At 70.0% G+C, this 113,850-nt stretch carries 103 protein-coding genes (1 of these 103 only partly in view); 58 read left to right on the top strand and 45 right to left on the bottom strand.

Features of this window, described 5'->3' with window-relative positions:
• The 7 genes from treZ to ACFWY5_RS20225 form a co-directional block, all read left to right on the top strand.
• Positions 1–1,600, top strand: partial view of a malto-oligosyltrehalose trehalohydrolase gene (gene treZ / locus ACFWY5_RS20255; protein ID WP_379633549.1) — the 3' portion only. It extends 113 nt beyond the left edge of the window; 1,600 of the gene's 1,713 nt are visible here — the last part of the coding sequence; its start codon lies off the left edge, out of view; it ends in the stop codon at positions 1,598–1,600.
• 168 nt (positions 1,601–1,768) lie between these two features.
• On the top strand, positions 1,769–2,746 hold the full coding sequence (locus ACFWY5_RS20250; RefSeq protein WP_379609048.1) for an ABC transporter permease: 978 nt from the start codon (positions 1,769–1,771) through the stop codon (positions 2,744–2,746).
• Positions 2,747–2,749: 3 nt separating this feature from the next.
• Entirely contained in the window at positions 2,750–3,595 is an 846-nt protein-coding gene (locus tag ACFWY5_RS20245) for an ABC transporter permease (RefSeq protein WP_379609050.1), read from the top strand.
• Positions 3,592–5,661 (top strand): dipeptide ABC transporter ATP-binding protein, encoded by a 2,070-nt coding sequence (locus ACFWY5_RS20240; protein WP_379609051.1) that lies wholly within the window; start codon positions 3,592–3,594, stop codon positions 5,659–5,661. Before ACFWY5_RS20245 ends, ACFWY5_RS20240 begins: the two co-directional genes overlap by 4 nt.
• Positions 5,658–7,367 carry an ABC transporter family substrate-binding protein gene (locus tag ACFWY5_RS20235; protein WP_379609052.1) on the top strand — a complete coding sequence of 570 codons (1,710 nt, stop codon included), beginning with the start codon at positions 5,658–5,660 and terminating at the stop codon, positions 7,365–7,367. Before ACFWY5_RS20240 ends, ACFWY5_RS20235 begins: the two co-directional genes overlap by 4 nt.
• Positions 7,368–7,539: 172 nt before the next feature.
• Complete coding sequence (locus ACFWY5_RS20230; RefSeq protein WP_379633547.1) at positions 7,540–8,463, top strand: hypothetical protein; 924 nt, start codon at positions 7,540–7,542, stop codon at positions 8,461–8,463.
• Between the two features lie 136 nt (positions 8,464–8,599).
• On the top strand, positions 8,600–9,373 hold the full coding sequence (locus tag ACFWY5_RS20225) for an SAM-dependent methyltransferase (protein WP_379633545.1): 774 nt from the start codon (positions 8,600–8,602) through the stop codon (positions 9,371–9,373).
• 194 nt (positions 9,374–9,567) lie between these two features.
• Here ACFWY5_RS20225 and ACFWY5_RS20220 read toward each other — a convergent pair whose 3' ends face one another.
• Positions 9,568–11,169, bottom strand: a complete 1,602-nt coding sequence (locus ACFWY5_RS20220) for an FAD-dependent monooxygenase (RefSeq protein ID WP_379633543.1) — start codon at positions 11,167–11,169, stop codon at positions 9,568–9,570.
• 708 nt (positions 11,170–11,877) lie between these two features.
• Between ACFWY5_RS20220 and ACFWY5_RS20215 the strand changes: the two genes are divergently transcribed.
• Positions 11,878–12,039, top strand: a complete 162-nt coding sequence (locus ACFWY5_RS20215; protein WP_379609056.1) for a hypothetical protein — start codon at positions 11,878–11,880, stop codon at positions 12,037–12,039.
• A gap of 305 nt (positions 12,040–12,344) precedes the next feature.
• Here ACFWY5_RS20215 and ACFWY5_RS20210 read toward each other — a convergent pair whose 3' ends face one another.
• The 4 genes from ACFWY5_RS20210 to ACFWY5_RS20195 form a co-directional block, all read right to left on the bottom strand.
• Positions 12,345–12,635: an MTH1187 family thiamine-binding protein gene (locus tag ACFWY5_RS20210; protein ID WP_379609351.1), complete on the bottom strand. Its 291-nt coding sequence runs from the start codon at positions 12,633–12,635 to the stop codon at positions 12,345–12,347.
• 363 nt (positions 12,636–12,998) lie between these two features.
• On the bottom strand, positions 12,999–13,319 hold the full coding sequence (locus ACFWY5_RS20205) for a hypothetical protein (protein ID WP_184966041.1): 321 nt from the start codon (positions 13,317–13,319) through the stop codon (positions 12,999–13,001).
• Positions 13,320–13,336: 17 nt separating this feature from the next.
• Positions 13,337–13,957 carry a response regulator gene (locus ACFWY5_RS20200; RefSeq protein WP_379609057.1) on the bottom strand — a complete coding sequence of 207 codons (621 nt, stop codon included), beginning with the start codon at positions 13,955–13,957 and terminating at the stop codon, positions 13,337–13,339.
• Positions 13,954–15,105, bottom strand: coding sequence for a sensor histidine kinase (locus ACFWY5_RS20195; RefSeq protein ID WP_379609058.1), 1,152 nt, complete (start codon positions 15,103–15,105; stop codon positions 13,954–13,956). Before ACFWY5_RS20195 ends, ACFWY5_RS20200 begins: the two co-directional genes overlap by 4 nt.
• Before the next feature lie 128 nt (positions 15,106–15,233).
• Here ACFWY5_RS20195 and ACFWY5_RS20190 point away from each other — a divergent pair, with 128 nt between their 5' ends.
• Complete coding sequence (locus ACFWY5_RS20190; RefSeq protein ID WP_379609059.1) at positions 15,234–15,659, top strand: DoxX family protein; 426 nt, start codon at positions 15,234–15,236, stop codon at positions 15,657–15,659.
• On the opposite strand, the gene ACFWY5_RS20185 is transcribed toward ACFWY5_RS20190, so the two are convergent.
• The 5 genes from ACFWY5_RS20185 to ACFWY5_RS20165 form a co-directional block, all read right to left on the bottom strand.
• Positions 15,656–16,333, bottom strand: a complete 678-nt coding sequence (locus ACFWY5_RS20185; protein WP_184966034.1) for a uracil-DNA glycosylase — start codon at positions 16,331–16,333, stop codon at positions 15,656–15,658. The two genes, ACFWY5_RS20190 and ACFWY5_RS20185, sit on opposite strands and share 4 nt — an antisense overlap.
• Positions 16,334–16,493: 160 nt before the next feature.
• Positions 16,494–17,393, bottom strand: a complete 900-nt coding sequence (locus ACFWY5_RS20180) for a carbohydrate ABC transporter permease (protein WP_379609060.1) — start codon at positions 17,391–17,393, stop codon at positions 16,494–16,496.
• A complete protein-coding gene (locus ACFWY5_RS20175) occupies positions 17,393–18,757 on the bottom strand; it encodes an ABC transporter permease subunit (RefSeq protein WP_379609061.1) in 1,365 nt (454 codons plus the stop codon). Before ACFWY5_RS20175 ends, ACFWY5_RS20180 begins: the two co-directional genes overlap by 1 nt.
• A 12-nt stretch (positions 18,758–18,769) precedes the next feature.
• The gene (locus tag ACFWY5_RS20170) at positions 18,770–20,089 is read right to left on the bottom strand and encodes an ABC transporter substrate-binding protein (RefSeq protein ID WP_379609062.1); all 1,320 of its coding nucleotides are present in this window, start codon (positions 20,087–20,089) and stop codon (positions 18,770–18,772) included.
• Positions 20,090–20,097: 8 nt separating this feature from the next.
• Positions 20,098–21,336, bottom strand: coding sequence for an ABC transporter substrate-binding protein (locus ACFWY5_RS20165; RefSeq protein WP_379609063.1), 1,239 nt, complete (start codon positions 21,334–21,336; stop codon positions 20,098–20,100).
• Between the two features lie 126 nt (positions 21,337–21,462).
• Here ACFWY5_RS20165 and ACFWY5_RS20160 point away from each other — a divergent pair, with 126 nt between their 5' ends.
• Genes ACFWY5_RS20160 through ACFWY5_RS20150 form a run of 3 tightly spaced genes read left to right on the top strand, consistent with a single transcriptional unit; the run spans position 21,463 to position 24,958 of the window.
• Positions 21,463–21,969: a PadR family transcriptional regulator gene (locus ACFWY5_RS20160; protein WP_184966027.1), complete on the top strand. Its 507-nt coding sequence runs from the start codon at positions 21,463–21,465 to the stop codon at positions 21,967–21,969.
• A complete protein-coding gene (locus ACFWY5_RS20155) occupies positions 21,966–22,691 on the top strand; it encodes an ABC transporter ATP-binding protein (RefSeq protein ID WP_379609064.1) in 726 nt (241 codons plus the stop codon). Before ACFWY5_RS20160 ends, ACFWY5_RS20155 begins: the two co-directional genes overlap by 4 nt.
• Positions 22,692–22,693: 2 nt before the next feature.
• On the top strand, positions 22,694–24,958 hold the full coding sequence (locus tag ACFWY5_RS20150) for an ABC transporter permease (protein WP_379609352.1): 2,265 nt from the start codon (positions 22,694–22,696) through the stop codon (positions 24,956–24,958).
• Here ACFWY5_RS20150 and ACFWY5_RS20145 read toward each other — a convergent pair.
• The 3 genes from ACFWY5_RS20145 to ACFWY5_RS20135 form a co-directional block, all read right to left on the bottom strand.
• On the bottom strand, positions 24,945–25,118 hold the full coding sequence (locus ACFWY5_RS20145; protein WP_379633540.1) for a hypothetical protein: 174 nt from the start codon (positions 25,116–25,118) through the stop codon (positions 24,945–24,947). The two genes, ACFWY5_RS20150 and ACFWY5_RS20145, sit on opposite strands and share 14 nt — an antisense overlap.
• 30 nt (positions 25,119–25,148) lie before the next feature.
• Positions 25,149–26,840, bottom strand: a complete 1,692-nt coding sequence (treS, locus tag ACFWY5_RS20140) for a maltose alpha-D-glucosyltransferase (RefSeq protein WP_379609065.1) — start codon at positions 26,838–26,840, stop codon at positions 25,149–25,151.
• A 260-nt stretch (positions 26,841–27,100) separates the two neighbouring features.
• The gene (locus tag ACFWY5_RS20135; protein ID WP_379633539.1) at positions 27,101–28,735 is read right to left on the bottom strand and encodes an asparagine synthetase B family protein; all 1,635 of its coding nucleotides are present in this window, start codon (positions 28,733–28,735) and stop codon (positions 27,101–27,103) included.
• A 107-nt stretch (positions 28,736–28,842) separates the two neighbouring features.
• Here ACFWY5_RS20135 and ACFWY5_RS20130 point away from each other — a divergent pair, with 107 nt between their 5' ends.
• From ACFWY5_RS20130 to ACFWY5_RS20115, 4 genes are all read left to right on the top strand, one after another.
• Positions 28,843–30,684 carry a hypothetical protein gene (locus ACFWY5_RS20130; RefSeq protein ID WP_379633537.1) on the top strand — a complete coding sequence of 614 codons (1,842 nt, stop codon included), beginning with the start codon at positions 28,843–28,845 and terminating at the stop codon, positions 30,682–30,684.
• Positions 30,684–31,388 carry an anticodon-binding protein gene (locus tag ACFWY5_RS20125; protein ID WP_379609068.1) on the top strand — a complete coding sequence of 235 codons (705 nt, stop codon included), beginning with the start codon at positions 30,684–30,686 and terminating at the stop codon, positions 31,386–31,388. The genes ACFWY5_RS20130 and ACFWY5_RS20125 overlap by 1 nt, the downstream gene beginning before the upstream one ends.
• Before the next feature lie 116 nt (positions 31,389–31,504).
• Positions 31,505–32,887: a diaminopimelate decarboxylase gene (gene lysA, locus ACFWY5_RS20120; RefSeq protein WP_379633535.1), complete on the top strand. Its 1,383-nt coding sequence runs from the start codon at positions 31,505–31,507 to the stop codon at positions 32,885–32,887.
• Complete coding sequence (locus tag ACFWY5_RS20115) at positions 32,884–34,164, top strand: homoserine dehydrogenase (RefSeq protein ID WP_379609070.1); 1,281 nt, start codon at positions 32,884–32,886, stop codon at positions 34,162–34,164. Before lysA ends, ACFWY5_RS20115 begins: the two co-directional genes overlap by 4 nt.
• Before the next feature lie 17 nt (positions 34,165–34,181).
• On the opposite strand, the gene ACFWY5_RS20110 is transcribed toward ACFWY5_RS20115, so the two are convergent.
• From ACFWY5_RS20110 to ACFWY5_RS20095, 4 genes are all read right to left on the bottom strand, one after another.
• The gene (locus ACFWY5_RS20110; protein ID WP_379609071.1) at positions 34,182–35,339 is read right to left on the bottom strand and encodes a cation:proton antiporter; all 1,158 of its coding nucleotides are present in this window, start codon (positions 35,337–35,339) and stop codon (positions 34,182–34,184) included.
• 8 nt (positions 35,340–35,347) lie between these two features.
• Positions 35,348–35,830, bottom strand: a complete 483-nt coding sequence (locus ACFWY5_RS20105) for a cation:proton antiporter regulatory subunit (RefSeq protein WP_379609072.1) — start codon at positions 35,828–35,830, stop codon at positions 35,348–35,350.
• A gap of 61 nt (positions 35,831–35,891) precedes the next feature.
• Positions 35,892–38,408, bottom strand: coding sequence for an FHA domain-containing protein (locus tag ACFWY5_RS20100; RefSeq protein WP_379633533.1), 2,517 nt, complete (start codon positions 38,406–38,408; stop codon positions 35,892–35,894).
• A 35-nt stretch (positions 38,409–38,443) separates the two neighbouring features.
• A complete protein-coding gene (locus ACFWY5_RS20095) occupies positions 38,444–39,415 on the bottom strand; it encodes a hypothetical protein (protein WP_379633531.1) in 972 nt (323 codons plus the stop codon).
• A gap of 87 nt (positions 39,416–39,502) precedes the next feature.
• Here ACFWY5_RS20095 and ACFWY5_RS20090 point away from each other — a divergent pair, with 87 nt between their 5' ends.
• Both ACFWY5_RS20090 and ACFWY5_RS20085 read left to right on the top strand, forming a co-directional pair.
• Entirely contained in the window at positions 39,503–40,645 is a 1,143-nt protein-coding gene (locus ACFWY5_RS20090; RefSeq protein WP_379633529.1) for a sensor histidine kinase, read from the top strand.
• On the top strand, positions 40,642–41,271 hold the full coding sequence (locus tag ACFWY5_RS20085; RefSeq protein ID WP_379633527.1) for a response regulator: 630 nt from the start codon (positions 40,642–40,644) through the stop codon (positions 41,269–41,271). Before ACFWY5_RS20090 ends, ACFWY5_RS20085 begins: the two co-directional genes overlap by 4 nt.
• 7 nt (positions 41,272–41,278) lie before the next feature.
• Here ACFWY5_RS20085 and ACFWY5_RS20080 read toward each other — a convergent pair whose 3' ends face one another.
• Genes ACFWY5_RS20080 through ACFWY5_RS20065 form a run of 4 tightly spaced genes read right to left on the bottom strand, consistent with a single transcriptional unit; the run spans position 41,279 to position 46,831 of the window.
• On the bottom strand, positions 41,279–42,970 hold the full coding sequence (locus tag ACFWY5_RS20080; protein ID WP_379633525.1) for a glycosyltransferase: 1,692 nt from the start codon (positions 42,968–42,970) through the stop codon (positions 41,279–41,281).
• On the bottom strand, positions 42,967–44,880 hold the full coding sequence (locus ACFWY5_RS20075) for a glycosyltransferase (protein WP_379609078.1): 1,914 nt from the start codon (positions 44,878–44,880) through the stop codon (positions 42,967–42,969). The genes ACFWY5_RS20080 and ACFWY5_RS20075 overlap by 4 nt, the downstream gene beginning before the upstream one ends.
• 32 nt (positions 44,881–44,912) lie before the next feature.
• Positions 44,913–46,412 carry a glycosyltransferase gene (locus ACFWY5_RS20070; RefSeq protein ID WP_379633523.1) on the bottom strand — a complete coding sequence of 500 codons (1,500 nt, stop codon included), beginning with the start codon at positions 46,410–46,412 and terminating at the stop codon, positions 44,913–44,915.
• Entirely contained in the window at positions 46,409–46,831 is a 423-nt protein-coding gene (locus tag ACFWY5_RS20065; RefSeq protein ID WP_379609080.1) for a hypothetical protein, read from the bottom strand. The genes ACFWY5_RS20070 and ACFWY5_RS20065 overlap by 4 nt, the downstream gene beginning before the upstream one ends.
• 228 nt (positions 46,832–47,059) lie before the next feature.
• Here ACFWY5_RS20065 and ACFWY5_RS20060 point away from each other — a divergent pair, with 228 nt between their 5' ends.
• Both ACFWY5_RS20060 and ACFWY5_RS20055 read left to right on the top strand, forming a co-directional pair.
• Entirely contained in the window at positions 47,060–48,205 is a 1,146-nt protein-coding gene (locus ACFWY5_RS20060) for a glycosyltransferase family 2 protein (protein WP_379633521.1), read from the top strand.
• Positions 48,202–49,830, top strand: a complete 1,629-nt coding sequence (locus ACFWY5_RS20055; RefSeq protein ID WP_379633519.1) for a glycosyltransferase — start codon at positions 48,202–48,204, stop codon at positions 49,828–49,830. The genes ACFWY5_RS20060 and ACFWY5_RS20055 overlap by 4 nt, the downstream gene beginning before the upstream one ends.
• Positions 49,831–50,068: 238 nt before the next feature.
• On the opposite strand, the gene ACFWY5_RS20050 is transcribed toward ACFWY5_RS20055, so the two are convergent.
• Positions 50,069–51,574, bottom strand: coding sequence for a glycosyltransferase (locus ACFWY5_RS20050; RefSeq protein ID WP_379633517.1), 1,506 nt, complete (start codon positions 51,572–51,574; stop codon positions 50,069–50,071).
• Between the two features lie 146 nt (positions 51,575–51,720).
• Here ACFWY5_RS20050 and thrC point away from each other — a divergent pair, with 146 nt between their 5' ends.
• The 5 genes from thrC (at position 51,721) to ACFWY5_RS20025 (ending at position 58,513) form a co-directional block, all read left to right on the top strand.
• Positions 51,721–52,779 carry a threonine synthase gene (gene thrC, locus ACFWY5_RS20045; protein ID WP_379633515.1) on the top strand — a complete coding sequence of 353 codons (1,059 nt, stop codon included), beginning with the start codon at positions 51,721–51,723 and terminating at the stop codon, positions 52,777–52,779.
• 27 nt (positions 52,780–52,806) lie between these two features.
• Positions 52,807–53,727, top strand: a complete 921-nt coding sequence (gene thrB, locus ACFWY5_RS20040) for a homoserine kinase (RefSeq protein WP_379633513.1) — start codon at positions 52,807–52,809, stop codon at positions 53,725–53,727.
• 457 nt (positions 53,728–54,184) lie between these two features.
• On the top strand, positions 54,185–56,266 hold the full coding sequence (gene rho, locus ACFWY5_RS20035) for a transcription termination factor Rho (RefSeq protein ID WP_379609088.1): 2,082 nt from the start codon (positions 54,185–54,187) through the stop codon (positions 56,264–56,266).
• A 350-nt stretch (positions 56,267–56,616) separates the two neighbouring features.
• Entirely contained in the window at positions 56,617–57,867 is a 1,251-nt protein-coding gene (locus ACFWY5_RS20030; RefSeq protein ID WP_379609090.1) for a sensor histidine kinase, read from the top strand.
• Positions 57,868–57,877: 10 nt separating this feature from the next.
• Positions 57,878–58,513 carry a response regulator gene (locus tag ACFWY5_RS20025; protein WP_379609091.1) on the top strand — a complete coding sequence of 212 codons (636 nt, stop codon included), beginning with the start codon at positions 57,878–57,880 and terminating at the stop codon, positions 58,511–58,513.
• A gap of 42 nt (positions 58,514–58,555) precedes the next feature.
• On the opposite strand, the gene ACFWY5_RS20020 is transcribed toward ACFWY5_RS20025, so the two are convergent.
• Entirely contained in the window at positions 58,556–59,638 is a 1,083-nt protein-coding gene (locus ACFWY5_RS20020; RefSeq protein ID WP_379609092.1) for a hypothetical protein, read from the bottom strand.
• Between the two features lie 241 nt (positions 59,639–59,879).
• Between ACFWY5_RS20020 and rpmE the strand changes: the two genes are divergently transcribed.
• The 19 genes from rpmE (at position 59,880) to ACFWY5_RS19925 (ending at position 75,951) form a co-directional block, all read left to right on the top strand.
• Entirely contained in the window at positions 59,880–60,098 is a 219-nt protein-coding gene (gene rpmE, locus ACFWY5_RS20015) for a 50S ribosomal protein L31 (RefSeq protein WP_184965973.1), read from the top strand.
• A 90-nt stretch (positions 60,099–60,188) separates the two neighbouring features.
• Positions 60,189–61,241 carry a peptide chain release factor 1 gene (gene prfA, locus ACFWY5_RS20010; RefSeq protein ID WP_379609093.1) on the top strand — a complete coding sequence of 351 codons (1,053 nt, stop codon included), beginning with the start codon at positions 60,189–60,191 and terminating at the stop codon, positions 61,239–61,241.
• A complete protein-coding gene (gene prmC / locus ACFWY5_RS20005; protein ID WP_379609094.1) occupies positions 61,238–62,092 on the top strand; it encodes a peptide chain release factor N(5)-glutamine methyltransferase in 855 nt (284 codons plus the stop codon). The genes prfA and prmC overlap by 4 nt, the downstream gene beginning before the upstream one ends.
• Positions 62,093–62,141: 49 nt before the next feature.
• Positions 62,142–62,789 (top strand): L-threonylcarbamoyladenylate synthase, encoded by a 648-nt coding sequence (locus tag ACFWY5_RS20000; RefSeq protein ID WP_379609095.1) that lies wholly within the window; start codon positions 62,142–62,144, stop codon positions 62,787–62,789.
• An 80-nt stretch (positions 62,790–62,869) separates the two neighbouring features.
• Positions 62,870–64,624: a hypothetical protein gene (locus ACFWY5_RS19995; protein WP_379633510.1), complete on the top strand. Its 1,755-nt coding sequence runs from the start codon at positions 62,870–62,872 to the stop codon at positions 64,622–64,624.
• Complete coding sequence (locus tag ACFWY5_RS19990) at positions 64,624–64,998, top strand: hypothetical protein (RefSeq protein ID WP_379609097.1); 375 nt, start codon at positions 64,624–64,626, stop codon at positions 64,996–64,998. The genes ACFWY5_RS19995 and ACFWY5_RS19990 overlap by 1 nt, the downstream gene beginning before the upstream one ends.
• Before the next feature lie 67 nt (positions 64,999–65,065).
• Positions 65,066–66,322, top strand: coding sequence for a serine hydroxymethyltransferase (gene glyA / locus ACFWY5_RS19985; RefSeq protein WP_379633508.1), 1,257 nt, complete (start codon positions 65,066–65,068; stop codon positions 66,320–66,322).
• A gap of 151 nt (positions 66,323–66,473) precedes the next feature.
• Positions 66,474–67,643 carry an MraY family glycosyltransferase gene (locus tag ACFWY5_RS19980; RefSeq protein ID WP_379609099.1) on the top strand — a complete coding sequence of 390 codons (1,170 nt, stop codon included), beginning with the start codon at positions 66,474–66,476 and terminating at the stop codon, positions 67,641–67,643.
• Between the two features lie 131 nt (positions 67,644–67,774).
• The gene (locus ACFWY5_RS19975) at positions 67,775–68,197 is read left to right on the top strand and encodes a hypothetical protein (protein ID WP_184965958.1); all 423 of its coding nucleotides are present in this window, start codon (positions 67,775–67,777) and stop codon (positions 68,195–68,197) included.
• Between the two features lie 64 nt (positions 68,198–68,261).
• Positions 68,262–68,480 (top strand): AtpZ/AtpI family protein, encoded by a 219-nt coding sequence (locus ACFWY5_RS19970; RefSeq protein ID WP_379609100.1) that lies wholly within the window; start codon positions 68,262–68,264, stop codon positions 68,478–68,480.
• A 67-nt stretch (positions 68,481–68,547) separates the two neighbouring features.
• Complete coding sequence (atpB, locus tag ACFWY5_RS19965; protein ID WP_379609101.1) at positions 68,548–69,348, top strand: F0F1 ATP synthase subunit A; 801 nt, start codon at positions 68,548–68,550, stop codon at positions 69,346–69,348.
• A 72-nt stretch (positions 69,349–69,420) separates the two neighbouring features.
• A complete protein-coding gene (atpE, locus tag ACFWY5_RS19960) occupies positions 69,421–69,651 on the top strand; it encodes an ATP synthase F0 subunit C (protein WP_101784104.1) in 231 nt (76 codons plus the stop codon).
• A 33-nt stretch (positions 69,652–69,684) separates the two neighbouring features.
• Positions 69,685–70,230 carry a F0F1 ATP synthase subunit B gene (locus tag ACFWY5_RS19955; protein ID WP_379609102.1) on the top strand — a complete coding sequence of 182 codons (546 nt, stop codon included), beginning with the start codon at positions 69,685–69,687 and terminating at the stop codon, positions 70,228–70,230.
• Between the two features lie 37 nt (positions 70,231–70,267).
• Entirely contained in the window at positions 70,268–71,077 is an 810-nt protein-coding gene (locus tag ACFWY5_RS19950) for a F0F1 ATP synthase subunit delta (RefSeq protein ID WP_379633506.1), read from the top strand.
• A gap of 24 nt (positions 71,078–71,101) precedes the next feature.
• Complete coding sequence (gene atpA, locus ACFWY5_RS19945; RefSeq protein ID WP_379609104.1) at positions 71,102–72,751, top strand: F0F1 ATP synthase subunit alpha; 1,650 nt, start codon at positions 71,102–71,104, stop codon at positions 72,749–72,751.
• Positions 72,752–72,754: 3 nt separating this feature from the next.
• Positions 72,755–73,657 (top strand): F0F1 ATP synthase subunit gamma, encoded by a 903-nt coding sequence (locus ACFWY5_RS19940; RefSeq protein ID WP_379633504.1) that lies wholly within the window; start codon positions 72,755–72,757, stop codon positions 73,655–73,657.
• A 1-nt stretch (position 73,658) separates the two neighbouring features.
• Complete coding sequence (atpD, locus tag ACFWY5_RS19935; RefSeq protein ID WP_379609106.1) at positions 73,659–75,092, top strand: F0F1 ATP synthase subunit beta; 1,434 nt, start codon at positions 73,659–73,661, stop codon at positions 75,090–75,092.
• A gap of 66 nt (positions 75,093–75,158) precedes the next feature.
• Positions 75,159–75,560 (top strand): F0F1 ATP synthase subunit epsilon, encoded by a 402-nt coding sequence (locus ACFWY5_RS19930; RefSeq protein ID WP_184965942.1) that lies wholly within the window; start codon positions 75,159–75,161, stop codon positions 75,558–75,560.
• Positions 75,561–75,576: 16 nt separating this feature from the next.
• Positions 75,577–75,951, top strand: coding sequence for a DUF2550 domain-containing protein (locus ACFWY5_RS19925; protein ID WP_184965940.1), 375 nt, complete (start codon positions 75,577–75,579; stop codon positions 75,949–75,951).
• Here ACFWY5_RS19925 and ACFWY5_RS19920 read toward each other — a convergent pair.
• Both ACFWY5_RS19920 and ACFWY5_RS19915 read right to left on the bottom strand, forming a co-directional pair.
• Positions 75,948–76,538, bottom strand: coding sequence for a cob(I)yrinic acid a,c-diamide adenosyltransferase (locus tag ACFWY5_RS19920; protein WP_379609108.1), 591 nt, complete (start codon positions 76,536–76,538; stop codon positions 75,948–75,950). The two genes, ACFWY5_RS19925 and ACFWY5_RS19920, sit on opposite strands and share 4 nt — an antisense overlap.
• A gap of 12 nt (positions 76,539–76,550) precedes the next feature.
• On the bottom strand, positions 76,551–78,398 hold the full coding sequence (locus ACFWY5_RS19915; RefSeq protein ID WP_379633502.1) for a hypothetical protein: 1,848 nt from the start codon (positions 78,396–78,398) through the stop codon (positions 76,551–76,553).
• Between the two features lie 206 nt (positions 78,399–78,604).
• Between ACFWY5_RS19915 and ACFWY5_RS19910 the strand changes: the two genes are divergently transcribed.
• From ACFWY5_RS19910 to ACFWY5_RS19895, 4 genes are all read left to right on the top strand, one after another.
• On the top strand, positions 78,605–79,480 hold the full coding sequence (locus ACFWY5_RS19910; RefSeq protein ID WP_379609110.1) for an ABC transporter ATP-binding protein: 876 nt from the start codon (positions 78,605–78,607) through the stop codon (positions 79,478–79,480).
• Positions 79,477–80,586 carry an ABC transporter permease gene (locus tag ACFWY5_RS19905; RefSeq protein ID WP_379633500.1) on the top strand — a complete coding sequence of 370 codons (1,110 nt, stop codon included), beginning with the start codon at positions 79,477–79,479 and terminating at the stop codon, positions 80,584–80,586. Before ACFWY5_RS19910 ends, ACFWY5_RS19905 begins: the two co-directional genes overlap by 4 nt.
• Positions 80,587–81,744 carry a sensor histidine kinase gene (locus ACFWY5_RS19900; RefSeq protein WP_379609112.1) on the top strand — a complete coding sequence of 386 codons (1,158 nt, stop codon included), beginning with the start codon at positions 80,587–80,589 and terminating at the stop codon, positions 81,742–81,744.
• Between the two features lie 89 nt (positions 81,745–81,833).
• Positions 81,834–82,151: an STAS domain-containing protein gene (locus ACFWY5_RS19895; protein ID WP_379609113.1), complete on the top strand. Its 318-nt coding sequence runs from the start codon at positions 81,834–81,836 to the stop codon at positions 82,149–82,151.
• A 34-nt stretch (positions 82,152–82,185) separates the two neighbouring features.
• Here the strand turns inward: ACFWY5_RS19895 and ACFWY5_RS19890 are convergent, their stop codons facing one another.
• From ACFWY5_RS19890 to nucS, 12 genes are all read right to left on the bottom strand, one after another.
• A complete protein-coding gene (locus tag ACFWY5_RS19890) occupies positions 82,186–83,109 on the bottom strand; it encodes a hypothetical protein (RefSeq protein ID WP_379633497.1) in 924 nt (307 codons plus the stop codon).
• A gap of 264 nt (positions 83,110–83,373) precedes the next feature.
• Positions 83,374–83,916 (bottom strand): TetR/AcrR family transcriptional regulator, encoded by a 543-nt coding sequence (locus ACFWY5_RS19885; RefSeq protein WP_379609115.1) that lies wholly within the window; start codon positions 83,914–83,916, stop codon positions 83,374–83,376.
• A 144-nt stretch (positions 83,917–84,060) separates the two neighbouring features.
• A complete protein-coding gene (locus ACFWY5_RS19880) occupies positions 84,061–85,533 on the bottom strand; it encodes an aldehyde dehydrogenase family protein (RefSeq protein WP_379633495.1) in 1,473 nt (490 codons plus the stop codon).
• A gap of 30 nt (positions 85,534–85,563) precedes the next feature.
• Entirely contained in the window at positions 85,564–86,181 is a 618-nt protein-coding gene (locus ACFWY5_RS19875) for a response regulator (RefSeq protein ID WP_379609117.1), read from the bottom strand.
• Positions 86,178–87,362, bottom strand: a complete 1,185-nt coding sequence (locus ACFWY5_RS19870) for a sensor histidine kinase (RefSeq protein ID WP_379609118.1) — start codon at positions 87,360–87,362, stop codon at positions 86,178–86,180. Before ACFWY5_RS19870 ends, ACFWY5_RS19875 begins: the two co-directional genes overlap by 4 nt.
• Positions 87,320–88,102: an ABC transporter permease gene (locus tag ACFWY5_RS19865; protein WP_379609119.1), complete on the bottom strand. Its 783-nt coding sequence runs from the start codon at positions 88,100–88,102 to the stop codon at positions 87,320–87,322. The genes ACFWY5_RS19870 and ACFWY5_RS19865 overlap by 43 nt, the downstream gene beginning before the upstream one ends.
• Positions 88,099–88,920: an ABC transporter ATP-binding protein gene (locus ACFWY5_RS19860; protein WP_379633493.1), complete on the bottom strand. Its 822-nt coding sequence runs from the start codon at positions 88,918–88,920 to the stop codon at positions 88,099–88,101. Before ACFWY5_RS19860 ends, ACFWY5_RS19865 begins: the two co-directional genes overlap by 4 nt.
• 67 nt (positions 88,921–88,987) lie before the next feature.
• On the bottom strand, positions 88,988–89,554 hold the full coding sequence (locus tag ACFWY5_RS19855; RefSeq protein ID WP_379609121.1) for a GNAT family N-acetyltransferase: 567 nt from the start codon (positions 89,552–89,554) through the stop codon (positions 88,988–88,990).
• Positions 89,555–89,559: 5 nt separating this feature from the next.
• Entirely contained in the window at positions 89,560–90,858 is a 1,299-nt protein-coding gene (locus tag ACFWY5_RS19850) for a carotenoid oxygenase family protein (protein WP_379633491.1), read from the bottom strand.
• A gap of 66 nt (positions 90,859–90,924) precedes the next feature.
• A complete protein-coding gene (locus tag ACFWY5_RS19845) occupies positions 90,925–94,389 on the bottom strand; it encodes a hypothetical protein (protein WP_379633490.1) in 3,465 nt (1,154 codons plus the stop codon).
• A gap of 7 nt (positions 94,390–94,396) precedes the next feature.
• Positions 94,397–96,052, bottom strand: coding sequence for a hypothetical protein (locus ACFWY5_RS19840; RefSeq protein WP_379633488.1), 1,656 nt, complete (start codon positions 96,050–96,052; stop codon positions 94,397–94,399).
• Between the two features lie 957 nt (positions 96,053–97,009).
• Positions 97,010–97,672: an endonuclease NucS gene (gene nucS, locus ACFWY5_RS19835; RefSeq protein ID WP_379609125.1), complete on the bottom strand. Its 663-nt coding sequence runs from the start codon at positions 97,670–97,672 to the stop codon at positions 97,010–97,012.
• A gap of 37 nt (positions 97,673–97,709) precedes the next feature.
• On the opposite strand from nucS, the gene ACFWY5_RS19830 reads away from it, so the two are divergent.
• From ACFWY5_RS19830 to ACFWY5_RS19810, 5 genes are read left to right on the top strand one after another with little or no spacing between them, the layout of a single operon-like run.
• Positions 97,710–99,158, top strand: coding sequence for a 3-hydroxyacyl-CoA dehydrogenase family protein (locus ACFWY5_RS19830; protein ID WP_379609126.1), 1,449 nt, complete (start codon positions 97,710–97,712; stop codon positions 99,156–99,158).
• Positions 99,155–99,445 carry an ATP/GTP-binding protein gene (locus ACFWY5_RS19825; protein ID WP_184965901.1) on the top strand — a complete coding sequence of 97 codons (291 nt, stop codon included), beginning with the start codon at positions 99,155–99,157 and terminating at the stop codon, positions 99,443–99,445. Before ACFWY5_RS19830 ends, ACFWY5_RS19825 begins: the two co-directional genes overlap by 4 nt.
• Before the next feature lie 26 nt (positions 99,446–99,471).
• Positions 99,472–100,185 (top strand): alpha/beta hydrolase, encoded by a 714-nt coding sequence (locus ACFWY5_RS19820; protein WP_379609129.1) that lies wholly within the window; start codon positions 99,472–99,474, stop codon positions 100,183–100,185.
• A 43-nt stretch (positions 100,186–100,228) separates the two neighbouring features.
• Positions 100,229–100,987 carry an SDR family NAD(P)-dependent oxidoreductase gene (locus ACFWY5_RS19815; protein ID WP_379633486.1) on the top strand — a complete coding sequence of 253 codons (759 nt, stop codon included), beginning with the start codon at positions 100,229–100,231 and terminating at the stop codon, positions 100,985–100,987.
• A 23-nt stretch (positions 100,988–101,010) separates the two neighbouring features.
• Positions 101,011–101,805: an alpha/beta fold hydrolase gene (locus tag ACFWY5_RS19810; protein WP_379609132.1), complete on the top strand. Its 795-nt coding sequence runs from the start codon at positions 101,011–101,013 to the stop codon at positions 101,803–101,805.
• Here the strand turns inward: ACFWY5_RS19810 and ACFWY5_RS19805 are convergent.
• The 3 genes from ACFWY5_RS19805 to mce form a co-directional block, all read right to left on the bottom strand.
• Positions 101,765–102,847 carry an AI-2E family transporter gene (locus ACFWY5_RS19805; RefSeq protein WP_379633484.1) on the bottom strand — a complete coding sequence of 361 codons (1,083 nt, stop codon included), beginning with the start codon at positions 102,845–102,847 and terminating at the stop codon, positions 101,765–101,767. The two genes, ACFWY5_RS19810 and ACFWY5_RS19805, sit on opposite strands and share 41 nt — an antisense overlap.
• A gap of 106 nt (positions 102,848–102,953) precedes the next feature.
• Positions 102,954–104,249, bottom strand: a complete 1,296-nt coding sequence (locus tag ACFWY5_RS19800; RefSeq protein WP_184965893.1) for a DivIVA domain-containing protein — start codon at positions 104,247–104,249, stop codon at positions 102,954–102,956.
• A gap of 192 nt (positions 104,250–104,441) precedes the next feature.
• Entirely contained in the window at positions 104,442–104,864 is a 423-nt protein-coding gene (gene mce / locus ACFWY5_RS19795; protein WP_379633482.1) for a methylmalonyl-CoA epimerase, read from the bottom strand.
• Positions 104,865–104,948: 84 nt separating this feature from the next.
• Between mce and ACFWY5_RS19790 the strand changes: the two genes are divergently transcribed.
• Positions 104,949–106,130 carry an acetyl-CoA C-acetyltransferase gene (locus ACFWY5_RS19790; RefSeq protein WP_379633480.1) on the top strand — a complete coding sequence of 394 codons (1,182 nt, stop codon included), beginning with the start codon at positions 104,949–104,951 and terminating at the stop codon, positions 106,128–106,130.
• 161 nt (positions 106,131–106,291) lie between these two features.
• Here the strand turns inward: ACFWY5_RS19790 and ACFWY5_RS19785 are convergent, their stop codons facing one another.
• The 4 genes from ACFWY5_RS19785 to ACFWY5_RS19770 form a co-directional block, all read right to left on the bottom strand.
• Positions 106,292–106,429 carry a hypothetical protein gene (locus tag ACFWY5_RS19785; protein WP_184965887.1) on the bottom strand — a complete coding sequence of 46 codons (138 nt, stop codon included), beginning with the start codon at positions 106,427–106,429 and terminating at the stop codon, positions 106,292–106,294.
• 32 nt (positions 106,430–106,461) lie between these two features.
• Positions 106,462–106,605, bottom strand: coding sequence for a hypothetical protein (locus ACFWY5_RS19780; protein WP_379609136.1), 144 nt, complete (start codon positions 106,603–106,605; stop codon positions 106,462–106,464).
• A 145-nt stretch (positions 106,606–106,750) separates the two neighbouring features.
• Positions 106,751–107,401 (bottom strand): DUF4230 domain-containing protein, encoded by a 651-nt coding sequence (locus ACFWY5_RS19775; RefSeq protein ID WP_379633478.1) that lies wholly within the window; start codon positions 107,399–107,401, stop codon positions 106,751–106,753.
• 28 nt (positions 107,402–107,429) lie between these two features.
• Positions 107,430–108,740 carry a hypothetical protein gene (locus tag ACFWY5_RS19770; protein WP_379633476.1) on the bottom strand — a complete coding sequence of 437 codons (1,311 nt, stop codon included), beginning with the start codon at positions 108,738–108,740 and terminating at the stop codon, positions 107,430–107,432.
• Between the two features lie 222 nt (positions 108,741–108,962).
• On the opposite strand from ACFWY5_RS19770, the gene ACFWY5_RS19765 reads away from it, so the two are divergent.
• From ACFWY5_RS19765 to ACFWY5_RS19755, 3 genes are read left to right on the top strand one after another with little or no spacing between them, the layout of a single operon-like run.
• A complete protein-coding gene (locus ACFWY5_RS19765; protein WP_379609139.1) occupies positions 108,963–109,514 on the top strand; it encodes a MarR family winged helix-turn-helix transcriptional regulator in 552 nt (183 codons plus the stop codon).
• On the top strand, positions 109,498–110,442 hold the full coding sequence (locus tag ACFWY5_RS19760) for a co-chaperone YbbN (protein WP_379609140.1): 945 nt from the start codon (positions 109,498–109,500) through the stop codon (positions 110,440–110,442). The genes ACFWY5_RS19765 and ACFWY5_RS19760 overlap by 17 nt, the downstream gene beginning before the upstream one ends.
• Before the next feature lie 16 nt (positions 110,443–110,458).
• The gene (locus tag ACFWY5_RS19755; protein WP_379609141.1) at positions 110,459–111,088 is read left to right on the top strand and encodes an AAA family ATPase; all 630 of its coding nucleotides are present in this window, start codon (positions 110,459–110,461) and stop codon (positions 111,086–111,088) included.
• Here ACFWY5_RS19755 and ACFWY5_RS19750 read toward each other — a convergent pair.
• Positions 111,063–112,205: a phosphatidylinositol-specific phospholipase C1-like protein gene (locus tag ACFWY5_RS19750; RefSeq protein WP_379633474.1), complete on the bottom strand. Its 1,143-nt coding sequence runs from the start codon at positions 112,203–112,205 to the stop codon at positions 111,063–111,065. The genes ACFWY5_RS19755 and ACFWY5_RS19750 overlap by 26 nt on opposite strands.
• Before the next feature lie 174 nt (positions 112,206–112,379).
• On the opposite strand from ACFWY5_RS19750, the gene ACFWY5_RS19745 reads away from it, so the two are divergent.
• The gene (locus ACFWY5_RS19745) at positions 112,380–113,789 is read left to right on the top strand and encodes an NAD-dependent malic enzyme (RefSeq protein ID WP_379609143.1); all 1,410 of its coding nucleotides are present in this window, start codon (positions 112,380–112,382) and stop codon (positions 113,787–113,789) included.
• Positions 113,790–113,850: the final 61 nt, after the last annotated feature.

Below are 113,850 nucleotides of genomic sequence, written 5' to 3'. Positions count from 1 at the left end.
GGCGGGGCACGGCACGCCGTACTCCTTCGTGCTGGACGGCGACGGCCCCTACCCCGACCCGCGCTCGCGGCGCCAGCCCGAGGGGATCTTCGGCCCCAGCATGGTCTACGACCACGCCCACTACACCTGGAGCGACCACGACTGGACCGGCCGCGACCTGCGCGGATCGGTGATCTACGAGCTGCACATCGGCGCGTTCACCCCCGAGGGCACGTTCGCCTCGGCGATCGAGCGGCTGGACCACCTGGTCGAGCTGGGCGTCGACTTCGTGGAGGTCATGCCGATCGTCCCGGTGCCCGGCGGGCGCAACTGGGGCTACGACGGCGTCGACCTCTACGCGGTCAACGAGACCTACGGCGGGCCCGACGGGTTCAAGTCGTTCGTGGACGCCTGCCACGGCAAGGGCCTGGGCGTCGTCCTGGACGTGGTCTACAACCACCTCGGCCCGTCGGGCAACTTCCTGCACCCGTTCGGCCCGTACCTGACCGGCACCCAGGGCAGCTACTGGGGCGAGGCGGTCAACCTGGACGGCCCGCAGTCGGACGAGGTACGCCGCTACTTCATCGAGAACGCGCTGCAGTGGCTGCGCGACTACCACGTGGACGGGCTGCGGCTCGACGCGGTGCACGCGCTGCACGACCGCCGCGCCACGCACCTGCTGGCGGAGCTGTCGGCGGAGGTGGACGCGCTGTCGTGCGCGCTCGGCCGCCCGCTGTCGCTGATCGCCGAGTCCGACCTCAACGACCCGCGCATGGTCACGCCGCTGGAGGCCGGCGGCCTCGGCATGACGGCGCAGTGGAACGACGACGTCCACCACGCCCTGCACTGCGCGGTCAGCGGCGAGAACCACGGCTACTACGGCGACTTCGCCGGCCTGGAGTCGCTGGCCAAGGCGCTGACCTCGGGATTCGTGCACGACGGAGGCTACTCCACCTTCCGCGGCCGCTCCCACGGCGCCTCGGCGCGCGGGGTGCCGGGACACCGCTTCGTCTGCTGCCTGCAGAACCACGACCAGATCGGCAACCGCCCCGCCGGCGACCGGCTGCCGATGACCGCGCTGAAGCTGGGGGCCGGGTTGCTGCTGGCCTCGCCGTACACGCCGATGCTGTTCATGGGGGAGGAGTGGGGGGCGCGCTCGCCGTTCCTGTTCTTCTCCGACCACGTGGAGCCCTCGCTGCGCGAGGGCGAGTCGGCGCGCCGGGCGCGGGAGTTCGAGGGTTTCGGGTACGACTGGGACGCGCCGGACCCGTCGTCGGAGGAGGCGTTCCTGCGTTCCAAGCTCGACTGGAACGAGTTGAAGGACGAGGAGCACTGGACGCTGCTGAGCTGGTACCGGGATCTCATCGCGCTGCGGAAGGCGTTTCCCGAGCTCGCCGATCCCCGTCTGGACCGGGTCCGGGTGGAGGTGGGACCTCTTGACCGCTGGTTGATTCTGTGGCGGGGGTCACTTTGCGTAATCGTAAATTTTTGTCCGGATTCTGTGACACTGCCACTCCGTGGAGGCACTGTGATCCTGGCTGCGGATGACCCTGTTTCCGCAGGTCCGAAGGGTTTACTGGTCCCTGGACAGTCAGTGGTGATCTACCGTTCAGTAATCTGACCGTTACTTTGCCCCGTTGCGGACTGTTACGTTTCGCCAGATATTCTGCGCTTCGGCCGTGACTGATGCGTCAAGTGATTTCTCACCACGCGGAACGGCCTTTTCGTTGCGGGGGCGAACTCTCCACCCCAGGACCTTCTGGCCCCCGTTCAGCGCGAACGGAGGGTAATGGGCAAGTACCTGCTGCGCAGGTTGGCGACGAACGTGCTCTTGGTCGCTATCGCGGCCAGCCTGGCTTACCTCCTCGCCGCGTCGAGTCTCAACCCCCAGGTCAACTTCAAGGGACGTAACCCTCCCGTCCCCGAGGCGACCATCGACAAGACGCTCGACCAGTACAACCTCAACCCCAAGAAGCCGCTGCTCGAGCGGTACGGCACGTGGGCGTCCGGGGTGGTCAGGGGCGACTTCGGCCAGACGTGGGAAGGCGACTCGGTCAACGAGGAGATGGGCCGCAGGATGGGCGTCAGCCTGCGCCTCCTGCTGATCGGAACGATCCTCGGCTCCGGGCTCGGCGTCCTCATCGGCGCCTTCGCCGCGGTACGCCAGTACAAACTCAGCGACCGGGTGATCGGCGTCTCGTCATTCGTGATCATGGCGGTGCCGGTCTTCGTCATGGCCACGATGCTGATCCTCGCCGCGACCGGGCTCAACAACGCCGCGGGATCGAAGCTGATCGAGTTCGTGGGCGAATACTCGCCCGGCCTGACCGGCTGGGACCAGTTCGCCAACCGGCTCGTCCACCTGATCCTGCCGACGATCTCCCTGTGCCTCGGCCAGATCGCCTTCTACAGCCGGATCCAGCGGAACATGATGCTCGACGTACTCGGCCAGGACTTCGTCCGCACGGCCATGGCCAAGGGGCTGCGGCGCCGTACCGCGTTGTTCAGGCACGCGCTGCGCACCGCGCTGATCCCCGCCGCGACCTACTTCGCCTTCGCCTTCGGCACGCTGCTCACCGGCGCCACGTTCACCGAGAAGATCTTCGGCTGGCACGGCATGGGCGCCTGGCTGGTCGACTCGATCAACCAGCACGACGTGAACTCCGTGGCGGCGGTCAGCACCTTCGCGGCCGCCTGCGTCCTCGTGGCCGGTTTCCTGTCCGACCTGGCGGTCGCCGCCCTCGACCCCCGAGTCCGGGTGAGCTGACAGATGCGTAGCAAGGTCGTTCTCCGACGCCTGGTCAAGAACAAGCAGACGCGCTATGGCCTCATCGGCGTGCTCCTCCTGCTGATCCTGGCCTACGTGGGCCCGTTCGTGGCCCCCTACGACTGGTCCGACAAGGACTTCATGGCCTTCATGCAGCCCCCGGGGCCCGACCACTGGTGGGGCACCACGCAGACCGGCGGCGACGTCTTCGCCAACACGCTGCGCGGCCTGCAGAAGTCGCTCGTCATCGGCTTCCTCGTGGCGCTGATCTCCACCGGCCTCGCCGCCCTCGTCGGCGCCGCCGCCGGCTACTTCGGCGGCTGGGTCGACCGCCTCCTCATGTGGGGCGTCGACCTGCTGCTGGTCCTGCCCAGCTTCCTGATCATCGCCATCCTCTCGCCGCGGCTCAAGGGCGGCACCTGGCTGCTGTTCGTCCTGCTGCTCGCGCTGTTCGGATGGATGATCACCTCCCGGGTGGTCCGCAGCATGACGCTGTCGCTGCGCGAGCGTGAATACGTGCTGGCCGCCCGGTACATGGGCATCCCCGGCTGGCGGATCATCCTGCGGCACGTGCTGCCGAACCTGTCGTCGCTCCTGATCATCGACGCCACGCTGAACGTCAGCGGCGCCATCATCGGTGAGACCTCGCTGTCGTTCTTCGGCTTCGGCGTCCAGGCGCCCGACGTCTCCCTCGGCACCCTGATCGCCGACGGCTCCGGCACCAGCACGGTCATCTCGTATCCGTGGCTCTTCCTCTTCCCCGCGGGCCTCCTGGTGGCGCTGGTGCTCAGCGTCAACCTGATCGGCGACGGCCTGCGCGACGCGCTCGACCCCGGGAGCACCTCATGAGCATCCTCGAGGTGAAGGACCTCACCGTCACGTTCCCCGGCGGCATCGAGGCCGTGCGCGGCGTCAACTACTCGGTCTCGCGCGGAGAAGTACTCGGCATCGTCGGCGAGTCCGGCTCGGGCAAGTCCGTGACCTCCCTGGCCGTCATGGGCCTGCTGCCGCGCAACGCCGTGGTCAGCGGCTCGGTGAAGCTGCACGGCCGCGAGCTGCTGGGCATGTCGGAAGACGAGCAGATCAAGGTACGCGGCAAGACGATCAGCATGATCTTCCAGGATCCGCTGTCGGCCTTCACTCCCGTCTACACGATCGGCGACCAGATCGCGGAAGCCGTCCGCATCCACCAGAAGGTGGGCAAGGACAAGGCCGCCCGCAAGGCCGTCGAACTGCTCGACCTGGTCGGCATCCCGCACCCCGGCGTGCGGGCCAAGTCGTTCCCGCACGAGTTCTCCGGCGGCATGCGCCAGCGCGCGATGATCGCCATGGCCATCGCCAACGACCCCGACCTGCTCATCTGCGACGAGCCCACCACCGCCCTGGATGTCACGATCCAGGCCCAGGTGCTGGAGGTGCTCAAGACCGCGCAGCGGGAGACCGGCGCCGGCATCGTGATGATCACCCACGACCTGGGCGTCATCGCCGGCATGGCCGACCGGGTGCTCGTGATGTACGCGGGCAAGCCGGTCGAGCAGGGGCCGGTGGACGAGCTTTACTACCGGCCGCGCATGCCGTACACGATGGGGCTTCTCGCTTCGATCCCGCGCATCGACGGCGAGGAGGGGCCGCTGGTCCCCATCGAGGGCAACCCGCCCTCCCCGGCGGCGCTGCCGCCCGGCTGCCCGTTCGCGCCGCGCTGCCCGATGAAGATCGACGCCTGCGACGACGAGGAGCCGCCGCTCACCGAGATCGGCGGCGGGCGGCACGTGGCCTGCATCCGCTCGCGCGAGATCGAGCACAAGGGCCTGACCGGCGCCGACGTCTTCCCCGTCCCGGTGATCCCGCCGAGCGACGTGGTGCGGATCCCGCGCGAGCAGCGTCCCACGGTGCTGGAGCTCGACGACCTCATCCGGCACTACCCGCTGATGAAGGGCGCGGTCTTCAAGCGCCGCGTCGGCACCGTGCACGCCGTGGACGGCATCAGCTTCGACATCGCCGAGGGCGAGACGCTGGCGCTGGTCGGCGAGTCGGGCTGCGGCAAGACGACCACGCTCCAGCAGATCATGCAGCTGGAGCCGCCGCAGAGCGGCCGCATCGTCGTGCTCGGCAAGGACAGCGCCAAGCTCGGCAAGGAGGACCGCAAGGCGCTCCGCGGCGACCTGCAGATCGTCTTCCAGGACCCGATGGCCGCGCTCGACCCGCGCATGCCGGTCGGCGACATCGTCGCCGAGCCGCTGCGCGCCCACGGCCGCAAGAACGTCGGCCAACGTGTGGCGGAACTGCTCACGCTGGTCGGCCTCGACCCGAGCTACGCCGAGCGCTACCCGCAGCACTTCTCCGGCGGCCAGCGCCAGCGCATCGGCATCGCCCGCGCGCTCGCCCTGGAGCCCAGGATGCTCGTCCTCGACGAGCCGGTCTCCGCCCTCGACGTCTCCATCCAGGCCGGTGTCATCAACCTGCTGGAGGAGCTGAAGAACACGCTCGGGCTGTCCTACCTGTTCGTGGCGCACGACCTGGCCGTGGTACGGCACCTCGCCGACCGCGTCGCCGTCATGTACCTCGGCCGGATCGCCGAGATCGGCACCGTCGAGAACGTCTACGACCGCCCGGCCCACCCCTACACGCAGGCGCTGCTGTCAGCGATCCCGCTGCCCGACCCCGAGATGGAGCGCACACGCAAGCGCATCCTGCTCGAAGGCGACCTGCCCAGCCCGGCCGACCCGCCATCGGGTTGCCGGTTCCGCACCCGCTGCCCCAAGTTCGCCCGCCTCAGCGAGGCCGAGCGGCGGCGGTGTGTGGAGGAAGAGCCCTCAGTTGCTCGGCTCGCGAACGCCGTCGACCACGGTGCCGCCTGCCACTACGCGGAGGAGATCGAGGTCATCACGGCCTCGGACGATCAGGAGGAAAAGTGAAGGTTCGTTACCGGGCAGCGGCCGGAATCGCGGTCCTCGCCATGGCCGTCGCGGCCTGTGGCGGTGGTGGCGGCAGCGACGCCAAGAAGCCCAGTGCCGAGCAGTCGCAGCAGGCCCAGCAGCAGGCCGCCGCGCTGCCGGAGGTGTCCATCAACGAGACGCCGTACGAGCAGGTCCCGGACGGCGGCACGGTGAAGCTGGCGCTGCAGTCCTGGCAGACGCAGTGGAACTACAGCCAGACCCAGGGCACCAAGGGTGACGTCCGTGACGCCATGTCGCCCATGATGCCGTTCATCCGCGTCGCCGATGAAAAGGGGCAGGTCACCAACAACCCGGACTACATCTCCGAGTGGAAGTCCGAGGTCGCCGACGGCAAGCAGACCGTCACCTACAAGATCAACGAGAAGGCCACCTGGTCCGACGGCGAGCCGATCAGCTACAAGGACTTCCAGGCTCAGTGGAAGGCCCTGAACGGCAAGAACAAGGACTTCCTGATCTCCTCGCCCGACGGTTACGACCGCATCGAGTCGGTGGAGAAGGGCGCCACCGACAAGGACGTCGTCGTCAAGTTCTCCAAGGTCTGGCCGGCCTGGCAGGACCTGTTCAGCCCGCTCTACCCGGCGTCGGTCAACGGGACCCCCGAGGGCTTCAACAAGGCGTACCTGAACAAGATCCCGGTCACCGCCGGGCCGTTCAAGCTCGGCAAGATCGACCAGACCGCGAAGACCGTCACCGCGGTCCGTGACGACAAGTGGTGGGGCCGCAAGTCCAAGCTCGACTCGGTCGTCTTCCGCGCCATCGACCTGTCCGGCCACGTCCCCGCCTTCGCCAACGGCGAGATCGACGCCGTGGTCATCGGCGCCGACGGCGCCAAGTACCAGCAGGCCAAGGACGTCGCCGGCGCCGACATGCGCAAGGCCGCCGGCCCGATCTGGCGTCACTTCACCTTCAACGGCGCCTCCGAGGCCCTGAAGGACAAGAACGTCCGCCACGCCATCTTCATGGGCATCAACCGCACGCCCATCCTCCAGTCGGACCTCCAGGGCCTCGACTGGCCGATGCAGCCCCAGGACAACCACGTCTACGTGAACACGCAGAAGGGCTACCAGGACAACTCGGGCGGGCTGAACACCTACAATCCCGACAAGGCCAAGCAGCTGCTCGACGCGGCCGGCTGGAAGCTCGAGGGCGACGTCCGCAAGAAGGACGGCAAGGAGCTGAACATCCGCTTCATGTACTCGGCCGACCTGGCCGTGGCGAAGCAGGAGGGTGAACTCACCCAGGCCATGCTCAAGGAGATCGGGGTCAAGGTGACCCTGGACGCGGCCGTTCCGGACAAGTTCTTCGACCGGATCAACGAGGGCGACTTCGACGTCACGCCGTTCGTGTGGGAGGGCACGCCGTTCCCGCTGGGCAACCTGTTCCAGCTGTACGGCAACCCGCCGGACTCGAAGCTGTTCAACAACAACTTCACCCGCGTGGGGTCCGCCGAGCTGGACGCCGCCATGGACGCCGCCGCCTCCGAGATCGACCCGGCCAAGGCCGTCGAGCTTGGTAACAAGGCGGACCAGCTGATCTGGGACCAGGCCGGTGTGCTTCCGCTGTTCCAGCGGCCGAACATCGTGGCCGCCAAGTCCGGGCTGGCCAACTACGGTGCGTTCGGGTTCTCCGACCGTGACTGGACCGCTGTCGGGCTGAAGAAGTAGCTCCTGACCGGTTCGCTTCGGGCCCTGGCCGGGTTGTCCGGCCGGGGCCCTTTGCTTTTCCACAGCCCTGCTGCCATGGCGGCGGCTCTTTCCACAGAACCCCGTTCGCGTCCCCTTCCCGCACCTGCGCCTCGGCACTCTGAGGGCCTCACCGTTCTTCCGGAGGCCTCCTGTGCAGATCACCTTCCCCATGCCCGTGTCCCAGACGGCCCTGTTCGTGGTGGCCATCGAACGTCTGCGCTTCGACATCGAGGGCATGCTGCCGTGGCGCATGGGCAGACCCCACAGAAGAGCCGCGATGGCGGCGCTGGGCACGCCGCTGCTGACGTTGACCCACAGCACCGTCCAGTGGCGGCCCGGCGGAGTCGACCTCACCGAGGACGAACGCCGGCTGCTGCGCCGTACCCGCCAGCACGTGCTGGTCTCCAGCACCGCGCCGCCACAGGCACTGCCGGCGAGCCTCCAGGTCGCCAGGGCCGCCGCGCGAGCCATAGCCGAGGAGTGCGCGGGCATGGTGGTGGACCCGCTGGCCGGCTACGCCCTGCCGTCCTGCGCCCGCTGCGCCGGCGAACCGTCCTCGTTCCGTCTCACCGACGACTGGCTGGGCTGGAGCGTGGACGTCCACGACACGGCTACCTGCCCGCCGTGGAATCCCGCCGACACCCGGGCCTGCGACTGCCTGCGCGTGACGTCACGGGGCCTGCGCCGCTTCGCCCTCCCCGAGATCACCCTCGACGGCGCCGCCTGCGCCCACAACCTGTGCGCCGTCAACCTGCTGCGCGCCGTGGCCCAGCGCCTCCTGGCCGATCACCTGGCCTTCCTGTCGGCCAACCCCGAGGCCCGCGAACGCACCATCGACGACCACCTGCGCATCCACGACCAGGCCCTGTTCTCCGACCGCCAGTCGTTCGGCGTCCGCCTGACGCCCTGCGAGAGCCCCGGCTCGATCCGCCGCCTGAAGGTCGGCCCCGCTCCCGGCTCCGGCCAGATCACCTGCCTGAAGGTGGGCCCGCCGTCCGACTTCACCGGCACCCTGAACGACTGGCTCTGCTCCACCCAGGGCGCCTCTCCGGTCACCTACCTGACCGCCGCCTGAAAGGCCGCCCATCAGGTACGCGCCCATGCCCCGGGGCCGGGCCGTACCTGGGTGGGACGGTGCGGACGGGGTGGCGTGCGATAGTCTCTGCGCCAATGTGGTTGCCGGTGCTGCTGGCCGGCACGGGAGGAGAACGATGAGCGAGCGGGCTCCCGCGGGCATAGACGTCCACACGCCGAACGTCGCCCGGATCTACGACTACATGCTCGGTGGCAAGGACAACTTCGCCGCCGACCGTGAGGCCGCTGAGCAGATACTCAAATCGTTCCCCGAGTCCCGGGAAGGCGTCCAGCTCAACCGCGAGTTCCTCGGCAACGCCGTCCGGTATCTGGCCGATGAGGCGGGGATCCGGCAGTTCGTCGACATCGGGGCGGGCCTGCCCACTCAGCGGAACGTCCACGAGGTGGCCCACTCCGTCGACAAGACGGCCCGCACGGTCTACGTCGACAACGACCCGATCGTCTGCGTCCACGGCCGCGCCCTGCTCGCCAACACCCCCACCGTGGCCATGGTCGAGGCCGACCTGCGCGAACCCGAGACGCTCCGGGCCAGGGTGGCCGCCACCACGCTGATCGACTTCGAGGAGCCGGTGGCGTTGCTGATGGTGGCCGTCCTGCACTTCCTCGAAGACCCCTACGACGACGTCGCCCAGCTCCGCGACATGCTCCCGCCCGGCAGCCACATGGTGATCACACACATGTCCATGCAGGAGAGGCGCAGCACGGACACGGACTCGGTCCGCGAGGTGTACTCGCGCGCCAGCTCAGGCGTCTACCCCCGCACGGTGCCGGACATCCGCCGCTTCTTCGGCCCTTACGAGGTACTGACCCCCGACCACTTCATCTCGCCCCACATCCTGAGCCGCTTCGCTCCCCTCGGCTGGGCCGCCGTGGCCAAACGCCCTTCCTGACCACCCTCCGCGCCCTAGTCTCAGCCTCGGGGTCCTCCGCGTGGCCTCTGCAGTTCCCACCCCACTCGGTCTGTGGCTCGCGAATGCGTTACGCAGTCCCTCCGGGGAGCCGTCTTGGTTCGAGTGTCCTGCTACCCGGCTCTGGTTCCGAGGTGTGCGGACGCACTGCCCAGCCGCTGATGGCTGCCCACGGGTCAGAGGCTGAGGATTTTGGTGAGGGCTTCGTGGAGGGCGGTCTCGGGGGACGGGGGCAGGGAGGGGGCGCGCCAGGCGACGTAGCCGTCCGGGCGGACCAGGACGGCGCCGGTGTCGTCGACTCCGTAGCGCTCCTGCCAGCGTCCCTCCATGTCCTTGAGCTCGACGCCGATGGGCAACGGGGTGAGGTGGAGCGACAGGCGTTCGCTCAGCTTGCGCGCCGCCGTCTCCCACGCCCGGCCGCTCGGCCCGACCAGCAGGACGAAGCCCGTTCCGAACAGGTCGATCGTGGAGATCGGGTGGCCGTCCCAGTCGAGGAGCATGTGGGGGGCGCGGCTGCCGGGGCGGGCGGTGGCGGTGCGGGGGTCCTCCAGGATGGAGCCGTCGTCGCCGGGCTCCGTCAAGATCGCCGTCGAGTGGTAGCGGTAGCCGATCATGACCGAGAAGGGGTCCGTGATCGGCGGGGGGAAGCCCCGCGTCTGCTCGGACGGCATGCGGAATGCCATGTTGGCCAGCTGGCCGTCGGCCGTCAGGGCGCCGATGGGACGGCGTTCGGCGTCGTAGGTGTCCAGGAAGTCCGGTCCGGCCTGGCCGGTGTGGACGAGCCACAGACGCCAGGCGAGGTCGATGCCGTCCTGGAGCGCGGTGCTGCCGCCCTGGCCGCCGGTGGGCGGCATGGTGTGGGCGGCGTCCCCGGCGAAGAAGACGCGGCCCGCCCGGTAGGTATCGGCAAGGATGTGGGCGAAGGCGAAGCTGGTGGTGTCTTTGATGGTGACGTCCAGATCGGGGATGCCTACCGCCTGCCGTACCAGATGGCGGCAACGCTCTTCGGTGAAGCCGGGGTTGGTCTCCGGGTCGTAGTAGACGCCGAACACGTGGCTGCCGACGCCGGTGCCGGTGATGATGGCGCCGGTGAGGTCGGCTGACTGGAGGTACCAGAGGGTGACCTCGCGGTCGCGCACGACGCCGGTGAGGTCGGCGTCGAACATGATCGAGTACATCTCGTTCAGCTGGCCCTTGCCGCTGGTCGGCACGCCCAGGGAGGTGCGCAACGGGCTGCGGTAGCCGTCGGCGGCCACGACGTAGTCGGCGCGGATGGTGCTCACCGCGTCGCCGGACATGATCACGGCGGTGACGCCGTCAGCGTCCTGCTCCAGGGAGATGAGTTCGGTGGAGAAGCGCAGGTCGGCGCCGAACTCCTCGGCCTTGGCCCGCAGCACCCGCTCCACCTCCGACTGCGGCGCCCCCACCTGCGGCACTGGCGTGATGTCGATCAGGGAGTCGAGGTCGCCCTCGGTGGTGTCCACGATGATCTTCGGGTTGGGGTCGACGAGGCTCCCGGCGATCGCGATGCGCATGTCGTCGCCGATGCCCTCCCAGATGCTGGTGAGCTGCGCCTCGATCCCCGGCACCGACCGCACGAGCTCCATCACCCTCGGCCCCACGCCGAACGCTTTGGGCTGGATCGACGTGCTCGCATGCCGTTCGACCAGAATGACCGGCACCTCGTGCCACGCCAGCATCATCGCCGCACTGAGCCCCGCATACCCGGCACCGACCACCAGAACGGGCACCCGCTCTTCCATCTCCACCCTTTCCACCTCCGAGATGCTCGGCTTCGCGTAATATCGCGTTAGCGCGTCCGAAGGACACGATATGTCGCGTGTTCCGATGGGTCAAGACATATCGCGTTTGTGGGTGGTTTGTTAAGATCACCATCTTTTACGGCCCAGCCGCCCCCACCGCCACCCACCGCACGGGGCCGGGCTCCGTCCAGGGAGACGCTGACGAGGCGCGCGCGGGGCAGGCCGCCGTCACGAGATCCGCCTACCGGCTGGATGGTTCAGAAACCAGGCACCCCATCAGGCCCAGCCTCCGGAAACCCGCCCCGCGGCATCCCGTCCTGCGGAACCCCGCCCGGAGGCGCACCATCCTGCGGCGCTGCACCCAGAGGCGTGCCGTTCTGCGGCGCTCCGCCCGGAGGCGTGCCGTTCTGCGGCGCTCCGCCCGGAGGCGCGCCGTTCTGCGGCATGCCTGCCTGAGGCGCCCCAGCTTGTGGTGCGCCTGCCTGGGGCGCGCCGGTCTGTGGCAGGCCTGCCTGGGGGACGCCGTTCTGTGGAACCCCGGTCTCCGGGATCGCCTGCTGTGGGCCGCCCGTTTGGGGTGCTCCGGTCTGGGGTGCGCCTGGTTGGGTGGTGCCGGGCTGCGGGACTCCGGTGGTGCCGGGCTGCGGGACTCCGGCGGTGCCGGGCGTTGGCACGTTGGTGAAGGTGTCGCCGGAGGGCGGGGCCGACGTGGGGAAGAGATCGATGGGCGCCGTGGAGAGCGTGTCCGCCGGGGTGGTCGTGTTGATGCTGGTGGTCGCCGTGAACACCTGGAAGAGCGCCAGCACCGCGCTTGCCGTGAGCGCCAGCGCGAAGGCTCCGATGACGATCGGAACCGCCAGGGGAGTCCGCATTCGCGATTTCTAGCATGCTCAGCGCACCGAGAAAACCCCGAATACACCGGAAGGCCGGATATATCTGACCAGATCCACCACCCCCGTCAACCCAACCAGCCAAGAAGCTCAACCCAGCCAAGTGCCTCAACCAAGCCACCGTCCCCAACAGGCCAACGGGCTCAACCAGGCCAACGGGCTCAACCCGGTCGACGGCCTCAAGCCAGCCGACGGCGCCCTTGGCCCATGGTCGCCCAGCATGGCGACGCCTCAACCCGGTCGATGGCCCCAAGCCTGGCGACGGCGGCAACGGGTAGGGGGAGGTGTTTGGGGAAGGGTTCAGTCCAGGTGGCGTTCGAGGGAGTCCAGTTTGCTGGTCATTCCGTCGGTGACGCCTTCGCGGATGTCGGCCTTCAGCACGATGCTGACCCGGGGTGCGACTTCTTTCACCGCGTCGACGGCCTGTTTGATGACCGCCATCACTTCGTCCCACTCGCCCTCGATCGTGGTGAACATCGCGTCTGTCCGGTTGGGTAGTCCGCTCTCCCGGACCACCTTGACCGCACGGGCCACCGGCTCAGCGACGCCTTCGCCCACTCCCAGCGGCGTGATGGAGAATGCGACGATCACGAACCAACCTCCCACGAACTCGGCCATGCCGGAAGGCTCCCGATCCTACAAACGCCACACGCCACTCAACTGCACCGGGTAGTACCCAGCCGCGTGGTGCCCGGGGAAGAGATCGGCGTGGGAGAGACGCGGCCGGGGTGCGGTGAAGGCGGGGCGGCCGAGGCCCGGGTCAGGGGGAGATCCGGAGGTGTAGTGAGGCCGAGGCTCGGGTGGGGAAGAGACGGAGGGGCGGCGGAGTTGGGTCGGGCGGTCGAGGCGTCGGTGGGGAGAGCCAGGCGCGGAGGCGCGGGGGTGGGGAGGGCTGTGGGTGGGGGTGGTGGGGAGCCGCTGGTTGTTGGTGGGTGGCGGCTCCCCGGGTCGTGCTCAGTGCTCGTGGTCGTGCTCTTCCTCGTCCTCACTCAGCCCGTCCGACGGCTCCACGCCCAGCACGGCCTCCCGCGGCTCAACCTCGTCGATGTGGTTGACCAGCGACAGCACGTGGTCGGGCTCGATCAGCCATTGCAGCGCCGTGGCCCCGGTCTCGTCGGCGTTGACCAGTTCGGCCTGCTCCTTGCGCTCCTCGTCGGTGAGGTCGGCGTCCTCATGGCGGATCTCGCCCAGCGCCGCGGCCTGCAGCGCGTCAACGTCGAGCACCTCCACGGTCAGCTCGACCGTGAGACGCAGGAACTTACCTTCATCACTCATGGAGCTGACTCTACGGGTTACAGCCGGATCAGGCGCCGCTCCACGGCGCACCGGACGGCCGCGGTTCTGCTGTCGACGCCCAGCTTGTCGTAGACGTGGGCGAGATGTGTCTTGACGGTGGCCTCGCTGATGAACATGGCCTTGCTGATCTCCCGGTTGGAACGGCCGGCCGCCAGAAGTTCGAGGATCTCGATCTCCCGCTGGCTGAGCGCGAGCTGGGGGCTGCGGAAGCGCTGGGCCAGCCGGGAGGCCACGGGCGGCGACAGAGCGGTCTCGCCGCTCGCGGCGGTGCGCAGGGCAGCGAACAGTTCTTCGGGGGGCGACTCCTTCAGCAGATAGCCGACGGCCCCGGCTTCGAGGGCGCGCAGGATGTCGGCGTCGGAGTCGTACGTGGTGAGCACGACCACCTTGGGCGCTCCCGGCAGGGCGGCGATCTGCCGGGTGGCCTCCAGGCCGTCGATGCCCTCACCCATCTGGAGGTCCATGAGGACGAGGTCGGGGGCCAGGTAGGCGCTCTGCCGTACCGCTTCCTCTCCGTCGGCGGCTTCACCGGCGACGGTGAAGTCGTCCTGTGCGGCGAGCATCGCGGCCAGGCCCGCCCGGACCACGGGGTGGTCGTCGACCAGCAGGATCCTCATGCGTACACCTTCACCGCGACCACGGTGCCCTCTCCGGGCACGCTGTCCACGGTGGCCGTGCCGCCGAGCGATTCGGCGCGCTGGCGGATGGCCTTCAGGCCGTAGCCCCGGCCCCGGCTGGAACTGGGGCTGGCGGGGTCGAAGCCGACGCCGTCGTCCATGACGTCGAGGGTGACGGTGTCGGGCAGATAGGTGAGCGTGACCACGACGGTGCCGGCGCGGGCGTGCTGGGCGGCGTTGGCGAGGGCGCCCTGGGCGATGCGCAGGAGTTCGCCCTCCACGCCCGGGTCGAGCTTGCGTGGTGTGCCTTCCACCCTTACCTGGACGGAGTCGGCGACCTTGCGGAGCGCCTCGGGGAGGGAACGTTCGTCGAGGGCGGGCGGGGCGAGGTCGTGGACGAAGCGCCTGGCTTCGGCGAGGTTCTCGCGGGCGGCCACCGCGGCCTGGCGCACGTGGGCGCGGGCCTTGCCGTTGTCGGCGTCCCATTCCTGGTCGGCGGCGTTGAGCAGCATGTGCATGCTGGACAGGCCCTGGGCGAGCGTGTCGTGGATCTCGCGCGAGAGCCGTACCCGCTCCTGGAGGACGCCGGCGGCGCGCTCGGACTCCGCGAGCGCGTCCCTCGCCCGCATGAGGTCGTCGATGAGCTCCTGGCGGCGGACGTTCTCGTGGTGGAGGCGGCGGTAGTTGAACATGCTCATCGTGGCGATCGCGATCGGCGCGACGAGCGGGGCGGGGTCCCAGTTGGTGCGCGCGTGGAACTCGCCGACGACCGCGGCGACCGCCGCGAGATATCCCACCAGGGGTACGGCCAGCCGCATCGGCAGCACGATCAGCACAAGGAAGAACAGCGGGATCGCCGACCAGCTGAAGCACGGCGTGGTCAGCGTGAGCGGCGTCCAGGCGGCGATCATCGCGCCCAGCCAGGCGACCTGCTGCCGTCCCGGCTTGGCCCACGCGACTCCGCCGGCATAAAGGGAACAGAAAGCGGCCACCGCGACGAGCCTGATCACGTCGAGCTGCGACACGCCGCCGCCGTAGGAGAGCATCCGTACGGTACAAGCCGCCATCGTCAGATAAAAGCCCAGGTGGACGACTCGCGGGAAACCGTCCTCGAAGGTCATCGGCTGCCGCAGGGAAAGCACGCTCATCCCTTCTTGGTACCAGGAGCGTGCGATGGCCGGATCATCCTTTTGGATGATCGGAGACCAACCATGCGCCCGTCCCGCCGTCAGGCGCGGGCCGGAAGGCTTGACCGTGACCGGAAAGGAGACTTCACATGATCGACAAAATTCGGCCGTTCTCCCTGCTGATCGGACGCGTGGTGCTCGGGGCCGTGTTCCTCGTGCACGGCCTGCAGAAGTTCACCGGCGAAGGGATCCCGGGCGTGACCGGGTTCTTCGCATCGCTGGGCGTCCCGCTTCCCGGTGTGGCCGCGCCGGTGGTCGCCATCCTGGAGGTGGGCGGCGGCGTCGCCCTCATCCTGGGCGCGGCGCTGCCCATCGTCGGCACGCTGCTCGCCGTCGACATGCTCGGCGCCATCGTCCTCGTCCACTTCAAGAACGGCTTCTCCGTCGGCGAGGGCGGCTACGAGTTCGTCCTCACGCTGGCCGCGGCCAGCCTGGTGATCGCGTTCAGCGAGGGCGGCGCACTGGCCGTCGACAACATCTGGCGGCGCAAGCGCGCCCTCGCCGTGGTGCGTTAGGGGAGCTTCCACTCCACGGGCGCCGCGCCCTGCTGGACCAGCAGCTCGTTGGCGCGGCTGAACGGCCGCGAGCCGAAGAAGCCGCTGCGCGCCGACAGCGGAGACGGGTGCGCGGACTCGATCCGCGGCACGTCACCCAGCATCGGGGCGAGGTTGCGGGCGTCGCGGCCCCACAGAATGGCCACCATCGGCTTACTACGCGCGACCAGAGCGCGAATGGCCTGCTCGGTGACCTCCTCCCAGCCCTTGCCGCGGTGGGAGGCGGGCTTGCCCGGCATCACGGTCAGGACCCTGTTGAGCAGGAGCACACCCTGCTCGGCCCACGGTGTCAGATCGCCGTTGGCGGGCCTGGGCAGGCCGAGGTCGCTCTCCATCTCCTTGTAGATGTTGAGCAGACTGCCCGGCAGCGGGCGTACGTCGGCCGCGACCGAGAACGACAGCCCGATGGGGTGGCCTGGGGTGGGATAGGGATCCTGGCCCACGATCAGCACCTTGACCTCGTCGAAGGGCTGACTGAAGGCGCGCAGGACATGCGCGCCCGCGGGGAGGTATTGCCGGCCTTCGGCGATCTCCTTGCGGAGGAACTCACCCATGGTGGAGATTCGCTCGGAAACGGGCTCGAGCGCCGCGGCCCAACCGGCCTCGACGACTTCATTGAGGGGACGACCTGCCATGGCCACTGAGCCTATCTAGCTCTGCTAGCGCTTCGCTGCGGATCCATCCAACTAAGACCAAAACCCCCAACGACCCGGATCTCACGGGCCGTGGGGAGCCGGATCGAGAGGCGTTGGGTTCCGGGGATCCAGGGTTGGCGGGCCCGGATCCCCGGAGGGTTTACTTCACCGAGCCGGCCATCATGCCCTGCACGAAGTAGCGCTGGAAGGCGAAGAAGAGGATCAGTGGGATGATCAGCGACAGGAAGGCGCCTGACGACAGGATGTCGATGTTGTTGCCGAACTGTCGCATCTGGGACTGCAGTGCCTTGGTCATCGGCTGGGAGTCGGGGTTGGCGAAGACCAGGGCGATGAGCATGTCATTCCAGACCCAGAGGAACTGGAAGATGCCCAGCGACGCGATCGCCGGCTTGCCCAGGGGGAAGACGATGCTGACGAAGATCTTCCATTCCGGCGCCCCGTCCATCCGCGCCGCCTCCAGCAACGACGCCGGGATGCCGACGAAGAAGTTGCGCAGCAGGAAGATCGCGAACGGCAGGCCGAAGGCCACGTGGAACAACACCACGCTGGGGATCGAGCCGAACATCCCGGTGCTGCCGTAGAACGAGGCTATCGGGATGAGCGCGACCTGGATGGGGACGATGAGCAGGCCGACGACGACGAGGAACAGCAGGTCGCGGCCGGGGAACTCCATCCACGCGAACGCGTAGGCGGCCATGGCCGCGATGCCGATGACCAGAACCGTGGTCGGCACCGTGATGGCGATGGTGTTCCAGAACGACGCGGTGAACCCGGTGGCCAGCAGGTTGGAGTAGTTGGCCAGGGTGAGTTCCGCGGGCTTGGTGAAGACCGTCCACCAGCCCTCGGCGTTGTTGACCGCGACCGAGCGCATCGACACGACCAGCAGGCCGAGCGTCGGGACCAGCCAGAACAGGCCGATCAGGATCATCACGACCTGGACGGCGCCGCCGCCCACCTTGTCCACGCCCCGGCTGAGCAGCCCGCGCTTGGGGGCGCCCGCCTCGACACCCCGCTCAACGGTGGCGGTCGCCGTGGCCATCAGCGCTCCTCCCTTCTGAACCTGCGGACATTCATGATCATGAAGGGCAGGACCAGGATCAGCAGGAAGACCGCCAGCGCGCTGCCCAGGCCCTGGTTGTTGCCGCCGCCGAACGACACGCGCCACATCTCCAGCGCGATCACGTTCGACTGTGGCTGCACCGAGGCCGGCGCGATGATGAAGACCAGGTCGAACACCTTCAAGGTATTGATGATCATCGTCACGAAGACGACCAGCAGCACCGGGGACAGGAGCGGGATGGTGATCCTGCGGAACACCTGCCACTCCGTGGCTCCGTCGATGCGTGCGGCCTCCAGGGCGTCGCGCGGGATGGCCGCGAGCCCGGCCGAGATGAGGACCATCGCGAATCCGGCCCAGACCCAGACGAACGCGCCGATGATCGCGGGGGTGATGAGGGCCTCGCCGAGCCAGTTCAGGCCCCGGTAGGGGGCGGTGAAGTTGGTCTGCGGGAGCCGTACCTCATAGGAGCCGGCGGCCAGCCCGTCGAAACGGAAAGATCCGTTGTCGGCGGTGGTGGTGGTCGCGGCGACCTGGCCGTCCTTGACCGCCTCGACGGTCATGCCGGGCAGGCCCTTCTCCTGGGGGTCGACCGCGCCGCTGGTGCCCTGGCCGCCCGGGGTGAAGTCGAACCAGACGGTTCCGGACAGCGCGCCCGGTGGCGGGTTGGCGAGCGCGGGGGCGGCGTTGGTGGGCATCGTGTTGGCCTTGATGCCGACCAGCGGGATGAGCACCGGCTGGCCCGCCTGCGCGGGCTGCTTGGTGGCGACCCCGCCGTCCTTGGCCGCGACCGGGGAGGCGTCGCCCTCGCGTGGGCGGGCGTCCGGGTAGCCCTGGCTGGAGGAGAACGTGTCGCTCACGGTGGTGAGCACCGCGTTGGCCAGGCCCTTGTCGGGGTCCTGCTCGTAGACCAGGCGGAAGATGACGCCGGCGGCCATCAGCGAGACCGCCATCGGCATGAAGACGATCAGCTTGAACGCCGTGGACCACTTGATGCGCTCGGTCAGCACCGCGAAGAGCAGGCCGAGCACGGTGACCAGGATCGGCGCGACGATCACCCAGATCAGGTTGTTCCTGATGGTGACCAGCGTGCCGCGGTCGGTGAAGATCGTGGTGAAGTTCTCCACGCCCACGAACACGCTGCCCGAGGCGTCGAAGAGGCTGCGGAAGATCGAGTAGACGATCGGGTAGACCACCCAGATTCCCAGCAGGATCGCGGCCGGCAGCAAGAAGACGACGGCGATCGCGGGGGAAGGGCCGAGGCGGAATTTCTTGGGGGTGTCAGCCCGTGAGGAGGCGGCCCCGTCCTGCGACGGGGCCTGCGGGCCGTCCAACCGTTCGGTCACGGCCTAACCTCTCTACTTCCAGGCCTTCTTGGCTTCTTCTTCGAGCTTCGCCTGAGCGCCCTTGACGTCGGCGGGGTTGCGCAGGAAGTCCTGGAGGACCTTCCACTCGCCCTTGCCGTCGGTGGCGCCGAAGGCGCTGGGGGCGAGGTCGGACATGTCGTAGCGGACGGCGTCACCGGCCGAGACGATGGTCTGGCCGAGCTGCTTGGTCAGCTCGTCCGGGTAGTTGTCGGGGGAGACGTTCTTGTTGGGTGACAGGTAACCGGGCAGCTTGGCCCAGATCTCGCCGCCTTCCTTGGAGGCCAGGAACTCCAGCAGCGCCATCGCGCCGGGGGTGTCCTTCAGCGCGACCGCGATGTCGCCGCCGAGCACGACCGGGCTGGTCTCGCCGACCTTGGGGAAGGGGAAGGTCTTGGCGCCCTCGCCGACCTTCTCGCCGGACTGGGCGACCGGAGTGGCCACGAAGTCCGCCTCAATGATCATGGCGGCCTTCTTCTGGTCGTAGACCTTGGTGACGCAGTCGGGGAACTGCGTCTGCAGCGCGCCGGAGTTGCCGTCGAGGACGAACTCCTTCTTGGTCATGATCTGCGCCATCTTCTCCAGCGCCGTGGTGACGGAGGGGTCGGTCCACGGGATCTCGTGCTTGGAGAGCTTGTCGTAGTTCTCCGGGCCGGCGCTGCTGAGGTAGACGTTCTCGAACAGGTCGGTCAGGGTCCAGCCGGAGGCGCCGCAGAAGGAGAAGGGGGCGGTGCCGGAGTCGGCGATGGTCTGCGCGACCTTGAGCAGCTCGTCCCAGTTGGTGGGCGGCTGAACGCCGGCCTCCTCGAAGTTGGCCGTGCGGTACCACACCAGCGACTTGTGCGCGGCCTTCACCATCACGCCGTACACCTGGCCGTCCGCGGAGCCGAGCTCCTTCCAGTACGGGGTGTAGTTCGTGTCGATCTGGCTGATGACCTCGGGGGTGAGGGGCTTGAGCGCCTTGTCGGCGGAGTACTGCTGGACCAGGCCGGGCTGGGGCAGGATCGCGATGTCGGGCGGGCTGCCGCCCTTGATGCGCGGGCCGAGGTACGCGCCGGTGTCCTCACCGGTGGAGGCGTAGGTCACCTCGGCGCCGGTCTTGTCGGAGAAGGCCTTCAGCACCTGGCGGAAGGACTTCTCCTCGTCGCTGGTCCACTTGGCGGCGACCTCGATCTTCTGGCCCTGGAGGGGCTTCGCGCCGCCGGAGGTGGCGGCGCCGGTGCCGGCGGGCTGGGTGGGGGTGGTCGTCGGCGCGTTGCCACAGGCCGAGACCGCTACCGCGAGCCCTGCCAGGACGATGGCTGTCTTTCTCATGTCTTGCCTCACTGAGTCGACAATGACTCCGTCAGATCCGCCTTCAACGAGTCCACGACGGCGTCGCTCGGCTCGGGGAACGGCGGGCTGAGCGCCTTGGCGACCGAACTGGCGATCACCAGGCTCAGCTGGTTGTAGTTGGCGCTGACCGGCCGCGGCTTGGCGGCCAGGATGCTCTCTTTGAGCACCGGGAGATAGGGGAACTGCTCGATCAGCTCGGGGTCGTCGTAAAGCTCGGTCCACACCGGCGGGAAGGAGCCTTCCGACAGGACCCGGCGCTGGGTCTCCATGCTGGTGAAGTAGTGGATGAAGTCGCGGGCGGTCTTCGGATGCCTGGAGTAGGCGCTGACGGCCAGGTTCTGGCCGCCGAGGGCGCTGGTGCCCGGCCCGTTCTGGCCCGGCAGCCTGGTGACCGCGAACCGGTCGCCGAGCTCGGCCTTGGCGGAGCCGTAGGCGTGCGGCCAGTTGCGGGCGAAGGCCAGGTCGCCGTTCTGGAAGGCGAGCCGCGACTCCTCTTCCTTGTACGACAGCGCGTCGTCCGGGATCCAGCCCTCGCGAAGTCCCTGGGCGAGGAAGCCGAGAGCGGCCTTGGCCTTGGCGCTGTCGAGCGTCACCTCCTGGCCGTCGGTGCTGAGGATCTGCCCGCCCACGGCCTCGGAGAAGTTCACGGTCAGCCCCTCGTACGCAAGGAACTGCCCGGCATAGCCACCAATATTGTGTTTTTTCGTTACGTCAAGCGCTCGCCGCCGGAGGTCCGCCCAGGTCTTGGGCGGCTTTTTCACCAGGTCAGAGCGGTAAAACAACAAACCCGCATTGCTCGTGTACGGCACTGCCCAGAGCTTGCCGTTGTACACCGCTGTGTCCACGACCGGCGGCAGGAACTTGTCGAGCGGGAAGGCCCCGCGCTCCAAGGGGATGATCCAGCCGTTGTCCGCGAACTCCGCTGTCCACACGACGTCCAGGACGAGCACGTCATACCTGTCGCTGCGTGCCTGAAGGTTGGAGACCATCTGGGCACGCTGTTCGTCCGCCGCTTCTGGCAGCTCGATCAGCGTCACCTTCTCGGCCGGGTGGGCCTGGTTCCAGCGATCCAGCAGTGGCTGCAAGTACGTCGTGCCCTCGCGCCCGACGGCGAAGGTGATCGGGCCGATCCCGCCCGTCTCCGGCTCGCCGCCGCCGTCGTCGCCGGACGCGGCGCAGCCTGCCGTCAGCAGAGCGGCGAGCAGCACCGGCATCAAACGACGCACGTTGTTACCTCCACGTTTCTAGGATTACATACGTGTTAGGTAGATGCATTCATGTTATGCACACCTGTAATCTGATGGTCAACGGTTATCTCCGTAACGCATGCGTAACGTACGGGAGGTGGAGCGGTGCGGCTGCACCTGCTGGCGCTCCTGGCCAAGGAGCCTGCCCATGGGTATGAGCTCAAACAGGCCCTGGAGCTGACCTTCGGCAGCGCTTACCCCTCTCCCAACATCGGCCAGATCTATGTGACACTCGGCCGGCTGGAGAAGGACGGGCTGGTCAGGGCGGTTGACGTCGAGCAGTCCAACCGGCCGAACAAGAAGGTCTACTATCTGACCGCGGAAGGCCGTGAGGCCCTGACGCAGTGGGTGGACGAGCCGACCGAGGGCCCGCGCGTGCGCGACGAGTTCTTCATGAAGCTCGTGCTCGCGCCGCTCACCGGGATCTCCGACCAGATGGCGCTGATCAGCCGCCAGCGCCGGCACTATCTCGCGCTGATGCGCGACCTCAACGACCTCCTGGAGCGTACGGACCCGGCCAACCGGGTCGCTACGCTGCTGATCGAGGGAGCCATGCTGCACCTGCAGGCCGACCTCGACTGGCTGCAGCGCTGCCAGGAGGACCTGATATGACCCTTTTGAAAACCGTCAACCTGGTCAAGATCTACTCGAACGGCGGGGTGCCCGTGCCCGCCGTCCGCGGTGTGGACCTGCAGGTGGACGAGGGCGAGTTCGTCGTCATCATGGGCCCGTCCGGGTCGGGGAAGTCGACGCTCGTGCACATGCTGGGCGGGCTCGACACCCGCACCAGCGGCGAGATCTGGCTCGGCGGCAAGCGCGTGGACACGCTGTCGGAGTCGGCGTGGGCGGTGCTGCGGCGGCGCCAGATCGGCTTCGTCTTCCAGTTCTTCAACCTGGTCGCCAGCATGACCGTCGCCGACAACGTCGAGCTGCCGGCTCTGCTGGCGGGGGCCACGCCCGGCGAGGCCCGCGAGCGCAGGGAGGTGCTGCTCGGCGCGCTCAACCTCACCGAGCGCGCCGACGCCGCGCCCGGCCAGCTCTCCGGCGGCGAGCAGCAGCGGGTCGCGCTGGCCAGGGCCCTGGCCAACCAGCCCACGGTCCTGCTGGCCGACGAGCCCACGGGCAACCTCGACAGCCGCAACACGCGCGACGTGCTGCGCCTGCTCGGGCAGGTGCACAAGGACGGCCAGACCATCGTCATGGTCACCCACGACGCCCGCGTCGCCAGCCTCGCCGACCGCGTGGTGTCCCTGCTCGACGGCGAGATCGTCGACGACGGCCGGATCGCCAGGCGGCGCAAGGGCAACGCCGGAGAGGTCATCGAGCTCAGGTGACGATGAGACACGCCGGCAGCCGATGGGTCAGGGCGGACCTGCGGGCCAGGCGCGGGCAGGCCGTGCTGACCGTCCTGGCCGTCGCCGGGATCGTCGCCGCGCTGATCACCGCCGCGACGCTGCTGGAGGAGGGCACCAACCCCTGGCGCAGCCTGTTCTCCCAGACCGACGGCGCCCACGTGTGGATCCACACCCAGGAGGTCCCCCAGGCGGTCAGGCTGCGCGAGATCGACGGGGTCACGCAGGTGGCCGGGCCGTACCGCTCGGCGCCCGTGAGCGTCGTGCAGGACGGCAAGAAGGAGCCCGCGGCGCTGCGCGCGCTGCCCGCCGCCGCGCCCGAGGTGGCGCACCCGGTCGTGGCCGAGGGCCGCTGGCTCGACCAGGGACAGCTCGACGGCGTCGTCGTCGAGCGCTCGTTCGCGCGCGAGCTGGGGCTGCGGCTCGGCGCGCCGGTCACCGTCACCGCGCTCAGCGGCGCCCGCCACACGCTCTACGTCCGCGGCATCGCCGACACCGCCGAGCAGGGCTTCTACCCCGAGTGGACACCCGGCCTGGCCTGGGTGCTGCCCGACCTGCTCGACCGCATCGAGCCCGCGCTCGGCCGCAGCGAGTACGTGACCGGCCTGCGTCTGACCGACCCCGAGGCCACCCAAGTCGTCTCCCAGCGGGTCGTGGTCATGCTGGAGGACAAGCTCCAGCGCGTCTACACCTGGCGGCAGGTCAGGGCCGCCATGGAGCTCGACAACCGGCTCCTGGGCACGCTGCTGGCGTTGTTCGGCGTGGTGGGGCTGGTCGCCGCCGCGCTGGCGCTGGCCAACGCCGCCGGTGGCCGGGTGCTCGGCCAGTTGCGCGACCTGGCCACGCTGAAGTCCATGGGGTTCACCCGGGCGCAGGTCGCCGGCCTTCTCGTGGTCGAGCACGGGGCGCTCGGCCTGGTCGGCGTCGCGCTCGGCTCCGTCGCGGGCGTGGCGGTGATCGCCTTCGTGCTCGGCCCCTCGGCGATCGCCCCGGCGCCCGTGCTGCTCATCGTCGCGGGCACCGCCCTGGTCGTGCTGGCCGCCGTCGGCCTGCCCGCCTGGCGCGGGGGCCGCACCCCGCCGATCCCCGCCGCCCCCTCCGCGCCGCCCCGGGGCCACCTGTCCCGTCTGGCGCGCCTGGCCCTCCTGGTACGGCTCCCGCCCGCCCTCGTCCTGGGCGCCCGCGACGCGTTCACCCGCCGCGTGCCCGCGTTCATGACCGTGTTCGGCCTGGCCGTACCCATGATGATGATCACCATCGGCCTGGGCGTGTGGTCCACCCTCGACAACTTCCAGCGCAACCCCGCCCAGGTGGGCCAGCACGCCGCCCTCCACGTCCGTCCCGGCAAGCTGGAGTCGGCCTCGGCCGAGCGCATGGCCAAGGCCGACCGGGGCGTGGCCACCGTCTACCAGGGCGCCGACGTCAACGCGCTGGCCCCGGGGCAGGCCAGGTCGGTGCGGGTGCGGGCGATCGGGAACTCGGCGGAGCCGTACCCCTTCCCGGTGGTGGAGGGCCGCATGTACGCCCAGCCCGGCGAGGCCGTGGCCGGGCAGGGCCTGCTCGACCTGCTGCGGGCCAAGATCGGCGACCGGGTGCGGTTGACGGTCGGCGACTCGCCGCTCATCGTGCGCATCGTCGGCAGGACCGTGGAGCCCGATCTGGACGGCGAGGTGCTCTCGGTCGGCCTGGACAGCCTCGCGGCCAAGGACACGGTGCCGCCGGAGTTCTACGCGCTGGTGCTGAAGGACGGCGCGGACGCGGGGGAGGTGCGCACGCGGCTGCTCGCCGTCTCCGGCGAGGGGCTCGACGTGCAGCGCGTGGTGAACCCGGCCGAGCGGCTGACCGTCATCCGGGTGCTGATCGTGGCGCTCATCTTCGTGCTGTCGCTGATCGGGCTGGCGAACCTGCTGACCGCCAGCGCGCTCGGACTGCGCGACCACGCGCTCGACCTGGCGGTGCTGAAGGCGATGGGCCTGACGCCGCGCCAGCTCATGGCCACGCTGGTGACCGGGACCGGGTTGCTGGTGATTCTGGGCGTGCTCGCGGGCACCGCCGTGGGCGCCTCGGTGGTGACGGGCCTGATCGACCTGCAGGGTCACACCAGCGGCGTGGGCGCCGGCATCGGCCGCCCGCCCTCGGCCACCACGCTCGTGCTCGCGGTGCTGGTGGCGGTGGGCGCGGCGCTGGCGGTGGCGCTGATCCCCGCCAGGCGGGCGGCACGGGCCCAGGTGCCCGTCACCGCCCGCTAGGCGTCACATCTCGTCGAGCCAGCTCCTCGTCCACTTCGGCCTCCGTCACGCTTGGGATGCCGAAGTGGTCGAGGAGGCGGCGCACTGCGAGGTTGGTCTTGACGCTTGTCCGCCGTAGATCGTCAAACACGTTCACCCGCGATGCTGTGTCCTTCGCCATGTCGCAGAGAGTATTCGTATGGCGACAGGCTCACATGTGTTTCAGGGCGAACCAGTAGAAGCCGTGGCCCGGCAGCGTCAGCAGGTACGGCAGCTCGCCGATCTGCGGGAACGGCACGCCGCCGCGCGCCTCCACCGGGGTCATGCCCTTGAAGCGGCGCAGGTCGAGCTCGACCGGCTGCGGGAACTTGGACAGGTTGTTCACACACAGCATGAGGTCGTCGCCCTCTTCGCGGACGAACGTCAGCACGCTGGAGTTCGACGACCACATCTCGGTGTACGCGCCGGTGCCGAAGACCGGGTGGTTGCGCCGGATCTGCAGCATGCGGCGGGTGAAGTGCAGCAGTGAGCCCTCGTGCTTCTGCTGCGCCTCGACGTTGACCGCCTGGTAGCCGTAGATCGGGTCCATCACCGCGGGCAGGTAGAGCCGCCCGGGGTCGGCGTTGGAGAAGCCGGCGTTGCGGTCGGGGCTCCACTGCATCGGGGTGCGGACCGAGTCGCGGTCCTCCAGCCAGATGTTGTCGCCCATGCCGATCTCGTCGCCGTAGTACATGACGGGGGAGCCGGGCAGCGACAGCAGCAGGGCGTGGAAGAGCTCGATCATGTCGCGGTCGTTGTCGAGCAGCGGTGCCAGGCGCCGCCGGATGCCGAGGTAGGCGCGCATGCGCGGGTCCTTGGCGTACTCGTTGTGCATGTAGTCGCGCTCTTCCTCGGTCACCGTCTCGAGCGTGAGCTCGTCGTGGTTGCGGAGGAAGATGCCCCACTGGGCGCTGTCGGGCAGCTTGGGGGTCCGCGACATGATCTCGGAGATCGGCTCGCGGGCCTCCTTCTTGACCGCCATGTAGATGCGCGGCATCAGCGGGAAGTGGAAGGCCATATGGCATTCGTCACCCCCGGTGGTGGGGTCGCCGAAGTACTCCACCACGTCCTCCGGCCAGCCGTTGGCCTCGGCCAGCAGGACGCGGTCGGGGTAGAGGCGGTCCACCTCGGCGCGCACCTTCTTGAGGTAGGCGTGCGTCTCCGGCAGGCCGGAGCACCCCGTGCCCTCGCGCTCGAACAGGTACGGCACCGCGTCCAGGCGGAAGCCGTCGATGCCCAGGTCCAGCCAGAAGCGCAGGACCTCCAGCATCGCCTCCTGCACGGCCGGGTTGTCGTAGTTCAGGTCCGGCTGGTGGTGGAAGAAGCGGTGCCAGTAGTACTGCTTGCGCACCGGGTCGTAGGTCCAGTTGGACTCCTCGGCGCCGATGAAGATGATCGGCGCGTCGGGGTAGCCGGTGGGTTCGTCGGACCAGACGTAGAAGTCGCCGAACGGCCCCTCGGGATCGTGCCGGGAGGCCTGGAACCACGGATGGCGGTCGCTGGTGTGGTTCATCACCAGGTCGGTGATGATGCGTAGCCCACGGGCGTGCGCCGACTCGATGAGCTGGACGAAGTCCCCGAGGTCCCCGAAGTCCGGAAGGATCTTCATGTAGTCGGAGATGTCGTATCCGCCATCGCGCAGCGGCGACTCGTACAAGGGCAGCAGCCAAAGGCAGTCGACACCGAGCCACTGCACGTAGTCGAGCTTCTCGACCAGGCCGCGCAGGTCTCCGGTGCCGTCGCCGTTGGAGTCCTTGAAACCCCGGACGAGGACCTCATAGAAAACAGCCCGCTTGTACCAGTGCGGGTCCTCCGAGACGAACGTCTCGGGCACCTGCTCAGGTGTTGGGGATGCGTTGATCATGTGTCGCTCACAGAAGGAGATGTGGGCAGGACGAAGTCACCGGATACCCCGGCGTTTTGTGGTGACCGCGCCGCCTGGAGTCGTCATCCCTGCGAACCCCATGCCCTGAGCGAGCCCGGATTTGTGACCCGGTGCCCGCTTGTTCGCGGCGCTTACGGGCCGAACACTACCAGCCCGTCGGCCTTCCGGAACCCGCTTGTGCTGTGCCGCATGTAATACCCACGAGATCGCGGTGTAATCGCGACGTTACTTAGCGTTCGCTAGAACGGCGCTTCCAGTTCACCCAGGTCATGCCCGTAATCGCGCAGCCAGGCGCCGAACAGCACCAGACCGCGCACCCAGAACCGGTCGTTCCAGCCGTTGAAACGCGTCAGCGCGTCGGGCCCGCCGCCGATCACCTCGTGCAGGTCATCCGAGAGCAGGCCGGGCACCCGCTCGGCCACCGTGGCCAGCATCCGGTGCGAGTACTCGCGGGCCGGAGCTGCGGTCGAGCGCAGCGGCACCCGCCGAAGCGGCTGCTTGACCACGTTCGTGGACGGCAGCGCGGCCACGCGCGGACTGGCCGCGTGCAGCAGTTCGCGGTAGAAGCGCCCCTTGTCCTTGCGGGCCACGCCCACCGACAGCGCCGCGTCGAAGAACTCCGGATGGATGAACGGCGCCGCGAACGAGGCCTCAGGCCCCACCAGGTTCACCGCCGAACGGGCGATGCCCCGCACCGTACGCGTGTGCAGCACCGACAACGGCAGCTCCGCCCGATGTCCGTGGAGCATCGAGGTGGACTCGGTGAACTGCTCGCCCACGGTCTGCGCCATCCAGGCCGCCGCCGCCTCCGACAGGAACGGCCGCGACGGCGCGCCCAGCGACAGCGAGCTCAGCACCGCCGCCGAACGCTCGGCCTGCGAGGTGGCCTCCAGCGCCGCCCCGCTGACCATGAAGTTCTTCAGCAGCGGCCCGCCCGCCAGGCCGTCCACCAGGATGCGGCCGGCGCCGTGGACCTCCTTGGCGAACGGCGCGTACCAGGCGTGGTGCGGCGTCAGATACTCGAGCCTGCGCGCCACCTCCAGCGCGTCGGCCGGATAGGCGCCGGGATCCTGGGTGACCACGCGGTGCGGGATGCCCAGCTCGCGGGTGATCGCCTGGGCGAAGGAGATGTCGGTGTCGGTGCCGTCGTCCGGGCTGGTCGTCCAGGACTCCACGTCGAAGCCGCGCGCCACGGCCACACTGGCCAGCAGCCGCGAGTCGTAGCCGCCGCTGACCGGGACCAGCAGCCGCCGGCCCTCGTAGTCCTTGTAGACCTCGTGCAGGATCTCCAGGATCGCGTCCGCGCTGGTCCAGGCCTCGTACGGCTCACGCCGCAGCCAGCGCGGCAGCCGCCGCTCGGTGGCCAGCCGCTCGCCCGTGAACACCAGCGCGCTGGAGCCGGGCAGCCGCCTGATCTGCCGGTATGGTGTCGCCTCCCCGAGCGGGAAGGTCACCTGAAGGATCGAGGCCCACGCGTCCCAGTCGATCTCGACCGGGACCAGCGAGAGCAGGGGGGCGATCAGGGAGGAGAAGTAGACGGCGTCGCCGAGCCGTACGTAATAGACGTCGACCAGCCCGAGCGCGCCCGCGTGCAGCGTGACCCGCTCGCCCGCGCCGATGAGACCGGGTGTCTCGTAGGTCTCGGCGACCGACATCCACGCGTCCCCGGCCGGCGGCTTGCGCTCGCCCCAGGAGAAGGCGAATTCGCCCTCGGAGCGGTGGTACGGCGGCAGGGGAGCGGTGCTGAACAGCGCCGCGTGGGCGGTCTGGAGCGCGGGGCGGCAGCGTGGGCCGGCGGCGGCCAGCTTCGCCGCGACGGCGGGGTCGATCCGGCCGAGGGCTCCGCAGACGTAGGGCCGCACATTGAACTGCACCGGATCCATCCCTTCCTGCCGCTTACCGGTTGAAGGGTATCCTTTGGCCTCGTGAGCGAGCGCAGCGAGCGAGCCAACTTTGTCGTTGGCCTGCTGGAGGAAGGCCGATGACGGAGCTGGAAAGCACGCGCAAAGCGCTGAGGGACGCGGTCGCCCAGGCCGAGCACGCGGCGGAGCTGGCGCGGCTGCTGGACACCGCCCAGGCGAAGCTCGCCGCCGCCGAGCAGAGCGCGCAGGAGGCCAAGGCGCTGGCCGCGCAGGTGTCGGAGCTGGAGGACCGGCTCGACGACGAGCGTTCCGACGCGGAGCGGCTGCGCAAGGAGCTGGCCGAGCAGCGCTACCAGGCCGAGGTGGCGCAGTGGAAGCTGTCCTCCATCAAGGTCGCCCGCTGGAACCGGCTCGGTGACGCGCTGAAGTCCGGCAAGTCCAACCCGGTGCGTCTCGCCAAGGGCATCAAGGGCGCCGCCAAGGCCGCCCCGCGCCCGGTCGCGCCCAAGCGCAAGCCGGTCGCCGCCGCCGATCAGAAGGCCGAGCGGCCCGGCGCCGCCTTCCAGGCCACCGCCGCGACCAGGACGATAGAGGGCGCCTCGTTCCGGCTGAAGCCGTTCAGGATCCCGACCGGCCCCAACACGCGCCCCCACCTGACCGCCGCCGTCATCGCCGACCCGCACGCCGAGGCGCTGCTGCGCTACGAGTGGCGGCAGACGACGGGCTTCACCCCGCGCGACTTCGCCCGGGTGCTGCCGCTGGAGGTGCCCCACCTGCTCGTGGTCGAGTCGGTCACCGAGGGCCCCTGGGCCGAGGAGATCGCCGGCGAGCCGGGTGAGGGCCTGCGCGCGCTGCTGGCCTGGTGCGCCGAGCGGGGCATCCGCACGGTCTTCTGGCACACCCAGGGCGACCCCGCCGGCTTCGCCGCGGCCGCCGCCCTGTTCGAGCACCGCTTCAGCGTGGACACGGCGAGCGGCTGGCCGCGGCTGCAGTTCGGCGTGCAGCCGCGGGTGCACAACCCGCTGCCGCTGTCGGGCGGCCGGGTCGACCGGGTGCTCACGCTGGAGCAGTTGCTGCCGCCGCACCTGTCGTACCCGGACGTGCTGACGTCCTACCGCTGGCCGGCCGCCGTTGACGTGCCGCCGGGAACGCCGACGTGGCGGCTGTCGGAGATCGCCGCCTGCGGCACCTCGATCGGACCGGAGCCCGACTCCCGCCGCGCCCACGCCGCGCTGCGCCGCGCCTACGCGGGCGGCACGATGACCGAGCGGGTCGACGAGCTGCTGGAGCGCATCGGCCTGCCCAGCGCCCGCGCGACGCTGAACGTCTCGGTGATCCTGCCGGTCACCGACGCCGCGCTGCTGGAGCACGCGCTCGCCCAGGTCGCCAGGCAGAGCGGGGTCACGCAGCTGATCCTGTTCGGCCCGCCCGGCGCGGGGGAGCGCGCCCGTGACGTGATCAAGGACGCCGAGGTCGTCTTCCGCGACCTCGACCCCGCGCTGTCCACGGGCGGCATGCTCAACCACGGGCTCGACCTGTGCGAGGCCGACCTGGTCGCGGTCATGGACCCGCGCGACGTCTACGGCATGCACTACCTGTCCGACCTCAGCCGCGCCTTCCTGTTCGGCACCGCGGACATCGTGGGCAAGGCCGCCTTCTACGCCCACCTGCGCAACGCCCAGGCCACGCTGCTGAAGCAGCCGGACGCCGAGTACACCTACACGCCGGAGATCGCCGGGGCGACGCTGCTCGCCCGCCGCAACGCGCTGCGCGAGCTGGGCTTCCCCGACCTGACCGAGGGCTGGGACGAGGTGCTCATGCGGCAGTGCCGTACGGACGGGGTGAAGGTCTTCTCCGCCGACCGTTTCGGCTACGTGCGCGTGCGCGACGAGGACCGCTGGCTGCTGGGGGCGGCCCAGCTCATCGAGTACGGCTCCGCCGAGCCCCACGCGCTCATCTGATGACACCCGGGCAGCTCGCGGAGCTTCTCGGCGAGCCGCCCGCGCCCGAGGGCGACTGGACGCGGGAGGCGGTCTACCTGTCGGCCGCCGCGCTGCGCCGCCGCGTGGACCCGGGCGAGCTGGCCGCGTCCGTGCCCGGGGCGGTGGCGCTGCCGAACGGGCTGCTGCGCATCGTCCTGCCCGAGCCCGCCGACGTGCTGGCCGACGTGTTCGCGGTGGCCGACCAGGGGTGGCCGGCGGAACCGCTGACATGGGACAACCCCGGATTTGTCGTGAAATATGCGCGCGCCAGAGCGGTGGCCGTGGCGCGGGAAGCCGCCGCTCTCGGAGTGCCCGTCGCCCTTGGGGCGTCTGGCGGGCATGGGGTGCTCGGCGCCCTTGAGGTGTCCGGCGGGGTTGGGGCGTCTGACGGGCTCGGGGTGCCTGGCGGGCTTGGGGTTTCTGGCGGGTTTGAGCCCGCGTGTTTGTCGGGGGCGCGCGATCGGGCGGTGTTGCGGGTGCTGGCCGAGCTGCCCGGCCGCCGGGTCAGCGCGGAGCCGGGGTGGGCGGCCTTTCTGGTACGGCTCGCGCTGGCCTATCACGACGCCTATGAGCACGCGGCGCCGCTGCCCGTCGGGGACGAACCGGCCGCCCCGGTGCACACCGCTCGGGTGCGGCTGGCGCTGGCCGTACAGGAAGTCCTTCCCGGACCCGACAGAATCTGAAATTTCACGCCATAAGGCGTGAAAACGTGTAAAAACTCTACAATTTCCTGCACATCGTGTCTCGATAGGTGGGCACGGTGTCCGGCGCGATCCCGCGTTCCGATAGCCTCTTTTGGGTGAGTCGATTCGCCCATCCCGCAGGGGACCGGCACGCCGAGATGCTGCCCCACGAGCGCCCGCCGCTGGCGCCCGCCGACCTCAACCGGATCAATCCCGCGATCTGGCCGCGAACGTCGAGCAGGACCGAGGGCGCGCTCACGGTCGGCGGCATCGACGTGCGGGACCTCGCCGCCGAGCACGGCACTCCGCTCTACGTCGTCGACGAGGCCGACGTGCGCTCGCGCATGCGCGACTACGCCACCGCCTTCGCCGGTTCCGACGTGCACTACGCCGGGAAGGCGTTCCTGTGCAGGGAGATCGTCCGGTGGCTGCAGGACGAGGGGCTCGGCCTCGACGTGGCCAGCGGCGGCGAGCTGGCCGTCGCGCTCAGCGTCGGCTTCCCGCCCGAGCGCATCACGCTCCACGGCAACAACAAGTCCGTCGCCGAGCTGACCCGGGCCCTTGAGGTCGGCGTCGGGCACATCGTGGTCGACTCCTACGAGGAGATCGCCAGGGTCGGCTACCTCGCCGACGAGCTCGGCAAGCGGCCCAAGGTCATGATCCGGGTGACCACCGGCGTCGAGGCGCACACCCACGAGTTCATCGCGACCGCCCACGACGACCAGAAGTTCGGCCTGTCGCTCAACACCGGCGCCGCCGCGGAGGCGGTCCGCCGCATCCTCGCGCTGCCCCAGCTCGAACTCGTCGGCCTGCACTCCCACATCGGCTCGCAGATCGTCGACACCGCCGGCTTCGAGGTGGCCGCCCGCCGCCTGGCCGACCTGCTCGTGCAGATCAAGGACGAGCACGGCGTCGTCCTGCCCGAGCTCGACCTCGGCGGCGGCTACGGCATCGCCTACGTCGAAGGCGACGAGGCCCCCGACATCAAGGAACTGGCCGACGGCCTGCGCGAGATCGTCGCCAAGGTCTGCACCGGCGCCGGGCTGCCCGTGCCCAACCTCACCGTCGAGCCGGGCCGCACCATCGTCGGCCCCGGCGGCATCACCCTCTACGAGGTCGGCACCGTCAAGGACGTCGAGGGCATCCGCACCTACGTCAGCATCGACGGCGGCATGAGCGACAACGTGCGCACCGCGCTCTACGGCGCCGAGTACACCGCGGTGCTGGCCAACCGCGCGAGCACCGCCGCGCCCATGCTCAGCCGCCTGGTCGGCAAGCACTGCGAGAGCGGCGACATCGTCATCAGGGACTTCTACCTCCCGGCCGACCTCGCGCCGGGCGACCTCATCGCGGTGGCCGCCACCGGCGCCTACTGCCGCTCGCTGGCCAGCAACTACAACTATCTGCCCAGGCCCGCCGTGGTCGCCGTCGCCGACGGCTCCTCCCGGGTGATCGTGCGGGGCGAGACCGAGGACGATCTGCTGAGGGGGCAACTGTGAAGGTCGCGCTGCTGGGATGCGGCGTCGTCGGCTCGCAGGTCATCAGGCTCATGCGCGAGCAGGCCGACGACCTGGCCGCCCGGATCGGGGCGCCGCTGGAGCTGGCGGGCGTCGCCGTACGCAGGCTGGGGCGTAAACGTGAGGTGGACGTCGACCCCGCGCTGCTCACCACCGACGCCGAGGCCCTCGTCACCCGTGAAGACGTCGACATCGTCGTCGAGGTCATCGGCGGCATCGAGCCCGCGCGCTCGCTGATCGTCGCGGCCCTGTCCAAGGGCAAGTCGGTCGTGACCGCGAACAAGGCGCTGCTGGCAGAGGACGGTTCCGCCCTCCACGAGGCGGCCCGCGCCGGCGGCGGGGACCTCTACTTCGAGGCCAGCGTGGCCGGGGCCATCCCGCTGCTGCGCCCGCTGCGCGAGTCGCTGGCCGGCGACCACGTCAACCGCGTGCTCGGCATCGTCAACGGCACCACCAACTACATCCTCGACAAGATGGACTCCACGGGCGCCTCGTTCAACGACGCGCTGGAGGAGGCGCAGGCGCTCGGCTACGCCGAGGCCGACCCCACCGCCGACGTCGAGGGCTTCGACGCCGCCGCCAAGGCCGCGATCCTCGCCGGGCTGGCCTTCCACAGCCGGGTGACCGCCGAGCAGGTGCACCGCGAGGGCATCACCGAGATCACCGCCACCGACGTCGCCTCGGCCAAGGCCATGGGGTACGTCATCAAGCTCCTGGCCATCTGCGCACGTTCCGACGACGGCCGGAGCGTCGGCGTACGCGTCCACCCGGCGATGATCCCGCGCACCCATCCGCTGGCCGGTGTGCGCGAGGCGTACAACGCGGTGTTCGTGGAGGCGGAGTCGGCCGGGCAGCTCATGTTCTACGGCGCCGGCGCCGGCGGCGCGCCCACCGCCTCCGCGGTCCTGGGCGACCTGGTGGCCGTGGCCAGAAACCGGCTGGCCGGGGCGCGCGGTCCGGAGGAGTCCACGTACGCCTCGCTGACCGTGCACCCGATGGGCGAGACCGTGACCCGCTGCCACGTGGCGCTCGACGTCGCCGACAAGCCGGGCGTGCTGGCCCGGGTGGCCGAGGAGTTCGCCCGCCACGACGTCTCCATCCAGACGGTACGCCAGGAGGGCCACGGCGACGACGCCCAGCTCGTGATCGTCAGCCACCGCGCCACCGACGCCGCGCTCACCGCCACGATGGAGGGGCTGCGCAAGCTCGACATCGTCCGCGCGGTGGCCAGCGTGATGCGCGTGGAGGGCGACGAGTAGCCGCCCCCCACAAGTGATCAGGTACGGCGGGCGATCGCGGTGATCAGCGGCTGCACCGCCTTGGCCGCCAGCGGACCGAAGGCCGCCAGGATGAGCACGTACGCGGCGGCCAGCGGCCCGAGGTCCGGATGGACCCCGGCGGCCACCGCGAGCCCCGCGATGACGATGTTGAACTCGCCCCGCGGGATCAGCGCGATGCCCGCCCGCGCCTGACCGGCCTTGGCGATGCCCGCACGGCGGGCGGCGTAGGCGCCGGTCAGGAGCTTGGTGACCATGCTGACCAGGGCGAGCGCCGCGGCCAGCCCGGCCACGGGCAGGATCGCCGCCGGGTCGGTCTGCAGGCCGAAGAAGACGAAGAACACCGCGGCGAACAGGTCGCGCAGCGGCTCCAGCAACGCCCGCGCGCCTTCGGCCAGCTCTCCCGACAGCGCGATGCCCACCAGGAACGCGCCGACGGCCGCCGACACCTGGAGCTGCTGGGCGATCCCGGCGACCAGGAGTGCCAGGCCGACGACCTTCAGGAGGAGAACCTCGGAGTTGGGGCTGGCCACGAAGCGTTCGATGAGCTTGCCGTACCGGAGGGCGAAGACGAGCACCACGCTCACGGTCGCCAGCGCGATCGCCACCGTCACCGCCCCGCTCAGCAGGCTCGCGCCGGCCAGCAGCGCGGTGAGGATGGGCAGGTAGAGGGCCATCGTCAGGTCTTCGAAGACCAGGAGCGACAGGACGACGGGGGTTTCCCTGTTGCCGATCCAGCCCAGGTCGGACAGGACTTTGGCGGTGATGCCGGAGGAGGTGGCGTAGGTGACGCCGGCCATGGCGACGGCGGCGACGGGGCCCCAGCCGAGCAGCAGGGCGGCGATCGCGCCCGGCGCGGCGTTGAGCACCAGGTCCACGAGGCCGCCGCGGAGGTTGCCGCGCAGGCTGGTGACCAGTTCGTCGGCGTTGTACTCCAGGCCCAGCGTGAGCAGCAGCATGATGACGCCGAGCTCGGCGCCGACCTGGATGAACTCCTCACTGGTGGCCAGCGGCAGGATGCCGCCGGTGCCGAAGGCCAGGCCCGCGATCAGGTAGAGGGGGATGGGGGAGATGCCGCCGCGCAGGGCCAGCGCGCCGAGCACGCCGAGACCGAGGATGACAGCACCGAGTTCGAGAAGAAGGATCCCTGCGTGCACCCGCGGGCCTACCCCGCGGCCAGGATGTCGGCGGCGGCCGAGGTGCCCTCGGGCGTGCCCACGACCACGACCACGTCACCGGCGGCGAACACGAAGTCCGGGCCGGGGCTGGCCACCACCCGGCCGTCGCGCGCGACGGCCACGATGGACGATCCCGTGCGGGTGCGCATCTGGGTGTCGCCCATGGGCCGGCCCGCGTACGGCCCGCCGTCGCTGATCGGCAACTGCACGCTGACCAGGCCTTCGACCTGCCGGTGCAGCTCGTTGAGCCGCTGGACGATGCGCGGGGCGCCGAGCAGTTCACACAGGGCGTCGGCCTCTTCGTCGTTGAGCTTGACCGCCTCGCACGCCTGGTCCGGGTCGCTCTTGTCGTAGATCACCAGATCCCGCCGGCCGCTGCGATGCGAGACGATGCCGATCCGCCTTCCGGACTGGGTGGTGAACTCGTGCCGCAGTCCGATCCCCGGCAGGGCCGTCTGCTCGACGTCCATTGCGTGCCCTTTCATTGCTTTTGTTGAACTTCATACTATTGGCCGGGGATGACCTTGTGGCTCAGCGGGACTTGGCCTCGTAGCGGCGCAGGGCGAGGCGGGTGGCCAGGGCCAGGACCGCCGACATGAGGATCAGGACGGCCATCGAGCGGAGCCAGCCCACCGGGTCGTGGTCCCAGAGGGCGTCCTCGGGCTTGGCGATGTCGATCTTCCGCAGGTCGGTGGTGGCCGCGGCGGCGGCGTAGCCCCAGCGAGTGGGGACGAGCCAGGTGAGCTGCTCCAGGCCGGTACGGCCGACCACCTCGATCAGCTTGCCGATGAAGACGAACTGGGCCATCACGAGCACCACCATGATCAGCATGGCCTGCTCGTTGGTGCTGACCAGGGCGCTGACCAGAAGGGCCAGCAGGCTACAGGTGAAGGCCACCGCGGAGACCACGACGATGATCTCCACGCTGCCGGAGCCGAAGATCAGCGGATCGGCCGGAGGCTTGCGGCCGATCATGGCCAGCGTGACGAACAACGTCGCCTGCACCACGTTGATCGCTCCCAGCACGGCGGCCTTCGACAGCAGGTACGCCACCGGTGACAGGCCGACCGAACGTTCGCGGCGGTAGATGGGGCCTTCCTTGACGATCTCCCGGATCGCGCCGATCAGGCCCATCAGCGCGGCCCCGAACACCAGGATGATCAGGAGGGTTCCGGCCTCCTCGCTGCGCCCGATCTTGCCGCCGGGCGGCGCCAGGCCCGCCGAGCCCTCCACGACACGGGTCATCAGCGCCAGGACGATCGGCAGGCCGACCATCGACAGCGCGGCCAGCTTGTCGGCGCGGATCACCGAGAACATCCGCCGCGACAGGATCGCGAACTGCCGTCCCATGCTCTGCTTGGGCGGCGCCGGGGGAGGGGCCACGGTGTGGCCGTCGAGGCCCTCGCCGGAGGCGGCGCCGCAGTAGCGCGTGTAGTAGGCGGAGCGGCGGAAGCGGTCGGCCCACAGATCGGCCTCGTCGCTGACCTTCTTGAAGACCTCCGAGTACTCCGTCGCCCCGAAAAATCCCAGCAATTCATCCGGTGGGCCGAAATATCCGACCTTGCCGCCTCGGCACAACACGAGCACGCGGTCGCAGACGTTCAGGTGCAGCACGCTGTGCGTGACCACCACCACGGTCCTGCCGTCGTCGGCCAGCTCCCGCAACGTGTTCATGACCTCCTTGTCCAGGCTCGGATCCAGCCCGGAGGTCGGCTCGTCCAGGAACAACAGCGACGGCTTCGTCAGCAGCTCCAGCGCCACGCTGGTGCGCTTGCGCTGGCCACCGGACAGCCGGTCGATGCGCAGCCTGCGGCGTTCGGCCAGGTCGAGCTGGTCGATCACCTCGTCGATGCGGGCCCGGCGCTCGGCCCGCGTCACGTCCTGGGGGAAGCGCAGCGCCGCCGCGTACCCCAGCGCCCGCTCGACCGTGAGCTCCTTGTGCAGGATGTCGTCCTGCGGGACCAGGCCGATGCGATGGCGCAGGTCGTCGTAGTGGGCGTACAGGTCGCGGCCCTCGTACGACATCCGGCCGTGCGTGGCGGGCCTGGCGCCGGTGAGCGCGCCGAGCAGCGTCGACTTGCCCGCGCCCGACGGGCCCACCACCGCGAGCAGACTGCAGGCGTCAAGCTGCAGACTCACCCCGTCCAGCAGTACGGCGGAGCCCGCCTTGACCGTCAGGCCCTCGGCCCGCAGGGATACGGCGCCGGTGTCGGCGTGGACCGCCACGTGGTCGCGGTGCACGACCAGCTGGTAGTGGCCCACCGAGACCAGATCGCCCGGCTGGACGTAGGCGTCGGTGACACGGTGGCCGTTGACGTGGGTGCCGTTGCGGCTGCGCAGGTCCCTGACGTACGGGCCGTTGGGGGAGCGGTGGATCTCGGCGTGGTGGCGGGAGATCAGGAGGTCGTCGGGCAGGGCCAGGTCGTTGTCGGCGGCCCGGCCGATCCGCAGGACGTCGGTCAGGGGGAGGACCCGCTCGGGGATCTCGCTCGGCCGCCCCTGTCCGGTCGGCCGCCCGAGCTGCGTCACCCCTTCCGACACCCCACCCCAACCCTGCCCACCCCCGGAATACCCCGCCCCCGGATGTCCCCCGCTCGGGTGGCCTGCGCCCGGATGTCCCGTGCTCGGGTACCCCGTGCCTGGGTGGCCTGGGGTGGAAGGGCCCGTGCCGAGGTGTCCCGGGGTTGGGTGGCCGGTTGTCTGGTGTCCGGTGTGTCGCGGGTCCGGGGGGCGTTGTGGCTGGGGGGCGGTCGGGCGGGGTGGTTCGGGTTCGAGGTCGAGGCGGGGGCCGTGCTCCGCGCCGCCGAGCCGTACGGTGCAGGGGACGGCCACGTGGACGGTCGAGATGCGGTTCTGCCCGATGAACGTGCCGTTGCGGCTGCCGAGGTCGCGCAGGATCCAGCGGCCCGACTCGTGGACGACCTCGGCGTGGTGGCGGGAGACGCGGGCGTCGGCGATGGCGATGTCACCCTCGCGCCCCACGAGCAGCCGCTGCCCCGGCACCAGCCGGATGAAGCCCGCCGGACCCCGCACGAGTAACGCCGTCATCTCTCCGCACCCCGCAAACCCCGGCCGTCCCGTAATTATGGCCGCATATCAGGCTGGGGACGGGCCAGGGTGAACGGCGTTGCAGGGACGTGACCTCGCGTGTAGTGGTAGGCCACGGTGGCCACGCCCAGCGACAGTCCCCACGGCAGGAAGAACAGGCCCACGCCCCCGACCGACCAGTCCATGTCGCCGGCCAGCAGGCCGCTCCACGAGGTCACCCCGGTCACGGTGAGGGCCACGGACACCAGCGACGCCGGCACGACCGCCATCGCCTCGGGCACCGCCCGCCCGCCGAGCACCGGCACCCAGCGCGGGAAGACCCGCCCCCACCGCTGCGCCAGCCCGAGCGTGAGCAGTGCCCCGCCCAGGCAGAGCAGCGGAAGCGAGTACGCCCCCAGCCCGCTCACGCCCTTGGCCACGGCGTCGGCCGCGAGGTCGTCGACGAAGCTCTGGTCCACCCACATCGGGATGCCCGCCGACCAGGCCGCCCGCTGCATGCCGTACGGCAGCGGCGACAGCACCGCGACGACCGTCGCCCAGAGCCCGATCCGCCGCCACGGCCACGAGGCGGCGCCGCCCCGCACGAAGCCCAGCGCGACGCCGATCCACAGCGCCCCGCCCGCGACGCACACGAGCTGGTTGAGCACGGGCCAGTCGACCAGGCCGAAGTAGCCGCGCAGGGAGTAGGCCATGTTCTGCAGCAGCCGGACGTCGGGGAGCACGAACAGGAGGCTCGCCCCGGCCACCCAGCCGTACGCCGCGACCACCGGCGCGGGAACCTTGGGCCACCAGAGGGCCGCCGCCGCGAGCAGGACGCCGGCCGTACAGGCGAGGGCGATGGCCGGTGCCATCGCGTCCGCCGTCACGCCCGCGAAGATGCTCATCCCGACGGCGGCGTTGGGGTCGCCGAAGGGGAAGCCGCCGCCGCCCGACCACCAGAAGTAGCCGAGCGCTCCGTAGATCGCGCTCCAGATCAGCGCCCCGTGGAGGATCAGTCGTCGTTTCATGGTTCCCCAGCCTGGGCCGGGACCGGCGCCCGGACATCTGCCGATCGGCAGATTCGCCCACGCGCCCTCCTGGCTAAAGTGGCGGTCATGAAACGGGTGCTGGCCTGCGCGGTCGTGCTCTGGTGCGCCGTCTGGCCGATCTCGCTCAGGCCGCCGTTCCCGGAGCCGTTGATCTTGACCCCCGCCTTGCTCGCGGTGGCCGCGGCCAGCGCGGCCGTCGCGTGGTCGCCCAGGACGCGGCCGCTGCTGGCGCCGCTCACCGCGCTCGTGGGCGCCGTCGGCGCGGCGTGCACGCTGGTGTGGCTGAGCGACCCGGTCGGCGCGGCCGGTCCCGCCACCTACTTCCACACGTTGGCCGTGCTCACGCTCATCACGATGACCGTCCGCTGGTCGCCCCTGCCGCGCGGGCTTCCCGCCGTGGTGGTGGCGGCGGTGGCAGAGGCGCTGCTGGCGCTGCAGGTCGTGCCGGTGAAGTCGGTGGTGGAGTCGGTCGCGTTCGGGCTGTTCTGGTCCTTCGGTACGGCCGGCGCCGTAGGCCTGGGCGCGTACCTGCGCGTGCTGGACGCCCGCCGCGAGCGGGCGGTGCGCGAGGCCAGGCGCTCCCAGCGGATGCAGCTCGCCCGGGACCTGCACGACTTCGTGGCCCACGACGTCAGCGCCATGGTCCTGCAGGCGCAGGCGGCGCAGATCCTGCTGGAGAGCTCGCCGAGGGAGGCGGCCACGACGCTGCGCGCGATCGAGGAGGACGGCACGCGGGCGCTGGCCTCCATGGACCGTACCGTCCGGATGCTGCGTGAGCTGGAGGGCGAGCCGGTCTCCGCCGAGCCGCTGCCCGGCCTGGACGACCTGCCCGGCCTGGTACGCCGCTTCGCCGAGGCCGGATACCCGGAGACGGAGCTGGAGCTGGCGCCACCGGGGTCGGTCTCGCGCGAGGTGGCCACCACGGTCTACCGCATCGTCGCCGAGGCCCTCACCAACGTCCGCAAGCACGCGCCGGCGGGGTCGAGCGTGGCGATCCGGGTGACGGACGAGGCGGGCGCGACCGTGCTCACGGTCGCCGACCAGGCCGCCGCGCCCGCCCAGCCGCGCCTGCCCGGTTCCGCGCGGCCGGGGGTGGGGCTGGCCGGGCTGGCCGAGCGGGTCGAGGCGCTGGGCGGGACGTTCGGCGCGGGCCGGGCGGGAGACGGCGGGTGGCTGGTGAAGGTCGCCTTCCCGGGAGGACGGACATGACGATCCGGGTGCTGGTCGCCGACGACCAGCCGGCGGTGCGGCGGAGCTTCCGCACCATCATCGACGCCCAGCCCGACCTGGAGGTGGTGGGCGAGGCGCCGGACGGCGTCGCCGCGCTGGAACTGGCCGCTGAGCTGGCCCCCGACGTGGTGGTGGCCGACATCCGCATGCCGCGCATGGACGGCCTTGAGCTGACCCGGCGGCTGTCCGACACGGTCCGCGTGATCGTCGTGACCACCTACGACCTCGACGAGTACGTGCACACGGCGCTGCGCTCCGGCGCCTGCGGCTTCCTGCTCAAGCACGCGGGCGCGGGGCTGCTGGCCGAGGGGATCCGGGCGGCCGCGGCGGGCGACGCGCTGATCAGCCCGTCGGTGACCATACGGCTGCTGCGCCACCTGACGCCCGCGCAGGGCCGTACCGGGGTGGCGGGTGAGACGCTGAGCGACCGCGAACTGGAGATCGTCCGGCTGGTGGCGCAGGGCCGGTCGAACCCGGAGATCGGGTCCGAGCTCTTCATCTCCGCGGGCACGGCCAAGACGCACGTGGCCAACGTCCAGCGCAAGCTCGGTGTCCGCAACCGGGTCGGGATCGCCGCGTGGGCCTGGGAGAACGGCCACACCTAAGCGGCCGCTACTGGTCGGGAAAGGTCAGGTCGCGCACCCGGCGCACCGCGCGCTTCAGCACGGTGCGCTCCCTGGCCCTGGCCAGGCGGACGGCCTCCTGCCGCCACGCCTCGGCCTTCTCACGCCACCGGACGGCGTCGCGCTCCGCCTTGCCCGCCTCCCTGCGCAGTTGCGACATCTCCGCCTGCAGCGCGGCGGCCCTGCGGCGCAGCCGGGTGACCTCCTTCTCGTGCTGGAGCGCCTGCTGCTCCAGCTCGGTCAGGGGACGGCGGCGCGGCGGGTAGACCTTGGGGCGGCGGACGAACCCCCACGACTCGCCGTCCACCCACTCCACGCCGAACACCTCGTGGATCACGTCGTCCGGGTGCTCGTCCGGCCCGGTGAGCAGGGCGGCTCTGGCCAGGGCGGCGGTGCGTTCGAGGCGGGCGACGACGACGCCGTCGCTCTGCTCGGCCAGCGCGACGCAGAGCGCGCCCAGGTCGTGCTCGTCGAGGTGCTCGGTCAGGCGCTGCAGGGTGTCGTGGCCGGGCATCCAGCCGGGCGGGACCGTCAGGCGGTAGGGGGCGGCGGCGCCGGGGGGCGGGCTCTCCGGGGGCGTGAGCCGTACCCGGGGATCATGCTCGAACGTGGCGTGGATCAGGCGCAGGTCCAGGTCGGGGTCGTGCAGCGGGTGGCGGCGGCCGCTGCCCAGGTCCGGCCACGGCCCGGTGACGGTGACGCGCACGTCGGGCAGGGAGGCGGCGAGCAGGCCGTCCACGGTGGCGCGGACGTCCTCGTAGGGGTGCTCGCCGTCCACCACGCAGTCGATGTAGGGGACGAGCCACTGGCGGCCCTGGTTCACGCGCAGATAGCGGCGGTGCGGCACCCGGTCGGCCACGAACGGGTCGTTGTAGCGCTTGAGCGCCGCCCAGTCCCGCATGGCGGTGGGCAGCCCGAGATGCCAGGCCCGCGCGTCGGGGTCGGGCACGAACACGGCGCCCGCCTGCGCCAGCCGGTAGCCCAGTTCGGTGTCCTCGGCGAGCACCAGCGAGGTGTCGAGCCCGCCGATCCGGCGCAGGAGCGCGGCCGGGTAGGAGGCGGTGGCGCCGACGTGGACGCGGGCGGCGAGCGCGCTGGGCGCGGTGCGCAGGCCGTCGTGCTCCTCGATGATCTTCTCGGCCCAGTCGTGGCGGAGCGGCGACAGGTGGAACAGCTTGTCCTCGTTGCCCGCGTCGAGCGCCTCGCGTACCTCGGCGGGGGCGGGCAGGACGGCGTCGGCGGTGAAGTCGATCCAGCCGAGCACGACGAGGTAGGGCGCGAGATGGTGCCAGCGCGACTGCGCCTCGACATGCCCGCGGTGCGGCACCATGTCGGCGTCCAGGACGAGCACGATCTCACCGGATGCGGCGTCGATGCCGGTCTGCAGGGCCCAGGCGCGCCCCCACCCGCCCGGGGCGCTGGGCACGAGCCGGGTGGCGGCGGGGCGCAGGTCCGGCAGGCGCAGCGGCGGCGCGCTGCCGTCGTCCACGACGATCACGTCGAGCAGGTCCGCGGGGTAGCTCTGGGCGGCCAGCGCGGCGAGCGTGAGGTCGAGCGTCTCCTGCCGGTCGTGGGCGGGGATGACGACGGTGACGGTCAGCTCGGGCGTCCAGGCGCCCAGGGCGGGCGGGGTCAGGATCCCGTAGTCGTTGCGCCGGATACGCGCCGCGTCCCTGCTCATACCCGGGCGCTCCCTTCCAGTTCCATCAGCGCGCACGGCCGGAAGCCGCGCCACTGGTGGCGATTGCGTTGCAGGAAGGTGCCGATCGGCTCCTGCCAGGTGTGGTTGGCGGCCAGACCGCGGTGGAGGATGTAGCCGAGGCCGTGGGTGCGGTAGATCTGCCCGCCGGCCGCCTGCAGCGCCTCCTGGAACTGCGTGTCCACGGAACGGCGCAGCGGACGGAACCCACCGACGGCCTGGAAGGCGGAGCGCTCGACCAGGATCGTGCCGCCCGCCACGAAGCTGGTGATCTGCTCGGTGATCTGCTTGCGGTGCACGGTGACGTCGATCGAGGACAGGTAGACGAACTCGGGCACGGTGCCGACCACCTGCGCCCCCGAGTACGAGTGGGCCAGCAGCAGATCCGACAGGAAGTCCGGGCCGTACCAGTCGTCGTCGTCCATCTTCAGCAGGAACGAGCCGGAGGCCCTGGACGCCGCCTCGTTCAGCACCTCGCCGAAGATCTGGTCGGCGGCCGCCTCGTACACGGTGACCTGCCCGTCGAAGGCGGCGATGGCGGCGGCCACGTCCGGGTGGCCGGCGGGCACGCCGTGCAGGGCCAGGATCACCTCAAGCTGCGCGTCCCGCTGCCTGGCGATCTGGTCGAGCGCGAACCCGACCATGTCCGCCCGGCGCGTGGCCAGCAGCACGGAGGTCAGCGGCGGCACCGGCGCGGGCGCGCCGAGCTGTTCCCAGCGGGCGGCCACGCCGTGGGTACGCAGCGCCGTACGCCGGAGCCGGATGCTGTGCTCCTCCCGCCGGAGCTGGTCGGCGAGGTCGGGACCCGACTCGATCAGCCGCACCAGCGGCTCGCCCAGCGCCCCCGCCCAGCGCGGCACGGACGGCGACACCAGCGGCACCCCGGCCGCGGCCAGCCCGGCCAGCACGCGCACCGCGGTCAGCGGCCCGCTGTGGGCGTGCTGCCAGTCGACCTCGACGCCCCTGATCTGCCGGAGCCTGGCCACGTCGGAGTCGGTGACGCCGCCGGACTCGGCGAAGGCGATGATCGGCTTGCCGTCGAGGACGATGGACCAGCGGCCCTCGCGCTCGGTCAGCGCCGCCATGCCGCGCGAGGGAGTGGTCACGAAGCCCTGCGGGTTCACCATCCGCTCGTCGACCGGCGGGATCATCGACGGCTCCGCCAGCACCTCGGGATCGGCCAGCGGCAGCTCGGCGCCGCCCGGCCGGCCGAGGTGCTCCCAGCTCGCCGCGCGCAGCGTGGGCCGCTCGACCGGCGTCTCGTCGCCCTCCCAGGGGGCCTCCCACGGCGAGTCGGCCGAGCCCGGGTTCACGTCGGGGTCGTCGAGCGTGCGCAGGACCAGGTCGCTGCCGGGCGCGCCGACCCGTCCGGGCACCGGGCCGCCGACTTCCGCCGGGGTGGCGTTCGGGTCGCCCGGCCGCCAGGCAGCCGCGCCGACCCCGGCGATCGCCGCCGCGGGGGCCGCGATCACGTCGAGGCGGTGCCCGGCGAAGGCCCGCGCGGTCGCGGCCACGGTACGGCCGGCCGGCGTGGGCGCCGAGAACTTCGCGTCCACCACCCAGACCCGATCCTTGGGCTGGTACACCCGCAGATCACTGAGCGAGCGCCACCGGTTCGCCGGGGTGGGCGTCGGGACCGGCGCCGGATGCGAGGGCGGCGCGTCCAGCACGGCCACGACCACGCGCTGCGTGTCGGGAAGGAGCTTGTGCAGGGTGGCGACCCGGCGCAGGTCGGCGGGGGTACGGGCGAGCACCAGCACCTCGGGCGCCCGCTCCTTGCCGCTGGGCGGCTCCAGGATGTCGCGGTCGAGGTCGACGCCCTTGACGTCCTCGTCGATGCCGACGGCGAAGACCCACGCCTGCGGCATGTCCGCGATGAGAGAAGAGATCATGGCAACCTCCATGAGGCGACCCGCTGGCGTGGTCATCCGGTCTTCCTCAGGTGCTTGAGCAGGGCGGCGAGCGGGCCGGTCGCGGGTTCCGGCCGCTCGGGCGGCGGCTGCGAGAGGTCGTCCACCTCGGCCCGCAGCCGGGCCACCTCCGCCTCCAGTTCCTTGATCTCGGCGGCGCGCTTGGTCGCCAGCGCCCGCCACTTGGCCGGGTCACCGGCGGGCGGCTCGATGTCGTCGCCGGTGGCGAAGCCGAACTCGGCGCCGCTCACCCACAGCGCGCCGAACATCTCGTCGACCAGGTCGTCGGCCGGGCCCTCGTGGCGGGCGGCGCGGGCGAAGGCGGCGGTGCGCTCCAGCCGGGCGGCGACCACGCCGGCGCCGGACTCGGTGAGGGCGGCGCAGACCAGGCCCAGGGTTTCCTGTTCCGCCTGCCGTACGAGCTGGGCGATCGTGTCGGCGCCCGGCGCCCATCCGGCGGGGACGCGCAGCAGGAACGGGGCGGGCGCCACGGAGGCGGGCGCGTCGGCGGCGAACGCGACGCGCGGCTCGGAGGCGTAGAGGTTGCGCAGGAGGCGCAGGTCGAGGTGCGGGTCGTCGAGGGCGGCGTGCCGGTCCCCGGTCAGCACGTCCCAGGGGCCGGTGATGGTGACGGCGGTGTCGGCGAGCGTGCCGGCCAGCGCCGCGTCCACAGTGGCGCGGGTGCGCTCGTAGCCGTCGGCCTCGGTGACGACGCGCACGTACGGCACCCGCCACCGCCTGCGGGGATGGCCGCGCAGCCAGCGCAGATCGGGGATGAGGTCGCCCAGGAAGGACCAGTTGTGCCGGTGCACCTCCTTCGCCCGCAACATCACGGTGGAGGGCCCGACGTGCCAGCCCTTCGCCTCGGGGTCGGGAATGAAGACGGCGCCGGCCTGCGCCAGCCGGTAGCCGAGCTCGGTGTCCTCAGCCATGTTGAGCGTCACGTCCACGCCACCGGCCGCGCGCAGCAGCGCGGCGGAGACGGAGCTGGAGGCGCCGGTGTGCAGCAGGTAGGCGCTGGTGCCCGCGTCGCGGAGCATGCGCGTGGATTCGAGCGTCTTGGTGGTGTACTCGGTGCGGGTGCCCTCCTCGCCGAGCTCGTCCACGAACCGGGTGTCGCCGATCACGACCGCGTGGTCGAGCAGGTGGTGCCAGCGCATGTGCGCTTCCAGGTGCTCCTCGTCCAGGATCATGTCGGCGTCGAGCCAGTGGACCACGTCACCGCTCGCGGCGTCCGCGCCCGCCTGGCGGGCGGCGCCGCGGCCCCAGCCCCCGCTCACCCGCACCACCCGTACGCCCGGCGCCGACAGGGGCGGCGTGCTGCCGTCGTCGGCGACGACCACCTCGGTCAGCTCGGCCGGGTAGGTCTGCTTGGCCAGCGCGGTCAGCGTGCGGTCGAGCCCGTCCTGGTCGTTGTAGGCGGGGATGACGACGGAGACGCGTTTGGCCGGCCGCCAGCTCCCGATGGCCGGCGGCTCCAGGGCCCCGTAGTCGTTGTGCCTGATCCGCCTCATGCCGAGCCCAGCGCCCGCACCTCTTCGCGTAGCCGCTCCACCTCGCGGGCGTGGGTCATGGCGTTGACGCGGTCCTCGCCGAGGGAGACGAGGATGGCGCCGAGGTCCTCGGTACGGCGGGCCGCGCCGTCCTCCATCGCCGCCGACAGCTCCTCCAGCCGCTTCTCGATGCGCTTGAGCGCGGCGGCGGTGGCGGCGTGCGAACTCTCGTTCTTCTTCACGCGCTGGTCGATGCGCTGGGCCTTGCCGTCGAGGCGGCGCACGGTCAGCACCAGGAAGGCGAGGGCGGCCAGCGAGACCAGAAGCGCCGCGGCCACGGCGGCGGCGGCGAGCGTGAAGACGCCTGTGACCAGGAGCGCGGCAAGGGCGAGAACGCCAAGAATCGCGGCCGTCGCCGCTGTCCGGCGAGTCGAGAGCATCCGCATATCTATCCTTGTCACGACTTGAGAGGCACCAGGGGATATTGACACCCTAATAAACAGGTACGAGTTAACGTGCCATAAGTTCCTGAACGGAATCTGGGAGCCGCCACCGCGTGACCTGCGGCAGGTGCCGTAACGAATGGGGGACCTCCCTCCTACCGGGCGGTAAAAGCGGCGTAAGGTAGGCGCCGTCTTCGAACCCCGCCGTCGAGGAGCGCCACGTTCATGACCGTCACCCCCTGCGGCTTCCGGCGTACGCCGGAGAAGGGACTGGCCCGCCTGCGCTGGGCCGGACGCGGCTGGACGGCCGAAGGAGAAGGGCTGCCCGCGGCCCCGCCCGGCCGCCTCGACCTGCCCGCCCTGCGGCCGTTACGCGGGCTGGAGGTCGACTGGCCCGGTGGGCCCGTGCCGCTCGGGGAGATCGTGCGTCTTGCCGCCGCCGGCGTACCGCTGACCGCCGCCGAGGCGCCCGCCTGGGTGCCCGCGCGCCTGGCCGAGCTGCTCGCCGACCGTGAGTGGCTGGCCGGCGAGCCCGCCGGCGGCCTGCGCTGCGTGGCCGACCTGCGCCGCGAGGAGCACAGCGTACGGCTGCGCCGCGTGGCCGCCCAGCTGGCCGCGACGCCGGGGGAGTTCCCGGCGAGTTTCGCCGGTGAGGTCGCCTTCGCGGCGCGGCCCAAGGTCAGCGTGGTCATGTCCACCAAGCGGCCGCACCTGGTGGCCGAGGCCCTCGCGCAGATGGCGCGGCAGCGGCACGTCGAGGTCGAGGCGGTGATCGGGCTGCACGGCGTGCCGTACGAGGCGGTGCGCGCGGCCGTCGAGTCCGCCCCGCTGCCGGTGTCGTGCGTGGTGTCGCGGGCCGTGTTCGGCGAGGTGCTGAACCTGGCGGCGGCCCGCGCGAGCGGCGACTACCTGGTCAAGTGGGACGACGACGATTGGTACGGTCCCGAGCACCTGTCGGACCTGCTGCTGGCCATGCGGGCCACGGGCGCCGACATCGTGGGCGCCACCGGTGAGTTCTTCTACCTCGAACCGCTCAACACCACGATCCGGCGTACCACCTTCGCCAGCGGGGCGGCGTACCCGAGCGAGGTGTGGGCGGACCACGTCGCGGGGGGCACGATTCTCCTCGCTGCGGCGAAATTTCGGTCTTTAGGGGGATTTCCTGCCTTGCCTCGGGCGGTGGACAAGGCCTTCCTCAAGGCCGCCCAGGCCCAGGGCGCGCGCATCTACCGGACCCACGGGCTCGGGTACGTGCTGCGCCGTACCCTCAGCGACGAGCACACCTGGCAACTGCCCCTGTCGCACTTCCTCAAGGTGGCCGCCAACCAGTGGCGCGGCTTCCGGCCGAGCAGGCTCATGGAAGCGGCATGAGGGTACGGGGCAACGACTACCGGGTGCTCGCGCCGCCCGAGCGATGGACGCCCTCGCTCAAGGTCAGCGTGGTCATCCCCGCGTACGGCGGGCAGCACGAACTCGACCTCGTCCTGCGGGCGCTGGCCAGGCAGACCTACCCGGCCGGGCTCACCGAGGTCATCGTCGTCGACAACGGCAGCGACCCGCCGCTGCGCCTGCCGCCGGAACGCCCCGGGAACACCACGCTCGCGCTCTGCCCGCGACCGGGCCGCGCCGCCGCCCGCAACACCGGGCTGGCCCTGGCCACCGGCGACGTCATCCACTGGCTCGACTCCGACGTGCTGCTCACCCCCGGCGCGATCGAGGCGCACATGCGCTGGCACCACCGTGCCCCCTACCTGGCGGTCACCGGCTACATCAGGTTCACCGAGGCCAAGGTCCCCGCCGAACTGCCCGACGACCTCGAGAAGGCCTTCGAACCCGCCCGCCCGCACGCCTGGATCGTCGACCTCGTCGAGCGCACCCGCGGGCTCACCGACAACCCGCAGCGCCCCTTCAGCCTGCACGTCGGCGGCGCCACCTCGGTCAACGCCCGCCTCGTCGCCGCCGCCGGACCCATGGACGAGGACCTGGTACTCGGCCAGGACACCGAGATGGGCTACCGGCTCGCGCAGGCCGGTGCCGTGTTCGTGCCCGAACCGCTGGCCCGCGCGTACCACCTGGGCCCCACCATGCGCATGCGCGACAAAGCGCCCATCGACCGGGTCAGCCACGCCTTCGTCGCCGACCGCATCCCCACCTACCGCTGGCTGCGCGCCCACCCGGGCCGCGCGTGGAAGGTCCCCTACGTCGCCGTCGTCGTGGACGGCACCGCCGGGTACGAGACCGTCCGCACCACCGTGGACGCGGTGCTCGCCGGGACCGTCCCCGACGTCCGCGTGGTGCTCGTCGGCCCCTGGGACACCCTCGACCGCGACCGCCGCGCCCCCCTGCGCGACCCCGCCCTCGACCTGGTGCTGGTCCACGGCCACTACCTGCACGAGCCGCGGGTACGGCTGGCCGTCACCGACGCCCCGGACCCCGCGGTGCCCTGGATCCTGCGCCTGCCCGCCGGATGGGCGCCCGCCGAGGACGGCCTGGCCCGCATGCTCGACCTGGCCGCGGGCGAGGGCCTGGGCCTGGTCAACATCCTGCTCAGCGAGTCGCCCTCCGGCCTGGTCGGCGCCCGCCTGGAGCGGGCCTCCGCCTTCGCCAGGGCCGCCATCGTGGCCGGGCCGGGCGAGGACCTCGACGACGCCGTGGACGACGTGTCCGGGGTGACCTGGGTGGAAGGCGAGAGCTACGGCTTCACCGAGGCCCCCGCCGAACCCCTCGGCCGCCGCAGCGCGCTCCGCACCCGGGTGGAGGCCCAGTCGGAGGCCGCCCGGCTGGGCAAGGAGGTCGAACGCCTGCGCGCCCAGACCGCCAAGTGGCGGGAGGAGGCGGGCACGTGGCGTAAGAGCGCGGTGGAGCTCCGGCGCGAGGTGGGCGGACTACGCCGCCAGCTCGCGGCCGCCAACCGCAACCAGCGCAGCCTCCGCGCCCTCCTCGCCGCCGCCCTGAAACGCGCCTGGACCAGAAAACCGGACGACCCCTCACCCTGACCACCCCACCCACCACGGTCGCGCCCCCGCACCGCGCACGGGGCGCGGCCGACAAGCGCATCCGCCCTTCCCGGGCTGTGCCCTTTGGGCAGTCGCCGCACACGCCCTCACCTGGCAAGGCCCGGCGTCGCGCCCACCCGGGTGACACCACCTGCCAGGTCGCGTCCCTGGACATCCCACCGCGCACCCACCCAGGGCAAAAGGCGCTTTGCGCTCAAGGGGGAAGCCTGGGGGTCGGTCAGTTGGGGCGGAGGGCGGACTTGAGGCGGTTCAGGAGGGTCTTCTCCTCCGCCGGTACTGCCGGTACCGCCGGTGGTGCGGGGATCTGGACGGGTTCGGGTGCCTTCGCGCCGGTAGTGGGCGGGGCTTCTGGCAAGGGTGGTGGGGGCCAGTAGCGGGCCGGGGCGGCGTGCCGTACACCATGGGTCTGGTCGATCACGGCGTCCAGGTCGTCCGAGACGCCCGCCAGCAACACGGCCCGCGCCAGCGCCGACGTGCGCTCAAGCCGCGCGCTGCGCCCGGCGCCCACGTCGACCACGAGCACCCCGTCGAGGTCCTTCTGCACCGTCTCCACCATCCGCTCCAACGTCGCCCGGTGCAGCGGCACGTCCACCGGCCCCCGGTAGCGGAACGGGATGGGCGCGGGCGTCGGCGCGGCCTCGTCGATGAGGCGGATGCGGTCGTCGTAGGCGAACAGGTCGCGCATCATGCGCAGTTCGAAGCTCGGGTCGCCCAGGACCGATCGCCGCTCGTCGCGCAGCGTCGACCACGGCGCCACCAGCGTCACGACGACGTCCTGCAGCTTGCCGTCGAGGGCGGCCGCCACGGCCTGCCGTACGACGGCCGCGGGGGTGTCTCCCACCTCGAACACGATCTCCACGTACGGCACCAGCCACCGCCGCCCCCGATCCTTGCGCAGGTCGCGGCGGAGCGGGATCCGGTGCGAGAAGGCCGGTTCGACGGCCTGCACGACCCGGTCCTTGTCCACCCGCTGCGCCGGAAGCCCGAGATGTACGGCCTTGGCCGCCTCGTCCGGGATGAACACCACGCCGTGCATCGCCAGCCGGTAGGCGAACTCGGTGTCGCCGCCGCGGTGCACGTTCGGGTCGAGACCGCCCACGGCGTGGAAGATCTCCCTGGGAAGGGCGAGCGTCGGCCCTGTGCACACGTGGTAGGGATTGCGGCTCTTGCGCAGCCCGTCGGTCTTGGCGATCGTCGCCTCGGTGGAACTGGCCACGGCGGCGTCCAGGTCGAACAGCTCTTCCAGGTGTCCCGCCCGGTAGATCTGCTCGGCCTTGAGCGGCGGCGGCTCGACGAAGCGCTTCATGCCGATCGTGACCAGGTAGTCGGTCACGTGGTGCCAGCGGGCCAGCGCCTCGATGTGCTCGCGGCAGGGCACCATGTCGGCGTCGAGCCGCTGGATGATCTCGCCGTCGGCGGCCAGCGCGCCGGTGTTGACCGCGTTGGAGATGCCCCATCCATCCGTGACCCGCACGATCCGGGTGTTGAACGGCCGGATCTCCGGCAGTTCGATCGCCGGACGGCTGCCGTCGTCGACGACCAGGACCTCCATGAGGTGGTCCGGGTAGGTCTGCGCGGCCAGCGCCGCCAGCGCGAACTCCAGGTACGGCCCGCCATGGGCCGGAATCACGACGCTCACCGACAGCGACGGCGACCAGGCGCCCAGCTCCGGCGGTGTGAGCGGTGAAAAGTCGTTCTGCCGCACAGCAGGACGCGCGTTCATAGTCGATGACCCCCTGGCGGGAAACCTTAGCCGGGGTTGCTGAATATTTCCTGAAAAGGCGTGGTGTCCACGCTGTGGACTCGGCTCCTCGTCCCGAGCCGGAAGCCCGTACACTCGGTGCCCAACACCGCAGGTAGGGAGTCATCATGGCTAGGTCGTGGCGTGGCCTCATCGAGGAGTACCGAGAGCGTCTTCCGGTCACCACGACGACGCCCGTCGTCACGCTGCTGGAGGGCGGCACGCCGCTGGTGCCCGCCCACCGGGTCTCCGCGCTGACCGGCTGCGACGTCTACCTCAAGGTCGAGGGCGCCAACCCGACGGGCAGCTTCAAGGACCGCGGCATGACGATGGCCATCAGCAAGGCCGTCGAAGAGGGCGCGAAGGCCGTCATCTGCGCCTCCACCGGCAACACCTCCGCCTCCGCCGCCGCCTACGCCGTGCGCGCCGGGCTCACCTGCGCGGTGCTCGTGCCGCGCGGCAAGATCGCGATGGGCAAGCTGGCCCAGGCGCTCGTTCACGGGGCGACGCTGCTGCAGGTCGAGGGCTCCTTCGACGACTGCCTGGAGATGACGCGCAAGCTGTCGTCGGAGTACCCCATCGCGCTGGTCAACTCCGTCAACCCCTTCCGGCTCCAGGGCCAGAAGACCGCCGCCTTCGAGATCGTCGACACGCTGGGCGACGCGCCCGACATCCACTGCATCCCGGTGGGCAACGCGGGCAACATCTCGGCGTACTGGATGGGCTACCAGGAGTACGCGCAGGACGGCGTCTCCACGCGGCGTCCGCGCATGTTCGGTTTCCAGGCCAGCGGCGCGGCCCCGATCGTCAACGGCGCGCCGGTGGCCCGTCCCCACACGATCGCCACGGCCATCCGCATCGGCAATCCGGCCTCCTGGCAGCTCGCCGAGGCGGCCAGGGACGAGTCCGGCGGCGTCATCCAGTCGGTGACCGACCGGCAGATCGCGGCCGCGTACAAGCTGCTGGCGCAGGAAGAGGGCGTCTTCGTCGAGCTGGCCTCGGCGGCGAGCGTGGCGGGACTCCTGCAGGCCCACGCCAACGGCCTGGTCGACTCTGGCCAGCGCATCGTCTGCACGGTCACCGGCAACGGACTGAAGGACCCCGACTGGGCCATCTCCGGCGCTCCGGCCCCGGTGACGATCCCGATCGACGTCCACGCCGCGGCGGGCGCGCTCAACCTCGCCTGACCCCTGCGATCTGAGGGAAACAACACATTGATCACTGTTCGCGTGCCCGCGACCTCCGCGAACCTCGGTCCCGGCTTCGACACGCTCGGCCTCGCGCTCGGCATGTACGACGAGGTCGAGGCCGAACTCACGGGAGACCGCGTCCAGGTCACCGTGGAAGGCCAGGGGGAGGGCGAGCTCGACCTCGGCGAGGGCCATCTGGTCGTCAAGGCGATGCGCAAGGCGTTCGACCGGATGGGCATGGCGCAGCCCGCCGGCATCCGGCTGCTCTGCCGTAACCGCATCCCGCACGCGCGCGGGCTGGGATCGTCGTCCGCGGCCATCTGCGCGGGCATTCTCGCCGCGCGCGCTCTCGGCTCTCAGCGAACATCGCCGGACGGCGCGCGCACGTTGTCGGACGACGAGGTGTTCGCCCTGGCCACGGAGATGGAAGGCCACCCGGACAACGTCGCCCCATGTTTGGCCGGAAATCTCACGATTTCATGGACCGACCATGGGGGATCACCGCATATGGTGAAAGTCACCCCCGATGCGAGAATCCGTCCGGTCGTGCTCGTCCCATTGGCACGGGTGTCCACGGAGACCGCTCGAGGGCTGCTCCCGAAGGACGTGCCCCACAAGGACGCTTCCTTCAACGCCGGCCGGGCCGCGCTGCTGATCGCCGCGCTCACCCTGCGTCCGGAGAGCGACCTGCTGCTCGCCGCCACCGAAGATCGTCTCCACCAGAAATACCGCGCGCCTGCGATGAGCGACAGCGCGGATCTGGTAGAACGTCTGCGTGCGGTGGGCGTGCCCGCGGTCGTTTCGGGAGCGGGCCCCACGGTTCTTGCGTTTTCCACACCGGATACGCAGGATTTGATCGCGCCAGAAGTGGGTAATGACTGGCACATCCAGCTAATGGACGTCGACCCGGATGGTGCGAACGTTCAGTTCCCCGAGACACGCTGATGCCTCTTTAGACCTTCAGGGAATAGCCGTGTGCGCTGGTGATGTTAGGCTGATAGCCGCACCAGATGCCCCCTTGGTGGGTGCGTGCTTGTCAGCCACACATCGCTGCTTCATGCTGCACGTCGCGAGGCGTGGGCAGCGCGGCTGTCTCCCCGGAACCCGGCGTCTCCCATGGACCTACACCCGGTTGGTTCACCACGAGACGACGACTATGGGGATCTGCGCGTTCGAATCACCTCGACATCTGGCTGGCGACAGCAATCTGGGGGGTGTCCTCCATGCGCCACCGTCCTGTGGCGGCCTGGACGAACCCCTCCCCAATCGTGGCGGCCGACCTGCGCGGCGGCCGAAGATCGCAGCGTGCATCCCGACCCGGTCTGTCCCGCCGGATCGACAGCACCTCCGGGACGCCCGGTACAGCAAAGCCGGCGCCCGACCCCTGGGAAGGACCTTTTAGTTGAGCGACACCACCGAACTCCTCTCCGACGCATCGGGCGCGTCTGCGCAGCCCGCGTCCGGCGACACCCCCACTCGTGCCGCGGCCAAGCCGCGTGCGCGTCGCTCCGGCACCGGCCTGTCCGCCAAGGTGCTGCCCGAGCTGCAGAAGATCGCTGCCGAGCTCGGCATCAGCGGGACCGGACGCATGCGGAAGAGCCAGCTGATCGCGGCCATCCAGGAGAAGCAGGGTGGCGGTTCCGGTGACAGCGCCCCGGCGGCTCCGCCCGTCGCGGAGGCTCCGGCGGCCGTGGCCGAGGCGCCCGCCGCCGAGCGGCCCACCCGCGCGAGGAGGGAACGTTCCCGGGCCAAGAGCACCGAGGAGACCAGCGCACCCGTAGCGGAACCGGTGGTCACGGCCCCTGAGCCGGTGGCCGCCGCCGCCCCAGCCGAGCCGGTCGTGGCCGCGGCTCCCGCCGTGGTGGAGCAGCAGCAGCAGGCGGCCGAGGCCGTACAGAGCGACCCCCAGGGCGAGTCCCGTGGCGACCGCGGTGAGCGCGGCGACAGGGAGAGCCGCCGTGAGCGCCGCACCCGCGGCGAGCGCCGTGACCGCGGCGACCGTGTGGGCGACCGCGGTGAGCGCGGCGACCGCGGTGACCGCGGCGGTGACCGTGGCGAGCGCGGGAGCGACCGTGGCGAGCGCGCGGGGAACGACCGGGGCGAAGGCGGCCGTGCCGACCAGCGCGCGGTGGACGCGGGCAGCCGCGGTGACCAGCGCGGCAACGACCAGCGCGGCGGTGACACCCGCGGTGGCGACCAGCGTGGCGGCGACCCCCGCGGTGGCGACCCGCGCGGCGGGGCGGACGACGACGAGCGCGGGCGCGGACGGCGTGGCCGTTTCCGTGAGCGCAACCGTGGCCGTGGCCGCGACCGCTTCGACAGCAACGAGCCGGTCATCGGCGACGACGACGTGCTCATCCCGATCGCCGGCATCCTGGACATCCTCGACAACTACGCCTTCGTGCGGACGAGCGGCTACCTTCCGGGCTCCAACGACGTCTACGTGTCGCTGGCCCAGATCCGCCGCAACGGCCTGCGCAAGGGCGACGTCGTCACCGGCGCCGTCCGGCAGCCGCGCGACGGGGAGCGCCGCGAGAAGTTCAACGCCCTGGTCCGCCTCGACACCGTCAACGGCATGGACCCGGAGCAGGCGCGCAGCCGTCCGGACTTCAACAAGCTGACGCCGCTCTACCCGCAGGACCGCCTGCGCCTGGAGACCGAGCCGAACATCATGACGACCAGGATCATCGACCTGGTCTCGCCGATCGGCAAGGGCCAGCGCGGCCTGATCGTCTCGCCGCCGAAGGCCGGTAAGACGATGGTGCTTCAGGCGATCGCCAACTCGATCACGCGCAACAACCCCGAGTGCCACCTGATGGTCGTGCTCGTGGACGAGCGCCCCGAAGAAGTCACCGACATGCAGCGTTCGGTCAAGGGTGAGGTCATCCACTCCACCTTCGACCGCCCCGCCGAGGACCACACCACCGTCGCCGAGCTCGCCATCGAGCGCGCCAAGCGCCTGGTGGAGCTGGGCCACGACGTGGTCGTGCTGCTGGACTCGATCACCCGCCTGGGCCGCGCCTACAACCTGGCCGCCCCCGCGTCGGGCCGGATCCTGTCCGGTGGTGTCGACTCCACCGCTCTCTACCCGCCCAAGCGCTTCTTCGGCGCCGCGCGCAACATCGAGAACGGCGGCTCGCTGACGATCCTCGCCACGGCCCTGGTCGAGACCGGGTCCAAGATGGACGAGGTCATCTTCGAGGAGTTCAAGGGCACCGGCAACATGGAGCTCAAGCTCAGCCGCTCCCTGGCCGACAAGCGCATCTTCCCCGCGGTGGACGTCGACGCGTCCAGCACCCGTAAGGAAGAGATCCTCATGGCCAAGGACGAGCTGCAGATCGTCTGGAAGCTGCGCCGGGTGCTCCACGCGCTCGACATGCAGCAGGCGCTGGAGCTGCTTCTGGAGAAGATGAAGGAGACGAAGTCCAACGCGGAGTTCCTCCTCCAGGTCCAGAAGACCACCGTGAGCAACGACCGCGACTAGACGGCAGTGCTTGAGGGCGGCGGGTCTTCCCGCCGCCCTTTGGCGTTCCGTCCGTCGTTGCGTGCTTTTGTGGTTACGGCAAGCCGCCAGGACCACCGCCCGCCGCCGTCGGCGCGCCACCGCAACCGTGCGCCCGCCACCGCACCCCCACCCCGCCGCCACAAGGCACGTAACCCAGCGGCACGGTCAAGCCGCCCCCGAACTTCCAGAACCCCTGAACCCCCCGAACCCCCCGGCTCTCCGGAAACCTCCGGCCGTCGGTGGGTTCGGCTCTGTACGGGGGTTAACCCCACCATGAAGCGGGCGCCACCGGCATTCACGGATCTCGTTGTCCCAGGCACGCTGTAACCGTGGATGTGCCGTTGCGTGAGCGGGTGCCGTTGGGGCCCAACGGGCCGGTCGGAGTCGTGGTCGATCCGCGTACCTGGCGGGCGGTGCCGTACCTGCTGGTGAGCTTGTGCTTTGGGTTGACCTGGTTTCTGGTCGTGGCGTTCGGGAGCACGATCTCGCTGGTCATGATGGTGGTCTGGGTCGGGTTCCCGTTGCTGCTGGTGACCGTGCTCGTCTGGCGTGGGGCGGCGATGCTGGAGCGGCGGCTGCTGTGGCTGGCGTTCGGGGTGCGGATCCGGGATCCCTATCGGCGGCGGCCCGAGCGGGGCGTCATGAACCATCTCAAGTGGCTCTTCCGGGATCCGGCCACCTGGCGGGATCTGGGGTATCTCATACTGCTCGCGCCGTTGAGCCTGTTGGAGTTCGTCGTCGTGATGGTGCTCGGGAGCATGTCCGTCGCGTTGATTCTCGCGCCGTTCAGGGAAGCGCTGATGATCGGCGAGGCCTTCGTGGTGAACACTCCTCTGGAGCGGGCGCTGGCTGTTCTGGTGGGGTTCGTGCTGGTGGCGGTGCTGGCGTACGCGGTGCGTGGGCTGAGTCTTTTGCACGGGACGCTCGCGGCGGCGCTGCTGGGCGGCGGCGAGGAGGAGCGGCTGCGGGCCAGCCGGGCCAGGGGCATCGACGCGGCCGAGGCCGAGCGGCGCAGGATCGAGCGGGACCTGCACGACGGGGCGCAACTGCTGCTGCTGTCGGTCGCCATGGACCTGGGACGGGCGCGCACCAAGCTGGACGACGACCCGGAGCAGGCCAAGGAGCTCATCGCGCAGGCCCACACGGGCACCAGGGCCGCGATCGCCGAGCTGCGCGACCTGGCGCGCGGCATCCATCCGGCGATCCTCACCGACCGGGGCCTGGACGCCGCCCTGTCGGCTCTGGCCGCGCGGGCGCCGATCGGGGTCGACGCGGTCGTGGACGTCGGCGAGCGGCCTCCTGCGGCCGTGGAGAGCATCGCCTACTACATCGTGGCCGAGTCGCTGGCCAACATGTCCAAGCACGCGGCGGCCACGGAGGCGTCGGTGCGGGTCGTACGCGCGGGCCAGATGGTCACCGTCGAGGTCTGGGACAACGGCATCGGCGGCGCGACCCTGCGCCACGGCGGCGGCCTGGCGGGGCTGGCCGACCGGGCGGCGACCATCGACGGGGTGCTCGTGGTGAACAGTCCGGTGGGCGGGCCCACGCTGGTTCGCGCGGAACTGCCTTGTGAGTGGTAGTCATGGGCGCATGCGAGTGGTGATCGCCGAGGACTCGGTGCTGCTGCGTGAGGGCCTGGCCCGCCTGCTGGCCGACGGCGGCATCGAGACGGCGGCGGCGGTGGGCGACGGCCCCTCGCTGATCAGCGCGGTCGAACGCCACCGGCCCGACCTGGCGATCGTCGACGTGCGCATGCCGCCGAGCAACACCGACGAGGGCCTGCGCGCCGCCCTCGACGTGCGGGCGCGGCGGCCGGACTTCCCGATCCTCGTGCTGTCGCAGTACGTGGAGGAGCGCTACGCGGCCGAGCTCATCGGCCCCGGCGTGGGCTACCTGCTGAAGGAGCGGATCTCCGACGTGGCCGAGTTCCTGGCGGTGGTGCGGCAGGTGGCGGAGGGCGGCACGGTCATCGACCCCGAGGTGGTGCTGCAGCTCCTGGGCAGGCAGCGCAGGGGTACGGCGATGGACATGCTGTCCCCGCGCGAGCGCGAGGTCCTGGCGCTCATGGCCGAGGGACGCTCCAACACCGCCATAGCGGGCCGTCTGTCGGTCAAGGAAGGGGCCGTGGAGAAGCACATTTCCGGCATCTTCGCCAAGCTCTCGCTCGGCCAGGCGCCCGACGACCACCGCCGGGTGCTGGCGGTGCTGGCCTACCTCGGGCGCTGAAACGGCCCGCGCCGACGAGGGCGCGGGCCGGTCGGACGCGGGCTACTTGATGTTCACGAACTTCTGCGGGGACCAGGCGCTCCTGGTCTTGCTGGTGCCCGAGACCTTCACCTTGACGTAGCCGTCCTTCTTGATCTTGACCTTGGTGCTGTACTTGCCGGCCGAGTCCGTCTTCACGAACGCGATGCGCTTGTACGTCTTGGCGCCCTTGGCCTTGTAGTAGACGGCCAGCATCTTGACCTTGTAGGCCTTGCCGGCGCGGGTGGCCTTGCCGTACACCTTGACCTTCGTGCCCTTTTTCTGCACGGAGAGGGTGACCTTGGACTTGGCCTTCTTGGAGACGCCGCCCTCGGGCTCGTTGACGGTGAAGGCCACCTGGCCCTTGAACGTCTCGCTGCCCCGGGTCGCGCTCACCTCCAGGGTCCACGCGCCGGGCTCGGTGTCGTCGCTGAAGTACGTGCTGCCGGTGTAGACGCCGTAGCCGTCCTGGCTCAGGGTGCCGAGGTCGTAGTACTCGCTGGTGTCGTCGCTGACCAGGCGGGCGCTGACCGAGCCGGCGTCCTTGACCCTGGCGCGGACGTCGACCTGGACCTCGCGGCCCTTCTTGAGGTTGACGGGGTCGGGCGTCACCGAGGCGCTGATGCTCGCCTTCTTGCCCGTCACGTTGACGGTGAAGGAGTCGCTGCTGATCGATCCGCCGCGGCTGACCTTGAACGTCAGCGACCAGTCGCCGGCCGGGTCGTCGCTGGAGATGCTGAACGAACCCGTACCGGACGCCGAGGTGGGCAGCTTGCCGTCGCTCCCCTTGGACGGCTGGCTGTAGGAGACGTTCACCGAACGGGCGGCCTTGCCGGGCGGCGTGATCTCGGCGGTCACGCCGGCCGGGACCGTGGTGTTCGGGTCGGTGCCCAGCGGGTCCTTGACCGTGAAGTTGATGCCGGCCTGGACGGTTCCGTCGCTCGGCACGTAGGTGTTGCCGGCGGAGACGCCCGTGATGTCCCCTGCCGCGGTGCGGGCGGTCAGGGAGGTGGAGGCTCCGGCTGCCGTGGCTGTGATTCCAGCGCCTCCGAGGAGAACGGCGGCCCCCGTGGCGGTCGCGAGCAGCAACCGCACCTTTCTCATCATCTCTTTTGATGTCCTTTATGGGAGGAAAACTAATGATTGATGCGCGGGAGCCTAGTGCGACAGGAGTGAGTTGGGCATCAAGATCCGGGGAATGCCTGGTGGCCTGGGATGGTTGCAACGTCTGGCACACTGGTAGCTGAACCGAAGCGGTACCGGTTCCCGCCGCGCGCACCACATCCAGTGTGCGACCGCGCGCAGAGCAGCTGAGGCGACCCGGCGACCGCACCCCGAAAGGACTCACATGAAGAGCGACATCCACCCGGAGTACCACGTCACGCAGGTGACCTGCACGTGCGGTAACTCCTTCACGACCCGCAGCACCGCGAAGAACGGCGTCATCCACGCCGACGTGTGCTCGGCCTGCCACCCGTTCTACACGGGCAAGCAGAAGATCCTGGACACCGGTGGCCGGGTGGCGCGCTTCGAGCAGCGCTTCGGCAAGAAGGCCCAGAGCAAGTAGCTCCCCTGACGCCGGCCCGACGCACTCACTGGTGCGCCGGGTCGGCGTTCTTGGTGATACGGCCGGCACGGACGACATAAGGGACCCACGGTGAACCTGGACGAGTTGCTCAAGGAGTACGCGGAGCTGGAGACGCAGCTCGCCGATCCCGCCGTGCACGCTGACCAGTCCAAGGCCCGCACGCTCGGCAAGCGTTACCGCCACCTGACCCCGATCGTCGGCACCTACCGCGAGCTGGAGAGCGTGCGCGACGACCTCAGCGCCGCCAAGGAGCTCGCGAGCGAGGACGAGGCGTTCGCCACCGAGGCCGAGGAGCTCGCGGCCCGCATCCCGCAGTTGGAGGAGAAGCTCCGCCACCTGCTCATCCCGCGCGATCCCAATGATGACAAGGACATCATCATGGAGATCAAGGCCGGCGAGGGCGGGGAGGAGTCGGCGCTGTTCGCCGGTGACCTGCTGCGGATGTACCTGCGCTACGCCGAGCGACTGGGCTGGAAGACCGAGGTCATCGAGGCCCAGCACTCCGACCTCGGCGGCTACAAGGACGTCACCGTCGGCATCCGGGCCAAGGGCGACGAGGGCGTGTGGTCCAGGCTGAAGTACGAGGGCGGCGTCCACCGGGTCCAGCGGGTGCCCGCCACCGAGTCGCAGGGCCGGATCCACACCAGCGCCGCGGGCGTGCTCATCTATCCGGAGGCGGAGGAGGTCGACGTCCAGATCGACCCCAACGACCTGCGCATCGACGTCTACCGCTCCAGCGGACCAGGCGGCCAGAGCGTCAACACCACCGACTCCGCGGTACGCATCACCCACGTGCCCACCGGCGTGGTCGTCTCCTGCCAGAACGAGAAGAGCCAGCTGCAGAACAAGGAGTCGGCGCTGCGCATCCTGCGCGCCCGCCTGCTGGCCATCGCCCAGGAGGAGGCCGACGCCGCCGCGCAGGCCGAGCGCAAGTCGCAGGTCCGCACCGTCGACCGATCCGAGCGCATCCGCACCTACAACTACCCGGAGAACCGCATCTCCGACCACCGCGTCGGCTTCAAGGCGTATAACCTCGACCAGGTCCTCGACGGCGAGCTCACCGCCGTCACCCAGGCCCTGATCGACGCCGAAACGGCGGAGAAGCTCGCACAACACTCATGACATTTCTGCTGGACGAGATCGCACACGCAACGGCCCGGCTGGCCGAGGCCGGTGTGCCGTCGCCGCGCACCGACGCGGAGGAGATCGCGGCGTTCGTCCACGGCGTGCGCAGAAGCGAGCTGCACACGGTCAAGGACGGCGACTTCGACGCCCTGTTCTGGGAGGGCATCGCCAGGCGCGAGGCGCGCGAGCCCCTTCAGCACATCACCGGCCACGCCTACTTCCGCTACCTGGAGCTTGAGGTCGGTCCCGGCGTCTTCGTCCCGCGGCCGGAGACCGAGGTCATGGCCGGATGGGCCATCGAGACCCTGCGCGCCATGGACGTCACCCAGCCGCTCGTCGTCGACCTCGGCACCGGCTCCGGCGCGATCGCCCTGTCCATCGCCCAGGAGGTCTCGCTGGCCGAGGTCCACGCGGTCGAGGTCGACCCCGGCGCGTACACGTGGGCCAAGCGCAACATCGCCGAGCACGGCCAGGGGCGCGTCCACCTGCACCCCGACGACCTCGCGGAGGCGCTGCCGGAGCTCAACGGCACCGTCGACATGGTGATCTCCAACCCGCCCTACATCCCGCCCGGCGCGATCCCGCGCGACCCCGAGGTGCGCGACTACGACCCCTCGCGGGCGCTGTACGGCACCGGCGACGACGGGCTCGACGAGGTCAGGGCGGTGGAGCGTACGGCGTTCCGCCTGCTGCGGCCGGGCGGCTGGGTCGCCGTGGAGCACGCCGACCAGCAGGGCCGGTCGGTCTACCTGACCTTCCCCGAGGACAATGGCTGGCGGGACGTACGGCTGCGCCAGGATCTCACCCGGCGAGACAGGTTCGTCACCGCCAGGCTGGCCCAGGACTAGGATGCGGGCGAGCACCGCCCATTCAGAACGCAGAGAGGCCGACAGCGCCGTGGGACGACGATTTGACTGCTCGGACGCCGACCAGAAGGCCGAAGGCCTGACCGAGGCCGCCAACGCCGTGCGCAGGGGCGAACTCGTGGTGCTGCCGACCGACACCGTCTACGGCATCGGCGCCGACGCCTTCACCCAGAGCGCCGTCACCGCGCTGCTGGAGGCCAAGGGCCGCGGCCGCGAGATGCCGCCGCCCGTGCTGGTCGGCACCGTACGCGCGGCCAACGCCCTGGTCGAGGACCTCGGCCCCTACGGCCAGGACCTCATCGACGCCTTCTGGCCCGGTCCGCTGACGATCGTGTGCAAGGCCAACCGGGCGCTGTCGTGGGACCTCGGCGACACGAAGGGCACGGTGGCGCTGCGCATGCCGTTGCACCCGATCGCCCTCGACCTGCTGAAGGAGACCGGCCCGATGGCCGTCTCCAGCGCCAACCGCTCGGGCTCGCCCGCCGCCACCACCGCGGACGAGGCGGAGGACCAGCTCGGCGAGTCCGTGGCCGTCTACCTGGACGCCGGACCGACGAGTGACAACACGCCCTCGACCATCCTCGACCTGACCACCGCGGTGCCGCGGTTGCTGCGGGGAGGGGCGATCCCGGTGGAGAAGTTGCGGGGGATTGTCGGATACGTCGCCACCGACGGCTGATCCCAGCGATACCCGCTGTTTATCACGCGAGTCACAGGGGGCACGGGCGGCCTACCGTGGTGCCCGGAGGTGGCTCGCCCATGGGCAAGTTCGACGGCATGGACCCGAAGCTGGTGCGTGACCTGCTGGCCGAGGTGAAGCGGGCGGCGGGGGAACTGCGCGCGATCGAGGGCCGGGTCGCCCAGGTGATGAGCGGGGCGGGGCTGGCCACCCGGGCCATGCATCGGCCGGGTCAGGTCGCCGAGGCCATCGACACGATGTCCAAGGACGTCAACACCCGGCTGACGGTGCTGGAGAAGCGTGAGGACGCGCCTCGGGGTGCGGACGCGGGCAAGGACCCGGTGCGTGTTCTGGGCGGGAACGACGAGCCCAAGGACGGCGCCAAGACGCCGGCCGGTCCCGAGGACGAGCCGAAGGAAGAGCGCGGGGACGACCGCTCGCGCTACGACAACCCCAGGGCGGACGATCCGAAGCCGGGCGACAAGCCGGACGTCAAGACCGACGACAAACCGGACGTCAAGACCGACGACAAGCCGGACGTCAAGACGGATGACAAGCCCGATGTGAAGCCGGACGACAAGCCCGACGTCAAGACCGAGGACAAGCCGGATCCGAAGGGTGACGACAAGCCGGATCGCAAGAGCGATGACGTCGCAGCCTCCGACGAGAACAAGAACGACAAGAAGGACGACCCGGTCAAGGGCGACGAGCTCAAGGACGACGAGCGTGACAGCAGGCGCGACCGGGGCGCCGAGCCTCCCCTCGACCCGACCAAGCCGCAGGTCGTCGAGGTGGACGGGGTGAAGGTCCTCCAGGTTCCGCTCGATCCGCCCACAGCCGAGGAGCTGGAGGAGCTGATCAGGAACATCGACGACATCCAGCCCCAGGACACCCCGTCGCTCGAAGGCGACACCACTCCGGGCCAGATCCAGCCCGGCGGGAAGACGGTCGACGCCGGTGGCCTCAGCACCTGGGCGAACGACGGCAGCGACGTGGTCTCCGCGGACGCCAGGCCGATCGACCCCGCCGCCCTGAGGGCGCTGATCGAGAACGTCAGGGACGTCCAGCCCATGGACATGCCCGGGGTGGAGGTGCCCAAGGGAGAGTGGGGCAACGGCCAGTGGGCGCCGCAGGACATCAAACCCGACGGCCCGCCGGGCTCCCTCGACCCCGGCAACCCAACCACCACGACCCCGAACCCCGACGGCAACCCAACCACCACCTCAGGCACCCCAGCCACACCACCAGCAACCTCCGGCAACCCGGCCACGCCCGCCCAACCGGTCGGCAACCCGCCCGCGACCTCCGACGCCTACGGCAACCCGGCCACGCCGTCCCAGCCTGTGGGCAACCAGCCCTCCGACACCTCCGGCAACCAGCCCTCGGACGCCTCCGGTGAGCAGGGCGACTGTGCGAAGACCGGCGGAAACGACACCGCACCGGGCACCAAGTCCGATCCCGGCACCCCGGAGACCTCCGGTGACCGTGGTCAGGCGGGTGACCGTACCGGAGCAGGGAACGGCGACCGTACCGGGACCGAGTACAGCACTCCCGCGAACGGCCGTACCGGAGCGGAGAGCAGCGGCCCGGCGGCGGGCAGCGCGGGACCCCAGCAGTGGGCCGACGACGGCAGTGATGTGGTGTCCGTGGACGCCGAGCCGCTCGACCCGGCGGCGCTCAAGACGCTCATGGACAACGTGCGCGACGTCCAGCCGATGGAGATGCCGAGTGTGGAGGTGCCCAAGGGGGAGTGGGGCACGGGGCAGTGGGTGCCTGAGGACATTCGGCCCGACGGCCCGCCGGGTGCGGTGGAGCCGGGCGAGAGGAGTCGCTGATGTACGTGGACCCGCCCGCCCCCCAGCCCCGCCAGCCCGGCGAGACCCCGCCCGCCACCGCCTCCGGCGCCCTGGACGGCCAGCCGAGGGCCTGGGAGTTCAATCCCGAGTACCAGCGCCTGGTGACCGCCTGGCAGGCCGTCATGCCGCTGCTGGAGTCGCTGACGAGCGCTCTGGACAAGGCCTACCAGCTCGCCAGGAGCCCGCAGACGTGGGACGCCCCGGTGGGGGCGCGCTACGTCGAGGATCTCGCGGAGTGGCGTACCCGGCTGGGCCTCTACCGGCAGGCGGTGCTGACCGCGATCAGCGACGAGGCCGCGGACACGCCGCGCTGGGTGCCGAGTTCTGCCGGGGCGCCGCATGCCTTCTCCTGACGGCGTTCCGGCGCGTGGTGCCAGGGGGACCTGCGTCGGGTGAGGGAAACGGGCGTACATTGAGAAAATGCCCTACTACGGGCCAGACTTCGGCCTGCTGCAGCAGCAGGATCCCGAGATCGCCCAGGTGTTGCTCGACGAGCTCGACCGGGTGCGCGGCGGGATCCAGTTGATCGCGAGCGAGAACTTCACCTCGCCCGCCGTGCTCGCCGCCCTGGGTTCGACCCTCACGAACAAGTACGCGGAGGGCTATCCGGGACGCCGCTACTACGGCGGCTGCGAGGTCGTGGACCGGGCGGAGCGGCTGGCGATCTCGCGGGCCAAGGAGTTGTTCGGGGCCGAGCACGCGAATGTCCAGCCGCACTCGGGGGCCTCGGCGAACCTGGCCGCGTACGCGGCGCTGCTGCAGCCGGGCGACACGATGCTGGCCATGGCGCTGCCGCACGGCGGTCATCTCACGCATGGTTCGAAGGTGAACTTCTCCGGAAAATGGTTCGACGTGATCGCGTACGGCGTGCGGCGCGACACCGAACTCATCGACTACGACGAAGTCAGGGCGCTGGCCCTGCGCCACCGGCCGAAGGTGATCGTCTGCGGCGCGACGGCCTATCCGCGCCTGGTCAACTTCTCGATCTTCCGCGACATCGCCGACGAGGTCGGGGCCTGGCTCCTGGCCGACGTGGCGCACACGATCGGGCTGATGGCGGGGGGTGTGATCCCGAGCGCGGTGCCGTACGCGGACGTGGTCACCTTCACCACGCACAAGGCGCTGCGCGGCCCGCGCGGCGGCGGCATCCTCTGCACGCGCGAGGTCGCGGCGCGGGTGGACCGGGCGGTCTTCCCGTTCGTGCAGGGCGGGCCGCTGATGCACGCCGTCGCGGCGAAGGCGGTGGCGTTCGGCGAGGCGCTGCGGCCGAAGTTCGCCGACTACGCCAGGCGGGTGGTCGACAACGCGAGGGCGCTGAGCGACACGCTCGCGGAGGAGGGCATGCGCCCGGTGTCCGGCGGCACCGACAGCCACCTGGCGCTGATCGACCTGCGGGGGCTGGGCGTCACCGGGGCGGAAGCGGAACGCCGGTGCGCGGCGGCCGCGATCACCCTGAACCGCAACGTGATCCCGTATGATCCCGAACCACCTGCCGTCACGTCAGGAGTCAGGGTCGGCACGCCTTGCGTCACCACGCAGGGCATGGGACCCGAGGAGCTGAAAGAAGTGGCAACACTCGTGGCGCAGGCGGTGAGATATCCGGACACTGTCGCTGAAGTGCGGAGACGGGTTTCGGAGCTGCTGGTCATACACCAGCCTTATCTCAGCGAATTATAAGCTGTTCTGTGTCGTTTTCCGGTCACAGTAGGCCGGAGGATCCGGGAAACTGGTGCCCGTGCGCGAATACCTCTTCATGGCGTTGGTCGCGGCAGCGGTGACGTTTCTTCTCGTGCCGCTGGTCCGTCGCTTTGCCATTCGCATCGGAGCGATGCCCGAGGTTCGCGAGCGCGACGTGCACACCACGCCGACCCCGCGCCTGGGCGGTCTCGCCATGTACTTCGGCCTGGTCGCGGGCCTGCTGGTGGCGGGCAACCTCAACCGCACCGGCTACGTCCTGTCGCAGGACCAGACCACACTGGCGCTGATCGTGGCGGGCGGCGTGATCACGCTGACCGGCTTCCTGGACGACTGGTGGGGGATGGACCCCTTCATCAAGCTGGGCGGCCAGATCGCGGCGGCGGGCGTCATGGTCTTCTTCGACATGCGCCTGACCTCGATCCCGCTGCCGGACAGCTGGGGCGGCGCGTACGTGCTCGACTACAACCTGAGCACGGTGCTGACGATCCTGATCGTGGTCGTGGCCATCAACGCGGTGAACTTCGTCGACGGGCTCGACGGCCTGGCGGCCGGCATCGTCGGCATCGCCGCGGCGGCCACCTGGATGTACTCCATCTTCCTCGACCAGGCCATCGAGCAGAACCGCATCAACACCACGGCCGCCATCACCGCGATCCTCATCGGCATGTGCCTCGGCTTCCTGCCGCACAACTTCCACCCGGCCAAGATCTTCATGGGCGACACCGGCGCGATGCTGCTGGGCCTGGTGCTGGCCGGCTCGCTCATCACGGTGACCCCGCTCGACCCGTTCTCCTTCGAGGGCATCAACAAGTTCGGCACGCTGGTGCCGCTGCTGCTGCCGGTGGCCGTGCTGGTCCTGCCGCTGACCGACCTGATCACCGCCGTGGTCAGACGCACGTCCCACGGCCTGTCCCCGTTCGCGCCCGACCGGGGTCACCTGCACCACCGGCTGCTCGACATCGGCCACTCGCAGCGCCGCACGGTCCTGATCATGTACGCGTGGACGGTCCTGTTCGCCTTCGGCCTGGTGACGATGTCGGTGTTCGGGGTGCCGATCCTGCTCTTCCCGATTGTGATTCTGCTCGCACTCGGCGTGCTGGTCATGATGGCGCTGCCCCGGTTCCGCGGCCGCGGCGGCGCGCACGCCGCCCCGCGTGGCGACTCCGGCGATGACGACGACGGCCCGCCGACCGGCCCGATGCCCGTCATCCAGCCGTTCGACGAGGTCACCCAGCAGGTACGCCGCCCGTCCCCCAACCAGGAGCGCAACACGGTCCAGGCGTTCCCCGGCGGTTCATGATCGCGAACTAGAAACGGCAGGTAAAAGCGGTCTTCCATGAGCTTGTGATATCTTTCACGAGCAAGGCCCCCCGGACGCACCGGCTCTGGGGGTAGCAAACGCTCGCTTGATAACTCGCTACGGGAGCACCGATGCAGGCCAACGACGTGCGCGTACTCAAAAGCGCCGCGCTGCCCACGCTGGTCGTGGGCGCCGTTGCCGCCATCGTGGCCTTCTTCCTCGCGGGGGGTAAGGGAGTCATCGGAGCCCTGGTCGGGCTCGCGCTGGTCGGTGTCTTCTTCAGCATCAGCGTGGTGGTCGTCTCCTACGCCGCCAGAATCTCCCCGCAGATGATGGCCGCCGCCGCCATGGTCAGCTACCTCGTCAAAGTCGTCGTCATCATGGTCATGCTCTCCACGTTCGGTGACACCACCGTGTGGAACCCGAGGGCCTTCGCCTGGAGCGTCGTGATCTGCACGATCGTGTGGACCGCGGCAGAAGTCAGGGCCTTCGTGAAGACGAAGATGCTGTACGTGGACCCCGACGCCAAAGTCCCGGGCCAGGGCGACTCATGAGCAAGGTAAAGGGGCGGGTCCGATATGACTAGTCCTCTGCTTGCCTGCTATCGTCGGGCGCGCGATGAGCGAAGAGAAGAAGCGCCGGCCCGAAGACGACGGCCAGGACTTCGCCAACGCCGCGTGGTCGATTCCCAGCTACCTTCTCTCCGGGATGGCGATCTACGGCGGTGCGGGCTGGTTGCTGGACCGCTGGTTCGGCACGTCCGCGCTCTTCCCCATAGGCATTGTCGTGGGGGTCGCTCTCGCCGTCTACCTGGTCTACCGGAAGTACGGTCGCTGACCCCACCTGGCGATCGCTTCGCTGAGGAAACCCTTGTGATCCACTACGACGTTGAAGGGGACGCCGCGTGAATGCGCTGACGGTCCTGGCCGCCGACACTCCTGGCGAGTTCGGGGCGCCGACGCCCGAGTCACTGTTCGACCTTGCCCCGATCATTCCCGGGGTCGCCTGGTTCACCAAGCCGGTTCTCCTCGCGATCCTCAGCTCGATCATCGTGATCGGCTTCTGCTGGGCGGCCTTCGCGAAGCCGAAGATCGTGCCCAGGGGCATCCAGAACGTCGCCGAGTACGGCTACATGTTCGTGCGCGACCAGGTCGCCCGGCCCTTCCTGGGCAAGGACGCCGACCGCTGGATGGGCCTGCTCCTGACCATGTTCTTCCTGGTGCTGGTCTGGAACCTGATGGGCGTCGTGCCCTTCGTCCAGTTCCCTGTCGCCTCCCACATCGCCTTCCCCGCGGTGCTCGCGATCACCATCTACATCCTCAAGGTGTATCTCGGCGTCAAGCACCAGGGCGCCATCGGCTACTTCAAGAACATGATGTTCCCCCCGGGACTTCCCAAGCCGATCTACTTCCTGCTGGCCCCGATCGAGTTTCTCTCGAACATGATCATCGCGCCTTTCACGCACGCGGTGCGACTGTTCGCCAACATGTTCGCCGGTCACATGCTGCTGGCCTTCTTCAGCATGGTGGGCTTCTGGTTCCTGTTCGAGAAGCTGACCCCGCTGGGCGCCCCGATCGGCGTGCTCGGTGTGGTGATGACCATCATCTTCACCGGCTTCGAGATGTTCATCCAGTTCCTGCAGGCATTCCTCTTCGCGATGCTGGCCTCGATGTACATCGGCGGCTCGCTGCACGCGGAGCACTGAGAACCACATACCGGAACAGTCCGTGACCGGTGAGACTCCGCTTCACCGGCCGTCCAGTAAAGGAAAACAGCAATGAGCGTTCTCGCTGAGGTCTCCGGCAACGTCACCGCCATCGGTTACGGTCTCGCCGCCATCGGCCCCGGCATCGGCGTCGGCATCATCTTCGGTCAGGGCGTGCAGGCCATTGCCCGCCAGCCGGAGGCGTACGGTCTGATCCGCCAGAACATGCTCCTCGGCTTCGTTCTCACCGAGGCCCTGGCTCTGATCGGTCTGGTCGCGCCGTTCATCTTCGCCAACCTGTAAAGACGTAGACCACCCTGACGAAAGGCTGCACCCATGACTAAGGCAGCTACGCTCCTCGCTGCGGAGGAGGGGTACAACCCCCTCCTGCCGCACACGTACGAGCTCGTCGTCGGTATCTTCGCGTTCGCCGTTGTCGCCTTCTTCCTCATCAAGGTGCTCGTCCCGCGTGTCCAGAAGACTCTGGCCGAGCGGACCGACGCCATCGAGGGCGGCATCAAGAGGGCTGAAGAGGCCCAGGCCGAGGCGCAGGCGCTGCAGCAGCAGTACCGCGACCAGCTGGCCGAGGCCCGGCATGAGGCGGCTCGTCTGCGCGAGGAAGCTCGTGAGCAGGCCGCGCAGATCAAGGCCGAGCTCCGCGAGGAGGCGCAGGCCGAGGCCCGTCGTCTCGTCGAGGCGGCGCACGCCCAGATCGAGGCCGACCGCCAGGCGGCGTTCGCCTCGCTCCGCAACGAGATCGGCCGCCTGTCGACCGACCTGGCCGGACGCATCGTCGGCGAGTCCCTCGAGGACGAGGTCCGGCAGCGCCGTACCGTCGACCGGTTCCTCGACGAGCTCGAGAACTCCGCGGCGGTGCGCTGATGCCGGAGCGAACCCGACGCACTGAGCGGAGCGACACATGAGGGGTCTGAGCAGGACCTCGCTGGCTGAGGTCGAGGAGCGCTTCAACGCCGCGGCCGGCAGCGCCGACCTCGGCGCGCTCTCCGACGAGCTGTTCGCGGTCACCGATCTGCTCGACCGCGAGCACGGTCTGCGCCGCGCCCTGTCCGACCCGGCCAGGCCCGCGGGGCAGAAGGCGGAGACCCTCCGCGGCCTGCTCCAGGGCAAGGTCGGCGACGCGACCCTCGGCACCGTCGAGGCCGCGGTCGCGGCCAGGTGGTCGCGGGCCGGGGACCTGACCGACGTGCTGGAGCGGCTCGGCGTGGTCGCCGCCGCCGCCGAGGCCGAGGGGCAGGGCAAGCTGGACGACGTGGAGGACGAGCTCTTCCGCTTCGGCCGCATCGTCGCCGCCAACCCCGAACTGCGCCTCGCTCTCACCGACGCGGCCGCGCCCGCCGAAGGCAAGCAGCAACTGCTGCGGGACCTGCTCGGCGGCAAGGTCGCACCGTCCACGCTGCGTCTGGTCACACAGCTGGCCGCGCACCCGCGAGGACGTAATCTGGAGGGTGGCCTCGAGGAGTACGGGCAGCTGGTCGCTCAGCAGCGTCAGCGCCTCGTCGCGGTGGTGCGCAGCGCCGTCGCGCTCAGTGAGGAGCAGAAGCAGCGCCTGACGGCGTGGCTGCGCGGCTCCTACGGCCGCGACGTGCACCTGAACGTCGAGGTGGATCCGCGTGTGCTCGGTGGATTCTCGGTCCGCATCGGCGACGAGATCATCGACACCACCATTGTGGGACGAATCGAAGAAGTCCGCCGCCGGCTGGCCGGCTAAGGCGAATAGGGAGACAGAGTAGAGATGGCGGAGCTTACGATCCGGCCGGACGAGATCCGGGACGCGCTTGAGCGCTTCGTCCAGGCGTACGAACCGGAAGGCGCCGCGCGCGAGGAGATCGGGACCGTCGTCGACTGTGGCGACGGCATCGCCCACGTCTCCGGCCTTCCCTCGGCGATGGCGAACGAACTGCTCGAGTTCGAGGACGGCACGCGCGGTCTGGCACTGAACCTCGACACCCGCGAGATCGGTGTCGTTATCCTGGGCGACTTCAGCAAGATCGAAGAAGGCCAGACGGTCCGCCGGACGGGCGAGGTCCTGTCCGTGCCCGTCGGCGACAACTTCCTCGGCCGCGTGGTCGACCCCCTGGGCAACCCGCTCGACGGCAAGGGCCACATCGAGTCCGAGGGCCTGCGCGCCCTTGAGCTCCAGGCGCCCAGTGTCGTCCAGCGCCAGCCGGTGAAGGAGTCCCTCGCCACCGGCATCAAGGCGATCGACGCCATGACCGCGATCGGCCGTGGCCAGCGTCAGCTGATCATCGGCGACCGTGGCACGGGCAAGACCGCGATCGCCGTGGACACCATCCTCAACCAGCGCGACAACTGGCTCTCGGGCGACCCGAAGAAGCAGGTGCGCTGCGTCTACGTCGCGGTCGGCCAGAAGGGCTCGACGATCGCGCAGGTCAGGGCTCGCCTGGAGGAGGCGGGCGCGCTGGAGTACACGACCATCGTGGCCGCTCCCGCGTCCGACGCCGCAGGCTACAAGTACCTCGCCCCCTACACCGGTTCGGCCATCGGCCAGCACTGGATGTACCAGGGCAAGCACGTCCTGATCGTCTTCGACGACCTGACCAAGCAGGCTGACGCCTACCGCGCGGTCTCCCTCCTGCTGCGCCGCCCGCCGGGCCGTGAGGCCTTCCCCGGCGACGTCTTCTACCTCCACTCCCGCCTGCTGGAGCGCTGCGCCAAGCTCTCCGACGACATGGGCGGCGGCTCGATGACCGGTCTGCCGATCATCGAGACCAAGGGCAACGACGTCTCGGCGTTCATCCCGACCAACGTCATCTCCATCACCGACGGCCAGGTCTTCCTCGAGACCGACCTGTTCAACGCCGGTGTCCGCCCTGCCATCAACGTCGGTATCTCCGTCTCCCGAGTCGGTGGTTCCGCGCAGGCCAAGGCGATGCGCAAGGTCGCCGGTACGCTCCGTCTGGCCCTGTCGCAGTACCGCGACCTGGAGGCGTTCGCCGCGTTCGCCTCCGACCTCGACGCCGCCTCCAAGGCTCAGCTCGAGCGTGGTCTGCGCCTGGTCGAGCTGCTCAAGCAGCCCCAGTACAGCCCGTTCTCGCTGGAGCGCGAGGTCGTGTCGGTGTGGGCCGGCACCACCGGTGAGCTCGACGAGGTCCCGGTCGAGGACATCCGCCGCTTCGAGTCGGAGTTCCTCGACTACATCCAGAGCGCGCACAAGGGCATCTTCGACAGCATCCGGGAGACCCGCGAGCTGTCGGACGACACCGTCACCGCGCTCAAGGACAGCGTGACGGAGTTCAAGAAGGGCTTCACCACCTCCTCGGGTGAGCTTCTGATCAAGGACGAGCCGGTCGCGCCGCTGGACGCGGACGAGGTCGGCCAGGAGAAGATCAAGAAGGTCGTCCGGCCGGCGGAGAAGAAGTAGGCCATGGGTGCCCAGCTAAGGCTGCTGCGGCGGCGGATCAAGTCGGTCACCTCGACCGCCAAGATCACGCGCGCCCAGGAGCTCATCGCCTCCTCACGGATCGTGCGGGCGCAGCAGCGGATGCACGCGGCGCTGCCGTACGAGCGTGAGATCACTCGCGCCGTCACGGGCGTCGTCAGCAACGCGGCGAGCGTCGACCATCCCCTGACGGTGGCGAAGGAGAACCCCGCCAAGGCGGGCGTCCTCATCGTCACCAGCGACAGCGGGTTCTGTGGCGGCTTCAACGCCAACGTCCTGCGCGAGGCCGAGGCCCTGCGCGGGCTGCTGGCGGGCCGCGGGCTCGAAGTCATCCCGTTCGTGACCGGCCGCAAGGGTGTCACCTGGCACTCCTTCCGCGCGCGTTCGATGGGCGGTCAGTGGGTCGGCTTCTCCAGGAAGCCCTCCTACGCCGACGCCAAGACCATCGCGGGCGAGCTGATCGACTCGTTCAAGGACGACAACGGGATCGACGAGATCCACATCGTCTCGACCGAGTTCGTCTCGATGCTCACCCAGAACGTGGTGGTCAAGCGCATCCTGCCGCTTGAGATCGAGGAGACCGAGGCCACGGCGACGGACACGATCCCGCCGTACTTCGAGTTCGAGCCCACCGCGGGCGACGTGCTGGAATCGTTGCTGCCGCGCTACGTCGAGTCCCGTATCTTCACCGCGCTGCTGCAGTCGGCGGCCTCCGAGGAGGCCGCGCGCCGGCGCGCGATGAAGTCCGCGACGGACAACGCCAACGAGCTGATGCGGGTTCTGACCCAGCAGATGAACCAGGCTCGCCAGGCCGAGATCACCCAGGAAATCAGCGAGATCGTCGGTGGCGCCAACGCGCTGGCCGACGCCGCAGCGGGGAAAGAGTGAAATGACTGCAGAGGCTGTTGAGACCACGACCGGCACGGGCCGTGTGGCTCGTGTCAACGGTCCCGTCGTCGACGTGGAGTTCCCCGTCGAGGCGATGCCCGACATCTACAACGCGCTGAACGTCGAGGTCACGCTCGGCGGCGAGACGAAGAAGCTGACCCTGGAGGTCGCCCAGCACCTGGGTGACAACCTGGTCCGCGCCATCTCCATGCAGCCCACCGACGGCCTGGTGCGCGGCTCCGCCGTCACCGACTCCGGCGAGCCGATCTCGGTGCCCGTCGGCGACGTCGTCAAGGGTCACGTGTGGAACGCGCTCGGCGAGTCCCTCGACGTGCCGACCTCCTCCCTGAAGGTCACCGAGAAGTGGGGCATCCACCGCCCCAGCCCGGCGTTCGACCAGCTTGAGTCGCGTACCGAGATGCTGGTCACCGGCATCAAGGTCATCGACCTGCTGACCCCGTACGTGCAGGGCGGCAAGATCGGTCTGTTCGGTGGCGCCGGTGTCGGCAAGACCGTTCTGATCCAGGAGATGATCCGCCGAGTCGCGCGTAACTTCGGTGGTACGTCCTGCTTCGCGGGCGTCGGCGAGCGTACCCGTGAGGGCAACGACCTCTGGCTGGAGATGGAGGAGGCGGACGTCCTCAAGGACACCGCGCTCGTCTTCGGCCAGATGGACGAGCCCCCGGGCACCCGTCTGCGCGTGGCCCTGTCGGCGCTGACGATGGCGGAGTACTTCCGCGACGTGCAGAAGCAGGACGTGCTTCTGTTCATCGACAACATCTTCCGCTTCACGCAGGCCGGTTCCGAGGTCTCCACCCTGCTCGGCCGCATGCCGTCCGCCGTGGGTTACCAGCCCACGCTGGCCGACGAGATGGGTGTGCTCCAGGAGCGCATCACCTCGACGCGTGGTCACTCGATCACCTCCATGCAGGCGATCTACGTGCCCGCGGACGACATCACCGACCCGGCTCCGCACAACGCGTTCGCGCACCTCGACGCGCAGACCGTTCTGTCGCGGCCGATCTCGGAGAAGGGCATCTACCCCGCGGTGGACCCGCTCGACTCCAGCTCCCGCATCCTCGACCCGCAGATCGTCGGCGCCGAGCACTACGCGGTGGCCCAGGAGACGAAGCGCATCCTGCAGAAGTACAAGGAGCTGCAGGACATCATCGCGATCCTCGGTATCGACGAGCTGTCCGAAGAGGACAAGGTCACGGTCAACCGGGCCCGCCGCATCGAGCGTTTCCTGTCGCACCCGATGTACGCCGCCGAGGCGTTCACCGGTCAGCCGGGTGAGAACGTGCCGCTGGACGAGACCATCGCCTCCTTCAAGGGGCTGTGCGCCGGTGAGTACGACCACCTGCCCGAGCAGGCGTTCTTCATGGTCGGCGGCATCGAGCAGGCCGTGGCGAAGGCCAAGGAACTCGAGCGCTGATCGCCCGACGATGCCGGTGTCAGCAAGCGCTGATACCGGCATCTTGAGACCGGAAGGGAACCTAACGTGGCCAAGCTACGCGTAGGGGTTGTCTCGCCAGAGCGTGAGATCTGGTCGGGCGAGGCCGACATGGTGATTGCCAAGACCGTGGACGGCGAGATCGGTATTATGCCGCAACACGCACCCGTTCTCGGCGTCCTCGTCGAGGGCGGCGTGCTGCGCGTGAAGCGGGAGGGCGAGGGCGATCTGGTCGCCGCGGTCCACGGGGGTTTCATCTCCGTGGCCGACGACGAGGTCTCCGTGCTCGCCGAGGTGGCCGAGCTCGGTTCCGAGGTCGACGTCGCGGCTGCGCGCGACGCTCTTGAGCGGGCTCAGGCCTCGATCGAGAGCAACCAGGAGGATGCCGACGCGGCAGTCGAGGCCAAGCGTGCGCGGGCTCGGCTGAAGGCGGCCGGCGAGGACGTCTGATCATTTGGGGGCGGCGATGGCGGCAGCGCTGACGGTATTGATCGGTGTGCTGCTGTTCGCCGCCCTGATCGTGTTGCGCGGGCTGGTGCTCGCGCGCACGCGCGGGAGTGTGCCCTGCCGGCTGCGGCAGGGGTCCGGCTCCTGGCGCAGCGGGGTAGCCCGCTACGCCGACGGGGAGCTCCACTGGATCCCGCTCATCGGAGTGCGACTGAGGCCGCGCCACGCGATCGCGAGGCGCGGCCTCGTCGTTTCCGACCGCCGCCCGCTCGACGACGACCTGTACGCCATCGACTGCGGCCCGGTGTCGCTGGCGATGAGCGCGGACGCCCTGACGGGCTTCCTGGCGTGGCTGGAGTCGGCTCCGCCCAGCGCCTACCTCGACGTCGCCTAGCGGGTGCCGCCCGGCTTCCAGAGGATCTCGGAGCCGTCGTGGGCGATCCTGCACAGGATGAACAGCAGGTCCGACAGCCGGTTCAGGTACTTGGCGGTCAGCGGGTTGATGTCGTCGTGCGTCTCCAGGGCGGCCCAGGCCGTGCGTTCGGCCCTGCGGACCGTCACGCGGGCCACGTGGAGCTGGGCGGTGGCGGGGTCGCCGCCGGGCAGGATGAAGCTGCGCAGCGGTTTGAGCTGGGCGTTGAAGGCGTCGCACCGCTCCTCCAGCCACTCGACGTAGGACGCCTCGACCCGCAGCGGCGGGAACTCCGGTTCGGCCACCACCGGCGTCGCCAGGTCGGCGCCCAGGTCGAAGAGCTCGTTCTGGACACGGCCCAGCACCTGCGCGATCTCCGGCGCCAGCGTGCCGAACGACAGGGCCAGGCCGATCGCCGCGTTGGCCTCCTCCGCGTCGGCGTAGGCGGCCAGGCGGGGGTCGGTCTTGGGGGCGCGGCTCATGTCGGCGAGCGCGGTCGTCCCGTCGTCCCCGGTGCGGGTGTAGATCTTGGAGAGGACGACGGGTTTGTCCTTGTCTGCTCGGGTCATGGACCCAGGATCTCACTCTTCATGGGTACTGCGGAGCCACAGCGTGAGCGCCCAGTCCTGGTCGTTGGCGAGCGGGTCGGGCCGGTGCGCTGGCAGCCCCTCCACACAGCTCGGCATCACGAACGCGCAGGTGGCCGAGGCGTCGGCGGTGTAGTTGACGAGGTTGGCGCGGAAGATGGCCTCGGCCCTCTCCTTCTCGCCCACCTGGGACAGGGCCACCGCGGTCAGCACGCTCCAGTAGTGCGGGAAGACGTCGCCGTAGAGCCGGTCGCGGCCGAACCAGAAGCCGTCCCAGTGCCGGATGCCGATGTCGCGCAGCCGTACGTGGGGCTGGGGGCCGCCGAAGGCGCGTAGCCAGCGCAGCGCCCGCTCCAGCGCCTCGGGGTGGTCGCCGTCGGCGGCCAGCAGGGACACCAGCGGCGCCACCATCGACTGCTCGTAGTTGACCTCGTGGCTGGGCAGGGCGTGGCCGAGGCGGGCGAAGTGGGCGGCGTGCTTGGCCAGGGAGTCGCGCAGTCCTGCGGCCCGTGCGGGCTGGTCGTTCTCGTCGAGCTGACCGGCCACCTGGAGGATCACCTCGGGGAAGCCGAGCAGCAGGTGGTCGATGGCGCCCAGGGTGTAGGCGCGTTCGACGATGCGGGCGGCCAGGTCGAGGTCGGCGGCCTCGCCGTACAGTTTGAACTGGTCGGCGAAGAAGTGGGCCAGCCAGGGGAAGTTGTACAGGCGCGGCTCGCGCTCGGGGAAGTGGCTGCCGCGGCGGACGGTGCCGTCCTCCTCCACCAGCCAGGCGCGGGCGAAGGCCGACCAGCCGTGCAGCGCCTCGTCGATCGCCGCCGCGTCGCCCCAGCCGCGCAGCCTGGCCTGTTGGAGCAGCGTGGGCATGGCCAGCCGCTCGGCGCCGTCGGTCCAGTCGCCCCAGCCGTTGGTGGGCTGGGTGAGGCCGGTGGCGTTGTCGTAGGGGACGAAGGCGTGGCGTTCCGGCGCGTCGAGGTGCAGGGGCCGGTGGTCGGCCAGGACGCGGGCGACCCGCCGCTCGACCAGCTCGCGCCGTGGCAGGTGGAACAACACCGCGGTACGGCTGCCGCCCGGCAGCTCGACGTGCAGCGCCCCGTGCTCGTGCGAGGTGATCTCCCGATCGCCCACGCGCAGCGTCCGCCCCGTCTCGGCGACCAGCCGGTCGATGGCCACCGGCGGGCGGGTCGCGGCCAGGAACGCCTCGACGGTGTCGTGGAAGCCCGTCTCCAGCCGCAGCACGTACGCCCGGCCGGGCTCCAGCACGATCTCGGGCTGCCCGCCGAACGCCTGGGGGTTCCTGGCGTGGTCGGTGACGTGGAGCAGGATGTGGCCGCGGACGTTGGAGCCGGAGCCGATGTTCCTGGACTCGACCGAGTAGGCCCACAGCGCGCCCTCGCGCACGATCGTGCCCAGAACCGGGCCCTCGCCGCTCATCGGCTGGGCCAGCACCCAGGACCAGGCGCCGCCGGTCCAGACGTGGGCGTGGCAGGCGCGGGTGAGCGCGTCCTCGGCGTCGTCGTAGACGTCCCTGATCGGCAGGGAGACGGCCAGCGAGCCGAGCGTGAGCGGGGAGTCGCCGGTGTTGAGCCAGGTGTAGGTCTCGGTGAGGGCGGTCTCGCCGGTGGTTCTGGCGATCGTCAGCGTGAGGCCGGGGACGGGCTCGTGGGTGCCGGAGGCGGCGTTCCAGCGGCCCGAGCCCCGCGAGGTGATCGCGAAGCCGCTGCCCCATCGGTGGGCTGGCGTGTGCCAGCGGTCGGCGCCCTCTTGCAGGAGGAAGGGGTGGCCGGGCAGGTCGGGGTGGGTGAACCGGAGCGGGGAGCCGTCCGGGTGGAAACTGGCGGTCATGTGGCTGGCCTCGGCAGGGGTTGGTCGGTGTCGTTCTGGCGCGTCCAACTGCGGAGACTGCCACAGCCGGGGGGCTCCCGACAAAGGGCGTCCACATGGCGGCGCACCGGGATGACAAATGTCATCCGAAGCGCACGCACCTTGCATTTCCAGCCAGTGATTTCCACGACTACCTGGATGAACCGCCCAGCCAGCACCATGGACGCATGCTGGAGATAAGGGATCTGCGCAAGCGGTACGCGGAGAAGGTCGCCCTGGACGGGGTGGCCTTCGCCGTACGGCCCGGCGAGATGTTCGGGTTCGTCGGCGCCAACGGCGCCGGGAAGACGACCACCATGCGGATCGTCATGGGGGTGCTCAGGCCCGACGCCGGCGAGGTCGTCTGGCAGGGCCGTCCGCTCGGCGCCGCCGACCGGCGGAACTTCGGGTACATGCCCGAGGAACGCGGGCTCTACCAGAAGATGCGGGTCGGCGAGCAGGTCGAGTACTTCGGCCGCCTGCACGGGCTGAGCCAGCCGAAGGCCCGCCAGGCCACCGACGAGCTGCTGGAGCGGCTCTCGCTCACCGAGCGGCGCGCGGACGCCGTCGAGGCGCTCTCCCTGGGCAACCAGCAGCGCGTGCAGCTGGCCGTGGCCCTGGTGCACGACCCCGAGGTGCTCGTGCTCGACGAGCCGTTCTCCGGCCTGGACCCGATCGCGGTCGACGCGCTGGCCGGAGTGCTGCAGGAGCGGTGCAGGGGCGGCGTGCCGGTGATCTTCTCCAGCCACCAGCTTGAGCTGGTGGAGCGGCTGTGCGACGCGGTCGGCATCGTCTCCGCCGGGCGCATGGTGGCCAGCGGCACCGTCGAGGAGCTGCGCGCGGCCGAGAGCAGCACGCTGCGCGTCGTCGTGCGCGACGCCCAGCCCGGCTGGGCCGACGGCCTGCCGGGGCGGCTCACGGTCACCGGCGACCGGAACGTGCTGCTCATCGAGTCCGGCGAGGACCAGGAGATCCTGCACCGCGCCATCAAGGCCGGACACGTCGAGCACTTCGGGGTCGAGCACCCCACCCTCACCGAGATCTTCAAGGAGGCCGTGGCATGAACTCCCTGCTCCTGGTGGCGCGTCGGGAGATCTCGACACAGCTGCGCACCAAGGCCTTCATCATCGGCCTGATCGTCACCGTGGTCATCATGGCCGGCCTCGCCTTCGCCCCCAAGCTCATGGGCGGCCCCGACTCCTACACGCTGGGCACGGTCAACTCCCAGCAGCTACCGCTCAAGGCGGCGGCCCCCGACATCGAGTTCGAGTGGCGCAAGTACGCCGACGCCGGGGCCGCCAAGAAGGCGCTGCTCGACGGCGACGTCGAGGCGGTGCTCGTGGACGGCACGAAGGTGCTGACCGACGGTGAGATCGAGACCGAGCTCGGCATCCTGCTCCAGAGCGTCAACCGCGAGGCGCGGCTCGGCGCGGCCGGGGTGAACATCCCGCCGCTGGCCATGGAGTCGGTGGGCGCCGACACCCGCTACCAGGCCGCCCGCGCGGGCATCGCGACCGTGCTGGTCATCGTGTTGTTCATGCTGGTCATCGGGCAGGCCATGATGGTGGCCATGGGCGTGGTCGAGGAGAAGGGCAGCAGGATCGTGGAGATCCTGTTCGCCTCGTTGCGGCCCTGGCAGCTGCTCGGCGGCAAGATCGTCGGCCTGGGTGTGATCGGCGTCATCAACCTGGCCGTGACACTGGCCGCGGGTCTCGTGGCCGCGTTCGCCTCGGGTCTGGCCATGGACTTCCCGCCCGGGATGCCGATGATCGTGACCTGGGTGCTGGTGTGGTTCATCCTGGGGTACGCCTTCTACGCCACGCTGGCCGCCTCCCTGGCCTCCCTGGTCTCCCGGCAGGAGGAGGTCGGCAACACGCTGACCCCGATGACCATGCTCATCATGGTCACCTACCTCGTGGGCTTCTTCGCCGCCAACCAGCCGACCGGCACGCTGGCGCAGATCGTCTCGATCATCCCGCCCTTCTCCTCGATCGTCATGCCGGTGCGCCTGGCCGCCGCCGAGGTGCCCCTGTGGGAGGTCTCCCTGGCGGCCGTGCTGATGGTGGGCGCGGTGCTCGGCATGCTGTCCGTCGGCGCCAAGGTCTACGAGCGGGCGGTGCTGCGTACCGGGGCCAAGGTCAAGCTCGGCGACGTGCTGCGCGCGAAGTAGATGGATGAGCTGACGCGGGCCCGCCGCATGACCCGCCTGGTGCTGAACTCGACACTCGGCGCCATGTGGCTGGTCATCCTGCTCAACTCCGTCGCCACGCTGGCTACCGGGCGGGCGGATCTGTGGCAGGTCGGGCCCGCGCTGCTCATGGCGGTCGCCTTCAGCTGGCTCTATTTGCGCGTCAGCGACGCCGTCTTCGAGCGTCGCTACCCGGTCAGGGACGTCGTGGCCGCCGGCGTCCTGGCCTTCGCCGCCTGCGCGATCAGCGGCGCCGACGTGGCCGGCTGGGGCTTCGTCCCGATGGCGTGGCTGTCGGTGGCGGTGGTGGGGGTCCGGCGGCGGACCATGTTCCTGCTGATGCTCGGCAGTTGGCTGGCCGTCACCGCGCTGGCGGCCTTCTGGACGGTGGCCGGGCGGGCGGTCTTCGTGTCCGAGGACACCCCGGTGGCGGCCGGGATCACGGTGGCCGCCGTCACCTACCTGCTCATCTGCATGATGGCCCCGCTGTCCAACCGGTTGTGGGTGTGGATCTGGCTGCTCGCCGCGAGGGCGCACGAGGCCAAGGAGGCCCAGTCGCAGCTCGCGGTCGCCGAGGAGCGGTTGCGCTTCGCCCGCGACCTGCACGACCTCGTCGGGCATCAGCTCTCCGCGCTCGCGGTCAAGTCGGAGCTGGCCGTACGGCTGGCCGACGCCGACGTGGAAGCGGCCAAGGCGGAGATGACCGAGGTCCGCGACCTGACCAGGAAGGCGCTGCGCGAGCTGCGTGAGGCGGTGCGCGGCTACCGGGAGCTGGATCTGCCCGCGGAACTGCTGAGCGTCAAGAGCGTGCTGGAGGCGGCCGGCGTGCGGTGCGAGCTGAACCTGCCCTACCGGGAGGTGCCGACGGAGGTGGCCCGGGTCTTCGCGTACGTGGTGCGCGAGGCGGTGACCAACGTGCTCAAGCACTCCACGGCCGGATTCTGCGCCATCACCCTGCGCTTCACCGGCGACGACGCGACGCTGGAGGTCCGCAACGACGGCGTGGCCCGCAGGCGCGCCCTCGACCTCGGCAGCGGGCTGAGCGGCCTGAACGAGCGGCTGGCCGCCGTGGGCGGGAAGCTGACGGCGTTGCCGAATGGTGATGGGGAATTCACGCTGAAAGCGGTAGTGCCTCGCTAAGCGGGTAGTTCTTTGTTACTAGTGCCGTTGTGGCAGGGTAAAGCGACGTTGCGTGACGATCATCGCGGAGCGTGGGTTGAGGAGGTGGCATGCGCGTCCGGGGTAAGCCTGGGGCCCAGGTGGTGCGGATCGGCTCCCGGCTGGACGCCGGGACCTCGGCGGGGCTGCGCCAGCGGCTGCACGACGCGGTGGACTCGGGCACGGGCGATCTCGTCCTGGATCTCTCCAAGCTGGAGATGATCGACGCCACCGGCCTCGGGGTGCTCGTGGGCACGCATCGGCGCGCGCTCGCCGCGGAACGCCGCCTGGTCCTGCGCCGGGTGCCGCCCCGGATCATGCGGGTGCTCGCGGTGACCCGGCTGAACAGGGTCCTGCACGTGGAGGTGCCCGCCGCCGCGGTGGCCTGACGGGTTCTACGTCTCGGCTTCTACGTTTCGGTTTCTACGTCTGGGCCCGGAGCCGGGCCAGCGTCGCGGGGGTCTGGGCGTCCAGCCAGCCGGCAAGCTGCTCGAAGGAGACGCATCTGACGGCGTTACGCGTGCAGACCTCCTCCATGAGCGTGATCAGCGCCCGCATGTAGATGCCGCCGTTCCACGTCTCGAAGTGGTTGCCGATGAAGACCGGGGCGCGATCCCCGCGGAATGAGCGCCGCACCGCGCCGACGTAGGCCTCGGTGGTCTGGCGCTGCCAGCGCCGCCAGTTGTGCCGTTCGCCGCTGCGGGCGCCGCTGTGCACGGTGAAGAAGTTGTAGTCCATGCCGAGCACGCGCGTCGTGCTGCCGGGCAGCGGGATGCTGGGCAGCGGGAACTGCCACAGCCCCGAGCGCCTGCGCGGCCAGCGGACCTCGCCGGTGCCTGAGGCGTCGTAGCGCCAGCCGTACTTCTTGAAGGCGGTGAACATCGCCTCGCGGTCGCCCTGCAGGCAGGGCGTGCGGCCGCCGGACACCGCCTCGCGGATGCGGAAGGGCAGCTCGGGCAGGTCGGTGCGGCCGGAGTTGCGCCGCCAGTTCTCGACGAGGCCGTAGAACTGGTCGATCTCGCTGCGCCAGTCGGCGGCCGACCACGAGGAGACGCCGGTCGGGCCGCAGAAGTGGCCGTTGAAGTGTGTGCCGATCTCGTGGCCCGAGTTCCAGGCGGCGGTGAGCTCGGCCGCCTGGCCGGCGATCCTGGAGGGGCGCTGGAAGCCGATGTCGGAGCTGCCGCGCGGGCGTCCGGGCGGCCGGTACAGCTCGCGCCGGTCGGCGGGCAGCAGGTAGACGCCCGACAGGAAGAACGTCAGCTTGGCCTGGTGGCGCTCGGCGGCCCTGCGGAAGACCGGGAACCAGTCCTGGCCGTCCACTCCCGCCCCGTCGAAGGAGATCACCACGAACTGGGGCGGGCGTTCTCCCCGGCGCAGGCGGCAGCTGTTCTCCGCGCACCACGAACTCCGCCCTCCGGGGGAGGGCGACTTTCGTGTACTTGTTTCGCTGGGCCGAGGGCTGACGGGTGCGGACAAACCGAGCCTGCCGGGCAATGGTTGTGCCGTGACGTTGCCGCACGCCGCCGTTCCCAAAGCTACGCAGATGCCGATTAGCGGCGTGATTATCCCCCGGCGCACTCCGCCATGGAATCACGGTCTGTCATCAAATGCTCACGACGCACCGAGTGCCCGTCCACAGATGTGAACAGCGACTTGGACCAGCTCTTCGAGTTCCTTCGGCTCCTCGGCGAGGATCCATTCGATGAGAAGTTCTTGCAGCGCTCCAATCACGCCGAGCGCCAGCAGATGCCGATCGATCTTCGCCGCCTGCGGGAATTCGGCGGAGGCCTCCTCCACGAGCCTGGCGAAGGAGGCCACGGCGCGCTGCCGGGATGCCGCCAGCACATCTCCCGACCTGCGCACCTCCAGGTGCATGATGCGGGCACGGCGCCAGTCGGCCGTGGCGAATTCCATATAGGCGCGCACTCCCGCGCCGATTCTCCCGTCGAGCGTCTGAGGCGCATCCTGCAACGCTTTGGCGACGACGGCGAGGCTTTCCTCGACGCAGCGTTCGTGGAGCGCCTGAAGGAGTTCCTCGCGCCCGCCGAAACATTCGTAGAACGCCCGGTTGGAGATCCGCGCCTCAGAACACAGCCTTTCGATCGTTGTAGCCGAGAAGCCCGGCTTAGCGTAGAGCGTGTACGCAGCTGTCATCAGCCGCTCGCGTCTGTCTGCCAGCCTTTGCTCAGCCGACATTCCCCGGTAAGACCGGTTCACATTCCACCCGTCCAACATGATCGTGGCCCCCAGAGCACATAATTATGGACGGATGATCTGTATTCGGAAAGAGCGCGCAGATCACCTCTTACGTCGTCCGTGCAAGAACGTGACAAGCCTGATCAGCCGCTCAAGCTCGTCGGCGCCCCGGGAGAAGGACGTAAGGTTCATCCCGGGCATCGCGAAGCGCTGCCGTGAGATGGCTTTGGGCCTGGCGAACTCGCGCAGTCCGTCGGCGCCGTGGATGCGGCCGAACCCCGAGTCACCGACCCCACCGAAGGGTAGCGCGGGAACGCCCGCGAAGGAGATGACTGAGTTGATCGCGGTCATTCCGCTGCGCATCAGCCTGGCCAGTTCCATGGCCCGCCGGGTGTTCTTCGAGAAGATCGTTCCGGCCAGCCCGTACGCCGAGGCGTTGGCGAGCTCCAGCGCCTCCCGCGCGTCACGGGTGCGGCGCACGGTGATGGTCGGGCCGAAGGTCTCCTCGCGCACGGCGGGGGAGTCCTCGGGCACGTCCTCGACGATGACGGGGTCTACGAACGGCGCGCGGACCGACTCCAGGCCACCAGTCACGACTTTTCCGGACTTGGTGGCTTCGTCGATGTGCCGGCGGATGATGTCCATCTGACCCGGCATGGTGATCGGACCGTAGTCCTTGCCCGCCTTGACCGTGCTCGCCCGCTCGGCCAGCTCCCGCATGAACGGCTCGTACACCGCGTCCACCACGTAGACCCGCTCCACGCCCACGCAGGTCTGGCCGGCGTTGGACAGCGCGCCCCAGAGGCACGCGTCGGCCGCCGCCTTCAGGTCGGCGTCGGCGTCCACGATGAAGGCGTCCTTGCCGCCGCACTCGGCCACGATCGGCGTGAGGTTCTGCGCGCAGGCCGCCATGACCCGCTTGGCGGTGGCGGTCGAGCCGGTGAAGGCGATCTTCTTGACCCTCGGGTCGCCCGCCAGGGCCGCGCCGGTCTCGCCCAGGCCGGTCACCGTCTGCAGGACCGGGTGCTCGGGTACCGACTCGGCGAACAGTTCGGCCAGCCGTACCCCGACGCCGGGGGTGAGTTCACTGGGTTTGAAGACGACCGCGTTGCCGGCCGCGAGCGCGTACGCGATCGAGCCCATCGGCGTGAAGACCGGGTAGTTCCACGGGCCGATCACGCCGACGACGCCCAGCGGCAGGTACTCCAGCGTGGCGGCCAGGTTCAGGCCGACCATGCCGGGGGAGACCCGGCGGCGGCCGAGCACCTTGGCCGCGTTGCGCGCCGCCCAGTCGATGTGGGTGATCGCCAGCACGATCTCCAGCGTGGCGTCGCCCACCGGCTTGCCGGTCTCCTCGTGGACGAGCGTGGCCAGCTGCCTGAGGTTCTGCGTGATGACGGCCTTGTAGTCGAGCAGCCGGCGGCGCCGTTCGGCCGCGCCCAGGCCCGCCCACCAGGCGGCCGCCTCCTCCGCGCGGCCGACGGCGGCGTGGACCGCCTCCTGGCCCTGCTTGGGATGGCTGCCCACGACCGTGCCGGTCGCGGGGTTCAGGGAGTCGAACGTCAGCGTCGTCATGGCCGCCACGATAAGCCGGTAAATCAACGCTTACAACAGACCGCGCTCCATGGCCGTCGTGACCGCCGCCGTACGGTCGGAGACGCCGAGCTTGCCGAAGATCCGCAGCAGGTGCGTCTTCACCGTGGTCTCGCTGATGAACAACCGGCGGCCCACCTCGGCGTTGGTCAGCCCGCGCGCCACCAGCGCCAGCACCTCCGCCTCACGCGGCGTCAGCGCCTGCTGCACCGGGCCGCGCATCCGCGTCACCAGCTTGGTCGCCACCGACGGCGACAGCACAGTCTCGCCCCTGGCCGCCGCGTAAACGGCCGCCACCAGGTCCTCGGCGCTGGTGTCCTTCAGCAGGTAGCCCGCCGCGCCGGCCTCGACCGCGCGCACGATGTCCTGGTCACTCTCGTACGTCGTCAGCACGATCACCCGGACCCCCGGGCGGTCCGCCAGGATGCGGCCGGTCGCGCTCACGCCGTCGCCGCCGGGCATGCGCAGGTCCATGAGCACCACGTCGGGGGCCATCTCACGGGCCCGCACGACCGCCTCGTCGCCGGAGGAGGCGGCGCCGACCACGTCGAGGCCGGGGTCGCCGTCCAGCATGCCGCGCAGGCCCTCCCTGACCACCGGATGGTCGTCCACGATCAGGAGCTTGATCACGCCGGCACCTCCACGGTCAGCGTCGTCCCCGCGCCCGGCGTGCTGGTGAGCGTCAGCGTGCCGCCCGCCTGCTCGACCCTGCCGCGCATGGTACGCAGGCCGAAGCCGACGCTCTCCTCCCGGAATCCTCTTCCGTCGTCGGCCACGCTCAGGCGTACCTGCCGCTCGCCGTACTCCAGAGCCACGCGCACGTCCCGCGCGGCGGCGTGCTTGCGCACGTTGGCCAGCCCTTCCTGCAGCGCGCGGATGAGCACCACGTCGGTGCGGGTGGCCAGCGGCCGCGCCGCGCCGCACGCCTCGAAGCGCGCGCCGATCCCGATCTCGTCGCCCATCCGCTCGGTGATCCGCCGTAACGCCTCGACGAGCGAGGCGTCGTCGAGCGGCGCGGGCGCGAGCGCCGACAGGAACGCGCGCGCCTCGGCCAGGTTCTCCTGCGCCGTCCGTACGGCCAGCGCCAGATGCCGGGCCGGATCCGGCTGCCGCTGCGCCGCCCGCACGAGCATGATGATGCTGGTGAACCCCTGGGCCAGCGTGTCGTGGATCTCCCCGGCCAGCCGCTCGCGCTCGGCCTGCGCCCCGCGCTCGGCCGAGAGCCTGGCCACCTCGGCCCTGCTCGCCTCAAGTTCCTCGATCAGCGCCGCTCGCTCCTTGCTCTGCTTGGTGATCCGCTCGATCCACAGCCCCATGGTCCAGGAGAAGAACACAACGACCGTCATGACCACGATCAGGTTGAAGGCCGAGCCCAGCGGATCCTCCCGGTCGGCCACCGTGATCGCCGGGCCCGTCCACAACACGATGCTGGCGATCGTCGCCTCTTTGGCGGGCAGCGCCAGGTAGCACATGGAGCAGAGCCCGAACAGCGAGAACGAGATCGCGGGGATCGTCAGCGCGGCCGGGGTGAACAGCACGACCAGCAGCGCCACGTAGAGCACGCTCCTGCGCCGGTCCTCCGCGAGGATGCCCGGCCGGCCGACGAACACGTAGAGCGGGATCGTGGCCAGCAGGCAGCCGGCCACGATCGCCTTCTCCCTGACCGAGAAGTCGCCGGCCAGCGCGAACACCACCGGGATCAGCGTGGTGACGACGAGCAGCAACTCCCAGCCGCGCAGGCTCTCCCAGACGTTGGGGCCCGCGGAGCTCAGCCGTCGCGGCGGCTCTTCCACCGGAACGTCATCAGGCACAGCGCCAGGCCTCCGACCGTCCACGCGCCCAGCACCAGGGCGACCTTGCCCAATTCATACGACCTGGCCAGCTCCAGCGCCACCCCGCCGTCGCCGATGAACACCGAGCGGAATCCCTGGGCCACCCACCGCAGCGGGAAGACCGAGGCGACGTCGATGAGCCACGGCGGCAGCTCGGTGAAGGGGATGTAGATCCCGGAGATGAACTGCAGCACCACGAACGGAAGCGTGATCACCGCCGCCGCGGACTTGGCCGAGCTGGGCAGGCTGCTGGCCGCGATCCCCAGCAGGCCGCCGGCCGCCAGCCCCAGGACCAGCACCCAGGAGAAGGTCAGCCAGCCGACCAGGTCGGCGGGCAGCTCCAGGTCGTACAGGAACACCGCCACGGCCAGCAGCAGCGCCACCTCGATGGCCGCGATGACCAGGACGCTCAGCACCTTCCCGGCGAAGTACGAGCTCTTCGGCATCGGCGTGCCCGCCAGCCGCTTGAGCCCGCCCTCCTCACGCTCGACCGCGATGCTGATGGCGAGGTTCTGGAAGCTGACGCTGAAAATGCCCGCGCTGATCAGTGCGGCCGCGTAGAGCTGCGAGACCGTGACGTGCGTTCCTTCCAAGGTCCCGGCGAAGATCGCGCTGAACAGCACCAGCAGCACGATCGGGAAGGCGAAGGTGAAGACGACCTGGTCGCGGGCGCGGAAGAAGATCTTGAGCTCGAAGGCGGCTCTCGACAGCGCGATCATGACTCCTCCAGCAGGCGGAGGTAGACGTCCTCCAGAGTGGGCCGGGTGACGCGCAGTTCGGGGATCTCGCCGTCGTAGCGGCTCATGAGCTCGGCGACCGTTTTGGTCGGCGTCGCCGTGCGCTTCTCGCCGTCTGCCCACGTGACCGTGGCCTCGTCGCTCGCGCGCCCGCCGAGGGTACGCGGCGCGCCCTCGGCCACGATCCGCCCGCCCGCGATCACCGCCACCCGGTCGGCCAGTTCCTCGGCCTCGTCGAGGTAGTGCGTGGTGAGCAGGATCGTGGTGTCCTCCAGGTTCCTGATCAGCTCCCAGAAGCGGCGGCGGGCCTCCGGGTCGAAGCCGGTGGTCGGCTCGTCCAGGAAGAGCAGCTCCGGGTTGCCGATCAGGCCCAGTGCCACGTCGAGGCGGCGGCGCTGGCCGCCGGAGAGCTTGGCCACGCGCGCCTTCGCCTTCTCGGCCAGCCCCACCCGGTCGATGACCTCGTCGGGGTTGGCCGGGTCCGGATAGAAGCGGGCGAAGTGGGTGACGACCTCGCGTACCGAGACCTCGGCCACGTCGCCCGCCGTCTGGGGGACGATGCCCACACGGGCCCGCCAGGCGCGGGTCGGCCGGTGCGGGTCGGCGCCCAGCACGCTGACCTCGCCGCCGTCGCGCTTCCTGAGCCCTTCGAGGACTTCTATCGTGGTCGACTTGCCCGCGCCGTTGGGGCCGAGAAGGGCGAAGGTCTCGCCCCGGTGGATGTCCAGATCGATGCCGCGGACCGCCTCCAACGCGCCGTAGCGCTTGGCGAGTCCGCGGACGTGCACTGCGGTCTCCATGGAGTCAAGGGTCCGGATATGGCCGGACCCGCGACACCTTCGGGTGATCGACCCCGTTGTCCTCCGTTCAGAGGACGGCCGGGCGCAGCATCCCCCACACCACCGGGCCGTCGGGCAGCTTGATCTCCCCGGTCACCGAGAAGCCGAACCGCTCGTAGATCGGGATGTTCGCCTCCTTGCTGCTCTCCAGGTAGACCGGCAGTCCCGCGCACCGGGCCAGCCCGGAACGCAGCAGCGCCCCGCCCACGCCGGTGCCCTGGACCGCCGGGTCGGTACCGATCTGGGCGAGATACCAGTGCGGCTCCTTCGGGCGGTGCTCGGCGAACGCCTCCTCCAGTCGCATGCCGTACACCACCCGGTCGCCCATCACCTCCAGCAGCACGGGCCCGCCCGCCTCCAGGTCGGGCGTGAAGCCGGGCGGGTCCCAGATCGCCGCCCCGGTCACCGCGCCGCTCCCGTCGCGGGCCACCTCCACCACGTCGTGCATGTAGCGGGCGGTCGCCACGAACATCCCGGGCCGGTCCGCGGCCCGCGGCATCATCCACTCCATCACCGGGTCGTCGGCGAACGCCCGTCCGAGCATCTCGCCGATCTCCTCCATGCCGCTCGTCTTGTCCGCGGTCACGATCTCCATGAAGCTCAGTCCTCCAGCCAGGATCCGTGGAAGCCGGCGGGGACCCGTCGCGGCAGCCGTACCGACGCTACCTCCGAAAGATCGCGCGCGTCGGCCACGAGCAGGCGCGAGGCCTCGCCCGAGGTGACGATCGACAGCAGCCAGCCCTCGTCCTCGGCCCGCGCGTCCTCGGCCGGCACAAACACGGCCTCCCCGGTGGCGCCGCCCGTCGCCAGGGCGGAGGCGCCGCCGCTCTGGTGGTCGTACTTGATGATCTGGTCGTCGCCGACCGTGTAGAGGTAGCGGCTGCCGAGCCCGAGCCGGTCCTCGTTCAGCGTGGGGAACTCGACGTTGCGGTCGTCCAGCGGTTCCTCCGACACCTTGCCCGTGGCCGGGTCGAGCGTCCAGCTGTACAGGGACGCGCTGATCGTGCCCGCGGCGTGGCGGGCGGCGTCGGCCTGGCCGGCGATGTGCTCCCACAGCTTGACGAAGACGTCGGCGGTGTAGCGGGCGGCGGTGAGCACCACGCGGCCCTCGGAGTCCTCCCAGGCGTTGCCGACATGGAACGCGTAGCACAGGTCCACGTCGAACCACCGCGTCAGCCCGCCCGCCCGCGGCGTCAGCCCGATCCGCGCGCCGTACCCCTCGTCGAAGGCGTAGGGCATGCCCATGCCGCGGTCCAGATTGAAGGTGACCGGAAGGTCCAGCCAGACCAGGTAGTTCTCGGTGATCGCGAAGTCGTGCATCATCGTCGAGCCCGGAACCTCGATCTCCTTCGTCTCCACCAGCTCACCCCCCGCCGACAGCCGGTGGTAGGTCAGGAAGGGCGGGAAGAACCCGTAACCGAAGAAGTGCAGCTCGCCGGTGATCGGGTCCTGCTTGGGGTGCGCGGTCATCGCCGTCGCCAGCTTCCCCTGGAAGTCGACCGGCCCGACCGTGTCGAGCTCGGGCGTCATCTCGTACGGCAGGCCGACCTCGATCAGCGCGAAGATGCGGCCGTCGTGCCCGATCACGTGGGTGTTGGCCTGGGTGGCGGTCAGATCGACACCCTTGTCGCTGACCAGATCGGTCCCGTCGGTGAACGTCGTGGTCCGCACCCACCGATTCCGGTACCACTCGGCCCGGCCGTCGCGCAGGCGGATGCCGTGGATCATCCCGTGCCCGGCGAACCAGTGACCGGGGTCCTCGCCGGGCCGCGGGTTGGGGCCGTTGCGGAAGTAGCGCCCGGTGAGCTCGGGTGGCAACGCGCCCTCCACCGGAAGGTCGTAGGCGTCGATCTCATCGGGAACGGGAGCCAGATAGCCGGTCAGGTAGGCCTTTTCCATGCCGATACTCCAATCTTGATAGGTCGAACATAGAAGCTTCATGTATGACCTGTCAATGATGGAATATCAGGATTGGGCCGTCAGAGATCCGGCCGCGCAGGACATCGAGCCGTAGGCGAGGTTGAACAGGGTCGCGGCGCCGACCGCGATGCCCCAGGTGACGGGCTCCTCATCGTCGGCCAGCAACGGCGACAGGACGCCGCTGCCGTCGAAACAGGTCCCGGCCCAGCCGTTGAGAACGCCGATCGTGTTCTGGTTCTCCTCATCGACGGTCGCGGCGATGGTCGGCACCTCCCACAGGATGTTCGCGCCGAAGTCCACCCAGGGAGACGCCGGGCCCCAGACCTTGCTCGCGCCCGAGTCCCGCGCGGTCAGCCCGACGCCCAGGTCCACGAGCGATTTCACGATCATGAGATCGGTGAGGGCCTGGTTGGTGACGGCCCACCACTTCTGGTCCTTCAGGTCCTGGATCTGGCCCATGACGTCGGGGGCCACGTACACCCAGTACGACACGCACGCCAGGCTGTTGAGGACCGGGAAGGCCTGCGTGACCACCTTGAACTGCCGGGCCTTCGTGGCCAGCGGCTGCAGCACGCTCACCGCCACCGCTCCGGCCATGGCGCAGACGCCGCCGGTGAGCGCCAGGATGTTGTTGGTCGAGGTCGGGACGGCCCCCAGGCTGGTGTCCTTGGGGTTGCAGATCCGCTGAATGGCCGCGAAATCCGGCGCGTCGATCAGCGCGGTCGTGGTGGCGTCGTCAGGGAACGGCGCCTCGTCGGCGATGAGCTTGTAGCCGATCGTGACCGGGATGGCGGCCACCAGGCAGGCCGCGTCCAGCAGGCTCAGGTCGTTGCCGGAGACCTTCCGGTAGAGCCACGACAGGACGGGGATCTCGATGGTCGCGGTCAGAACGTCCATGGCGCCGTCGACGAGTTCGGCCAGCACGTCGACCGCCGCGAGCAGGACGTTCTCGACGCTCTCCAGGAACGCGTCGGTGATGATCGCGATCACTTCCGTGACGATCTGGTCGAACGAGATCTGGTCGATCTTGTCGATGATGTTGCTCTTGAAGCTGGCGAGTGCCTGCTGGAAGATCTCCTCCTCCCGGCTCAGGGCGTCCACCAGCGGCTGGAGCGTGGCCGCCACGTCGCCCGTGACCCCCTGGTTCGGCTGGGCGGTCGTGGTGCCGTTGGACGCGTTGCTCTTCAGCTGGTGCAGCCCCCAGTTGCTCTGCGGGCTGTTCTGGCCGGGCACCGGCTGGCCGGACGCCACGACACCGCCGCGGGTGGTGCCGCTCAGGCTCGGTGGAATGTTGCCGGGGAGATCGGCCCACGAGTCGACGTACCCCTGCGCATCGGTGAACGCCTGCTGCAACCGGGTTCTCGCGTCGCCGAGCCCGTCGATGCTCTTCGCCACGTACTGGGTGAAGATGTTCTTCAGCACGTTGTGCGTGCGCACGATGTCCGACCAGACGAACAGGAAGCCCAGCCACTTGATCAGGTCCTCGAAGAACACCTTGATCTTGTTGAGGACGAACTCCACCGCGTGCACCACCGCGTCGACGCAGTCGAGCAACACGTCGTAGACCTCGCCCGCGATCGTCGCGAGGAAGTGGTAGACGCCCTCGGCCTCCTGCACGACGAAGCTCACGACGTCGTCGAAGCAGTCCTTGAGCCAGGAGAAGAAGTCACCCATCGCCACCGAGATGGCCGACCCCCCGCCCGCCAGGTGCGCGAGGGCTTCGGGCCCTTCGTGGTAGGTGAGCCCGCCGCCGGCGAACGAGACGCCCCACACCCGCGGCACGGCGGCCCTGGGTTCGCGGGTGGCGCAGTCGCCGGAACCCTGCCGGGAGCCGTCCTGCGGCAGTCCGGAGTTGATGTTCATGAACTGCGCGAGCGCCTGGGCGGCGCTGTCGCTGTCGGCCGTGGCCACGCCGGAGGGCACGAGCGGCGCCCGCGAGCCGTCCGCGTTCGTGACCACGACGGCCCGCAGGTCGTCACCGGTCTGTACGGCGTTCAGCGTCGCGATCGCGTTGGCCATGGGATTGACGTCGGCCACGACGCCCGGCGTGTCGGTCAGGACGACACGGAAGCAGACGGCGGCCAGGGACTGGGTCTCCTGGACGACGGTCAGCACCCCGGTCGCGTCGGTGGTCGTGTTCACCGGCACCGTCGGTGACAGCAGGTGGTAGACGTCGTCCAGGTAGACGCTCACCGGGCTGGTCGCGGTCACCGCCACATTGGTGCTCGGTGCCGCGAGGCCGTTGTCGTCGGTGACGGCGAGGTGAGTGGTGAAGGTGTTGTACGTGATCACGTCGTCCGGATCGGTGGCCGGCAGCAGGATCGAGCGCTGGAGCCAGTCGGTGGTGACGGGATCCTGGGTGAGCTGGACGAGGTCCTGACCGTCCAGGTCGGCGAACAGGACGTTGGTGCCGGCGCCGAGGTTCAGGAAGAACGCGAACCGCGCGGCCGAAGGCAGCAGCGGCACCGGCGCCGACCACGCGGCCGGGTCCGCCTCGCCACCCGCGGCGCAGCGCACGTAGCACAGGGTGCCCTGCGGGCCGAGACCCCAGACCGCGGTGCCGTCGGCGTCGCTCGCCGCGGCGAGGGTGGCGGCGCCGGCCAGGAGACCGCCGGCCACGATCTGGACCGGCACCGCCTGGTCGTGCTGGTTGTCCGGCGTGAACACGTACAGGCCGTCCCCTGCGGACACGAACAGGTTGGTCACGCCGGAGCCGTTGAGCGCCGCCGCGATCGTGCTGGTCCCCGCCGGCGGCGTCAGCCGGGCGGGGTCGGGCGCGTCCCGGTTGGGTGCGTTCTTGGCGACGAAGTAGTTGTACTGCGGTGTGAAGAGCAGTTGGGGCTCACTCCCGATCGTGCCGAAGGTGTAGATGCCGGGAATCGGGTCGTTCTCGCGCTGCCCGAGGCAGTTCACGATGCTGTTCGCGGCGAAGTCGGCGGCGAGCTTGTGCGGGTTCCACCGGGGCGACCCGCCGGGCGTGATGTAGTAGCGGTCGAGTAGTTCCAGGGAGTCGCCCGGCACGCGTATGACGTCGACGAAGATGTTCTCGGCAGTGCCGGGGCCGTTCATGACGCAGACGTCGGCGATGGTGAGCGGGTCCGGCGCGGTGCCCGCGTCGAACGGGACGGCCGTCCAGGTGACACCGTCCGCCCAGGCCGCGTCGGTGTTCGCGTTGCCGAGCGAGAGGTACAGGACGTCGGCGCCGTCGACGGTCACCGCGAGCGCGAGGTCGACGGCGAGGGTCTGGGCGTTCTGGGTGACGGCGAACGCCTTGGCCATCACCGGGGCGCCGCCGTTCCGGGCCGACAGGGCGCTGCTGAGGTCGATCCTGTTCCAGCCGGTCGGGGTCTCGGTCACCTCGCGGGTGAGGTAGCAGACGTCGTCGGTTCCGATCGAGAAGAAGAGCGCGTCGCCGTCCTGCGACTGGAGCACCTCGAAGGCCTGGTCGGGGGCCATGACCACGGCGGCCTTGTGGTTCTCCATCAGCTCGGAGTCGAAAGAGATCTTCATGGTGTTCTCACCGAGTGGGGTCGGCGTAGGTGATGTGCGAGACGAGGTCCTGGTTGTCGGAGAACGCGGCGTCGCTGAATGAGAATGTCGATCCACCGGGGAAGACGAAATTCTCCACGAACGAGGCTGGAATGTCCGTCATGGCGGTCGCATAGCAACCTTGCGTGTACTGCTTCACGTAGGCGATGAGTTGATTGACCCCGGTGAAGAAGTTCAGGAAGCCGTTCTGCCCGGGCGTCTGCGAGTTGTCGACCACGTTCGAATCCGGCGGAGAGACCACGATGCGGCCGGTGTCGTCCACTCCTATCGAGTAGACGTCCGTGATGGCTTTGTCGACGATATTGCCGCCGGCCCCGCTCCCCGCGCATCTTATGTAGGTGTAGATGACGAGATGCTGGGCGATGATCATTGTGTTGCCCTGGACGGTCACGGAGAAGTCGTAGGTGCTGTCGAGTTCCATCTTCCCGCCGAGAACAGGACCTCCGCACTCGTCACCCGCGGTGCTCTTGAACGCGACGGAGACGATGGTCGACCCGGACGCGGGAATGGATATCGTCGGGTTGCTGTAGAAGAGATTGAAATTGTAGGTGACGTCTGGAGAATCGCATACAAGGTCCACGTCCCCGGTCAGGCAGTTGCACGAGATGTATTCGGACAGCGTCTGGTCGCCGTTGTAGAAGTTGAGGAGATAGTTGGCGAACGTGTTCCTGTTCAGGGCCGCCACGCCGTCGTACTGGGACGCCTCGCCCGGCTCGATCCAGTTCCAGCCGAACCCGGCGTGCGTGGTGTCAGGAAGCTGGTCGTAGTTGGCGGCGCACAGGTAGTTCAGCGTGAGCGGCGCGCCGTCCGAGCCGACGGCGTCCGGCGTGAAGAAGTTCACGTCCGTCACCGCGATCGAGGACGGCGACGTGTCCGTCACCTGCTTCGCGGCGTAGCCGAGCACCTCGCCGCCACCGAGCGCCTTCCAGTAGGTGTCGACGAAGTCGCTCGTCATGAACGCGTTGAGCACGCTGTTCGACGGTTCGTCGTTGAACTGGAAGCCCTGCTCCAGGTCGGAGCTGTTCAGGTCGTAGTAGAGCTGCTGGACGCCGAACATGTCGGGGTCGCCGACGCCCTTGAGCCGGTTCTGCACGTCCGTGGGAAGGCTCTCGAAGGAGGCGTCCTGAAAGTCCAGGTCGACGGCGCCGGAGAAGGTCCAGCTCGTGCCGGACGGCTGCGCCTGGTTGACCCAGGTCATCGAACCGCGCGGACCGAAGAGGAGCTCCGTCGCGACGAACTCGGAGAACATCAGCGTGTACGTCACATTCGACTGCCCCGGCTTCAGCGCGATGATCGGCGGCAGCGACGAGGGATCGACGCCGGGCGGAAGGCCCAGCCTCGCCTTGACGGCGAACGCGAAATAGGCGTTGTTGAGATTCTGCACTCTCGCGTCTGATGACGGTGTGCCGTCGGGCACGGTGAAAGGGTCCGTGTTTCCGGCATTGGCCACGAAGGTGGCGAAGTCGATCGGGACCGGCTGGTCGCCGTCGTATACGTAGCACAGGATGGCTTCCGGCAGACCGCCGTAGAGATATTCCGCCAGGGTGCTGTTGACGCTGTCCTGGGTGACCGCGACGACATAGTCGAATCCGGTCGACGAGAGATTGGAATCCTGAGCGCTCATGAAACGTTTCCTTGTATCTGAAAAAGAGGCGCCGCCAAAAGGCGTACCATTCCGAAGCCACAACCCGATGGGGCGGATTCTTCGTGCGCGGGGCGTTGTCCGCCTTCTCCACGCGCTGATTCTGTTGGCATCCGCGTAGTAGGTCGAATACCCTCTGCTCAGATCAGTACACGTGCCGCGCCTTCGTCTCTTGGAAAGTTCTGCGCCCATCTATCCGCGTCGGCCGTCGATTAAACGGCGACACGCCGTTTCTCGGCCACTGGGAAAGTTGGCAAAAGAACCGATCCGGGTTGATGGCGTTCGCATGGACCGGGTTCCGAGACCGGGGGCGTGAAGATCGGGGATTTCGGCGCCGGGTTGTTCTTCGCATCCGACAACATCTGCGAGATCGCTGCGCGTTTGACAATGGCGCGGGGGAGCCGGGAGCTTGGCAGTGGGTAGATCTCGCCGCCCTGGTGGTCGCGATCGGTGTCAACCAGGCACTGCCGGGGTCTGCCCGCTCGCCGAAGCCCGGCGGCGGCTCGCCGGTGCTCCAGGGTGTGTTTGATCAGCGCAGAACCAGCAGGTCTACTCGATTGGTTCTGGGTTCCGGGGTGGGTGTGCACGGCTTGGCGGAGTCGCACAGGCCTGACCGGCCGTGCCCATCCCGATCGGGTGCTGGCCTTGGTCAACGCCAGGGCTTCGGCCGAAGGTCTTTCGCTGACCGTGCCCGGGCAACGCTCGGGGTCCGGGGGCGGGCCCCCGGCAGGGGGTCGTGGGGGGCTTGGCCCCCCACTGAGGGGAGCCCGAGCGTCTGTAGCGCGCAGCGCCCCCTTGCGAGGACCGTGGGGGTCCGGGGGCGGCCCCCGGCAGGGGGTCGTGGGGGGCTTGGCCCCCCGCTAAGGGGAGCCCGAGAGCCCTGGCGCGTAGCGCCCTCTCGCGAGGACCGTCAGCGCGCAGCGCCCTGCGAGGATCGGGCTAGAAGAGGGTGGGGTTTTCGGGTTCGATGCCGCGCAGCGCGTCGTAGTCCAGGGTGACGCAGTTGATTCCGCGGTCCGTCGCCAGCACCCGGGCCTGGGGTTTGATCTCCTGGGCCGCGAACACCCCGCGCACCGGCGACAGCAGCGGGTCGCGGTTCAGGAGTTCGAGGTAGCGGGTCAGTTGTTCCACCCCGTCGATCTCGCCGCGCCGCTTGATCTCCACCGCGACCGTCGCGCCCGCGGAGTCCCGGCACAGGATGTCCACCGGCCCGATCGCCGTCATGTACTCCCGGCGGATCAGCGAGTACCCGTCGCCCAGCGTCGTGATGTGCTCGGCCAGGAGTTCCTGCAGGTGCGCCTCCACCCCGTCCTTGATCAGGCCGGGGTCCACGCCCAGTTCGTGGGAGAAGTCGTGGAGGATCTCCTCCATCGTCAGGACCAGCTTCTCGCCCGTCTTGCCGTGGGTGACGGTCCAGGTGTCGCCGTCCTCCTTGAGCTTGCAGGGCGGGTTCATCCAGTTGAGCGGCTTGAAGGCGCGGTCGTCGGCGTGGATGCTCACGCTGTTGTCCGCCTTGATCATGATCAGCCTCGGCGCCATCGGCAGGTGCGCCGTGAGCCGTCCTATGTAATCCACGCTGCATCGCGCGATGACCAGCCGCATGACGGCCCACCCTACCGGCTCTGGAAAACTGGGGGGCATGGCGTTTGAAAAGGTGGGAGTGGTCGGTCTCGGCACGATGGGTGCGGGGATCGCCGAGGTGTTCGCGCGTGCGGGGATACGGGTGATCGGCGTCGAGGCCGATCCCGAGGCGCTCGCGCGGGGTCGCGGGCACCTGGAGAGGTCCACCGGCCGGGCCCTGGACAAGGGGCGGCTGAGCGCCGAGGAGCGTGCGGCGATTCTGGGGCGGATCACGCTCACCACCGCGCGCGAGGATCTCGCCGACGCCGATCTGGTGGTGGAGGCGATTCCCGAGATCCTCGAGTACAAGATCGCGTTGTTCGCCGACCTCGACCGGATCTGCAAGCCGGAAACGGTGCTGGCCACCAACACCTCGTCGCTGTCGGTGACCGCCGTCGCCGCCGCCACCGGTCGGCCCGGCAAGGTGATCGGCATGCACTTCTTCAACCCGGCGCCGGTCATGAAGCTGGTCGAGGTGGTCGGCACGGTCATGACGGACGACGGGCTGCCGGAGCGGATCGCGGACCTGTCCCGGGCGCTCGGCAAGACGCCGGTGGTGGTGGGCGACCGGGCCGGGTTCGTGGTCAACAGGCTGCTCCTGCCGTACCTCAACCAGGCCGCGGTGCTGCTGGAGCGCGGCGTCGCGGCGCGCGACGACATCGACACGGCGATGAGGAAGGGCGTCGGGCTGCCGATGGGCCCGTTCGCGCTGCTCGACCTCATCGGGCTCGACACCTCCTACGAGGTCATGGGGGTGCTCTTCGACGAGACGCGCTCCCCGCGCCACGCGCCCGCCCCCGTCCTGCGCGAACTGGTCACCGCCGGGCTGCTCGGCCGCAAGAGCGGGCGCGGATTCCACGGCGAGGAGCCCGCTCCCGGCGAGCCGGACAAGGCGTCCGCGACCCGGGTCCTGGTCCGCGGCGAGGGCGCGGAGGAGCTCGCCGCGCGGCTGGCCGCCGCGGGCTTCGGTGAGTCCGACACGCCCGACGTCGTGCTGCGGCTCGGTGAGCGTCCCGTGATCGAGCACGCCGTACGGCATGCCGACCCGTCCCGCGTGGTGGGCATCCACCTCGTGGGCCAGAGCGTCGCGGAAGTCGTCTCGACCGTGCTCACCGCCCCGTCGGCGACCACCGCTGCCGTCGGCCTGATGACCGTGCTCGGCCTGGCCCCGGTGCCCTGCCGGGACCGGGCGGGCTTCGTGGTCGAGGCCCTGCTCTTCCCCTATCTCAACGACGCGGTCAGGATGCACGAGTCCGGCTACGCCTCGATCGCGGACATCGACAACGCCATGCGGCTGGGCTGCGGTTATCCGGCGGGGCCGTTCGAGATGATCGAGAGCATCGGGCCGCGGGAGGTGCGCGACGGCCTGCGCGCCCTCTACGCCGAGTACCGCGAGCCGTCCTACGCGCCCGCGCCCCTGCTCGACCAGCTCGTCACCGCGGGCCTGCAGACGTTCCCGCGCGCATGAGCCCCCGCCGCGCCCGCCGCAAGGAGTCGACCCGCCCCAACGCCTTCCCCTCGACCACCGACCGGGTGGAGGAGTGGCCGGACGGGGAGTGGAAGGTACGCATGCTCAGCGGCGCCGGAGCCGCCAAGGACTACCGCTGTCCGGGTTGCGACCAGGAGATCAAGGCGGGCCAGCCGCATCTGGTGAGCTGGCCCAACTGGACCGGCGGCGACGAGGAGCGGCGGCACTGGCACACGGCCTGCTGGCGCAAGAGACTGGACCGCGGTCCCGGCCGTAGCCGTTACTGAAAGGAACGATTAGTGAAAGGAACGATGTGGAGATCCGCGCGGCGAGCGTGCTGCCCGCCCGGCGTGAGCCGATCGAGTTGCACACCGGTGACGGACTGACCCTGGTCGGCGAGCTGGCCCAGCCCGAGGGCCGCGACCCGGTCGCGACGCTCGTCACCCTGCACCCGCTGCCCACTCACGGCGGCTTCATGGACAGCCACGTCTACAAGAAGGCGGCCAACCGCCTGCCCGCGCTGGCGGATCTGGCGGTGCTGCGCTTCAACACCCGCGGCACCTCCTCCGAGCGCGGCACCTCCGAGGGCGCCTTCGACGGCGGCGAGGGCGAGCGCTACGACGTGGCGGCGGCGCTGGAGTACGCCGAGTACCACGATCTGCCGCGCGTGTGGGTGGTCGGCTGGTCGTTCGGCACCGAGCTGGCGCTGAAGTGGGCGCGCGACCCGCTGGTGGAGGGCGCGATCCTCATGTCGCCGCCGCTGCACAGGGCCGTGGACACCGACCTCGACGCGTGGGCGGAGTTCGGGCGGCCGATGACCGTGCTGGTGCCGGAGTTCGACGACTACCTGCGGCCGGAGGAGGCGCGCAGGCGCTTCGCCCGGGTGCCCCAGGCCGAGGTGGTGGCGGTCGAGGGGGCCAAGCATCTGTGGGTGGGCGAGCCGTACGTGCGCATCGCCCTGAACGAGATCGTCAAGCGGGTGAATCCGGAACGCCACCCGCTGCCCACCGAGGTGCCGGAAGGCTAAGCTCGCCCTGTAGAACGATGTTCTGTGGAGCGAGGAGGCGGGCGTGGACGCGTTCGATCTGACCGGCAAGAAGGCACTGGTCACCGGAGCATCCCGGGGCATCGGCAGAGCCATCGCGCTCGCCTACGCGCGGGCGGGCGCGGACGTGGCGCTGGTCTCCCGTTCGGCCGAGTCGCTGGGCGAGGTGGCCAAGGAGATCTCCGAGCTCGGCAGGAGCGCGTTCGTCGTCCCCGCTGACCTGGCCGACAGGGAGGCCGCCGCCGCTGCCGTGCGCACCTCGATCGAGGCGCTCGGGCACGTGGACATCGTGGTCAACAACGCCGGAGGCTCCAACTTCCTGGTGGAGTTCAAGGACCTGCGCCTGTCCGGCTGGGACAAGCTCATGCGGCTCAACCTCGACTCGGCCGTCTCCGTCTGCCACACGATCGCGCCGCACCTGCTGGAGCGTGGCTCCGGTTCGGTCATCAACGTCGGCTCAGCGGCCGCCAGGGGCGCGCCCTTCCTGGCGCCCTACGCCGCCGCCAAGGCCGGGCTGGTCGCCCTCACCAAGTCTCTGGCCATCGAGTGGGCCCGCGCGGGCGTCCGGGTCAACGCGCTGTGCCCCGGCTGGACGGCCACCGACCTCAACCGCAACCTCTGGCAGGACGAGGCGGCGAGCCGTTCGACCATCGCCTCGGTTCCGATGGCCCGCTGGGGCACCGCCGAGGAGATGGCACACCCCGCCGTATTTCTGGCCAGTCCGGCGTCTGCCTATATGACAGGCCAAGTCCTGTTCATCGACGGCGGTCTGACGACAACCTGAACGAAGCGGACTACCGTGAGTCCGTGCAGCTCTACACGAGATCAGCCGGGAACGGTGTCCCGGTCGTCCTGCTCCACGCCTTCCCCCTCTCCTCGGCGATGTGGCTGGCCCAACGCGAAGGGCTGGCCGCCTCGTGCAGGGTGATCACGCCAGATCTGCGGGGGTTCGGCGGATCGCGGCTCGGTGACGACGAGCCGTCGGTCGACGCCATGGCCGACGACGTCGCCGCGATGCTCGACGCGGAAGGCATCGAACGCGCCGTCGTCGGCGGCCTGTCCATGGGCGGCTACGTCACCATGGCCTTCTGCCGGCGCCACCCCGACCGGCTGCTCGGCGTCATCCTGGCCGACACCAAGGCCTCGCCCGACCCCGAGCCGGCCCGCGACAACCGCGAGCGCATCGCCCTGCGGGTGCTCGACGAGGGCCCCGGCGTGCTGGTCGAGGAGGTGCTGCCCGCGCTCATCGGGCGGACCACGCGCGAGCGGCGGGCCATGGTGTTCGGGCGCGTACGCGGGCTGGTGCAGGCCGCGCCGCCCGCCGCGGTGGCCTGGGCGCAGCGGGCGATGGCCGCTCGGCCGGACTCCTTCGACACGCTGAGCGGGCTGAAGGTGCCGCTGCTGGCGATCGTGGGCGAGGAGGACGAGCTCTCGCCGGTGGCCGACGCGGAGGCGATGACGCGGGCCGTACCGGATGGGCGGTTGGAGATCATCAAGAAGGCCGGGCACCTGAGCGCGGTCGAGCAGCCCGAGGCGTTCAACGCCGCGGTGGCCGACTTCGTCAGTTCCGGGCCTGGTGGGGCAGGACGATCTCCCGGATGATCAGCGAGATGGCGGCGGCGACCGGGATGGCCAGCAGCGCGCCGACGATCCCGAGCAGCGCGCCGCCGAACAACGCGGCGATCACCGTGACCGCGGGCGTCACGTCGACCGAGCGCTTCATGACGCGGGGGTAGATGACGTAGTTCTCGACCTGCTGGTAGATCACGAAGAAGATGGCGCAGGCGATGCCGGCGGGTACCGAGCCGAGCAGGGCCACGCCGGTCACGAGCACCGCGCCGATCGTCGCGCCGACGAGGGGGATGAGGTCGGTGAGCGCGACGATGAGAGCGAGCGCCAGGGCGTACGGCACGTTCGCGATGGTCAGGAAGATCCAGCTCAGCACACCCGCGATGACCGAGATGAGCACGTTGCCGGCGACGTAGCCGCCGATGCCGCTCAGGATCTCCTCGGTGATCGCTCCGGTACGCTCGCGGCGCGTGGCCGGCACGAGCGTGAGCAGGTAGACCTTGATCGTGTGCAGGGAGCCGAGGAAGTAGAGCATCAGCACCAGCAGCGTCACCGTGGTGAACAGGCCGTCCACCACCACGAGCCCCGCGCCCATGATGCCGCTGGCCAGCGTGGTCGCCATGGAGCCGGTGAAGAATGAGCGCAGCTGCGACAGGATTTGATAGTCCTGTTCCAGCGCGCGCAGCGTGGGGTTGTTGCCGAGCTCGGTGAAGTAGCCGGGCACCGCGCTGACGAAGTCGGCCAGCTGCTGGCTGACCGGCGGCACGATGGCCACGCCGAACAACGCGAACGCCACGATGACGCCGGCGAAGACGATCCCGATCGCCGTCCGCCTGGACAGGCGGCGCCGCTGGAGGGCCTCGACGGCCGGGTTGAGGCCCACGGCCAGGAACATCGCGACCGTGATGAGGATGATCACGCTCAGCGAGCGCACGACCATCTGGCCGATCGCGATGGCGGTCAGCACGCCGAGCCCGCCGATCAGTCCGAACAGGAACGGCCCGCGGGCCAGCGGTTTGCCCGGCATGCCGTACTGGGTGTTCTCTTCGGCCGGAGTCTCGACCTCAGCTGACAATGGGGGCTCCTGGGACAAATGGGGCGGAGGCAACAAAAAGAGAGCCTAGCGACCATGTGGTCGCCAGGCCCCTTTCAGCCGTCAGTCAAACCCCCGAGGGCGGGCCTTACTCCTGCCACCACTCGCTGTCGTCGTCCGCCTTGGCCTCCGTCTTGGCGGGTGCGGCAGCGGCCGGCGTGGGCGCCGGCTTGTCGTTGGCGGACGCTGCGATCGCCGGCTTGGCCGGTGCCGCGGCCACCGCGGGCTCCGGCTCCATGCCGGGCAGTGCCGCGCCGCCGAGCAGCTGGCGCAGCTGGGCGAGGTGGCTGGTGATGCTGTCGCGCTGGCGCGTCAGCTCGTCGACCTGGCGCTGCATCGAGGAGCGGATGCGCTCGGCCTCCGACTTGGCCTCCGAGACGATCGTCTCGGCGCTGGACTTGCTGTCGGAGACGATCTGCTCGGAGCTCTTGCGGGCGTTGGCGACCAGCTGCTTGGCGTGGATGTCAGCCTCGCGGCGGGTCTGCTCGGCCTGCTGGGTCGCCTTGGTCGCGCGCGACTCCGCCGTGGCCGCGCGCTGCTCGGCCTCGGCGACCAGCTTCTGCGTGTTGGCCTGGGCGGTGGAGTGGCGCTCGGCCTCCTGGCGCTCGGCCTCCTCGCGGCGGGAGGCGAGCTGGATCTCGAACTCCGCCTCGTCCTGGGCCCGCTTGGCCTCGGACTCCTCCAGCACCCGCTGAGCCTGGGCGCGCATCTCGTCGGCCTGTCGCTTGGCCGTCGTCAGGACCTCGTCACGCTCGCGCTTGGTCGATGCGCGGAGCTGGGCCACCTCGCGCTCGGTGGTCGTGCGGAGCTTGGCGATCTCGCGCTCGGCGTCGGCGCGCTTCTCCGCCACCTCGTGGTCGGCGGTGGCGCGCAGCTTGGCGGCCTCACGCTCGGTCGTGGCGGTCAGTTCGTCGGACTCGCGGCGTGCGGTGCCGCGGATCTCCTCGGCGTCCCGCTCTGCGCTGGTGCGCATGTCGTCGGTCTCGCGCGTGGCCTGGGCGCGCTTCTCGGCGGCTTCGGCCTCGGCGGCGGCGCGTACGTCCGCTGCCTCCACCTTGGCCGCGGCCTTGACCTCGTTGGCCTCGGAGCGCGCGGCCTGCACGAGCTCGGTGGCCTGCTCCTCGGCCAGGCGCAGCAACTGCTCGATGCGGGCGCCGAGACCGGAATAGGTGGGGCGCTCCTGCTCCTGCAGCTGGCGCTGGGAGTCGGAGAGGTCGCGCTGAATGTTGGCGAGCTGTTCGCGAGACTGACGCAACTCGCCGTCGAGTTGCTTCAGGTGGTCGTGGACCTGGTGGCGGTCATAGCCACGCAGCACCACGTCGAATTCGCGAGCTGGGGCGTCCTCGAAGAAATTGTTGAGCTGGGCGTCGATGTCGGACTGCATGGAGGCTCGATCCTGGGTTGTCGAGACGGCTACATCGGCCGGACGGGGGGTTCGGGGCATCCGAGCCAGGAGCCTGTGCCTCACGGCAGGCTCCATGTCCGGTGGAAAGCCAGCGTACTCCGCTGGTGCCGCCTTGGAGGCCCCGTCCAACTATCTGCGTGACTAGTTACATATGAACGTTTTTTGCATTTCCTAGGGCCTGGCCGCTTGGACAAGCTCCGTCAGCATTCCTCCCACGTCCTTGGGGTGCAGAAACGCGATCGAAGATCCCATCGAGCCGTGACGGGGATGTTCGTCGAGCAGCCTGACGCCCTTGGCCTCGATCTGTTCCATCGCCCCTGCCACGTCGGGCACGCCGAAAGCGACGTGGTGGACGCCCTCGCCGCGCCTGGCCAGGAATTTGCCCACGGGGGAGTCCGCGTTGAGAGGCTCCAGGAGCTGGATGTAGGAGCCGCCGCCCTCGCCGTCCGCGATGTGCAGCATCGCCTCCTTGACGCCCTGCTCCTCGTTGACCTCCCTGGCGACGACGGTCAGCTCGAACAGGCCGGAGAAGAGCGCGATCTTCTCCTCCAGGTCGTTGCAGGCGATCCCGATGTGGTCGATACGCATGAACATGTGTGGCCTACCTCCATGGCGGTCATCCAGGTACCCGTGGGTATGGTGTCAAACGACCCCTCGTGTGCACAGGAGGCCCCTGACATGTCTGGTTCCGTCATCGTCGCCGGAGCGCGCACGCCGATCGGCAGGCTGCTCGGCTCGTTGTCCGGATTGTCCGCCGTTGAGCTTGGCGGCGTCGTTATCAAGGCTGCCCTGGAGCGTTCCGGGGTCAGCCCCGACCAGGTCCAGTATGTGATCATGGGCCAGGTGCTCCAAGCGGGCGCCGGCCAGATTCCGTCGCGACAGGCGGCGGTCAAGGCGGGCATCCCCATGACCGTGCCCTCGCTGACCGTCAACAAGGTGTGCCTGTCGGGCCTGGACGCCATCGCCCTGGCCGACCAGCTCATCAGGGCCGGCGAGTTCGACATCGTGGTGGCGGGCGGCATGGAGTCGATGTCCAACGCGCCGCACCTGCTGCCCGGCCTGCGCAAGGGCGTCAAGTACGGCCCCGCCGGCATCGTCGACTCGATGGCCCACGACGGCCTGTTCTGCGCCTTCGACCAGGTGGCCATGGGCGAGTCGACCGAGCGGTACAACGCCCGCCTCGGCATCGGCCGCGAGGAGCAGGACGCCTTCTCGGCCAGGTCCCACCAGCTCGCCGCGGCCGGCATCAAGAACGGCCTGTTCGACGACGAGATCGTCCCGGTGGAGATCCCCCAGCGGCGCGGTGAGCCGATCGTGGTCAAGGACGACGAGGGCGTACGCGGCGACACGACGCCGGAGGCGCTGGCCAAGCTGAGGCCGGCCTTCGCCGCCGACGGCACGATCACCGCGGGCTCGGCCTCGCAGATCTCCGACGGCGCCTGCGCGGTCGTGGTGATGTCGAAGGCCAAGGCCGAGGAGCTGGGCCTGCCCTGGCTGGCCGAGATCGGCAGGCACGGCAACGTGGCGGGCCCGGACGCCTCGCTGCAGTCGCAGCCGGCCAACGCCATCAAGCACGCGCTGTCGAAGCAGGGGCTGAGCGCCGGCGACCTGGACCTGGTGGAGATCAACGAGGCGTTCGCCAGCGTGGTGCTGCAGTCGGTGAAGGAGCTCGGCATCCCGATGGACAAGGTGAACGTCAACGGCGGCGGCATCGCGGTCGGCCACCCGATCGGGGCCTCGGGCGCGCGCATCGTGCTGGCGCTGGCCCACGAGCTCAAGCGGCGCGGTGGCGGGCTGGGCGCGGCCGGGCTGTGCGGCGGCGGCGGCCAGGGCGACGCGCTGATCATCCGCGTCCCCTGACCGCACGGAAGCCCTTTAGAGGCTGAAAGCCGTAAAGGGGCACGAGAACAAGAAGGCCGCGTGGCGGGAAATCTCGCCATGCGGCCGGGCCGGTGCGTGCGGCTAGGGAGGCAGTTTGGCCCGGCCGCGAGGGAGGTGGCGGCCGGGCCATCGTGCGGTGGTCATGAGGACAGGAACTTGGCGAACACCGAGCGACGCCCGGTCTTACGCGCCTCGCGGGCCCGCCGGTGCTCGGCGGCGGCCTTGCGAAGCTCCTCGGCGTGGTTCTTCATCACGGTGTACTCGAGTTCTGCGTTCATCGGAACCTCCTGGAGTCGTAAGGGGGAAGGTCTTAGTGGGAAAGGAACTTCGCGAAGACGGAGCGGCGGCTCTTGCGGCCCTTGCTCGCCTCCACGGCCCTGCGGTGCTCGGCGGCTACGCGGCGCAGCTCCTCGGCGTGGTTCTTCATGAGCGCGTACTCAAGCTCGGCGTTCATTTCGGGTGACTCCCGGTGTCTTGGTGCTGTTGTTTCCTTGCACTCTTAACACTCCTCCTAAGGCCCACCCCGCCACATCGGGCGGATGCCTTATCTGTGTGCCTTAGGCAGGTCCGGGAATACCTAGACGGGGTCCTAGGCCTCCCTAGGGCTCATCCGAGAACTTGACGGTGACCTTGGAGAAGCCCAGTGACTTCAGCAGTCCCTGGAGCATGACCTTGGTGTTGGCGTCGGCGCGGGCGCGCAGGTCACTGGCGGTGGCCGCCTCGGCGATCTTCTTCTCGGCCAGGACGTACAGCTCGCGCTGGTCGGTGGGGCTGGCCGACAGGAAGTCCTCGACCCGGTCGAGCAGGCCGCGCTGCTGGGCGAAGACGTAGGAGCGGTTGTTGTCGATGTTGGGCTTCTCCAGCTGGGCCCGGGGCAGGCGCAGGGTGACCTGGGTGCGGTCCTCGGAGACGGTGACGGCGTCCTTGGCGAGGCCGGTGAAGTCGACGTAGGCGTCGACGCCGCCGGAGCCGACGAAAAGGGTGCGGCTGCCCTTGATGGCGTCGGGCAGGAAGTTGGCGTCCTTCTCCAGGTCGACGACCACCTGGAAGGTGCCGGTCGCCGCCTCGAAGCGGCTCAGGTCGTGGATCGACTGCAGGAGCACCGGCTGGCTGCGGTCGACGGTCTGCTCGCCGAGGGGATTCCACCAGGCCCAGGCCAGGCGCCCGCCGACGATGAGCAGCGCGGCGAGTACGAGGAGCCCGGCGATATTTCGCCACCTGCGACGTCGCGTCAGGGGAGATGTCGTCATGCGGGCAGTACTACCCGCATGACGATCATCATTGCCAGCTCTGGGGTGACATTCCTGTCGGATACACCGGATAAATCGGCGTTGGCGAGGCCGGTACGGCACTGGCCATGGGCCCGCCGCCGAAGTGGGTCCCCGACAGCCGGCACGACTGGAACTCGTTGTAGAACATGCGCAGCCACTCGCGGCGCTGCGGCTCGCTCAGCCCGGAGAACCAGGCCGCGGCGTACTGGTGCTCGGGCAGCGGCCCGCCCGGCAGCGGCTCGCCACGCAGCCACGCCATGACGATGTCGCGGTAGCCGTCGGAGGGGGAGTCGGTGCACCTGGCCGCCAGCGACTCGATGTAGGCATAGGCGGCCTCGTCGGCGAACCCGGCCGACAGATCGGGCACGTGGATGGCGGCCAGCCCCGAGGCGGACTTCAGCGGCTGACCGAGCGGGCGCTGCTCCACCCGGGTGAAGGCGGCGGGCGTACCGGACAGACGGGAGGCGATCTTGGTGAAGGTGGCGCCGAGCTCAGTCAGCCCGCCGCGCATGCCCGGGTGGACACAGACGGTGATCGGCCAGTCCTGGCAGCTGTAGGCGATCGCCTGCGCCGCGGCGGGCTTGGGGTCGGTCAGCAGCCGCGCGACCCCCGTCCCCGCGGCCATCACGGCCAGCAGCGCGCAGGCCAGCACGAGCGCCCGCCGCGTCACCACGGCCGCCCAGCCGAGCAGCAGCGCGGCGGTGATCCCGATCAGCCACAACGTCTGGTCGAGGAAGGCCGCCCCGCTGAGCCCCTGGAACAGGTCGTACGGTTCGCCCGTGCCCGGCGCCAGCCGATCGGCCCACGGACGCCCCTCGGCCAGCCAGGTGAACAGCCCGTAGCAGGCGATCCCGGCCACCGGCGGCATGAAGGGGTAGGGCAGCAGCCACCCGGCGACCCACCCGACGACGGAGTAGAGCGCCAGCCCCGCCATGCCCATGCCGAGCCCGGACAGGCTCAGCCGGCCCGCCTGCTCGGTCAGCACCGTCTTGATCGCGAGCACGAGGACGGTCGCGGCGAACGAGCCCGTCACGACCACCAGGATGGCCAGCGGCGCTTTGAGCGCGCGCCAGGTCGACAGAGAACGTCCCCGCAGCGCGCGCCGCTTGCGCAGCGCCACCCACGCGGCGAAGGCCGCCGCCACCGGGCCGGTCAGCCGGAGCGAGCCGATGACGGCGGCGACGATGTTCTCCCAGGCGTCGACGCCGGGGATGAGCACGCTCCATGCCGCCATCAGGCCCAGAGCGAGCAGGACCGCGACGGTGACCGCCGCGCTGTGCTTCAGCTCCTCGCGAGTGACACCCGCGTGCTCACGCACAGAAAACCCCGTTGACGTACATCAAAAGCACCCCCCGTGCCCTTGGCGCCGCGAAGCTGAGGTGTCCGGGCCGTCCCCACGGCTTCTTCCGGACTTTGCGCTCCGCGTCACCTTCCGTGCGAGAACCATAACTGAGCGTGATGATTGAAGGCGGCGTTCTTGGTCAAGCTTGTGCGTCCGGCTCCGCTACGTAATCAGACGAACCAGCGCTAACGTAGCGCTGTGCCACAGCCGAAGCCGCTCAACCTGCCGTTCGATCCCATCGAACGCGCCGCCGAGACCTGGCGTGTTCACTTCGGGCCCTCTTCCGCCATGGCCGCCGTTACTTCGATCATGAGAGCGCATCAGATCCTGCTGTCGCAACTTGACTCGCTCCTTAAGCCTTACGACTTGACCTTCGCGAGGTACGAGGCATTGGTCTTGTTGACCTTCAGCAGAACCGGCTCGCTCCCGCTGTCGAAGATCGGCGAACGCCTCATGGTCCATCCCACGAGCGTCACCAACACGGTCGACAGGCTGGAGCGGTCGGGCCTGGTCACCCGCCTGCCCAACCCGCGCGACGGCCGCGGGGTGCTCGCCGAGATCACCGACGCGGGCCGCGAGGCCGTGCGCCACGCCACCGCCGACCTCATGGCCGCGGAGTTCGGCATGGAGATGTACGGCGAGGCCGGGCTGAAGCAGATGTTCGACCAGCTGCGCACTCTCAGGGTGGCGGCTGGTGACTTCCGCACGTCCTCCATGCGGCAAGATGAGGAGCATGGCGGACTTCTCTAGGCCCGGGTCGCTCTACGGAGCGGTGGACTTGGGCGCGCGTAAGCAGGCACTGGAGGCGCAGGCCAGGCGGGAGGCCGCGGGTCCCCAGGCCGCGTCGGCGTCGGTGGCCGACGTCACCGAGGCGACGTTCACGAGCGAGGTCATCGACCGTTCGATGACGGTGCCGGTCATTCTCGACCTGTGGTCGCCCCGGGCGCCGGGCAGCGCCCAGCTCAGCCCCGCGCTGGAAAAGGTGGTCGCCGGGATGGGCGGCCGGGCCGTACTGGCGAAGGTGAACGTGGACGCCAGCCCGCAGATCGCGCAGGCGCTGCGCGTGCAGGCGGTGCCGACGGTGCTGGCGATCTTCCAGGGCCAGGCGGTGACCGGATTCCAGCAGGTGCTGCCCGAGGCGGAGATCCAGCGCTGGCTGGATGAGCTGATGGGCGCGGTCGAGCAGTTCTACGAGGCCAACCCCGACGCCCGCCCGCAGCTTCAGGAGGACGAGGCGCAGGAGCCGCAGGCCCAGGCCGAGCCGCCGGCCGACCCCGACCTGCTGGCCGCCGAGCAGGCGATCGACAAGGGCGACCTCGACGAGGCCGAGGCGGCCTACCAGCGGTTGCTGGCCCGCGTGCCGGGTGACGAGGACGCCAGGATGGGCCTGGCCGGGGTGGGGCTGATCAAGCGCACGATGACGGCCGACCCCGACGAGGTACGCCGCCGCGCCCAGGACCCGGCCGACATCGACGCCCAGTTGCTCTCGGCCGACCTGGAGATGCTGGCCGGATCGGTGGACGAGGCGTTCGCCCGGCTGGTGGCCGTGGTCAAGCGCACCTCGGGCGACGAGCGGGAGAAGGCGCGCAGGCACCTGCTCGGCCTGTTCGACGCGCTGCCGGCCGAGGACCCGTCGCTCGCCAAGGCGCGCAGGGCCCTGGCTAATGCCCTCTTCTGACGTCTAACCTGGAGATATGCGGGTCGTCACGATTTCGGCGACGTACGGCACGGCCGGGCACCTGATCGGTCCGGCCGTGGCCGAACGGCTTGGTGTGCCCTTCGTCGACCGCGCGATCCCCAGCGCCGTGGCCCAGGAACTGGGCTGCTCGCTGGAGGAGGCGCTGGCTCACGACGACCGGGCGGAGCACGGCCTCGGCCGGCTGCTGTCCGGCGCGATGCGGCTGCCGACGGTCACGTTCGGCGGCGTGGACATGTACGTGCCCGGCGTCCTGCCCCTGGCTCCGGAGGAGTTCGTACGCAGGACCGAGCGCACGATGAAGGAGACGGCCCGGGAGACGGGCGGCGTCTTCCTGGGCCGGGCCGGAGCCGTGGTGCTTGCCGACCACCCCGGAGCCCTGCACGTACGGCTGGACGCCCCGCTGAAACGCCGGATCGCGCAGACGGCCACCCTCTCGGAGGTCTCCGAGAAGGAGGCGCGTCACACGATCGAGGACAACGACCGGGCCCGCACCGCGTACGTGCGGCACTTCTACCGGGTGGATCCGGCCGAGCCCTGCCAGTACCAGCTGGCCGTGGACAGCACGCTGATCCCGGTGCCGGTCTGCGTGGAGCTGATCGTCACTGCTGCCGAAGCCCTGGACTGACGTCCAGCCGGTGGTCGCGGCAGCCCCTCGGGGCGCTGACCGGGTTGCACCGGGCCGTGGCGCCGCCGGGCAGCTCGCCCACGTATTCGGAGCCGTTGCGCGCCGACAGGCCGATGACGGGGAAGTCGGTGCTGACCATCTGGGCGCCGCTCTCCAGGGCCGACCGCAGCCGCGTGGTGTCGCCGGAGCGGGCCTCGGTGAAGGGCACGTCCGAGCGGGTACGCACGTAGTAGCCCTTCTTCACGAACTCCTGGATCTGGGCGACATTGGCGCCGAGCGGGTCGTTCCAGCCGATGAAGGCGGCGTCGGGGCGGCCGGGGCGGGAGTTGGTGAACAGCACCCTGCCCTCCAGGCTCGGCCGTCCTGACAGGTAGTGGGCCTGCAGGGCGGGGTCCTGGTTGTCCATGAAGAACATGACCTTGCCGCGGGAGCGGTCGAGGCGCGGCCAGCCGTACTTCAGGACGGACTCCTCAAGCGTGCGGCCGGCCCTGCGGACGCTGTCGGGCGTGATGAGCCGCTCGCCGGGGAAGACCGAGCGGATCTCCGCGTCCAGGGCGTCCAGCAGGGCCGTGTCCCACGGCGGGCTCTTGGCGCCGCCCATCGCCTCCTTGGCGGGGTCGGTGCGCTTGAGCTCGGTCAGGATGGTGATCGGCACGTGGCCGGGGTTGGCGTCGGACCACTGCTTGACCTGGCGCAGGCACTTGACCAGCGACGAGCAGTTGGAGGCGTAGTCGTGGTCGCCCCAGTGCAGGACCTTGAAGCCGGGCTTGGCCAGGTCGGGGTCGGTCAGCGGGGGCAGGCCCGCGTCGCGGCGCACCAACGGGCTGGTGTAGAGGCCGCCCTTGGGGTCGGGGAAGACGTCCAGCTCGATGCCGCGTACATGCTGGGAGGCGAACTGGTTGGGGATGGCGGTGTGCGAGTACTGCAGATTCCACCAGTTGCGGTCGGTCCTGCGCTGGACGTCCTTCTCCTCGTCGGTCAGCTCCAGGTGGTAGCTGTTGTGCGTCGCCATGGTCTGGACGTGGTTGACGCGAAGTTCGTTCCCGGCCGCCGTCGCGGGCGCCGCTGTGGTCAGCAGGGCCAGCGCGGTGGCGGCCAGCAGTGCGGGGGTGCGCAATGGTGCTCCTCGTGCAGGGGTTACGGGACGACCCTTGGGGGACTGAATGAACGTTCCGTAGCAACATTTCCTGATCTTGGGGAAGTATCCGGAAACATCAGCTGTGGGATCGTCCACTCGCGAGAAGTGGCACCATGGAAGGCACTCTTGGTCAGGCCCTGAAGGAGCGATGACGTGGCGACCGTTCCGAGTGTGTCTTACTCCATCACCGTGCGGCTGGAGGTGCCCGCCGGCGGCAAGGCCGTCAGCGCGCTCACCCACGCCGTGGAGACCGCCGGCGGCGTGGTCACCGCCCTCGACGTCAACACCGCGGGCCACGACAAGCTCCGCATCGACGTGACCTGCGCCGCGCGCGACACCGACCACGCGCAGGCCATCGTCGACCAGCTCGAGGCCATCGAGGACGTGGTCATCCACAAGGTCTCCGACCGGACCTTCCTGATGCACCTCGGCGGCAAGATCGAGATGAAGTCGAAGGTGCCGCTGCGCAACCGCGACGAGCTGTCGATGGCCTACACCCCCGGTGTGGCCCGCGTCTCGATGGCCATCGCGCGCAACAAGGAGGACGCGCGCCGCCTGACCATCAAGCGCAACACCGTCGCGGTGGTCACCGACGGCTCGGCCGTGCTCGGCCTGGGCAACATCGGCCCCGAGGCCGCGCTGCCGGTCATGGAGGGCAAGGCGGCGCTGTTCAAACGTTTCGCCGGCATCGACGCCTGGCCCATCTGCCTGGACACGCAGGACGTCGACGAGATCGTCCGCACCGTGCAGGTGATCGCCCCCGGCTTCGGCGGCATCAACCTGGAGGACATCTCCGCGCCCCGCTGCTTCGAGGTCGAGCGCCGCCTGCGCGAGCTGCTCGACATCCCCGTCTTCCACGACGACCAGCACGGCACCGCCATCTGCGTGCTCGCCGCGCTCACCAACGCCCTGCGCGTGGTCCGCAAGGAGATCGGCCAGGTCAGGATCACCATGGCGGGGGCCGGTGCGGCGGGCAACGCCGTACTGCGGCTGCTGCTTGCCGCGGGCGCCCGCAACGTGATCGTCTGCGACTACCTCGGCGCGGTCCACAAGGGACGCGAGGACCTCGACGAGTCGCTGCGCTGGATCGCCGAGCACACCAACGCCGAGGGCTACTCCGGCGACCTGCGCGGCGCGGTGAAGGGCGCGGACGTCTTCGTGGGCGTCTCGGCCCCCGGCATCCTCAACGGCGACGACATCGCCACCATGGCCGACGACGCGGTGGTCTTCGCGCTGGCCAACCCGGAGCCCGAGGTCCAGCCCGACGACGCCCGCGAGCACGCGGCGGTCGTGGCCACCGGCCGTTCCGACTACCCCAACCAGATCAACAACGTGCTCGCCTTCCCCGGCGTCTTCCGCGGCCTGCTCGACGCGCAGGCGGGCGGGGTGACGCAGGAGATGCTGCTGGCCGCGGCGGGCGCGCTGGCCGCCGTGGTGACGCCGGAGGAGCTGGGGCCCAACTACATCGTCCCGAGCGTGTTCCACCCCGACGTGGCCACCGCCGTCGCGGCGGCGGTCCGCGAGTCCGCCGGCGGCCGCGCCCGCGGCTTCACCGAGGCCTGATTCACCTGGTGGGGCCCGCACGGGAGCTCTCCATCCCGGGCGGGGCCGGGGGGGGTGGGGT

Source organism: Nonomuraea sp. NPDC059007 (assembly GCF_042740555.1).
Classification (GTDB): Bacteria; Actinomycetota; Actinomycetes; order Streptosporangiales; family Streptosporangiaceae; genus Nonomuraea.
This window is presented reverse-complemented; position numbering and strand designations above follow the sequence as displayed.

Coding starts and splice junctions, on each gene's coding strand:
- ACFWY5_RS20250 (WP_379609048.1), top strand. CDS start 1,769: ATGGGCAAGTACCTGCTGCGCAGGTTGGCGACGAACGTGCTCTTGGTC.
- ACFWY5_RS20245 (WP_379609050.1), top strand. CDS start 2,750: ATGCGTAGCAAGGTCGTTCTCCGACGCCTGGTCAAGAACAAGCAGACG.
- ACFWY5_RS20240 (WP_379609051.1), top strand. CDS start 3,592: ATGAGCATCCTCGAGGTGAAGGACCTCACCGTCACGTTCCCCGGCGGC.
- ACFWY5_RS20225 (WP_379633545.1), top strand. CDS start 8,600: ATGAGCGAGCGGGCTCCCGCGGGCATAGACGTCCACACGCCGAACGTC.
- ACFWY5_RS20215 (WP_379609056.1), top strand. CDS start 11,878: ATGGGCGCCGTGGAGAGCGTGTCCGCCGGGGTGGTCGTGTTGATGCTG.
- ACFWY5_RS20205 (WP_184966041.1), bottom strand. CDS start 13,319: ATGAGTGATGAAGGTAAGTTCCTGCGTCTCACGGTCGAGCTGACCGTG.
- ACFWY5_RS20200 (WP_379609057.1), bottom strand. CDS start 13,957: ATGAGGATCCTGCTGGTCGACGACCACCCCGTGGTCCGGGCGGGCCTG.
- ACFWY5_RS20195 (WP_379609058.1), bottom strand. CDS start 15,105: ATGAGCGTGCTTTCCCTGCGGCAGCCGATGACCTTCGAGGACGGTTTC.
- ACFWY5_RS20190 (WP_379609059.1), top strand. CDS start 15,234: ATGATCGACAAAATTCGGCCGTTCTCCCTGCTGATCGGACGCGTGGTG.
- ACFWY5_RS20185 (WP_184966034.1), bottom strand. CDS start 16,333: ATGGCAGGTCGTCCCCTCAATGAAGTCGTCGAGGCCGGTTGGGCCGCG.
- ACFWY5_RS20180 (WP_379609060.1), bottom strand. CDS start 17,393: ATGGCCACGGCGACCGCCACCGTTGAGCGGGGTGTCGAGGCGGGCGCC.
- ACFWY5_RS20170 (WP_379609062.1), bottom strand. CDS start 20,089: ATGAGAAAGACAGCCATCGTCCTGGCAGGGCTCGCGGTAGCGGTCTCG.
- ACFWY5_RS20155 (WP_379609064.1), top strand. CDS start 21,966: ATGACCCTTTTGAAAACCGTCAACCTGGTCAAGATCTACTCGAACGGC.
- ACFWY5_RS20150 (WP_379609352.1), top strand. CDS start 22,694: ATGAGACACGCCGGCAGCCGATGGGTCAGGGCGGACCTGCGGGCCAGG.
- ACFWY5_RS20145 (WP_379633540.1), bottom strand. CDS start 25,118: ATGGCGAAGGACACAGCATCGCGGGTGAACGTGTTTGACGATCTACGG.
- treS (WP_379609065.1), bottom strand. CDS start 26,840: ATGATCAACGCATCCCCAACACCTGAGCAGGTGCCCGAGACGTTCGTC.
- ACFWY5_RS20130 (WP_379633537.1), top strand. CDS start 28,843: ATGACGGAGCTGGAAAGCACGCGCAAAGCGCTGAGGGACGCGGTCGCC.
- ACFWY5_RS20125 (WP_379609068.1), top strand. CDS start 30,684: ATGACACCCGGGCAGCTCGCGGAGCTTCTCGGCGAGCCGCCCGCGCCC.
- ACFWY5_RS20105 (WP_379609072.1), bottom strand. CDS start 35,830: ATGGACGTCGAGCAGACGGCCCTGCCGGGGATCGGACTGCGGCACGAG.
- ACFWY5_RS20100 (WP_379633533.1), bottom strand. CDS start 38,408: ATGACGGCGTTACTCGTGCGGGGTCCGGCGGGCTTCATCCGGCTGGTG.
- ACFWY5_RS20095 (WP_379633531.1), bottom strand. CDS start 39,415: ATGAAACGACGACTGATCCTCCACGGGGCGCTGATCTGGAGCGCGATC.
- ACFWY5_RS20090 (WP_379633529.1), top strand. CDS start 39,503: ATGAAACGGGTGCTGGCCTGCGCGGTCGTGCTCTGGTGCGCCGTCTGG.
- ACFWY5_RS20085 (WP_379633527.1), top strand. CDS start 40,642: ATGACGATCCGGGTGCTGGTCGCCGACGACCAGCCGGCGGTGCGGCGG.
- ACFWY5_RS20080 (WP_379633525.1), bottom strand. CDS start 42,970: ATGAGCAGGGACGCGGCGCGTATCCGGCGCAACGACTACGGGATCCTG.
- ACFWY5_RS20075 (WP_379609078.1), bottom strand. CDS start 44,880: ATGATCTCTTCTCTCATCGCGGACATGCCGCAGGCGTGGGTCTTCGCC.
- ACFWY5_RS20070 (WP_379633523.1), bottom strand. CDS start 46,412: ATGAGGCGGATCAGGCACAACGACTACGGGGCCCTGGAGCCGCCGGCC.
- ACFWY5_RS20065 (WP_379609080.1), bottom strand. CDS start 46,831: ATGCTCTCGACTCGCCGGACAGCGGCGACGGCCGCGATTCTTGGCGTT.
- ACFWY5_RS20060 (WP_379633521.1), top strand. CDS start 47,060: ATGACCGTCACCCCCTGCGGCTTCCGGCGTACGCCGGAGAAGGGACTG.
- ACFWY5_RS20055 (WP_379633519.1), top strand. CDS start 48,202: ATGAGGGTACGGGGCAACGACTACCGGGTGCTCGCGCCGCCCGAGCGA.
- ACFWY5_RS20050 (WP_379633517.1), bottom strand. CDS start 51,574: ATGAACGCGCGTCCTGCTGTGCGGCAGAACGACTTTTCACCGCTCACA.
- thrC (WP_379633515.1), top strand. CDS start 51,721: ATGGCTAGGTCGTGGCGTGGCCTCATCGAGGAGTACCGAGAGCGTCTT.
- ACFWY5_RS20025 (WP_379609091.1), top strand. CDS start 57,878: ATGCGAGTGGTGATCGCCGAGGACTCGGTGCTGCTGCGTGAGGGCCTG.
- ACFWY5_RS20020 (WP_379609092.1), bottom strand. CDS start 59,638: ATGATGAGAAAGGTGCGGTTGCTGCTCGCGACCGCCACGGGGGCCGCC.
- rpmE (WP_184965973.1), top strand. CDS start 59,880: ATGAAGAGCGACATCCACCCGGAGTACCACGTCACGCAGGTGACCTGC.
- prmC (WP_379609094.1), top strand. CDS start 61,238: ATGACATTTCTGCTGGACGAGATCGCACACGCAACGGCCCGGCTGGCC.
- ACFWY5_RS19995 (WP_379633510.1), top strand. CDS start 62,870: ATGGGCAAGTTCGACGGCATGGACCCGAAGCTGGTGCGTGACCTGCTG.
- ACFWY5_RS19990 (WP_379609097.1), top strand. CDS start 64,624: ATGTACGTGGACCCGCCCGCCCCCCAGCCCCGCCAGCCCGGCGAGACC.
- glyA (WP_379633508.1), top strand. CDS start 65,066: ATGCCCTACTACGGGCCAGACTTCGGCCTGCTGCAGCAGCAGGATCCC.
- ACFWY5_RS19980 (WP_379609099.1), top strand. CDS start 66,474: ATGCCCGAGGTTCGCGAGCGCGACGTGCACACCACGCCGACCCCGCGC.
- ACFWY5_RS19975 (WP_184965958.1), top strand. CDS start 67,775: ATGCAGGCCAACGACGTGCGCGTACTCAAAAGCGCCGCGCTGCCCACG.
- ACFWY5_RS19970 (WP_379609100.1), top strand. CDS start 68,262: ATGAGCGAAGAGAAGAAGCGCCGGCCCGAAGACGACGGCCAGGACTTC.
- atpE (WP_101784104.1), top strand. CDS start 69,421: ATGAGCGTTCTCGCTGAGGTCTCCGGCAACGTCACCGCCATCGGTTAC.
- ACFWY5_RS19955 (WP_379609102.1), top strand. CDS start 69,685: ATGACTAAGGCAGCTACGCTCCTCGCTGCGGAGGAGGGGTACAACCCC.
- ACFWY5_RS19950 (WP_379633506.1), top strand. CDS start 70,268: ATGAGGGGTCTGAGCAGGACCTCGCTGGCTGAGGTCGAGGAGCGCTTC.
- atpA (WP_379609104.1), top strand. CDS start 71,102: ATGGCGGAGCTTACGATCCGGCCGGACGAGATCCGGGACGCGCTTGAG.
- ACFWY5_RS19940 (WP_379633504.1), top strand. CDS start 72,755: ATGGGTGCCCAGCTAAGGCTGCTGCGGCGGCGGATCAAGTCGGTCACC.
- atpD (WP_379609106.1), top strand. CDS start 73,659: ATGACTGCAGAGGCTGTTGAGACCACGACCGGCACGGGCCGTGTGGCT.
- ACFWY5_RS19925 (WP_184965940.1), top strand. CDS start 75,577: ATGGCGGCAGCGCTGACGGTATTGATCGGTGTGCTGCTGTTCGCCGCC.
- ACFWY5_RS19920 (WP_379609108.1), bottom strand. CDS start 76,538: ATGACCCGAGCAGACAAGGACAAACCCGTCGTCCTCTCCAAGATCTAC.
- ACFWY5_RS19915 (WP_379633502.1), bottom strand. CDS start 78,398: ATGACCGCCAGTTTCCACCCGGACGGCTCCCCGCTCCGGTTCACCCAC.
- ACFWY5_RS19910 (WP_379609110.1), top strand. CDS start 78,605: ATGCTGGAGATAAGGGATCTGCGCAAGCGGTACGCGGAGAAGGTCGCC.
- ACFWY5_RS19905 (WP_379633500.1), top strand. CDS start 79,477: ATGAACTCCCTGCTCCTGGTGGCGCGTCGGGAGATCTCGACACAGCTG.
- ACFWY5_RS19900 (WP_379609112.1), top strand. CDS start 80,587: ATGGATGAGCTGACGCGGGCCCGCCGCATGACCCGCCTGGTGCTGAAC.
- ACFWY5_RS19895 (WP_379609113.1), top strand. CDS start 81,834: ATGCGCGTCCGGGGTAAGCCTGGGGCCCAGGTGGTGCGGATCGGCTCC.
- ACFWY5_RS19885 (WP_379609115.1), bottom strand. CDS start 83,916: ATGACAGCTGCGTACACGCTCTACGCTAAGCCGGGCTTCTCGGCTACA.
- ACFWY5_RS19880 (WP_379633495.1), bottom strand. CDS start 85,533: ATGACGACGCTGACGTTCGACTCCCTGAACCCCGCGACCGGCACGGTC.
- ACFWY5_RS19865 (WP_379609119.1), bottom strand. CDS start 88,102: ATGATCGCGCTGTCGAGAGCCGCCTTCGAGCTCAAGATCTTCTTCCGC.
- ACFWY5_RS19860 (WP_379633493.1), bottom strand. CDS start 88,920: ATGGAGACCGCAGTGCACGTCCGCGGACTCGCCAAGCGCTACGGCGCG.
- ACFWY5_RS19855 (WP_379609121.1), bottom strand. CDS start 89,554: ATGGAGATCGTGACCGCGGACAAGACGAGCGGCATGGAGGAGATCGGC.
- ACFWY5_RS19850 (WP_379633491.1), bottom strand. CDS start 90,858: ATGGAAAAGGCCTACCTGACCGGCTATCTGGCTCCCGTTCCCGATGAG.
- ACFWY5_RS19845 (WP_379633490.1), bottom strand. CDS start 94,389: ATGAAGATCTCTTTCGACTCCGAGCTGATGGAGAACCACAAGGCCGCC.
- ACFWY5_RS19840 (WP_379633488.1), bottom strand. CDS start 96,052: ATGAGCGCTCAGGATTCCAATCTCTCGTCGACCGGATTCGACTATGTC.
- nucS (WP_379609125.1), bottom strand. CDS start 97,672: ATGCGGCTGGTCATCGCGCGATGCAGCGTGGATTACATAGGACGGCTC.
- ACFWY5_RS19830 (WP_379609126.1), top strand. CDS start 97,710: ATGGCGTTTGAAAAGGTGGGAGTGGTCGGTCTCGGCACGATGGGTGCG.
- ACFWY5_RS19825 (WP_184965901.1), top strand. CDS start 99,155: ATGAGCCCCCGCCGCGCCCGCCGCAAGGAGTCGACCCGCCCCAACGCC.
- ACFWY5_RS19800 (WP_184965893.1), bottom strand. CDS start 104,249: ATGCAGTCCGACATCGACGCCCAGCTCAACAATTTCTTCGAGGACGCC.
- mce (WP_379633482.1), bottom strand. CDS start 104,864: ATGTTCATGCGTATCGACCACATCGGGATCGCCTGCAACGACCTGGAG.
- ACFWY5_RS19790 (WP_379633480.1), top strand. CDS start 104,949: ATGTCTGGTTCCGTCATCGTCGCCGGAGCGCGCACGCCGATCGGCAGG.
- ACFWY5_RS19785 (WP_184965887.1), bottom strand. CDS start 106,429: ATGAACGCAGAACTCGAGTACACCGTGATGAAGAACCACGCCGAGGAG.
- ACFWY5_RS19780 (WP_379609136.1), bottom strand. CDS start 106,605: ATGAACGCCGAGCTTGAGTACGCGCTCATGAAGAACCACGCCGAGGAG.
- ACFWY5_RS19775 (WP_379633478.1), bottom strand. CDS start 107,401: ATGACGACATCTCCCCTGACGCGACGTCGCAGGTGGCGAAATATCGCC.
- ACFWY5_RS19760 (WP_379609140.1), top strand. CDS start 109,498: ATGGCGGACTTCTCTAGGCCCGGGTCGCTCTACGGAGCGGTGGACTTG.
- ACFWY5_RS19755 (WP_379609141.1), top strand. CDS start 110,459: ATGCGGGTCGTCACGATTTCGGCGACGTACGGCACGGCCGGGCACCTG.